Annotated in this window: 97 protein-coding genes, 3 rRNA genes and 1 riboswitch (2 of these 101 running past the window's edge); of the genes, 47 read left to right on the forward strand and 53 right to left on the reverse strand. The window is 73.5% G+C overall.

All coding sequences use genetic code 11. The annotated features are described in order from the left end of the window. The 4 genes from LIX60_RS00815 to LIX60_RS00830 all read left to right on the forward strand — a co-directional run. Window positions 1-475 carry the 3' portion of an ABC transporter ATP-binding protein gene (locus LIX60_RS00815; protein ID WP_227956726.1) on the forward strand. 338 nt of this gene lie to the left of the window's left edge, so the window shows 475 of its 813 coding nt (coding positions 339-813); its start codon lies beyond the left edge, outside the window; the stop codon is at window positions 473-475. An 82-nt stretch (window positions 476-557) separates the two neighbouring features. Beyond that, a complete protein-coding gene (locus LIX60_RS00820; RefSeq protein ID WP_227956727.1) occupies window positions 558-986 on the forward strand; it encodes a GNAT family N-acetyltransferase in 429 nt (142 codons plus the stop codon). A 236-nt stretch (window positions 987-1,222) separates the two neighbouring features. Next, window positions 1,223-2,566 (forward strand): hemolysin family protein, encoded by a 1,344-nt coding sequence (locus LIX60_RS00825; protein ID WP_227956728.1) that lies wholly within the window; start codon window positions 1,223-1,225, stop codon window positions 2,564-2,566. Further along, window positions 2,563-3,579, forward strand: coding sequence for a hemolysin family protein (locus LIX60_RS00830; protein ID WP_125623372.1), 1,017 nt, complete (start codon window positions 2,563-2,565; stop codon window positions 3,577-3,579). The genes LIX60_RS00825 and LIX60_RS00830 overlap by 4 nt, the downstream gene beginning before the upstream one ends. A 156-nt stretch (window positions 3,580-3,735) precedes the next feature. Here the strand turns inward: LIX60_RS00830 and LIX60_RS00835 are convergent, their stop codons facing one another. Together LIX60_RS00835 and LIX60_RS00840 are read right to left on the reverse strand one after the other, a co-directional pair. Continuing rightward, window positions 3,736-4,287 carry an anti-sigma regulatory factor gene (locus LIX60_RS00835; protein WP_227956729.1) on the reverse strand — a complete coding sequence of 184 codons (552 nt, stop codon included), beginning with the start codon at window positions 4,285-4,287 and terminating at the stop codon, window positions 3,736-3,738. Between the two features lie 254 nt (window positions 4,288-4,541). Continuing rightward, on the reverse strand, window positions 4,542-4,676 hold the full coding sequence (locus LIX60_RS00840) for an SCO1431 family membrane protein (protein WP_019708318.1): 135 nt from the start codon (window positions 4,674-4,676) through the stop codon (window positions 4,542-4,544). 247 nt (window positions 4,677-4,923) lie between these two features. Here LIX60_RS00840 and LIX60_RS00845 point away from each other — a divergent pair, with 247 nt between their 5' ends. The 3 genes from LIX60_RS00845 to mug all read left to right on the forward strand — a co-directional run bounded on the left by LIX60_RS00845 (window position 4,924) and on the right by mug (window position 7,912). Then, the gene (locus LIX60_RS00845; protein ID WP_227956730.1) at window positions 4,924-5,700 is read left to right on the forward strand and encodes an SGNH/GDSL hydrolase family protein; all 777 of its coding nucleotides are present in this window, start codon (window positions 4,924-4,926) and stop codon (window positions 5,698-5,700) included. A gap of 131 nt (window positions 5,701-5,831) precedes the next feature. Continuing rightward, on the forward strand, window positions 5,832-7,265 hold the full coding sequence (gene purB, locus LIX60_RS00850) for an adenylosuccinate lyase (protein WP_227956731.1): 1,434 nt from the start codon (window positions 5,832-5,834) through the stop codon (window positions 7,263-7,265). A gap of 104 nt (window positions 7,266-7,369) precedes the next feature. Beyond that, a complete protein-coding gene (mug, locus tag LIX60_RS00855) occupies window positions 7,370-7,912 on the forward strand; it encodes a G/U mismatch-specific DNA glycosylase (protein WP_227956732.1) in 543 nt (180 codons plus the stop codon). 157 nt (window positions 7,913-8,069) lie between these two features. Here the strand turns inward: mug and LIX60_RS00860 are convergent, their stop codons facing one another. Together LIX60_RS00860 and LIX60_RS00865 are read right to left on the reverse strand one after the other, a co-directional pair. Further along, on the reverse strand, window positions 8,070-8,780 hold the full coding sequence (locus LIX60_RS00860) for an LPXTG cell wall anchor domain-containing protein (RefSeq protein WP_227956733.1): 711 nt from the start codon (window positions 8,778-8,780) through the stop codon (window positions 8,070-8,072). Between the two features lie 231 nt (window positions 8,781-9,011). Then, window positions 9,012-9,503: a hypothetical protein gene (locus tag LIX60_RS00865; protein ID WP_227956734.1), complete on the reverse strand. Its 492-nt coding sequence runs from the start codon at window positions 9,501-9,503 to the stop codon at window positions 9,012-9,014. A gap of 143 nt (window positions 9,504-9,646) precedes the next feature. On the opposite strand from LIX60_RS00865, the gene LIX60_RS00870 reads away from it, so the two are divergent. Next, window positions 9,647-10,393 carry an SDR family oxidoreductase gene (locus LIX60_RS00870; protein WP_227956735.1) on the forward strand — a complete coding sequence of 249 codons (747 nt, stop codon included), beginning with the start codon at window positions 9,647-9,649 and terminating at the stop codon, window positions 10,391-10,393. A gap of 114 nt (window positions 10,394-10,507) precedes the next feature. Here the strand turns inward: LIX60_RS00870 and sigJ are convergent, their stop codons facing one another. Next, on the reverse strand, window positions 10,508-11,395 hold the full coding sequence (gene sigJ / locus LIX60_RS00875; protein WP_227956736.1) for an RNA polymerase sigma factor SigJ: 888 nt from the start codon (window positions 11,393-11,395) through the stop codon (window positions 10,508-10,510). A gap of 251 nt (window positions 11,396-11,646) precedes the next feature. Then, complete coding sequence (locus LIX60_RS00880) at window positions 11,647-12,702, reverse strand: DMT family transporter (RefSeq protein ID WP_227956737.1); 1,056 nt, start codon at window positions 12,700-12,702, stop codon at window positions 11,647-11,649. Between the two features lie 147 nt (window positions 12,703-12,849). On the opposite strand from LIX60_RS00880, the gene LIX60_RS00885 reads away from it, so the two are divergent. The 3 genes from LIX60_RS00885 (at window position 12,850) to LIX60_RS00895 (ending at window position 17,895) form a co-directional block, all read left to right on the forward strand. Then, window positions 12,850-14,391: a PLP-dependent aminotransferase family protein gene (locus LIX60_RS00885; RefSeq protein WP_227956738.1), complete on the forward strand. Its 1,542-nt coding sequence runs from the start codon at window positions 12,850-12,852 to the stop codon at window positions 14,389-14,391. Between the two features lie 184 nt (window positions 14,392-14,575). Next, a complete protein-coding gene (locus tag LIX60_RS00890) occupies window positions 14,576-16,156 on the forward strand; it encodes an alkaline phosphatase (RefSeq protein ID WP_227956739.1) in 1,581 nt (526 codons plus the stop codon). A 278-nt stretch (window positions 16,157-16,434) separates the two neighbouring features. Next, the gene (locus LIX60_RS00895) at window positions 16,435-17,895 is read left to right on the forward strand and encodes a GNAT family N-acetyltransferase (protein ID WP_227956740.1); all 1,461 of its coding nucleotides are present in this window, start codon (window positions 16,435-16,437) and stop codon (window positions 17,893-17,895) included. Between the two features lie 68 nt (window positions 17,896-17,963). Here LIX60_RS00895 and LIX60_RS00900 read toward each other — a convergent pair whose 3' ends face one another. Further along, entirely contained in the window at window positions 17,964-19,160 is a 1,197-nt protein-coding gene (locus LIX60_RS00900; protein WP_227956741.1) for a PLP-dependent aspartate aminotransferase family protein, read from the reverse strand. Between the two features lie 60 nt (window positions 19,161-19,220). Between LIX60_RS00900 and LIX60_RS00905 the strand changes: the two genes are divergently transcribed. The 4 genes from LIX60_RS00905 (at window position 19,221) to LIX60_RS00920 (ending at window position 22,435) form a co-directional block, all read left to right on the forward strand. After that, entirely contained in the window at window positions 19,221-19,694 is a 474-nt protein-coding gene (locus tag LIX60_RS00905) for an Lrp/AsnC family transcriptional regulator (protein WP_043462671.1), read from the forward strand. A 171-nt stretch (window positions 19,695-19,865) separates the two neighbouring features. Next, window positions 19,866-21,554, forward strand: a complete 1,689-nt coding sequence (locus LIX60_RS00910) for a DUF885 domain-containing protein (RefSeq protein WP_227956742.1) — start codon at window positions 19,866-19,868, stop codon at window positions 21,552-21,554. Between the two features lie 255 nt (window positions 21,555-21,809). Next, entirely contained in the window at window positions 21,810-22,061 is a 252-nt protein-coding gene (locus tag LIX60_RS00915; RefSeq protein ID WP_043462674.1) for a CopG family transcriptional regulator, read from the forward strand. Window positions 22,062-22,063: 2 nt separating this feature from the next. Then, window positions 22,064-22,435, forward strand: a complete 372-nt coding sequence (locus tag LIX60_RS00920) for a hypothetical protein (protein ID WP_019708304.1) — start codon at window positions 22,064-22,066, stop codon at window positions 22,433-22,435. Between the two features lie 58 nt (window positions 22,436-22,493). Here LIX60_RS00920 and LIX60_RS00925 read toward each other — a convergent pair whose 3' ends face one another. After that, window positions 22,494-25,505, reverse strand: coding sequence for an AAA family ATPase (locus LIX60_RS00925; protein ID WP_227956743.1), 3,012 nt, complete (start codon window positions 25,503-25,505; stop codon window positions 22,494-22,496). Then, entirely contained in the window at window positions 25,502-26,665 is a 1,164-nt protein-coding gene (locus tag LIX60_RS00930; protein ID WP_227956744.1) for an exonuclease SbcCD subunit D, read from the reverse strand. Before LIX60_RS00930 ends, LIX60_RS00925 begins: the two co-directional genes overlap by 4 nt. Window positions 26,666-26,949: 284 nt before the next feature. On the opposite strand from LIX60_RS00930, the gene LIX60_RS00935 reads away from it, so the two are divergent. Both LIX60_RS00935 and LIX60_RS00940 read left to right on the forward strand, forming a co-directional pair. Further along, window positions 26,950-27,948 (forward strand): dihydroxyacetone kinase subunit DhaK, encoded by a 999-nt coding sequence (locus LIX60_RS00935; protein WP_227962561.1) that lies wholly within the window; start codon window positions 26,950-26,952, stop codon window positions 27,946-27,948. Window positions 27,949-27,971: 23 nt separating this feature from the next. After that, window positions 27,972-28,658 (forward strand): DAK2 domain-containing protein, encoded by a 687-nt coding sequence (locus LIX60_RS00940; protein ID WP_227956745.1) that lies wholly within the window; start codon window positions 27,972-27,974, stop codon window positions 28,656-28,658. A gap of 141 nt (window positions 28,659-28,799) precedes the next feature. Here the strand turns inward: LIX60_RS00940 and LIX60_RS00945 are convergent, their stop codons facing one another. Together LIX60_RS00945 and LIX60_RS00950 are read right to left on the reverse strand one after the other, a co-directional pair. After that, window positions 28,800-29,612 (reverse strand): HAD-IA family hydrolase, encoded by an 813-nt coding sequence (locus LIX60_RS00945; protein ID WP_308100983.1) that lies wholly within the window; start codon window positions 29,610-29,612, stop codon window positions 28,800-28,802. Window positions 29,613-29,960: 348 nt separating this feature from the next. Continuing rightward, complete coding sequence (locus LIX60_RS00950) at window positions 29,961-30,590, reverse strand: YigZ family protein (RefSeq protein ID WP_227956746.1); 630 nt, start codon at window positions 30,588-30,590, stop codon at window positions 29,961-29,963. 55 nt (window positions 30,591-30,645) lie between these two features. Between LIX60_RS00950 and LIX60_RS00955 the strand changes: the two genes are divergently transcribed. Then, window positions 30,646-31,053, forward strand: a complete 408-nt coding sequence (locus tag LIX60_RS00955; protein WP_227956747.1) for a CoA-binding protein — start codon at window positions 30,646-30,648, stop codon at window positions 31,051-31,053. Between the two features lie 59 nt (window positions 31,054-31,112). Here the strand turns inward: LIX60_RS00955 and LIX60_RS00960 are convergent, their stop codons facing one another. Beyond that, window positions 31,113-31,685 carry a cupin domain-containing protein gene (locus LIX60_RS00960; protein ID WP_227956748.1) on the reverse strand — a complete coding sequence of 191 codons (573 nt, stop codon included), beginning with the start codon at window positions 31,683-31,685 and terminating at the stop codon, window positions 31,113-31,115. A gap of 100 nt (window positions 31,686-31,785) precedes the next feature. Between LIX60_RS00960 and LIX60_RS00965 the strand changes: the two genes are divergently transcribed. After that, on the forward strand, window positions 31,786-32,658 hold the full coding sequence (locus LIX60_RS00965) for a DMT family transporter (RefSeq protein WP_227956749.1): 873 nt from the start codon (window positions 31,786-31,788) through the stop codon (window positions 32,656-32,658). A 342-nt stretch (window positions 32,659-33,000) separates the two neighbouring features. Here LIX60_RS00965 and LIX60_RS00970 read toward each other — a convergent pair whose 3' ends face one another. Next, complete coding sequence (locus LIX60_RS00970) at window positions 33,001-33,825, reverse strand: DapH/DapD/GlmU-related protein (protein WP_227956750.1); 825 nt, start codon at window positions 33,823-33,825, stop codon at window positions 33,001-33,003. Between the two features lie 108 nt (window positions 33,826-33,933). Next, entirely contained in the window at window positions 33,934-34,548 is a 615-nt protein-coding gene (locus LIX60_RS00975; RefSeq protein ID WP_227956751.1) for a gamma carbonic anhydrase family protein, read from the reverse strand. Window positions 34,549-34,783: 235 nt separating this feature from the next. On the opposite strand from LIX60_RS00975, the gene LIX60_RS00980 reads away from it, so the two are divergent. Then, on the forward strand, window positions 34,784-35,809 hold the full coding sequence (locus LIX60_RS00980; protein WP_227956752.1) for a hypothetical protein: 1,026 nt from the start codon (window positions 34,784-34,786) through the stop codon (window positions 35,807-35,809). 88 nt (window positions 35,810-35,897) lie between these two features. Next, on the forward strand, window positions 35,898-37,265 hold the full coding sequence (locus tag LIX60_RS00985; protein ID WP_227956753.1) for an MFS transporter: 1,368 nt from the start codon (window positions 35,898-35,900) through the stop codon (window positions 37,263-37,265). Between the two features lie 53 nt (window positions 37,266-37,318). Here LIX60_RS00985 and LIX60_RS00990 read toward each other — a convergent pair whose 3' ends face one another. The 3 genes from LIX60_RS00990 to tuf form a co-directional block, all read right to left on the reverse strand. Then, window positions 37,319-38,182, reverse strand: a complete 864-nt coding sequence (locus LIX60_RS00990) for a spermidine synthase (RefSeq protein ID WP_227956754.1) — start codon at window positions 38,180-38,182, stop codon at window positions 37,319-37,321. Window positions 38,183-38,300: 118 nt separating this feature from the next. Beyond that, complete coding sequence (locus tag LIX60_RS00995) at window positions 38,301-39,146, reverse strand: patatin-like phospholipase family protein (RefSeq protein WP_227956755.1); 846 nt, start codon at window positions 39,144-39,146, stop codon at window positions 38,301-38,303. Window positions 39,147-39,366: 220 nt separating this feature from the next. Continuing rightward, window positions 39,367-40,539 carry an elongation factor Tu gene (gene tuf / locus LIX60_RS01000; RefSeq protein ID WP_227956756.1) on the reverse strand — a complete coding sequence of 391 codons (1,173 nt, stop codon included), beginning with the start codon at window positions 40,537-40,539 and terminating at the stop codon, window positions 39,367-39,369. A 402-nt stretch (window positions 40,540-40,941) separates the two neighbouring features. Between tuf and LIX60_RS01005 the strand changes: the two genes are divergently transcribed. From LIX60_RS01005 to LIX60_RS01015, 3 genes are all read left to right on the forward strand, one after another. Further along, entirely contained in the window at window positions 40,942-41,643 is a 702-nt protein-coding gene (locus tag LIX60_RS01005; protein WP_227956757.1) for a TVP38/TMEM64 family protein, read from the forward strand. A 237-nt stretch (window positions 41,644-41,880) separates the two neighbouring features. Then, complete coding sequence (locus LIX60_RS01010) at window positions 41,881-42,756, forward strand: undecaprenyl-diphosphate phosphatase (RefSeq protein ID WP_227962562.1); 876 nt, start codon at window positions 41,881-41,883, stop codon at window positions 42,754-42,756. Between the two features lie 251 nt (window positions 42,757-43,007). Continuing rightward, a complete protein-coding gene (locus tag LIX60_RS01015) occupies window positions 43,008-44,135 on the forward strand; it encodes an N-acetylmuramoyl-L-alanine amidase (RefSeq protein WP_308100988.1) in 1,128 nt (375 codons plus the stop codon). Between the two features lie 140 nt (window positions 44,136-44,275). On the opposite strand, the gene LIX60_RS01020 is transcribed toward LIX60_RS01015, so the two are convergent. Then, window positions 44,276-44,905, reverse strand: coding sequence for a flavin reductase family protein (locus LIX60_RS01020; protein ID WP_227956758.1), 630 nt, complete (start codon window positions 44,903-44,905; stop codon window positions 44,276-44,278). A 479-nt stretch (window positions 44,906-45,384) separates the two neighbouring features. On the opposite strand from LIX60_RS01020, the gene LIX60_RS01025 reads away from it, so the two are divergent. Genes LIX60_RS01025 through LIX60_RS01050 form a run of 6 tightly spaced genes read left to right on the forward strand, consistent with a single transcriptional unit; the run spans window position 45,385 to window position 50,676 of the window. Continuing rightward, entirely contained in the window at window positions 45,385-46,758 is a 1,374-nt protein-coding gene (locus LIX60_RS01025) for an ATP-binding protein (RefSeq protein WP_227956759.1), read from the forward strand. After that, on the forward strand, window positions 46,755-47,180 hold the full coding sequence (locus LIX60_RS01030) for a roadblock/LC7 domain-containing protein (protein WP_019708286.1): 426 nt from the start codon (window positions 46,755-46,757) through the stop codon (window positions 47,178-47,180). Before LIX60_RS01025 ends, LIX60_RS01030 begins: the two co-directional genes overlap by 4 nt. Window positions 47,181-47,221: 41 nt before the next feature. After that, the gene (locus tag LIX60_RS01035) at window positions 47,222-47,536 is read left to right on the forward strand and encodes a DUF742 domain-containing protein (protein ID WP_241843610.1); all 315 of its coding nucleotides are present in this window, start codon (window positions 47,222-47,224) and stop codon (window positions 47,534-47,536) included. Beyond that, on the forward strand, window positions 47,514-48,113 hold the full coding sequence (locus tag LIX60_RS01040; protein ID WP_043467865.1) for an ATP/GTP-binding protein: 600 nt from the start codon (window positions 47,514-47,516) through the stop codon (window positions 48,111-48,113). Before LIX60_RS01035 ends, LIX60_RS01040 begins: the two co-directional genes overlap by 23 nt. Continuing rightward, window positions 48,110-49,561 (forward strand): cytochrome P450, encoded by a 1,452-nt coding sequence (locus LIX60_RS01045; RefSeq protein ID WP_227956760.1) that lies wholly within the window; start codon window positions 48,110-48,112, stop codon window positions 49,559-49,561. Before LIX60_RS01040 ends, LIX60_RS01045 begins: the two co-directional genes overlap by 4 nt. Next, window positions 49,543-50,676 (forward strand): cytochrome P450, encoded by a 1,134-nt coding sequence (locus LIX60_RS01050; RefSeq protein WP_227962563.1) that lies wholly within the window; start codon window positions 49,543-49,545, stop codon window positions 50,674-50,676. The genes LIX60_RS01045 and LIX60_RS01050 overlap by 19 nt, the downstream gene beginning before the upstream one ends. Window positions 50,677-51,180: 504 nt before the next feature. Here LIX60_RS01050 and LIX60_RS01055 read toward each other — a convergent pair. After that, window positions 51,181-52,698: a BNR repeat-containing protein gene (locus tag LIX60_RS01055; RefSeq protein ID WP_227956761.1), complete on the reverse strand. Its 1,518-nt coding sequence runs from the start codon at window positions 52,696-52,698 to the stop codon at window positions 51,181-51,183. 346 nt (window positions 52,699-53,044) lie between these two features. Here LIX60_RS01055 and LIX60_RS01060 point away from each other — a divergent pair, with 346 nt between their 5' ends. The 3 genes from LIX60_RS01060 to lnt all read left to right on the forward strand — a co-directional run bounded on the left by LIX60_RS01060 (window position 53,045) and on the right by lnt (window position 59,027). Further along, a complete protein-coding gene (locus tag LIX60_RS01060) occupies window positions 53,045-55,660 on the forward strand; it encodes an ATP-dependent Clp protease ATP-binding subunit (protein ID WP_308100991.1) in 2,616 nt (871 codons plus the stop codon). 207 nt (window positions 55,661-55,867) lie between these two features. Continuing rightward, a complete protein-coding gene (locus LIX60_RS01065) occupies window positions 55,868-56,974 on the forward strand; it encodes a DMT family transporter (RefSeq protein ID WP_227956762.1) in 1,107 nt (368 codons plus the stop codon). A gap of 445 nt (window positions 56,975-57,419) precedes the next feature. Next, window positions 57,420-59,027 carry an apolipoprotein N-acyltransferase gene (gene lnt, locus LIX60_RS01070; RefSeq protein ID WP_227956763.1) on the forward strand — a complete coding sequence of 536 codons (1,608 nt, stop codon included), beginning with the start codon at window positions 57,420-57,422 and terminating at the stop codon, window positions 59,025-59,027. Here lnt and LIX60_RS01075 read toward each other — a convergent pair. Both LIX60_RS01075 and LIX60_RS01080 read right to left on the reverse strand, forming a co-directional pair. Next, window positions 58,933-59,874 carry a Gfo/Idh/MocA family protein gene (locus tag LIX60_RS01075; protein ID WP_227956764.1) on the reverse strand — a complete coding sequence of 314 codons (942 nt, stop codon included), beginning with the start codon at window positions 59,872-59,874 and terminating at the stop codon, window positions 58,933-58,935. The two genes, lnt and LIX60_RS01075, sit on opposite strands and share 95 nt — an antisense overlap. Before the next feature lie 4 nt (window positions 59,875-59,878). Beyond that, the gene (locus LIX60_RS01080) at window positions 59,879-61,312 is read right to left on the reverse strand and encodes an FAD-dependent monooxygenase (RefSeq protein WP_227956765.1); all 1,434 of its coding nucleotides are present in this window, start codon (window positions 61,310-61,312) and stop codon (window positions 59,879-59,881) included. An 84-nt stretch (window positions 61,313-61,396) separates the two neighbouring features. Between LIX60_RS01080 and LIX60_RS01085 the strand changes: the two genes are divergently transcribed. Continuing rightward, complete coding sequence (locus LIX60_RS01085; protein WP_227956766.1) at window positions 61,397-62,038, forward strand: TetR/AcrR family transcriptional regulator; 642 nt, start codon at window positions 61,397-61,399, stop codon at window positions 62,036-62,038. Window positions 62,039-62,159: 121 nt separating this feature from the next. Here the strand turns inward: LIX60_RS01085 and LIX60_RS01090 are convergent, their stop codons facing one another. The 7 genes from LIX60_RS01090 to LIX60_RS01120 form a co-directional block, all read right to left on the reverse strand. Next, entirely contained in the window at window positions 62,160-62,627 is a 468-nt protein-coding gene (locus LIX60_RS01090; protein ID WP_227962565.1) for a hypothetical protein, read from the reverse strand. A 196-nt stretch (window positions 62,628-62,823) separates the two neighbouring features. Further along, a complete protein-coding gene (ung, locus tag LIX60_RS01095; RefSeq protein ID WP_227962566.1) occupies window positions 62,824-63,492 on the reverse strand; it encodes a uracil-DNA glycosylase in 669 nt (222 codons plus the stop codon). A gap of 171 nt (window positions 63,493-63,663) precedes the next feature. Next, the gene (locus tag LIX60_RS01100) at window positions 63,664-64,650 is read right to left on the reverse strand and encodes an aldo/keto reductase (RefSeq protein WP_227956767.1); all 987 of its coding nucleotides are present in this window, start codon (window positions 64,648-64,650) and stop codon (window positions 63,664-63,666) included. A gap of 139 nt (window positions 64,651-64,789) precedes the next feature. After that, entirely contained in the window at window positions 64,790-65,551 is a 762-nt protein-coding gene (locus tag LIX60_RS01105; protein WP_227956768.1) for an SDR family oxidoreductase, read from the reverse strand. 21 nt (window positions 65,552-65,572) lie between these two features. Continuing rightward, window positions 65,573-66,334 carry a 3-oxoacyl-ACP reductase FabG gene (gene fabG / locus LIX60_RS01110; protein ID WP_227956769.1) on the reverse strand — a complete coding sequence of 254 codons (762 nt, stop codon included), beginning with the start codon at window positions 66,332-66,334 and terminating at the stop codon, window positions 65,573-65,575. A 328-nt stretch (window positions 66,335-66,662) separates the two neighbouring features. Further along, window positions 66,663-67,052, reverse strand: a complete 390-nt coding sequence (locus LIX60_RS01115; RefSeq protein ID WP_227956770.1) for a DUF3037 domain-containing protein — start codon at window positions 67,050-67,052, stop codon at window positions 66,663-66,665. Next, window positions 67,049-67,831, reverse strand: coding sequence for a HipA family kinase (locus LIX60_RS01120; protein ID WP_227956771.1), 783 nt, complete (start codon window positions 67,829-67,831; stop codon window positions 67,049-67,051). Before LIX60_RS01120 ends, LIX60_RS01115 begins: the two co-directional genes overlap by 4 nt. A 177-nt stretch (window positions 67,832-68,008) precedes the next feature. Between LIX60_RS01120 and LIX60_RS01125 the strand changes: the two genes are divergently transcribed. Both LIX60_RS01125 and LIX60_RS01130 read left to right on the forward strand, forming a co-directional pair. After that, window positions 68,009-68,521, forward strand: a complete 513-nt coding sequence (locus tag LIX60_RS01125; RefSeq protein ID WP_227956772.1) for a Rieske (2Fe-2S) protein — start codon at window positions 68,009-68,011, stop codon at window positions 68,519-68,521. A gap of 382 nt (window positions 68,522-68,903) precedes the next feature. Further along, window positions 68,904-69,371, forward strand: a complete 468-nt coding sequence (locus LIX60_RS01130) for a pyridoxamine 5'-phosphate oxidase family protein (RefSeq protein ID WP_227956773.1) — start codon at window positions 68,904-68,906, stop codon at window positions 69,369-69,371. 27 nt (window positions 69,372-69,398) lie between these two features. Here the strand turns inward: LIX60_RS01130 and LIX60_RS01135 are convergent, their stop codons facing one another. Further along, window positions 69,399-70,400 carry a LysR family transcriptional regulator gene (locus LIX60_RS01135; RefSeq protein WP_227956774.1) on the reverse strand — a complete coding sequence of 334 codons (1,002 nt, stop codon included), beginning with the start codon at window positions 70,398-70,400 and terminating at the stop codon, window positions 69,399-69,401. 38 nt (window positions 70,401-70,438) lie between these two features. Here LIX60_RS01135 and LIX60_RS01140 point away from each other — a divergent pair, with 38 nt between their 5' ends. Further along, window positions 70,439-71,437, forward strand: coding sequence for a DMT family transporter (locus tag LIX60_RS01140; RefSeq protein WP_374117771.1), 999 nt, complete (start codon window positions 70,439-70,441; stop codon window positions 71,435-71,437). Here the strand turns inward: LIX60_RS01140 and LIX60_RS01145 are convergent. After that, window positions 71,428-72,768: an aminotransferase class I/II-fold pyridoxal phosphate-dependent enzyme gene (locus tag LIX60_RS01145; RefSeq protein ID WP_227956776.1), complete on the reverse strand. Its 1,341-nt coding sequence runs from the start codon at window positions 72,766-72,768 to the stop codon at window positions 71,428-71,430. The two genes, LIX60_RS01140 and LIX60_RS01145, sit on opposite strands and share 10 nt — an antisense overlap. A gap of 26 nt (window positions 72,769-72,794) precedes the next feature. Between LIX60_RS01145 and LIX60_RS01150 the strand changes: the two genes are divergently transcribed. Next, entirely contained in the window at window positions 72,795-73,460 is a 666-nt protein-coding gene (locus LIX60_RS01150; RefSeq protein ID WP_227956777.1) for a pyridoxamine 5'-phosphate oxidase family protein, read from the forward strand. Between the two features lie 84 nt (window positions 73,461-73,544). Here the strand turns inward: LIX60_RS01150 and LIX60_RS01155 are convergent, their stop codons facing one another. Beyond that, complete coding sequence (locus LIX60_RS01155; protein ID WP_227956778.1) at window positions 73,545-74,564, reverse strand: DMT family transporter; 1,020 nt, start codon at window positions 74,562-74,564, stop codon at window positions 73,545-73,547. A 318-nt stretch (window positions 74,565-74,882) separates the two neighbouring features. Between LIX60_RS01155 and LIX60_RS01160 the strand changes: the two genes are divergently transcribed. After that, entirely contained in the window at window positions 74,883-75,242 is a 360-nt protein-coding gene (locus tag LIX60_RS01160) for a hypothetical protein (protein WP_227956779.1), read from the forward strand. A gap of 129 nt (window positions 75,243-75,371) precedes the next feature. Here the strand turns inward: LIX60_RS01160 and LIX60_RS01165 are convergent, their stop codons facing one another. After that, window positions 75,372-75,917 (reverse strand): Clp protease N-terminal domain-containing protein, encoded by a 546-nt coding sequence (locus LIX60_RS01165; protein ID WP_227956780.1) that lies wholly within the window; start codon window positions 75,915-75,917, stop codon window positions 75,372-75,374. Window positions 75,918-76,284: 367 nt separating this feature from the next. On the opposite strand from LIX60_RS01165, the gene LIX60_RS01170 reads away from it, so the two are divergent. Next, entirely contained in the window at window positions 76,285-77,109 is an 825-nt protein-coding gene (locus LIX60_RS01170) for a PhzF family phenazine biosynthesis protein (protein WP_227956781.1), read from the forward strand. A 63-nt stretch (window positions 77,110-77,172) separates the two neighbouring features. Here the strand turns inward: LIX60_RS01170 and LIX60_RS01175 are convergent, their stop codons facing one another. Then, window positions 77,173-77,982 (reverse strand): CPBP family intramembrane glutamic endopeptidase, encoded by an 810-nt coding sequence (locus tag LIX60_RS01175; RefSeq protein WP_227956782.1) that lies wholly within the window; start codon window positions 77,980-77,982, stop codon window positions 77,173-77,175. 181 nt (window positions 77,983-78,163) lie between these two features. Next, a complete protein-coding gene (locus tag LIX60_RS01180; protein WP_227956783.1) occupies window positions 78,164-79,666 on the reverse strand; it encodes a glutamate--cysteine ligase in 1,503 nt (500 codons plus the stop codon). A gap of 473 nt (window positions 79,667-80,139) precedes the next feature. Between LIX60_RS01180 and LIX60_RS01185 the strand changes: the two genes are divergently transcribed. Further along, window positions 80,140-80,727: a hypothetical protein gene (locus LIX60_RS01185; RefSeq protein WP_227956784.1), complete on the forward strand. Its 588-nt coding sequence runs from the start codon at window positions 80,140-80,142 to the stop codon at window positions 80,725-80,727. Window positions 80,728-81,053: 326 nt separating this feature from the next. Next, window positions 81,054-81,260 carry a DUF5999 family protein gene (locus tag LIX60_RS01190; protein ID WP_019708264.1) on the forward strand — a complete coding sequence of 69 codons (207 nt, stop codon included), beginning with the start codon at window positions 81,054-81,056 and terminating at the stop codon, window positions 81,258-81,260. A 143-nt stretch (window positions 81,261-81,403) separates the two neighbouring features. Here the strand turns inward: LIX60_RS01190 and gcvP are convergent, their stop codons facing one another. Continuing rightward, entirely contained in the window at window positions 81,404-84,298 is a 2,895-nt protein-coding gene (gene gcvP, locus LIX60_RS01195) for an aminomethyl-transferring glycine dehydrogenase (RefSeq protein ID WP_227956785.1), read from the reverse strand. Window positions 84,299-84,488: 190 nt separating this feature from the next. Continuing rightward, window positions 84,489-84,587, reverse strand: a riboswitch (glycine riboswitch). Between the two features lie 115 nt (window positions 84,588-84,702). On the opposite strand from gcvP, the gene LIX60_RS01200 reads away from it, so the two are divergent. Further along, entirely contained in the window at window positions 84,703-85,083 is a 381-nt protein-coding gene (locus tag LIX60_RS01200) for a PRC-barrel domain-containing protein (RefSeq protein WP_227956786.1), read from the forward strand. On the opposite strand, the gene LIX60_RS01205 is transcribed toward LIX60_RS01200, so the two are convergent. From LIX60_RS01205 to LIX60_RS01270, 13 genes are all read right to left on the reverse strand, one after another. Continuing rightward, window positions 84,996-86,573 (reverse strand): DNA polymerase IV, encoded by a 1,578-nt coding sequence (locus tag LIX60_RS01205; protein ID WP_227956787.1) that lies wholly within the window; start codon window positions 86,571-86,573, stop codon window positions 84,996-84,998. The genes LIX60_RS01200 and LIX60_RS01205 overlap by 88 nt on opposite strands. Window positions 86,574-86,651: 78 nt before the next feature. Further along, window positions 86,652-87,263, reverse strand: a complete 612-nt coding sequence (locus tag LIX60_RS01210; RefSeq protein WP_308101000.1) for a MerR family transcriptional regulator — start codon at window positions 87,261-87,263, stop codon at window positions 86,652-86,654. Between the two features lie 177 nt (window positions 87,264-87,440). Next, complete coding sequence (locus tag LIX60_RS01215) at window positions 87,441-87,914, reverse strand: bifunctional nuclease family protein (protein ID WP_039820899.1); 474 nt, start codon at window positions 87,912-87,914, stop codon at window positions 87,441-87,443. A gap of 62 nt (window positions 87,915-87,976) precedes the next feature. Continuing rightward, entirely contained in the window at window positions 87,977-88,717 is a 741-nt protein-coding gene (locus LIX60_RS01220) for a MerR family transcriptional regulator (protein ID WP_227956788.1), read from the reverse strand. Window positions 88,718-88,733: 16 nt separating this feature from the next. Then, window positions 88,734-89,591, reverse strand: coding sequence for an FHA domain-containing protein (locus LIX60_RS31870; protein WP_374117951.1), 858 nt, complete (start codon window positions 89,589-89,591; stop codon window positions 88,734-88,736). 172 nt (window positions 89,592-89,763) lie between these two features. Continuing rightward, a complete protein-coding gene (locus LIX60_RS01235; RefSeq protein ID WP_227962568.1) occupies window positions 89,764-90,765 on the reverse strand; it encodes a DUF881 domain-containing protein in 1,002 nt (333 codons plus the stop codon). Between the two features lie 5 nt (window positions 90,766-90,770). Beyond that, window positions 90,771-91,103 (reverse strand): small basic family protein, encoded by a 333-nt coding sequence (locus LIX60_RS01240; protein WP_030544681.1) that lies wholly within the window; start codon window positions 91,101-91,103, stop codon window positions 90,771-90,773. Further along, window positions 91,100-92,017 (reverse strand): DUF881 domain-containing protein, encoded by a 918-nt coding sequence (locus LIX60_RS01245; RefSeq protein WP_227956789.1) that lies wholly within the window; start codon window positions 92,015-92,017, stop codon window positions 91,100-91,102. Before LIX60_RS01245 ends, LIX60_RS01240 begins: the two co-directional genes overlap by 4 nt. 119 nt (window positions 92,018-92,136) lie before the next feature. Continuing rightward, the gene (locus LIX60_RS01250; protein ID WP_227956790.1) at window positions 92,137-94,632 is read right to left on the reverse strand and encodes a mannose-1-phosphate guanyltransferase; all 2,496 of its coding nucleotides are present in this window, start codon (window positions 94,630-94,632) and stop codon (window positions 92,137-92,139) included. Between the two features lie 128 nt (window positions 94,633-94,760). Then, window positions 94,761-95,369 (reverse strand): CDP-alcohol phosphatidyltransferase family protein, encoded by a 609-nt coding sequence (locus LIX60_RS01255; protein ID WP_019708252.1) that lies wholly within the window; start codon window positions 95,367-95,369, stop codon window positions 94,761-94,763. A gap of 155 nt (window positions 95,370-95,524) precedes the next feature. Further along, window positions 95,525-95,641 (reverse strand): 5S ribosomal RNA (rrf, locus tag LIX60_RS01260). Window positions 95,642-95,716: 75 nt separating this feature from the next. Further along, window positions 95,717-98,842 (reverse strand): 23S ribosomal RNA (locus LIX60_RS01265). Window positions 98,843-99,147: 305 nt separating this feature from the next. Next, window positions 99,148-100,673 (reverse strand): 16S ribosomal RNA (locus LIX60_RS01270). The 16S, 23S and 5S rRNA genes sit together here, the layout of an rRNA operon. 563 nt (window positions 100,674-101,236) lie before the next feature. On the opposite strand from LIX60_RS01270, the gene LIX60_RS01275 reads away from it, so the two are divergent. Beyond that, complete coding sequence (locus tag LIX60_RS01275) at window positions 101,237-101,686, forward strand: PTS glucose transporter subunit IIA (RefSeq protein ID WP_227956791.1); 450 nt, start codon at window positions 101,237-101,239, stop codon at window positions 101,684-101,686. Between the two features lie 83 nt (window positions 101,687-101,769). Beyond that, complete coding sequence (ptsP, locus tag LIX60_RS01280) at window positions 101,770-103,440, forward strand: phosphoenolpyruvate--protein phosphotransferase (RefSeq protein WP_227956792.1); 1,671 nt, start codon at window positions 101,770-101,772, stop codon at window positions 103,438-103,440. Window positions 103,441-103,524: 84 nt separating this feature from the next. Here the strand turns inward: ptsP and LIX60_RS01285 are convergent, their stop codons facing one another. Continuing rightward, entirely contained in the window at window positions 103,525-104,442 is a 918-nt protein-coding gene (locus LIX60_RS01285) for a hypothetical protein (RefSeq protein WP_227956793.1), read from the reverse strand. Between the two features lie 135 nt (window positions 104,443-104,577). Continuing rightward, the gene (locus tag LIX60_RS01290; protein WP_227956794.1) at window positions 104,578-106,617 is read right to left on the reverse strand and encodes an acetoacetate--CoA ligase; all 2,040 of its coding nucleotides are present in this window, start codon (window positions 106,615-106,617) and stop codon (window positions 104,578-104,580) included. 367 nt (window positions 106,618-106,984) lie between these two features. On the opposite strand from LIX60_RS01290, the gene LIX60_RS01295 reads away from it, so the two are divergent. Beyond that, window positions 106,985-109,450 (forward strand): glycoside hydrolase family 31 protein, encoded by a 2,466-nt coding sequence (locus tag LIX60_RS01295; protein WP_227956795.1) that lies wholly within the window; start codon window positions 106,985-106,987, stop codon window positions 109,448-109,450. A 126-nt stretch (window positions 109,451-109,576) separates the two neighbouring features. Here the strand turns inward: LIX60_RS01295 and LIX60_RS01300 are convergent, their stop codons facing one another. Continuing rightward, on the reverse strand, window positions 109,577-110,119 hold the full coding sequence (locus LIX60_RS01300; RefSeq protein WP_374117772.1) for an NUDIX domain-containing protein: 543 nt from the start codon (window positions 110,117-110,119) through the stop codon (window positions 109,577-109,579). Window positions 110,120-110,558: 439 nt separating this feature from the next. Between LIX60_RS01300 and LIX60_RS01305 the strand changes: the two genes are divergently transcribed. After that, complete coding sequence (locus tag LIX60_RS01305) at window positions 110,559-111,410, forward strand: M15 family metallopeptidase (protein ID WP_227956796.1); 852 nt, start codon at window positions 110,559-110,561, stop codon at window positions 111,408-111,410. A gap of 212 nt (window positions 111,411-111,622) precedes the next feature. Here the strand turns inward: LIX60_RS01305 and LIX60_RS01310 are convergent, their stop codons facing one another. Then, window positions 111,623-112,231, reverse strand: a complete 609-nt coding sequence (locus LIX60_RS01310; protein WP_019708246.1) for an ATP/GTP-binding protein — start codon at window positions 112,229-112,231, stop codon at window positions 111,623-111,625. Between the two features lie 301 nt (window positions 112,232-112,532). Next, on the reverse strand, window positions 112,533-113,284 hold the end of the coding sequence (locus LIX60_RS01315; protein ID WP_227956797.1) for a GAF domain-containing protein. Its footprint extends 970 nt past the window's final position; 752 of the gene's 1,722 nt are visible here — the last part of the coding sequence; the start codon falls outside the window, past its right edge; it ends in the stop codon at window positions 112,533-112,535.

The following is a 113,284-nucleotide window of genomic DNA, read 5'->3' on the forward strand; positions in this document are numbered from 1 at the left end:
GCCGACGCTGACGGCGGCCGAGAACATCACGCTCCCGATGGACATCGCGGGCCGCAAGCCGGACCGCGCCTGGCTCGACCGGGTGATCGACACTCTCCATCTGCGGGACCGGCTCTCACACCGCCCGTCCCAGCTCTCCGGCGGCCAGCAGCAGCGGGTGGCCTGCGCGCGGGCCCTGGCCTCCCGCCCCGAGCTGATCTTCGCGGACGAGCCGACCGGCAACCTGGACTCCCGGAGCGGGCGGGAGGTGCTGCGCTTCCTGCGCGAGGCCGTGGACGAGCTCGGGCAGACGGTGGTCATGGTCACCCACGACCCCAACGCCGCCGCCTATGCCGACCGGGTGCTCTTCCTGGCCGACGGCCGCATCGTGGACGAGATGGCGGAGCCGACCGCCGAGCGCGTGCTGCAGCGCATGCGCCTGTTCTCCCCCGGCCCCCCGCCGCCCGCCGAGGAGGGCGCGGACTCGGGCGACTGAGCCGTCGTACGGCACGGACAGCCGTGTCCGGTGCTCGGAATCACGTGGCCGGACCAGCGACCGGCATGCTTCGCTGCCGGGCATGACCGATCTGGAGATCCGCAACGCCCGTCCGTCCGACGCCGCCGACGTGCTGGACTTCTGGGAGGCGGCTGCCGAGGGGACGAGCGTCAGCGACGACGAGGCAGGCGTGACCGGGCTCATCGCACGCGATCCCGGCGCCCTGCTGCTCGCCGAGTCGGCAGGGGTTCTCGTGGGGTCCGTCATAGCCGGGTACGACGGGTGGCGGTGCAGCCTGTACCGCCTCGCCGTCCTCCCCGCGTATCGCCGGCAGGGCGTGGCGACCGCCCTTCTGCGGGCTGCCGAGCGGCGGTTCGAGGCGCTCGGCGGCCGGCGTGCCGACGCCATGGTGCTGGAGGCGAACGAAGGCGCCCACCAGGCGTGGGCCGCCGCCGGCTACCAGCGGCAGGATCACTGGCGGCGCTGGGTGAAGCCGCTGGCCCGCCCGTGACCGCCCTCCCGCGAAGCGGGGCTCCGCCGCCGCGCCGGGCCCTCCGGCGGGAAGCCCACGAGCCGCCGCTCCGCCCACCGTTTTGCTGAGCCTTTACTATGGTGGTTCCCCCGGGCCCCGCGGCCCACCGTCCCGTATGACGAAAGGTGTGAGCGTCCGCCCATGGGCGAGCCTCCCAGTAGCGACCATCGCGCGATCCTCCGTTCCCCGGCCCACCATGGGAGGAGGTGAACCCGATGATCGAATTCCTGCTTCTCGCCCTGGCCCTCCTCCTCTCACTGGCCTGCGGCGCCTTCGTGGCGGCGGAGTTCTCGCTGACCACCCTGGAGCGCGGCAGCCTCGAACAGGCGGTCGAGAACGGTGAGCGCGGCGCGGAGAGCGCCCTCAAGGCCGTCCGCAATCTGACCTTCCAGCTCTCCGGCGCCCAGCTGGGCATCACCGTCACCAATCTGGTCATCGGTATGCTCGCCGAGCCCTCCATCGCGGCGCTGCTGCGCGGACCGCTCACCGCCGCCGGGGTCCCCGACGGGGCCGTGGGCTCCGTCGCCCTCGTCACCGGTACGGCCCTGTCGACCGTGGTGCTGATGGTGGTCGGTGAGCTGGTCCCCAAGAACTGGGCGATCTCCAGCCCGCTGCCGGTGGCGAAGGCCGTCGCCACACCGCAGCGCGCCTTCAGCGCGGCCTTCCGCCCGCTCATCAGCCATCTCAACAACTCCGCCAACCGCCTGGTCCGCCGGATGGGCCTGGAGCCCGCCGAGGAGCTGGCGTCCGCGCGCGGTCCGCAGGAGCTGGTGGCCCTGGCCCGGCACTCCGCCAAGGAGGGGGCCCTGGAGCCGGACACGGCCGAGCTGTTCGTGCGGACGCTGAACCTCTCGGAGCTGAGCGCCGAGAACGTCATGACCCCGCGGGTGCAGGTCATGGCGCTCGATGTGCAGGCCAGCGCGGAGGACGTCGCCAACGCGACCCGCGCCACCGGCCTCTCCCGCTTCCCCGTCTACCGGGGCAGCCTGGACACGGTCGTCGGCATCGCCCACATCAAGGACGTCCTGGCGGTCCCCGCCGAGCGCCGCCCGCGTCATCCGGTGACCGAACTGCTGCGCGAGCCACTGCTCGTGCCGGAGTCGCTGACCGTGGACCGGCTGCTCGACCGGCTCTCCGGCAAGCGCAGCATGGCCGTCGTCATCGACGAGTACGGCGGCACCGCCGGGGTCGTCACCCTGGAGGACATCGTCGAGGAGGTCGTCGGCGAGGTCCGGGACGAGCACGACCCGCTGGAGGCTCCCGACCTGGCGCCGGCCGGCACGGACGCGGAGGGCCGGGAGCTCTACGCGGCGGACGGCGCGGCCCGTACCGACCAGCTGGAGACGATCGGCCTGCGCGCCCCCGAGGGGCCGTACGAGACCCTGGCCGGGCTGGTCGCCACGGAGCTCGGCCGGATACCGGCCGAGGGCGACCGGGTGGAGGTGGCCGGCTGGCGCGTCGACGTGGTGGACGCGTCGGGCCGCCGGGCGGCCCGCGTGCTGCTGCACGCGCCGCTGCCCGAACACGGTGAACAGCACCCCGAGGAGGCCTCCCGATGACCGCGGTCCAGCTTTTCGTGGGTCTGCTGACCCTGGTCGCGAACGCCTTCTTCGTCGGTGCCGAGTTCGCGATGATCTCGGTCCGGCGCAGCCAGGTGGAACCGCTCGCCGAGGAGGGCAACCGGCGCGCCAGGAGCGTGCTGTGGGGACTGCAGCACGTCTCGGCGCTGATGGCCGCCGCGCAGCTGGGCATCACGCTGTGCACCCTGGTGCTGGGTGTGGTCGCCGAGCCGGCGATCGCCCATCTCCTGGAGCCGCTGTTCGACGCGGTGGGCGTGCCGCACGGCCTGGTGCACCCCATCTCCTTCGTCATCGCGCTCGCGGCGGCGACGTATCTGCACATGCTCTTCGGCGAGATGCTCCCGAAGAACATCGCGCTCGCGGCGCCCGTGCGGACCGCGCTCGCCCTGGGCCCGCCGATGGTGGCCCTGTCCCGGGCGCTCCGCCCGGTGATCTTCTCCGTCAACGCCTTGGCCAACACGCTGCTGAAGCTGCTGCGCGTCGAGCCGAAGAACGAGGTCGCGGCCACGTTCTCGGACGACGAGCTGGCCCGGATGGTGGCCGACTCCCGTGAGGCGGGGCTGCTGGACAAGCGGTCGACGGAGCGTCTGCGGGACGCTCTGGAACTCGGCCGGCGGCCCGTACAGGAGGTCGTCAAGCCGGTGGCCAATGTGGTCGCCGCCCCGCTCGGCATCACACCGGAGGGCCTGGAGAAGCTGGCGTGGGAGTCGGGGTTCTCCCGCTTCCCGGTCGTGGACTCGGGCCGCCGGATCCTGGGCTATCTGCATGTGAAGGACGCACTGGACGCCCGGCCGCGGGATCTGCCGTTCCCGGTCGCGGCGATGCGGCCGATCGCCCGGGTCCGGGCGGAGACGCCGCTCGACGACGCGCTGGGAGCGATGCGCGGTTCCAGTACCCATCTGGCCGCGGTGATCGGAGCGGACGGCAGGCTGGCCGGTCTGGTCACCATGGAGGACGTGCTGCGGGAGCTGGTCGGGCGCACGCCCGCCTGATCGCGGAGCACCGCCTGATCGCGGAACACCGAGGGCCCGGGTGCCCGGCGGGAACGCCGGCGCCCGGGCCCTCGGGGTGCCGGGTGCCCGGGCGCGGTGCCCGGCCCGGGACGGGCGTCCGCGGCACGCGTATGCGCCGGGAGCCGGCGCGCGGGCTCAGTCCCGCTCGTCGGCGGGCGGCGCCGGGGCCGGGACGGCGGGGGCCGGAAGGGCCGGAGCGGGGAGGGCCGGAGCGGGAGCGGGGAGGGAGAACCAGACCTCCTTGCCCCAGGGGGTGCGGTCCGCGCCCCAGTCGCAGGCCATGAGGTCGACCATCGACATCCCGCGCCCGTCCTCGTCGTCCGTGGTGGCGCGGCGCACCCGGGGCAGCTCCCGGCTTCCGTCGCCGACCTGGCAGCAGACCGACCTGCCGCGGACGAGGGTCAGGTGGACGGGTCCGTGCGCATGGCGCAGCGCGTTGGCGACAAGCTCGCTGACCAGGAGTTCCGCGGTGTCCGCGAGATCACCGAGCCCCCACCGGGACAGGGTGTGGCGCACGGCCCTGCGGGCGAGCGCGCACGCCTCGCCCGACCGCGGCAGCGGCCAGGGGCCGGCCCGGCCGGTGTCGGGCTCCGGTGCCGCCGGCTCGGAGGCCGGGCGGCACACGGGCACGGGGGCCGGCTGGGCCAGTGTGGCCTCGGCGGGTCCACCGGGGTGCGGGTGGTACATGGGATCTCCACTACGGCCCGGCTGTCCGGACGACAAGGGCTCAGCGGATCGAGCGCGCCGTGTGCGGCACGGGAAGGTTCGCGACGCTGCGAGGCTGCCACGCGGCTGTTCCGCCCGGGACTCCGGGCAGGGAAAAGCTGCGGGTTACTTCCGCGTAAAACAATAAAATGCGTTTACCGGGAAGTAAAGCGTTCATGACCGATCTGTTCCTGACGCTCCGCCGGTCATCATCGGGCGGACCGCAGCCTCCCGGGTCAGAGCGGACCGAACCGCGCGATGAGCATCGCCAGCACGATCGTCAGCACCCAGCCGGCGATCTGCTCCAGCAGCGGGTGGTCGTCGTCGGACGGTCCGCCGGTACGGGCGGCCACGACAGCGGCAGCGGTCATCTGCGCACACTCCTTGCCGATCGGCCCCGCCGGGGCGGCCGCCACGGGGTGGCGCGGGCCGGCGGGACGGTTGCGGAAACGGGCCGGCGACGGGGACGGCCCAGGGCACCGGCAGCGCCGGGGAACAGCACCCATACCGGTACCGGTCGGGCGACAATAGACCCGAATCGCGCGGCCCGCTGTGACCGGTGACTCATCCCGCCCGGCATCCTCCGCGGCCCCCGGCGGGCGTAGGATTTCCGGCGTCATGCAGATGAATGCCTCCTACACCAGTTTTGTCGCCCTGGGCGACTCCTTCACCGAGGGCATGTCCGACCGCCTGCCGGACGGCAGCTACCGGGGCTGGGCCGATCTCCTCGCGGCGGACCTGGCCGCCCGGACGCCCGGTTTCCGCTACGCCAACCTGGCGGTGCGCGGAAAGCTCATCGGCCAGATCGTGGACGAGCAGGTGGACACCGCGGCGGCGATGAACGCGGACCTCGTGACCCTCGTCGGCGGGCTCAACGACGCCCTCCGCCCCAAGTGCGACATGGGCATGGTCCGCGCCCGGCTGGAGGAGGCCGTCACCAAGCTCGCCCCCAACTGCGGCCGGCTGGTGCTGATGCGCAGCCCCGGGCGGAACGGCCCGGTGATGGAGCGCTTCCGGCCGCGCATGGAGCAGCTCTTCGGCTTCATCGACGAACTGGCCGACGCGCACGGCGCCCTCGTCGTGGACCTCTACGGCCCGGGGGCGCTGGGCGACCCGCGGCTGTGGGCCGTCGACCGGCTCCACCTCACCACCGAGGGCCACCGGCGGGTCTCGGAGGCGGTCTGGCAGACGATCGGCCTGGAGCCGCGCCGGGACTGGACCGAACCGCTGCCGCCGGTGCGGCCCGTGAGCTGGTCCCGGCGGCGGAGCAGCGATCTGCGGTTCGCCCGCGAGCATCTGCTGCCGTGGATCGGCCGCCGGCTGACCGGACGCTCCTCCGGCGACGGGCTGATGCCCAAGCGCGGCGACCTCCTGCCGTACCCGTACGAACTCTGAGCGCGCTCCCGGCGGGGCGGTCCCCCGGGCGGCCGCCGCCCGGGGACGGGCACGGCCGGCGGAGGAGGCCGGCGGACGGGGTGCGGAGGCGGGCGGAGGCCCCGCCGGACCGGCCCGTAGAATGCCGTCACGTGACCTCCAAGCCCCGCATCCCGAACGTTCTGGCCGGCCGCTACGCCTCCGCGGAGCTCGCCGCCCTGTGGTCCCCCGAGTACAAGGTGACGCTGGAGCGCCGGCTGTGGCTGGCCGTCCTCCGCGCGCAGAAGGATCTCGGCATCGAGGTGCCGGAACAGGCCCTCGCCGACTACGAGCGGGTGCTCGACCGGGTGGACCTGGCGTCGATCGCGGAACGCGAGAAGGTCACCCGGCACGATGTGAAGGCCCGGATCGAGGAGTTCAACGCCCTCGCCGGCCATGAGCACGTCCACAAGGGCATGACCTCCCGTGACCTCACCGAGAACGTGGAGCAGCTGCAGATCCGTCTCTCCCTGGAGCTGGTGCGGGACCGCGCGGTCGCCGTGCTGGCCCGGCTGGGGCGCCTCGCCGCCGAGCACGCGGAACTGGTGATCGCCGGCCGCTCGCACAACGTCGCCGCGCAGGCGACCACCCTGGGCAAGCGGTTCGCGACGGCCGCCGACGAACTGCTGGTGGCGTACGGCCGGCTGGAGGACCTCCTCGGCCGCTATCCGCTGCGCGGCGTCAAGGGCCCGGTCGGCACCGCGCAGGACATGCTCGACCTCCTCGGCGGCGACCCCGCGAAACTCTCCGAGCTGGAGCGGCGGGTCGCCGGCCACCTCGGCTTCGGCCGGGCCTTCACCTCCGTCGGCCAGGTCTACCCCCGCTCGCTGGACTACGACGTCGTGACGGCGCTGGTGCAGCTGGCGGCCGCGCCGTCCTCACTGGCCAAGACGGTCCGGCTGATGGCCGGGCACGAGCTGGTCACGGAGGGCTTCAAGCCCGGCCAGGTCGGCTCCTCCGCCATGCCGCACAAGATGAACACCCGTTCCTGCGAGCGGGTCAACGGCCTCATGGTGATCCTGCGCGGCTACGCCTCGATGACCGGCGAGCTCGCCGGCGACCAGTGGAACGAGGGCGACGTGTCCTGCTCCGTGGTGCGCCGCGTGGCCCTCCCGGACGCGTTCTTCGCCCTCGACGGCCTGCTGGAGACGTTCCTGACGGTGCTCGACGAGTTCGGCGCCTTCCCCGCGGTCGTCTCCCGCGAGCTGGACCGCTATCTGCCGTTCCTCGCCACCACCAAGGTGCTGATGGGCGCCGTGCGGGCCGGGGTGGGCCGGGAGGCCGCGCACGAGGTCATCAAGGAGCACGCGGTCGCCTCGGCGCTGGCGATGCGCGAGAAGGGCGCCGAGCGCAACGAACTGCTCGACCGGCTCGCGGGCGACGAGCGCATCCCGCTGGACCGCCCGCAGCTCGACGCGCTGATGGCGGACCGCCTCTCCTTCACGGGGGCGGCGGCGGACCAGGTGGCCTCGGTCGTGGCCCGGATCGAGGAGATCACGGCCGCGCGCCCGGAGGCCGCCGCGTACACCCCGGGAGCGATCCTCTGACGGGCGGGGGGTCCCGGGCGGGGCGGCGGCATCCGGCACGCCGTCCGCCGTCCCGCCCGAGCCAGGAGGAACTGGAGGCGGCCCGCGACCGCACCGTCGACGATGTGATCGCGCACGGCCTGCGGGTGCTGTTCTGCGGTATCAACCCCGGTCTGATGTCGGCGGCGACCGGCCACCACTTCGCCCGGCCGGGCAACCGTTTCTGGCCGGTGCTGCACGCCTCCGGCTTCACCCCGCGGCTGCTCCGGCCCGACGAGGAGCGGGAGTTGCCCGCTTACGGGCTCGGCATCACCAATGTCGCCGCGCGCGCCTCGGCCCGGGCGGACGAGCTGAGCGACGAGGAGATGCGCGAGGGCGGGCGCCTGCTCGCGGAGAAGGTGCTGCGGTACCAACCGCGCCGGCTCGCGGTGCTGGGGATCATGGCCTACCGGGTGGCCTTCCGGGACAAGGCCGCGGTGATCGGCCCGCAGGCCCGGATGATCGGCCGGACGCGGATCTGGGCCCTGCCCAATCCGAGCGGCCTCAACGCGCACTGGACGACGGCGACGATGGCGGAGGAGTTCGCCCGCCTGCGCGAGGCCGCCGAGCGGGACGAGCGGAACGACCTGGACCAGCAGGACGAGCGGTCCGGCCCGCCGGGCCGGTGAGCGGGGCCCGAACCCCCTGACGGCGGCCGGGGCGCGGCCGTGACGGCGTGCCCGCCGCGCGGGTCCGGGGACCCGGGAGACGACGGCACCGGTGCCGGACCCCGACGAGGTGGGGTCCGGCACCGGTGCGCGTCCGGCACTGCCGGCGGGTGTTCCGTCAGCTCTCGCCGCGGGCCGCCCGGCGGCGCATCAGCAGGACGCCGCCCGCGCCCAGCAGCACCAGGGCCGCCGCGGAGGTGCCGATGACGGCGGAGGCGCCGGTCTCGGCGAGGTCCTCCTTGCCGCCGCCCGACGGGTTCTGGCCGGCCGTGTCGGCGGCCGTGGGCTCGTTCGACGGCTCCCCGGTCGTCTCACCGGTGGTCTCGCCGCCCGGCTCGGTGGACGGCTTGCCCGAGGGCTCCTCCGACGGCTCGCCGGAGGGCTGGCCGGACGACCCGCCGTTGCCGCCCTCGTTCTCGTCCTCGTCCTCGCAGTCCGTCCAGAAGACCTTGTGCTTGGCCTTGCCGTTCTCGCCCTCGAAGTTCCAGACGAGCTTGTAGTGGCCGTCGGGCAGCTCCAGGTCGTCGCTGCGGCCGTGCCCCTCGGCGTCGAGGGTCAGGGTGCCGGACTCGGCCTCCGTGCCCAGGGTGCCGGTGGGCGGCATCTCGAGGATCTTCCACTCGATCTGCTGGCCGCTGTCGAACTTGAACGCGTCCAGGTAGAAGACGCAGACGTGCGGCTCGTTCTTGACGAGCTCCTCGCCGGTCTCGGCGTCGTGGATCTTGACGGTCCCGTTGTCACCGGGCGGGGTGGCGTACGCGACGGGGGCCAGCAGCAGGGAAGCCGCTGCGGCCGCTGCCACCGCACACGCCGAAGTGAGGCTGCGCATGGATCACCAGGTTTTCGAGAAAAGCGCCGGAAGCGGGGGGCGACGCCTCAGCTTCCAGCCATCTGTTCGTATAGGTCAAGCCAACCGGCCACCGCATCAGCACCTTTGAGCCCGCGATGTCCCTTTGATCACCGGTAACGATTCGGCCTAGGGCACTCGTTCGACGTACATCCACTCGAAAGAGGACATCGAAGCCGGCGAGCGGCGGCGCTCCGGCGGCGGCCGCGTGCGTCATCCCCGGGTCTGCGGGCTTCCCCGGTCTTCACGGTCTTCGCGGTCCGGAGCCTCCGGGTCCTCCTGCGCCACGACCGCCAGCAGGCGGAGTGGTAACTCGCGGCCCTGCCGGCCGAGTCCGACGGCGAGCCAGCGGCCCCCGGCCCGCCAGGCGTACAGCACGCCGACACAGCCGCAGAGTGTCGCCAGCGGCTCGGGAACCGCCTCGCCCTCGGCCGAGCGTATGAGGTGTTCGGTGAGGTCCAGGACCCGCGGCTCGCCCCAGCGCCGGGAGAGCAGGACGACCAGCGCCTCGCACTCCGCCTCGAACTGCTCCTCCGCCTCCCGCATCCGGGAACCGTCGTCCTCCCAGAACTCCTCGCTCACCCGCAGATCGGCCAGGTGGAAGCCCGGTCCGCCCGCCGCGCCGCGGGACGGCCCGCCGCGCGCCGCCGGGAGGGGACGGGCGCGCAGCCGGTCGATCGCCGCGAGCTGTTCCACTGTGCTCATGGGTCCAGTGAACTACCCGTCACCGACAACCGGCCCCGGGCGCACGGGAATCGGGCGGCCCGGCCCTCGGCACGCCCGCGCTGACGGGGGCCCGGGCCCGGTGTGGCAGGCTTCCGGAGGACCGGTATACGGAGGTGTGGGGCATGGGGCAGGTCACCGTCGTCACGGGAGGCGGCCGCGGCATCGGAGCGGCGGTCGCCGTCCGTCTCGCGCGGGCCGGACACGCGATCGGCATCGGCTACGAGAAGGCGCGGGAGACGGCGGAGGAGACGGCGGCGGCGGTGCGCGCCGAGGGCGTCGCCTGTGTGACCGTGCGGGTGGACACCAGCGCGGAGGACCAGGTCGATGCGCTGTTCGACACGGTGGCCGCCGAGCTGGGCCCCGTCACCGGCCTCGTCAACAACGCCGCGATCACCGGGCCGCTGGGCCGGTTCGCCGAGACGGACCCGGCGGTGATGCGGCGGGTCCTCGACGTCAACGTCATGGGCGCCCTGCTGTGCGCGCGCAGGGCGGTGCGCGGCATGTCGACGCGCCACGGCGGCGCGGGCGGCGCGATCGTCAACATCTCCTCGTGCGCGGCCACCACCGGCAGCCCCGGCGAGTACGTCCACTACGCGGCGACCAAGGCGGCCGTGGACGCGATGACGAACGGACTGGCCAAGGAGGTGGCGGCCGAGGGCATCCGCGTCAACTCGGTACAGCCAGGGATGATCCTCACCGGTATGCACGCCGCGATGGGCGATCCCGAGCGCCCCTGGCGCGACCCGGACCGGGTGCCGATGCGGCGTCCCGGCGAACCCGAGGAGGTCGCGGGCGCCGTCGCCTGGCTGCTCTCGCCCGAGGCGTCGTACACGACGGGCGCGGTGCTGCGCGTCTCGGGCGGTCTCTGATCCGGCGGCGCAACCGCCGGCGTGGCGGCAGGGGCGGCGCGCGGCCGGACGGCGGGGCCGGAGCGGCCGGGACCGTGCGCCGGGGTGCGGGCGGGGCCCGCCGCGCCGCGACGGCTACACCGTGACGGCCGCGAGCTTCTCGGGGTTGCGGACCAGGTACACGCAGGCGATCCGGCCCTCGGCGGTGACGTCCACGGAGACGACCGTGTCCGGCCTGCCGCCCAGCAGGACCAGCACCGCGGGCGCCCCGTTGAACTCGCGGCGCACGAACTCCACGGCCGGGCCGTCGAGTTCCCCGGCCACGGCGGCGAGGAAGCGGGCGATCTTCCCGGCGCTCTCCATGACGCGGAGCGGTGCCTTGGCCCGTCCGCCGCTGTCGCCGACCAGCCGGGCGTCCGGGGCGAGCAGCTCCAGCAGCGCCCCGAGGTCCGCGCCGGCGGCCGCGGCGAGGAACCGCTCGGTGAGTTCACGCTGCTGGTCCGGGTCGGCCCGGTAGCGGGGCTTGCGCTCACCGACGTGGCGCCGGGCGCGGGTGGCGAGCTGCCGCACGGCCGCCGGTTCCCGGTCCAGCGCCCGGGCGATCTCCGCGTACGGGAAGCCGAAGGCCTCGCGCAGCACGAACACCGCCCGCTCCAGCGGCGACAGGGACTCCAGCACGACGAGGACGGCGAACGAGACGGACTCGGCCAGCACCACCCGGTCCCCCGCGTCCGGCACCGCCCCGGCGAACTCGGGGCCCACCGGCTCGGGCAGCCACGGTCCGACGTAGGTCTCGCGCTGGGCGCGCAGCTGGCGGAGCCGGTCCAGGGCGAGCCGGGTGGTGATCCGGACGAGATAGGCGCGCGGCTCGCGGACCTCCGCGCGGTCGGCGGCGGACCAGCGCAGCCAGGTCTCCTGCACGGCGTCCTCGGCGTCGGCGGCCCGGCCGAGCATCCGGTAGGCGACCCCGGTCAGCAGCGGGCGGTGCTTCTCGAAGACATCGGTCGCGGTGTCGGTGGCCACGGACCCATCCCAGCGGACGGCCACGGGAGTTGTCCAGGCGCCACGGGACCGTCGGACCCGGGCCACGGGCGTGAGCCGCGGCAGGGCCCGCGGTGCGTGCGATCGGCGCGCCACGGCAATCCTGTTCGCGCTCCGGTCCGGGGAGCCGGGCGACGCATGCGGCACCGGACGGTACGGCGGATTCCGAGTCCTCGCCGCACCGGCCGTGGCGCCACCGTGACCGCCCGGCGCGGCAGAGGACCTCCCGCTCCTCACCGGGCGCCGGAACCGGCCCCCGAGCCACCGCGGCGCACGGCCGGCCTGCTGTCCCGCCCGTCCGCACCGGGCCCGCTCCCCGCGCGCCCGGCGCCGCCGTGACCGTGGACCCCGTCCGCACAGACTGCCCGCGGAGGCGCCTCCGGCCCCGGCGGACCGCGGCGTACGGAGCCCAGCAGTCCGGCGCCCAGCAGTCCGGCGCCGAGCGCCACGCCGAACCCGACCAGCAGGCTCCCCGCGGCTTGCGCGGCCCCGTAGCCACCGGTGCCGGCGAGGGGTGCCGTGAGTGCCGCGGAGACGGGGATCAGACCGGAGAAGAGGGTGGCGCGCCCGGCACCGATGCGGCGCATCGCCGCGTACCAGCAGACGAAGCCGACGACGGTGACCACCACGGCCTGCCAGAGCAGCGCGGCCGTCTCGACGGGGTCCGGCATCCGCAGGGCCGCACGGCCGTCGAACACCAGGGCGAGCGCCCCGGCCTCCACGGCGGCCACCCCGCACACCACCGCCGACAGCAGCCGCGGCCCGAGCGGGCCCACCAGCGGCACCGCGAGCACCGCGAAGCCGACCTCGCCCGCCAGAGCGGCGGCCGACCAGCCGAGCCCGGCCCCGTCCGTGCGCCCCCAGCCCTGCACGGTGAAGGCTCCCACCGCCACCACCAGCGCTCCGGCCGCCACGGCCCGCTCCGGCCGCCCCCGGCTCAGCAGCGGCACCACTACGGCGACGACCACCGGCGCGCAGCCGACGAACACGCCGGGCACCGCGGGCTCCGCGGTCCGCTCGGCCGCCAGGACGGCCAGGTTGAAGCCGACCATGCCGGTGGCGGCGAGCAGGGCCAGCCGACCCCACTGGCGTGCGGTGAGACGGCGCAGCACCGCCGTCGTGCCCGAGCCGCACAACGGCAGCAGAAGTAGGAAGGCCACGCCGTAGCGGAGGGCCTGGCCTCCGGTGTACGGGTATGCGGTGAGCAGGCTGTTCGCGGTGAACGACGCGCCGACGAGGACGCATGCGAAGGCGGCGAGCAGGGCCCCGCGCACGGGGGAGGTGGTCAAGGGATCGGTCCTCACGGCGGAGTCGGGAAGGGACGCGGGTCCGGCACCCGTCGTCGCGCGGACCACCGGGTCGGTCCGCGGGCGCGGCGGCCGGGTCCGCACCAGCGACGCTACGAAGCGGGCCGGACTGGTTTAAGGTCCACTCCGATGCCTGATTCGGGGACCACTTCCGCCTCTCCCGGACACTCCGCGCCGCCGGGACGCCCCTCGGCCGGACGCGGGCGGAGCCGGGACGGGCTGTGGACCGCCGCCTGGGAACTGCTGCTGCCGACCGCGGCGGCCCCGCCCCGGCAGCGCGGCCGGACTCTCCAGGCGGCACTGCGCGAGGCGGTGCGGACCGGCCGGCTGGCCCCCGGCACCCGGCTCCCGTCCAGCCGCGCGCTGGCGGCGGACCTCGGGGTGTCGCGCGGTCTGGTCACCGACGCCTACGAGCAGTTGACGGCCGAGGGCTATCTGCGCGGCAGCCGGGGTTCGGGCACCTGGGTCGGGGCGTCGGCGGTGCCCGGCGCCCACGGCGCGGCGGACGCGGGCGGCCCGGCCGGCGGCCCCGGTGGAGCCGGGACGGCCACGGCGGGTCCGGAGCCCTCCGGTGCCGGGGACCCGGTGCCGGTGGCGGACTTCCGGCCCGGGACGCCCGATCTGTCGCTGTTTCCGCGCGCCGGCTGGTCGGCCGCGCAACGCCGGGTGCTGGCGCGGCTGCCGCACCGGGGGCTCGGCTATCCCGATCCCCGCGGACTGCCCGGACTCCGCCGTGAACTGGCCTCGTTGCTCGCCCGGCGCCGGGGGGTGTCCGCCGACCCGGCGTGCCTGGTCGTCACCTCCGGGGTGGCGCAGGCGCTGACACTCCTGGGCCTGGTGCTGCGCGACCGGGACCGGCCGCCCGCGGTGGCCCTGGAGGATCCGGGCAGTCCGGAGCACGACGGGCTGTTCACGGCGGCGGGCCTGGACACCGTCACGGTCCCGGTCGACGCGGACGGGCCCCGCCTGGAGGTACTGGCCGCCTCGGGGGCCCGGGTGGTCGTCACCACGCCCGCGCACCAGTTCCCTTCCGGGATCGCGTACACGGCGGAGCGGCGGGCCGGACTGCTGGACTGGGCGCGGGCGGTGGACGGACTGGTCGTCGAGGACGACTACGACGGCGACTTCCGCTACGATCGCGCGCCCGTCGGCGCCCTCCAGGGGCTGGGCCCGGACCGGGTGGCGTACACCGGTTCGGTGAGCAAGTCGCTGGCGCCCGGGCTGCGTCTGGGCTGGCTCGTGGTCCCTGAGCGGCTGGCCGGAGAGGTCGCCGCCCGCAAGCGCACCCTGGACCTCGGCAACCCCGCCCTCGACCAGGCCGCACTCGCCGACTTCATCGGGTGCGGGGCCTATGACCGGCACTTGCGGCGCTGTCAGCGCGCGTACCGGGAGCGTCGCGACACCCTGGTGGCAGCCCTCCTGGAGCGCTTCCCCGGGGCCGTCGTCACGGGTATCGCGGCGGGTCTGCACGTCATCGTCCGGCTGCCGCCGCGGTACGGACCGCAGCCGCGTTTCCTGGCCGGGGCCGCAGCGGCCGGCGTGGCGCTCCGTCCGCTGTCCGACTTCGGGGCGGCACCGTCCGGGGACGGCTCCGTCCGGCTGGTGCTCGGTTACGCGCATCTGCCGCCCGCGGAGATCGAACGGGCGGTGCGCCTGCTGCCCGCGGTCTGACGGAGCACCGCTGGGCCGCCGCGCCGTCCGGCGGCCTTCCGCCGGGCGCCACCCGGTTGTTCACTGTCCGTTCGGGCGTGCGGCATCCGGTGCCGATAGCAATCCCGTGGCACGGCACACCGCCGTCCGCCCGTCCGCCCGTCCGCCCGGACAGCGGGCGGACCGGAACGACAGGAGGCACCAGATGGCGCGGGAACCCGGGAGCATCATCGGACGGCGGTCGGTTCTGCGAGGGGGCGCGGCCGCGTCGGCCGCGCTCGCCCTGCCCGGGGCGGCCGGGCTCGCGGCGGCGCCCGCCCAGGCGCGGTCGGGGCGGCCGGCCGCGCGGTGGGGGGTGCAGACCGGTGATGTGACGGCCTCCTCCGGGCTGGTGTGGGTCCGCTCGGACCGGCCGGCCAGGATGATCGTCGAGACCTCGGCGACCGAGTCGTTCCGGAACGTCCGGCGCCGGAGGGGCCCGCTGCTGGGGCCCGGCACGGACTTCACGGGCACCACACCGCTGCAGGGGCTGCCAGCCGGCGAGGAGATCCACTACCGGGTGCTGCTCGCCGACCCGGACGATCCGCGGCGCACCGGCGAGCCGGTGTACGGCAGCTTCCGCACGGCCCCGGCCCGCCGCCGTCAGGGGGTGCGCTTCCTGTGGTCGGGGGATCTCGCCGGGCAGGGCTGGGGGATCAACCCCGACCGCGGCGGCCTGCCCATCTTCGACGAGATGCTCCGCCGGGACCCGGACTTCTTCCTGAACAGCGGCGACACGGTCTACGCGGACGGTCCGATCCAGCCGGCGGTCACCCTCCCGGACGGCCGGGTCTGGCGGAACGTCACCACCGAGGAGAAGTCGAAGGTCGCCGAGACCCTCGACGAGTACCGCGGCGCGTTCCGCTACAACCTGCTGGCGGAGAACCTGCGCCGCTTCAACGCCCGGGTCCCGGGCCTCGTCCAGTGGGACGACCACGAGGTGGTCAACAACTGGTACCCGGGCGAGATCCTCACCGACGACCGCTACACCGAGAAGCGCGTGGACGTCCTCGCGGCCCGCTCCCGGCGCGCGTTCGCCGAGTACTTCCCGGTCCGCACCCTGCGCCCGGACGGTGACGGACGGCTGCACCGGGTGGTGCGCCACGGCCCGCTGCTCGACGTCTTCGTCATCGACATGCGCACGTACCGGAACGCCAACTCCCCCGGCCGGCAGCCGCGGGAGGAGCAGGGCATCCTCGGCGCGGAGCAGCTCGCCTGGCTCAAGCGGGAACTGTCCCGCTCCCGGGCGGTGTGGAAGGTGATCGCCTCGGACATGCCGCTCGGACTGGCCGTGGCCGACGGCGCGGCCGACTACGAGGCCGTGGCGCAGGGCGACCCGGGCGCGCCGCTGGGCCGCGAACTGCAGATCGCGGAACTGCTGCGGCACATCCGGCACCACCGCATCACCGGCACGGTCTGGCTGACGGCCGACGTCCACTACACCGCCGCGCACCACTACGAGCCGTCACGGGCCGCCTTCCAGGACTTCGCCCCGTTCTGGGAGTTCGTGTCGGGCCCCCTCAACGCGGGCGGCTTCCCGGCGGTCGGCCTGGACGCCACCTTCGGTCCGGAGCGGGTCTTCGTGAAGGCGCCCGACCGCGCCAATGTGTCGCCGCTGGAGGGCGGCCAGCACTACGGCGAGGTGGAGATCGACGGCGGCAGCGGTGAACTGACGGTGCGGCTGATCGAGGAGGGCGGCACGGTGCTCTTCACCAAGGTGCTGCGGCCGGGCCTCGTGGGGCAGTAGCGCTCCCGGGCCGGGTGGAGCCCGGTGCGGCCCCGGCCGGCCGCTCCGGGCGCGCTGCCGGCCGGGGCCGCCGACTGCGCCGAGCGGTGTGCCGGGACGCCGCGGGGGCCGCGGGGGACGCCGCACGCGGCGAGCCGGCGCGTTGTCTTCGCCGAATGGCGCACATCATCCCGTTAACCGCTTTCCCCGCAATCCGCGTACAGACCCCGGAAGCCTGCTTAACCAGGCGGTCACAGTACGTTCGTGATCACGCAACAGCGATGGGTCACGGTGGGTCCATGACCGATGTGACACCCGCGAAGCCCGCCCGCCGCCTCCATCACTGGCGGCGGGACCTCGTCGAACTGGCCGCGCTCTTCACCGCCGTCGCGGTCGCCGACTCGATCGCGAAACTGATCGTCCACGGCCCGGACGGCCCGGTGCTGCTCGTCGCCTCGGCGGTGGCCCTCGCCGCCACGGCCGCCTTCCACAGTTGGTGGTCCCACCGCCACGGTCACTCGCCCCCGGGGGCCGCGGCCGCCGGTGCTCCGGCCGGCGCGGGGAGCGGGGCCGCCACCGGCCCCGGCGAGGGCTCGGAGGGCGGCGACGGCACGGCCGTGCAGGCCGCCACCCTGTGGCGGGTGCGGACGACGGTGCGGGACACCCCGGGGAGCCTCGCCGCCCTGTGCACGGCGCTGGCCCGCCGCGGGGTGGACATCCTCGCCCTGCAGACGCACCCGCTCTCCGAGGGCACCGTCGACGAGTTCCTGCTCCGCGCGCCCGCGGAGCTGGCCCCCGCGGACCTCGGCCGGGTGATCTCCGGGGCCGGCGGCCGTGACATCTGGACGGAGCGCGCCGACGCCCACGACCTCGTCGACACCCCCACCCGGGTGCTGAACCTCGCCACCCGCACCGCTCTGGATTCCGCCGAACTCCCTCTGGCGCTACGGGAGTTGCTCGGCCGCTGCACCATCCGCTCGCAGCCGCGGCAGGCGCTCGCCGGATCCCCGCAGTCCGGCGGGGCCGAAGGTGAGGTGCCGCCCGAGGGCGTCCTGGAGGGGACCGTCATGCGGCTGCGCGACCCCTCGGGCGGCACGATCGGCATCGAGCGCCCGTATCTGGCGTTCACCCCGACCGAGTTCGCCCGCGCCCGCGCGCTCGTCGGGCTCGACGCGCGGCTCGGCCCGCGGATGCCGCGCGGCCGGGACGTGTGGACGCTGCCGGGCGGCAGCGAGATCACCGTCCGCCGGGCGGACACCACCGACATCCCGGCCGCCCGCGACATGCACGAGCGCTGCTCCCCGGAGACCCTGCGGAAGCGGTACCACGGCCCCGTCAAGGACGCCGACCGCTATCTGGCCCACCTGCTCAGCCCGCGCTTCGGCCGCACCCTGGCCGTACAGACGGCCTCCGGCCGGCTGGTCGCGCTCGGCCACCTGATGTGGGACGGGGACGAGACCGAGGTGGCGCTGCTCGTCGAGGACGCCTGGCAGCGCCGGGGCATCGGCGGCGAACTGCTGCGGCGGCTGGTGGCCCTGGCGGGCGAGGCCGGCTGCGAGAGCGTCTACGCCGTCACCCAGTCCGGCAACACCGGCATGGTCGCCGCCATGCGCGGCCTCGGCCTCCCGCTCGACTACCAGATCGAGGAGGGCACGCTCGTCATCACCGCCCGCCTCGCCCGGACCGGGAGGACCCCGGCCCGCCCGCAGGCTCCGGACAGCCGCCCGCCGCACGGCCCGTACACGCCGGCGACGCACTGACCGCACCGCACCGGGCAGAGCAGGGGCGCCGCGGTTACCCGGCGGCGCCCCGCTTTCGTCCTTCGGCGTCAGCCGGCCGCGCCGGCGGCGCCGGAAACCCGGCTCCCGGCCCGCATCGCGCGGTCGAGGGCCTGGTCGAGGTCGGCCCAGAGGTCGTCGGCGTCCTCCAGGCCGACGGACATCCGCAGCAGCCGGTCGCTCACGCCCGATGCGTGCCGGTCGTCCGCGTCGACGATGCGGTGGCTGATCGACGCGGGGTGCTGGATGAGGGTGTCCACACTGCCGAGGCTGACCGCCGGGGTGATCAGCCGGACCCCGGCGATCACCTCGTGCGGGTCGCCCGCGGTCTCGAACGCCACCATCGCGCCGCCCAGTTTCGGGTAGCGGACCCGTGTCACGCGCGGGTCGTCCGCCAGCCGCCTGGCCAGCTCCGCGGCCGTGGCCGACGCCGCGCGGACCCGTACCGGCAGCGTGGACAGGCCGCGCAGCAGCAGGTATCCGGCCAGCGGATGGAGCACCCCGCCGGTGGCGAAGCGCACCTGCCGCAGCTTCCGGGCGAACTCCTCGTCGCAGGCCACGACACCCCCGAGCACGTCGCCGTGCCCGCCCAGGTACTTGGTGGCGCTGTGCAGGACGATCCGCGCGCCCTGCTCGGCGGGCCGCTGGAGCACGGGCGTGGCGAAGGTGTTGTCCGCGAGCAGCGGCACCGCTCCGCAGGAGTGGGCGACCGCCGCCAGGTCGAGTTCGGCGAGGGTGGGGTTGGCGGGGGTCTCGACCAGGACGAGACCGGTGTCCGGGCGGATCGCGTCGGCGATGCCGGCCGGGTCGACCCAGGTGACCTCGTTGCCGAGGAGCCCGGCGGTCAGCAGGTGGTCGCTGCATCCGTACAGCGGGCGGACGGCGACGACATGGCGCAGGCCCATGCTGTTCCGCACCATGAGGCAGGCGGTCAGCGCGGCCATGCCGCTGGCGAAGGCGACGGCGCTCTCGGTGCCCTCCAGCCGGGCGAGGGCCGTCTCGAAGCGGGCCGTGGTCGGGTTGTCCAGGCGGGCGTAGACCGGCGGGCCCTCGGGGCGGGCGCCGGTGGTGGCGAAGTCGTCGATCCGGGCGGCCTCGGCCCGGCTGTCGTACGAGGGGTAGGTGGTGGACAGGTCGAGCGGCGGCGCGTGCAGACCGAGTTCCGCGAGGTCTTCGCGGCCGGCGTGGACGGCCTCGGTGGACAGGGACCGGTGGACGGGCGGGGTGGGCCCGGAGGGTGTCTCCATGGCTCGCATACTGAACACCCACCGGGCTGGTGCGGCCAGGTGCCGTGCTACGTTCGGCCGATGTCCGATTCGGTGGTTCTGGATCCGGTGGATCTCCATATTCTGCGGCTGCTGCAGAACGATGCCCGGACCACGTACCGGGACCTCGCGGCCGAGGTGGGCGTGGCCCCCTCCACCTGCCTGGACCGGGTGGCGCGGCTGCGCCGCAGCGGTGTGATCCTCGGCAACGCGCTGCGGCTGGACCCGGCGAAGCTGGGCCGGGGTCTGGAGGCGCTGCTGCTCGTCCAGGTGCGTCCGCACCGCCGGGAGCTGATCGGGCCGTTCGTCGAACGGGTGCGGGCGCTGCCGGAGTCGCGGGCGCTGTTCCATCTGACCGGGCCGGACGACTACCTGGTCCATGTCGCGGTGGCGGACACGGCGGATCTTCAGCGGCTGGTGCTGGACGAGTTCACCTCCCGCCGGGAAGTGGCCCGTGTCGAGACCCGGCTGGTGTTCCAGCAGTGGGAGTGCGGGCCGCTGCTGCCTCCCGGCTGACGCGGGGCCGGACGGCCCGGGGGCGGGTGCGGGCAGTGCGCCGGAGGCCGGATACAAGCCCTCCGGACACCGCCTACCGAAGTTGTCGTATCGGATATCGGACGCCGTAGAACAGGATCACACGTCCGGATGGTGGTGACGGGACGGCCGCCGCCATACGAGGATGGCCGCATGTCCGATACCACCAGCAGCCCGCTGCCCCGCCGGATCGCCGACTCCTACGTCGACGCCCTCGTCGAACTGGACCCCCTCGCGGGCACCTATCTCGGTGTCACCGAGAGCCACTCCCGTCTGCCGGACTTCTCCCCCGCCGGCCAGGAGGCCGTCGCCGCCCTGGCGCGCACCACCCTGGAGCGGCTGGCCGAGGCGGAGGCCCGGCCGGGCGCGGACGACGAGGCCGAGCGCCGCTGCGCGCGGCTGCTCCGGGAGCGGCTCACCGCCGAACTGGCCGTCCACGACGCGGGCGAGGGCCTGCGCAACCTCAACAACCTCTTCTCGCCGCCGCAGGCCGTCCGTGCGATCTTCACCGTCACGCCGAACGAGACCACCGAGGACTGGTCGCGGATCGCCGAGCGCCTGCGGGCCGTCCCCGCCTGCCTGGACGGCTACCGTGCCGCGCTGGCCGAGGGCCTGAAGCGGCAGCTGCCGGCCGGGCCCCGCCAGGTGACCACCGTCATCGGACAACTCGACACCTGGGTGGGCACCGACCGCAGCTGGTTCGCCGCGTTCGCCGCGGACGGCCCCGCGGAGCTGCGCAGCGAGCTGGACTCGGCGGCGGCCCACGCCACCGCCGCCTTCGAGGATCTGCGCGACTGGCTGCGCGACCACTACGCGCCGGCCGTCGAGGGCGCCCCGGACATCGTCGGCCGCGAACGGTACGCCCGCTGGGTCCGCTCCTACAACGGCACCGACCTCGACCTGGACGAGGCGTACGCCTACGGCTGGTCGGAGTTCCACCGGCTGCTCGGCGAGATGCGCACCGAGGCGGAGAAGATCCTGCCCGGCACCGCGGACGACCCGTGGAAGGCCGTCGCCCACCTCGACGAGCACGGGCACCATCTGGACGGCGTGGACGCCGCCCGGAACTGGCTCCAGGAGCTGATGGACGAGGCCATCGAGGCGCTGGACGGCACCCACTTCGACCTCGCGGAGCGGGTGAAGCAGGTGGAGTCCCGGATCGCCCCGGCCGGCAGCGCCGCGGCCCCCTACTACACCCAGCCCTCGGCCGACTTCTCCCGGCCCGGGATGACCTGGCTCCCGGCCACGGCCGAGGACCGCTACCCGGTCTACGACCTGGTCTCCACCTGGTACCACGAGGGCGTGCCCGGCCACCATCTGCAGCTCGCTCAGTGGACCCACGTGGCCGACCGGCTCTCCCGCTACCAGGCGTCCGCCGGCATGGTGAGCGCCAACGCGGAGGGCTGGGCGCTCTACGCGGAGCGGCTCATGGACGAGCTGGGCTTCCTCACCGACGCGGAGCGCCGCATCGGCTATCTGGACGCGCAGATGATGCGCGCCGTGCGCGTGATCATCGACATCGGGATGCACCTGGAGCTCAGGATCCCCGCGGACTCCCCCTTCCACCCGGGCGAGCGCTGGACGCCGGAGCTGGCCGAGGAGTTCTTCGGGCGGCACTCCGGGCGCCCGGCGGACTTCGTGGAGAGCGAGCTGATCCGCTACCTGGGGATGCCCGGCCAGGCCATCGGCTACAAGCTCGGCGAGCGCGCCTGGCTGCGCGGCCGGGAGGCGGCCCGCACGGCGCAGGGGGACGCCTTCGACCTCAAGCGGTGGCACATGGCCGCCCTTTCGCTGGGCTCACTGGGCCTGGACGACCTGGAGGAGGAGCTGGCCCGGCTCTGAGCCGCGCGGCGGCCGGGGGCGCGCCCGGGGGCGGCCGGGCCCCCGCGACGTCCGCGCCCGGCCGCTCCGTCCCCCGCCGGTTTCCGTTGCCGGGACGCCGCCCGGGCGGCGTGACCACCCGGGGTCCGCCCCGCTCCGGCGCCGTGCGCCGCCGGGCGGCTGTTCCACGCCCTGGCCCGGGCCGCGGGTACCCGGTCCGCACCGTCCTGACCTGTGGCTCTGTGCAATGGGGTACCGGCGCAGTACCGTGGCGGCATGCCCGCACTCAACATTGACTTCAGCGACGAGGAGCTCGCCGAGCTCCGCGAGGCCGCCCGGGAGAGAGGCGTCACGCTCAAGGCCCTGGTGCGCGAGGCCGTGACCGACGATCTGGCGCGGCGGCGCGCCATGTCGGAGGCAAGCCAGATCTTCCGGTCCTTCGTCGTGGACAACGCCGACGCCTTCGACGAGGCCTTCCCGGAGGACGCTCCGGCGGGGGCCGGGGGCACCCGGCGGGGAGCCGCCTGAGCGTGGATCTCCTCATCGACGTCCGCTGGCTCCTGGCCCGCCAGACCGAAATCCTGCCCACCGATCCCGGCGTCGACGACTACTCCGCGCTCGCTGCGGCCGTCGCTCGCCACCGGGTCAACACGCCCCGCCTCGGCGAGCACGCCGACGCGGCCTGGCGCGCCGCCGCCCTGCTCCACACCATCGTCCAGCTGAAACCGCTGCCGTCGCGGAACGCGCTGTTCGCCTGCGGTATCGCGGTCGCGTACATGCACGCCTCGCACGAGGGCATCGACCCGCCGTACGGCGCGCTGATCGAACTGGTCAAGGACCTCCAGTCGGCCGACGCCACGGTCTACGGCGCGGCCGAGCTCATCCGCTCCTGGCGGATCTGAACCACCGCGGCGCTCCGCGCCGAGGCGCCGTGCCGGATCTCGCGGCGGGTGCGGCGGGTCAGCCGCCCGCGGCGAAGGTGTGGTGGCGGACCGCCGAGCCGGTGCGGGTCTTGACGACCTCCAGCTGGGCGGGCACGCGCCGGCGCAGGTCGGGGACGTGGCTGACGATGCCGACCGCGCGGTCCCGTTCCCGGAGGGAGTCGAGCACGTCGAGCACTTCGTCGAGGGTCTGCTCGTCGAGGCTGCCGAAGCCCTCGTCGATGAAGAGGGTGTCGAGACGGGCGCCCCCGGCCTCGTCGGTGACCACGTCGGCCAGCCCCAGGGCGAGGGCGAGGGAGGCGAAGAAGGTCTCGCCGCCGGAGAGGGTGGCGGTGTCGCGTTCCCGTCCCGTCCAGGCGTCGATGACGTGCAGCCCGAGTCCGGAGCGGCCGCGGCCGGAGGCGCGGGCGTCGGAGTGGACGAGGGTGTAGCGCCCGGCCGACATCCGCTGGAGCCGGAGGCTCGCCGCCGCCGCGACCTGCTCCAGCCGGGCGGCCAGGACGTAGGACTCCAGGCGCATCCTGCGGACGTTCTCGGCGGAGGTGCCCGCGGCCAGGCCGGCGAGCCGTGCAATCCGCTCGTAGTCCCGGCGGAGCGGCGCGATCCGCCGCGCGCCGTCGAGGGCCTGTGCGGAGAGCCGGTCCAGTTCGGTGCGGCGGCGTTCCGCCTCGGCCTCAGCGGCGGACGCGGCCCGCAGCCGCGCGGTGGCGGCCTCCAGGGCGGCGCGGGCGGCACCGGGGTCGGCGGGCGGCAGGCCGGCGGCCTCGGCGACCTCCGGGTCGGCGAGTTCGGCGGCGACGGCGACGGTCTCGGCCTGCCAGGCGTCCAGGCGGTGCTGGAGTTCCCGGCGGCGGTCGTCGCCGAGCGCGGCCGCGGCGGCCGCTGCCGGGGTGTCGAAGCCGGCCCCGTAGGCGGCGTCGGCGAGCCGCGCGTCGGCCTCCTTCAGCCGGTGCGCCGCGCTCTCGGCGGCACGGGCGGCCTCGGCGGCCCCGGCCAGTGCGGCGGTCTCCCGCTCCAGGGCGGCGGCGCGTTCGGCCACATTCCCGGCGTCTCCCCGCGCGCGCGTCAATTCGTCTTGCAGGCCGACCAGTTCGGCGGCGAGCGACTCCCGCCGGGAGGCGCGGGCGGCGGCGCGCCGCTCGGTGTCCCGCTGCTCGGCCAGCCGGCGTTCCCGTTCCCGCTCCGCCTGTTCGAAGGCTTCCCGGGCGGCGGGCAGGCCGGCGGCCTCGGCGCGGGCCCCGGCGTGTTCGCGGCGCAGCCGTTCGACGGTCTCCCGGAGCCCTTCGGTGGCGGCTCCCTCCGCCTCGGCGGTGGCGGCGGCGAGCGCGTCGGTGAGGGACCGCAGCTCCCGTTCGGCTTCCTCCCGGAGGCCGTCGGCCGTGCGGTACGCGGTGTGCGCCGTCTCCTCCTCGGCCCGGCCGACGTGGTCCTCCGTCCGCGGGGCGGGCCGGGGGTGCTCGGTGGAGCCGCAGACCGCGCACTCCTCCCCCGGTGCCAGCCCGGTCGCGAGTTCGGCGGCGATGCCGAGCAGCCGGCGTTCCCGGAGGTCGAGCCAGCGCTGCCGGGCGTCGCCGGCGCGGTCGCGGAGTTCCCGGAGGCGTTCTCGGGCGGCCCCGGCCCGGCCGGTGAGGTCGTCGCGGCGCCGGGCGGCGTCGAGCCGGCGTTCGGCCGGTCCGGTCTCGGCGCGCAGGGTCTCGGCGCGGGTGAGGGCCTCGCGCGCCACGTCGATCCGCTGCCGGTGGGCGTCCCGGGTGCTCTCCCAGGCGCGGAGCCAGCCGTCCGTCTCGGCCAGGGCCTCGTCGTCGGCCTCGGCCTCCCGGTCGAGCGCCCGCTGTTCCCGGGTGATCTCTCCGGCCCGGTGTTCGGCACGCCGTGCGGCGTCGAGCCGGCCGAGTTCCTCCCGGCGTTCCCGTTCGAGGGCGGCGAGCCGGTCCGCGCCGGCCTCCGCCGGGCCGGGGGGCAGCGCCCGCCGCAGCCGCTGCTCCGTCTCGCTCGCGGTGCGGTGCTCCCGCCCGGCCGCGTCGCGGAGCTCCAGTGCCGGGACGACCCGTGCGGCCGCCCGCGCCCGGTCGAGCCGGGCCCGCACCTCGGCGCGCTCGGCCGCCGCCTCCTCCAGCGCCGAGGCGCGCCGCCGGGCGTCCGCGTGCCGCCGTTGCAGCCGGGCGCGTTCGGCGGCGGCCTCGCCGGCCCGCTCCGCGGCCCGGTGGGCGGCCTCGGCCGCGCGGACCGCCGAGGCGGCGATCTCCCGCCGCTCCCGGACGTGGGTCCGGGCGATGGCGGCCCATTCCAGGACGGCCGCGGCCAGGCCGGGCTGTCCCGGGGCGGCCTCCGGCAGCGGGTGGTCCGCCGGGCCGGCGGCCTCCCCGGCGGCCTGGGCCATGCGGTGGGCGAGGGCGAGCAGTTGCTCGTCCGCGGCGGTGACCTGGCGCTCGGCGGCACGCCGCAGCTCGGCGAGGCGTTCCTCGACGGCGGCGAAGCGGCGGGTGTCGAAGAGGCGTCCGAGCAGCTTGCCGCGCGCTTCGGCGTCGGCGCGGAGGAAGCGGGCGAAGTCGCCCTGCGGGAGCAGCACGACCTGGCAGAACTGTTCCTTGCTCATCCCCAGCAGCTGGTGGATCTCCTCGCCGATCTCCTGGTGGGACCGGCTCAGCCCCTTCCAGCCGTCCGGTCCGTGCTCGCGCAGCAGGGTCCGGGCCTTCTCCTTGGTGTGGCCGGTGCCGCGCTTCTTGGGCCGGAGCTGCTCGGGGCTGCGGGTGATCTCCAGCCGGCGGCCCCCGGCGGTCAGTTCGAGCCGGACCTCCGTCGGGGTGTCCGGTGCGGCGTGGTCGCTGCGCAGCGCCGGGAGACTCGTCTGGCGGGCGCCGGGCACACCGCCGTACAGGGCGTAGCAGACCGCGTCGAGGACGGAGGTCTTGCCGGCTCCGGTCGGCCCGTGGAGCAGGAAGAGCCCGGCGGCGGACAGTTCGTCGAAGTCGACCTCGTGGGTGGCGCCGAAGGGGCCGAAGGCGCTGACGCGGAGCCGGTGGAGCCTCATCGGGCGGTCTCGCGGAGGGTGTCGCCGGCGCGGACGGTGTCGAGGGCGTCGCGGAGCACGGCGCGTTCGCGCTCGTCCGGGCCGCCGCCGCGGACGTGGCCGATGAAGTCCTCGGCGATCTGCTGGTCGGTGCGCCCGCCGAGCCGCTCGGCGTACGAGGCGCGGGGGTCGTCCGGGGCCCGGTCGGGCTCGAAGACGAGGGTGAGGAGGTGCGGGAAGCGCCGGCCGAGCCGGGCCATCGGCTCCGGGGGGCGGACGGGATCGGTGAGGGTGGCCTCGACCCAGGCGTCCTCCGCCGCCTCCAGCCCGGGGTCGTCCAGGAGTTCGCCGAGGCGGCCGCGGATCCGGGCGAGCGGGCGGGGTACGGGGCAGTCGATCCGCTCGGCGGTGAGGCGGCCGCCGGCTCCGAGGTCGACGAGCCACATGCTCTTGCGGTGACCGGTCTCGGAGAAGGAGTAGGCGAGCGGGGAACCGGAGTAGCGGACCCGCTCGGTGATGGTCTGGCAGCCGTGGAGGTGGCCGAGCGCGGCGTAGTCGACGCCGTCGAACACCCCGGCGGGGACGGCCGCGACACCGCCGACGGTGATGTCGCGCTCGCTGTCGCTGGCCGCTCCGCCGGAGACGAACGCGTGGGCGAGGACGACGGACCGGGTTCCGGCGGGGCGGGCGGCGAGGTCGGCGCGCACCCGGTCCATGGCGGCGCCGAGGACGGCGGCGTGACCGGCCTTCCCGGCGCCCAGCAGGTCGCGGACCAGGGCGGGTTCGAGGTACGGCAGTCCGTAGCAGGCGACCTCGCCGTGCTCGTCGGTCAGCAGGACGGGGGTGCCGATGCCTCGGGGGTCGGTACGGAGGTGGACCCCGGCCCGCTCCATCAGCCCGGCGCCGACGCCGAGCCGCCGGGCGGAGTCGTGGTTGCCGGAGATCATCACCACCGGGACGCCGAGCGCGGCCAGCCGGTGCAGTGCGTCGTCGTACAACTCGACGGCGGCGAGCGGCGGTACGGCCCGGTCGTGGATGTCGCCCGCGACGAGGACGGCGTCGATCCGCTGCTCCCGGACCGTGCCGACGAGGTGGTCGATGAAGGCGGCCTGGGCGTCCAGCAGGCCCACCCGGTGGAACGACCGGCCGAGATGCCAGTCGGAGGTGTGCAGGAATCTCACAACGGGGCCCCCACGCGCACCTTCTGTCCCCCGTGTCCTCGGCGATCGGACCGGCCGCCACGGCCGGCCCACTGGCACCGGACACTCTAGTGGCCCCGCCCGTACCGGGTCGGCCGGCGGGCGGATGCCCGTGCGGTGTGGTAGGGGGTGCGGCGCCGGGGCCGGTGGCGGCGGCCCCCGCGGCCACGAGTTGCCGAGGTCCCCCCGCCGCCGCACGATGGTCGGACAGCGGGAGTCGGAGGCACCGTCAGGACATCCTGGCCGTGATCACCACAGGAGTCGCCATGGCCCCGTACTTCGCGAGAGCACCCGAATCACTGGTGTCCGACGCGCTCGAGGGCTTCGCCCGGGCGCATCCGGATCTGGTCGAGCACGACGCCGAGGGCGGATTCGTCCGCGCCCTGCGCGGTTCCCCGGACCGGAGGGTCGGGCTGCTGTCGGGCGGCGGTTCCGGGCACGAACCGCTGCACATCGGTTTCGTCGGGGCCGGCATGCTGGACGCCGCCACCCCTGGAATGATCTTCACCTCACCCCACAACCGGCAGGTCTTCGCCGCCTCGCGGGCGGTCGCCCGCCGGGACGGCGTCCTGCACCTGGTGAAGAACTACACCGGAGACAAGATCAACTTCGGTATCGCCGCCGAGCGGCTGGCCGACGAGGGCATCCCCGTCGCCCGGGTGCTGATCGACGACGACATCGCCTCGGAGTCCGAGGACATCGCCGTGGGCCGCCGCGGCACCGGGGCCACCGTCCTGATCGAGAAGATCCTGGGCGCGGCCGCGGACGCCGGGGCCGGTCTGGCGGACCTGGCCGACCTCGGCACCTCCCTCACCGGCCGCTCCCGCAGCCTCGCCGTCGCCTCCGCCGCGCACACCGCGCCGGCGGACGGCAACCCCGCCTTCGACATCCCCGGCGGTCGGCTGGAGTTCGGCGTCGGCATCCACGGCGAACGGGCGGACCGCACGGTCGCCCACGAGCCGCTGGACGCCCTCCTGGAAACGATGACGGACACGCTCCTCGGCACCCTGGCACCCGGCCGCGGTGACGCGGTGATCGCCCTCGTCAACGGTCTGGGCTCGGTGACCGGCCTGGAGCTGTACGCCGTGACACGGGAACTCGGCCGCCTCCTGGACCGCCGGGGCGTCGAACTGCGGCGCAGCCTCGTGGGGCATTTCATCACCGCGCTCGACATGCGGGGCTTCTCCCTGACCCTGCTCCTCGCCGACGACGCGATCACCGACTGGTACGACGCGCCCGCGCACACTCCGGCCTGGCGCCGGTAGTCACGACCCCAGGGGCTGATGCCATGACGAGCTTCGATGCCGCCTTCACCGGCGGATGGATACGGCGCTTCGCCGCGTCGGTCCGCGCCACGGAACCCGAGCTCACCGCTCTGGACCAGCGCGCGGGGGACGGCGACTTCGGCGTCAACCTCACCACCGGGCTGACGACCGCGCTGCGGATGCTGGACGAGGCCGCCGCCGACGGTGAGCCGGAGGACGCCTCCGCTCCGCTCCTCACCACGGCGACGGCCTTCCTCGACAGCGTCGGCGGGACGAGCGGCCCGCTGTTCGGCCTGCTCTTCCAGCGGCTGGCCTGCGCCGTCCGCGAGACCGGGCCCGCCCTGACCACGCCCGGTCTCGCGGCCGGCACCCGCGAGGGGCTCGCCGTCATCCAGCGTGTCGGCGAGGCCCGGGCCGGGGACAAGACGCTGGTCGACGCCCTGGCCCCGGCCGCCCGCGCACTCGGCGCCTGCCCGCCGGACGCGCCGCCCGACACGGCGCTCGTCCGCGCCGCCGGGGGCGCCTGGGAGGGTGTGCGGAACACCGCGCGGCTCCGGGCACGGCGGGGGCGGGCCAGCTACCTCGGTGACCGGGTGTCCGGAGTGCCGGACCCGGGGGCCGTGGGCATCGGCCTGTTCTACGCCTCGGCGGACGGCGGCGTCCGTGCGCTGGCCCCGTTCCTGGAAGGCCGCGAGCAGCCGTCGCGGTGACGGCCCGGAAGCCGTCCCCGCCGCCGGGCCTCCGGGCCTCCGGGCCTCCGGGAAGAAGGGACGGCGGATGCGGGCCGGAGCCAGGGCCGGGGCCTGGGCCGCGAGCGCGCCACGACGGCCGGTTCACCGGCGCCCCGCCGGTCAGGGCGCCGTTCCGGGGGAGCCCCCTCCGGGAGCGGTCTCCCCGGGCCGGGCCGCCGGGGTGGCCGCGTCTCCGGGGGACGAGCCGCGGGGCGGTACGACCCGCGGCGACGTGCTGCCGGACCCGCCCTCGGGGATCGCGGGGCGGCTCTCCGCCCATGCGACGAGGCGGGGCTCCCCGAGTGAGGGCACCCAGAGATCCACGAGGGCGGCGGACTCCTCGTCGGGACGCGGACCGACCCCGACGACCCGCATGCCCGCCCGGACGGCGGACCGGATGCCGCAGAGCGAGTCCTCGACCGCCAGGCATTCCGCCGGGTCGACGCCGCAGGCTTCGGCGGCGGAGAGATAGAGGTCCGGGGCCGGCTTGGGCGGCATCCCCTCCCCCGGCACGACGACATGGTCGAAATAGAGCAGCAGCCCCGCCGTGTCCAGGCAGGTCTCGACGACATCGCGCGGGCAGTTGCTGGCGACCGCGAGCGGGGCGAACTCATGGGCCAGCGCCACCATTTCCACCGCCCCGGGCGCGGTGACGGGATCCTCGGCGACGAGCGACCGGAAACTTTCCAGCAACTCATCGGTCATCTTCCCGGTCAGTTCCGGGCGTCCCGCGGTCTCCGCCAGCAGACGGCCGCAGTCGGTGTAGTGAATTCCTTTCGCACGTTCGGAGAATTCCGCGCCGGGGGTGACTCCGTACTCCCGGAGTACCCGGCGGCGCGCCTCCTGCCAGTGTCGTTCGGTGTCCATCAGGGTGCCGTCGCAGTCGAAGACGACGGCCGTCGGTGTCCAGGTGAGAATCCGGTCTGCTGTCACTTTTCCGACCTTCTTCGAGGGGGTCTGGTCTTGTGGACTGCGGCCGGTCTCTTTGTCACCTTTCCTGGTCAACAGAAAGGATTTTCCACGCGGTCGGCCGCCACCGCGTTCGGGGGAACTGACACCCCGGGAATGGGGCAGCCATGCCTCTGTCATGTCATCCATGAAATAGAGAGGTCATTGCAAAAACTACGGTAAATTCCCGACCGCGACCGCGTCAATTGATTCCGGCTAAATAAGGTTAAGTGATATGGCTATGCGCGGCGGAATACTCGAATAACCGTCCGATAAGCATTCCACAGGAAAAGGAAATTGCAGGCCGCCCGGTGCCGGGACCGGGCGGCGGGCTCAGCCCTCCACGTACGTCACACCGCCGAGCTCCAGGGCGGCGGTCCCGGCCGTGGCGTCGGCGAGCCAGCCGCGGAAGCGGTCGAGGTCCCCCTCCGCCACGCCGATCTCGATGCGGACGCGGTCGCCGTAGCGCACCTCGCGCACCGCCCGGCCGGTCGCCCGCAGATCGTTCTCCAGCTTTCCGGCGCGCTGGTGGTCGACGGTCACGGTGGCCAGCCGCACCGGCCGCCGGGCGACGGTGCCGAGCACGTCCAGGGTCTGCCCGACCGCGCCGCCGTAGGCCCGGATCAGGCCGCCGGCACCGAGCTGCACACCGCCGAACCAGCGGGTGACGACGGCGACGATGTCGCGCACCTCGCGGCGGAGCAGCATCTGCAGCATGGGGACCCCGGCGGTGCCGCCGGGCTCGCCGTCGTCGCTCGACTTCTGCACGGCTCCGGAGGCGCCGATGACATAGGCCCAGCAGTGGTGGGTGGCGCCCGGGTGCCGCTCGCGGACGCGGCGGATCACCGCCCACGCGTCCGCCTCGGTGGCGGCGGGGGCGAGGGTGGTGAGGAAACGGGACCTCTTGACCTCGGTCTCGTGTTCGCCCTCGCGCGCCACCGTGCGGTACTGCTGCTCCTCCATCCGGTCAGCCTAAGCCCGCGGGAATGGTGCCGGACGGCGGTATGTTCGTGCTGGCATGGACGCAGACACGGAGACGATCCGGCGGATTCTGACCGGCACCGGCGACACCTGGGCCGTGGTGGGCCTGTCCTCCAACACGGCCCGCGCCGCCTACGGCGTGGCGGGGGTGCTGCAGCGCTTCGGCAAGCGGATCGTGCCGGTGCACCCGAAGGCGGAGACGGTGCACGGCGAGCGGGGCTACGCCTCGCTGGCCGAGATCCCGTTCCCGGTGGACGTCGTGGACGTCTTCGTCAACAGCGCCCTGGCGGGGCGGATCGCCGACGAGGCGGTGGCGATCGGCGCGAAGGCCGTCTGGTTCCAGCTCGGCGTGGTGGACGAAGCGGCGTACGAGCGGGTGCGCGCCGCCGGCCCGGACATGGTCATGGACCGCTGCCCGGCCATCGAGATCCCCCGGCTGGGCTGACCGAGGCAGGGCGGGCCGGGCCCCGGGAGGACCGGGCGCGGGCCTCCCGGGGCGGGCGCTCAGCGGACGGGCGGGACCGACACGACCATGTTCATCTCGACCGCCTCCGTCCCGTCGTTGCGGTAGCCGTGCGGCACGTTGGCCTCGAAGGCGGCGGACGACCCGGCCGGCACCCGGTACTCCTCGCCGTCCAGCACGAGCGTCAGCTCCCCCTCCCGGACGTGCAGGAGTTCATGGGTGCCGGCGGGGTGCGCGTCGGACGCGGTGCCCTCGCCGGGCATCAGCGTCCAGCCCCACAGCTCCAGCGGTCCGGGGGCCTGGGCCCCGGCGAGGAGCACGGTGGCGCTGCCGGCCTCGGTGGACCACATGCGCACCGCCTCCTCGGGCTTCACGACCCGCACCCGGGGCTCCTGGTCGTAGTCGAGGAGGGCGGTGAGGCTCACACCGAGGGCGTCGGCGAGCTTCACCGTGGTGCCGACGCTCGGATTGGTCCGGGCCTGCTCGATCTGGATGATCATGCCCCGGCTGACCCCGGAGCGGGTGGCGAGGGCGTCCAGGGTGAAGCCCCGTTCGCCGCGCCAGCGCTTGAGATTGCGCGCCAGGGCCTGGGTGAGGTGGTCGAGATCCGTCACAGCGAGTCCAGAGTCCAATCCATTGGATTCGTGAGTTTATTTTCGTGTACTACTGTGGGGTGTACCGGAACATCCATCGCACTGTACTTCGGGGGAACACATGACCGCGGTCCTCGCTCTGGCCTCCAGTCTCCTCTGGGGGCTCGCCGACTTCGGCGGGGGCCTGCTCACCCGCCGCATCCCCGCCCTCACCGTGGTCGTGGTCTCGCAGACCGTCGCCGCGCTGGTGCTGGCGGTGATCGTGCTGCTCACCGGCGCCTGGCGGGAGGCCGGCCCGCAGCTGTGGTTCGCGGTGGCCGCCGGTGTGGCCGGGCCCGCCGCCATGTTCGCCTTCTACAAGGCGCTCGCCCTGGGCCCGATGGGCGTCGTCTCGCCGCTGGGGGCGCTCGGGGTCGCCGTGCCGGTCGGGGTGGGGCTGGTGCTCGGCGAACGCCCGGGGCTCCTGCAGGCCGCGGGCATCCTGGTCGCCGTGGCCGGTGTGCTGCTCGCGGGCGGCCCCGAACTGCGCGGGGCCCCGGTCCAGCGGCGCGCGGTCCTCTACACCCTGGTGGCGGCGGTGGGCTTCGGCACGGTGATGGCGCTGATCGCGGAGGCCTCCTCGACGCTGAACGGCCTGTTCCTCGCCCTCTTCGTCCAGCGGCTGGCGAACATCGCGGTCGGCGGCACCTCGCTGCTGGTCTCCGTACGGCGGGGCGGCGCGGCTCTTCCCCCGGCTGCGGAGGGCGGGTCGGGCGTGGTCCTCGCCGCGCTGCCGTCCCTGGCGTTCGTGGGCCTCGCCGACGTCGCCGCCAACGGCACGTACGCGCTCGCCGCCCAGAACGGGCCGGTCACCGTCGCGGCGGTGCTCGCCTCGCTCTATCCGGTCGTGACCGCGCTGGCGGCCCGCGGGCTGCTGAAGGAACGGCTGCTGGCGGTGCAGGCGGTCGGCGCGGGGCTGGCCCTGCTCGGCACCACGCTGCTCACGGCGGGCTGACGACCGGCCGTACGAGCCCGCGGACGCCCCCTGAGCCCTCTGGGCCCCGGGCGCCCCCACCACCACGGGCCTCCCGGGCCCCCGGGCCGTCCCGGCCGTCCGCGGGCCGGAGTGCGCGGAAGCGTTCCGGGACCGCACCGGTCAGTAGCGCCGGAGCGCGTACAGCAGCAGCGCGATCCCCTGGACGGCGACCGCCGCGGCCAGCAGGATCCGCAGTCTGCGGTTGCTCATGCCGGGTCTCCCCTCCTCGCCCCGCCCCCGGGGCCCGTCCGTGGGTCCCCGTACCCCGGCGTCCACACCCCGGCGTCCACACCCCGGCGTCCGTGCCCCGGGCCCGGGCGGTCAGCGGCCGGCCGGTGCCCCGGCCGCGTCCGGTTCCGCCGCCGGGGAGTCCTCCGTGAGGGAGCCGAGCGCGGCCAGGGCGCGCAGTTGCTCCGGCGTGGCGCCTTCCAGGGCGCGCAGCTGCTCCGGTGTGGCCCCCTCGGGCGGCGGGACGGGCGCCGGGGTCCGCAGCGGCGGCTGCCAGCCCGTCGCGGGCTCCCAGCGTCGGACCACCCGGGCCGGCGCCCCGGCCACCACCGCGTGGTCGGGGACCGTGCCGCGCACCACCGAACCGGCGGCCACGACCACATTGCGGCCGAGCCGCGCCCCGGGCAGTATCACCGCGCCCGCGCCGAGCCAGCTGCCGGAGCCGATCTCGACCGGCGCGGTGCGCGGCCACTGGCGGCCCACGGGGGTGCCGGGGTCGTCGTAGGAGTGGTTGTCGCTGGTGACGTAGACGTACGGGCCGCAGAAGACGTCGTCGCCGAAGACCACCGGCCGGGAGGCCACCACATGGCTCCCCCGGCCCAGCACCACGCCGTTGCCCAGGGTCAGCACGGGGTCGGGGCCGAGGTCCAGCCCGGGCATCATCCCGGCGGTGAGGGTGACCTGTTCACCTATCACGCAGTGTTCACCGAGGCGTATCCACTCCTCCCCGAACACCGTGCCCTGGGGGTACGCGAGCCGGGTGCCCTCGCCGATCCGGCCGAAGCGGTACGGGCCCGGGCGCTCCGCAGTGACGGCTCCGGTCTCCCGCACCCAGCGCGCGCCGCGGTGCACGGCCCGCGAGAGCGTCCGGCGGCGCCAGGCCGCGAGGGCGGGGAACAGCTTCTGCTTCTTCGGCACCCGGCCACGGTACTCAGCGGTAGCCCCGCCGGGGCCGGGAACCGGCTGTGACCTTCGCCCCACACGGCGCACCGGCGGGGCGGTCAACGGCCGGTCCCCGGCGGCACGTCAGCGAGGACCGCCCCCGCCGCGCTGTCCCTCGCCGTCCTCGCCGTTCCCGCCGTTCTCATCGGTCTCCTCGTCCCCGCCGCGCCCCGCGTCCGCCGCCTCGCGGTGGGCCTCCGCCAGCTCCAGGTACATCGCCGCGTTGAGCTGCAGGGCCTCCCGCTCCTCCCCGGTCAGCTCCCGGCGCACCTTGGCGGGCACCCCCGCCACCAGCGAGCCCGGCGGTACCCGCATCCCCTGCGGCACCAGGGCCTGCGCGGCGACCAGCGAACCGGCGCCGATGTGCGCGCCGTTGAGGATCGTGGCCCCCATGCCGATCAGGCAGCCGTCCTCGACGGTGCAGCCGTGCAGGACGGCGTTGTGACCGACGGAGACCCGCTCGCCGACGGTCACCGGGAAGCCGGGGTCGACATGGACCGTGCAGTTGTCCTGGATGTTGCTGTCCGCGCCGATGACGACCGGGCCGCAGTCGGCGCGCAGCACGGTGTGGTACCAGACGCTCGACCCCGCGGCCAGGGTGACCTCGCCCAGCACGACCGAGGTGGGCGCGGTGAACGCCCCCTCGTGGACGACCGGTTCCCGGCCCGCCACCGCCGCGATCAACGCCCGTTCCGCCATGGTTTCTCCATTCTCGTCAGCACCGTCCGCGCCCCGGGCGCCGTCCGCGCCGTCCGCGGCGCATCGCCCCGCTCCGGCACACCACGGCGGGCCCCGTGCCCGCGTGGTCCCGCGTACCGTACGGCGGACGGGCGCCCCGGGCGGCACCGGCCCCGCGCGGAGGCGCGGGTCGCCGCTCGCGCGGCAGTACGGCCCGGCGTGGCAGGCCGGGGTCCGGCGGCTCTATGGTTACGCCATGTGGCCAGGACAGCAGCCGCCCGGGGGCGAGCAGAACCCGCAGGACCCGAACGCGAATCCGTACCAGCAGCCGGGGCAACCGCAGCCGAATCCCTACCAGCAGCCGGGGTTCCAGCAGCCGAACCCCTATCAGCAGCCGGGATTCCAGCAGCCGAATCCGTACCAGCAGCCGACCAACCAGTGGGCCGCGCCCGGGACGCCCGGCGCGCCCCAGGCGCCGGACGACGGCAGGAAGACGAAGCTCGTCGCCATCGGGGCGGCGCTCGCGGTCCTGGTCGCCGGTGGTGTCACCGGTTTCCTGCTCATCGGCGGTGACGACGACAAACCGGAGGCCGGCGGCAAGCCGGGGCCGGAGAAGTCGGTGTCCGCCCCGCCGTCTCCCACCGAGACCGAGGACGACGGCGGCGATCTCGACAACCCGCGCGGCGGCAATCCCGCGGTCGAGCCCGTGATCGACGGCTGGCAGACCGTCGTCAGCGCCAAGCGCCAGAACGCCTTCGACGTCCCCTCGGACTGGAAGGTGGAGTCCCCGACCCTCTCCATCGGCTTCGAGGACGCCAACAGCAAGGAAGACATCCCCAAGCCCATCATCATCATGAGCGCGCCGGCCTTCTACGGGGAGGACTGGTGCACCGTCGGGGACGACACCTCCGATCTGGCGGGTGTCGGCACCAAGGGCGCCCAGGGGGCCAAGAGCCTGCAGAACGCCGCCGAGACGGCCGCCGAGGTCTGGGTCTTCGCCGCCTTCGACCAGGACGAGACCGGCACCCGCAAGGTGACGAAGGCGAAGGCCTTCACGAGCGAGCACGGGATCGAGGGCTACGCCTCCTCCGCCACGGTCACCGGGGTGAAGAAGGAGAACAAGTGCTCCTCGGACGGCAAGGCGTACACCGTCGCCTACAAGACGGAGAACGGTGACTACGCGGTCTGGTGCCTCTACGCCGCCAAGGGCGTCAAGGACGAGCTCGCGGACGCCACCGTCAAGAAGATCATGAACACGCTGCGGCCGCTCACCTCCTCCTGAGCCGTCCCCCGCGGCACCCCGTACACCGCCCGTCCCGCCGGTGAGAACCCACCGGCGGGGCGGGCGCGATCACGACGAGGAACCGGCCATGCCGCCACCGCGCCCCGCACGCCGCCCCCTCCGCCCCGCCGGCCCCGCGTGGGCGGGCCGCAACTACACCCTGCTGACCGCCGCCGCCGTGGTCACCGGCCTCGGCAGCTCCGGGGCCCTGATCGCGGCGGCGTTCGCGGTACTGGAAACGGGCGGCAGCGGTACGGACGTGGGCCTCGTCGCCGCGGCCCGCACGGTCCCGCTCGTCCTCTTCCTGCTTGTGGGCGGCGCCGTCGCGGACCGGCTGCCCCGCCACCGGGTGATGGTGACGGCCAACACCCTCAACTGCCTCTCCCAGGGCGCCTTCGGGGTTCTGGTGCTCACCGGCGAACCCGGGCTGTGGCAGATGATGCTGCTCTCGGCCCTCGGCGGCACCGGTCACGCGTTCTTCGCCCCGGCCGCGGAGGGCATGCTGCTCTCCAGCGTCTCCGGTGACCAGGCCGGGCGCGCCTTCGCGTTCTTCCGGATGGGCGTGAACGGGGCGAACATCGGCGGCGCGGCCCTCGGCGGCGCGCTCGTCGCCTCCGTCGGCCCCGGCTGGGTCCTCGTGCTGGACGGGGCGGCCTTCGCCGTCGCCGCCGCGCTCCGCGCCTTCCTCGATCTGCGCGGGATGGCCGAACGCGCCCCCGGTCGCGGCCTGTTGTCCGATCTGCGCGAGGGCTGGCGGGAAGTGTCGGGGCGGCCCTGGCTGTGGAGCGTCGTCCTCCAGTTCGCGGTGGTCAACGCCGTCATCGCCGCGGCCGAGGCGGTCTACGGGCCGCTGGTCGCCGAGGAGCATCTGGGCGGCGCCCGGCCGTGGGGGCTCGCGCTGGCCGCGCTGGGCGCCGGCACGGTCCTCGGCGCCCTGCTGATGACCCGCTGGAAACCCCGGCGTCTGCTGCTCACCGGCGCGCTGTCGGTGTTCGTGCTGGCCGTGCCCTCGGCGGCCCTCGCGATACCCGTCTCCGCCCCGGTGCTGAGCTTGGTGATGTTCGTGACCGGCATCTCGATCGAGATCTTCGGCGTCACCTGGATGACGGCCCTGCACCAGGAGATCCCCGAGGAGAAGCTGTCGCGCGTCTCCTCCTACGACATGTTCGGCTCGCTCGCGATGGTGCCCGTCGCGGTGGCGCTCGCCGGCCCGGTCGCCGGCGTGTTCGGCCGGAGCGCGGCGCTGTGGGGGTGCTCGGCGCTGATCGTCCTGCTGACGGCGGCGGTGCTGACGGTGCCGGACGTACGGCGGCTGACCCGCCGGGAGCACGGCGGGCCGGGGCCGGTGGACGTCCTCGCGGGCCCGGCCGCCGGCCCCGTGCCGGCGGTGCCCGCGCCCGCGCCGCGCACCGCGACGGAGGACGCCGGGAAGAACGGCGGGCGGCGGCCGGGCTGACGGGCGCGGGCGGCGGGCGGCGGGCGGCGGGCGGCGGGCGGCGGAGGACGCGGTCAGCCGATGCTGAAGGCGCCCTCCGGCGGGAGGGGCGACGGCGCGGCCTCCCCGTCCCGCACCACGGCCGCGCCGGCCGTCAGCCGGGCCAGGGCGCCGCCGTGCTCCACCCGGGCCGGGAAGGGATCGGCGGCGCAGCGCCGGGCGAGCTCCGCCACCGGCAATTCCTCCCGCGAGGCGGCCAGGATCGTGTTGCCGAAGCGCCGCCCGCGGAGCACCGCGGGTTCGGCGATCAGGCAGAGATGCTCGAACACCGCCCCGAGGGTGGCGAGTTGGGAGCGGAGGAAGCCGAACGGGGCCGCGTCCGCCAGGTTGGCCGTATAGACCCCGCCGGGGCGCAGGACACGGGCGGCCGCCCGGGCGTACTCGACGGAGGTGAGGTGCGCGGGCACCCGGGAGCCGCCGAACACGTCGGCGACCAGCAGGTCGTAGGCCGCCGGGGGCGCGTTCTCCAGCCAGGCGCGGGCGTCGGCGGCGTGCAGTTCGATGCCGCTGTCCGGGGGCAGCGGGAGGTGTTCGGTGACGAGACGGAGCAGCGCCCGGTCGGCTTCGACGACGGTCTGCCGGGCGCCGGGGCGGGTCGCGGCGACATGGCGGGGCAGCGACAGCGCGCCGCCGCCGAGGTGCAGCACGGCCGGCCCCGCTCCGGCCCGGGCGCTCTCCGCGCTCGCGGCGGCGGTGCCGAGGACGTGCGCGATCCGCCGCGCGTACTCGAATTCCAGGTGCGCGGGCGCGTCGAGGTCGACGTACGACTGCGGCGCGCCGTCCACGGTGAGCAGCCAGGCGCGCGGCCGGTCGGTGTCGGGCATGAGTTTCGCCGTGCCGTGGTCCACGGCACGGGTCACCGGTATCGGCTCGTCCACCCGCCCATTGTGCCGCTTCCGGCGGTGGCGTTCCGGTCGCCGGCGGGGTGCGTGCGGCGGCCGGGGCGCGGTGGCCGGGGGCGGGTGCCCGCCGGGCGGCCGCCGTGCGGGGCCCCGCTCAGTCCTGCCAGAGTGCCTTGACCGCGGTCGCGTGGGCCGCCGCCTGGGCGCGGCCCGCCCGGGCGGCGGCCGCCCGGCGCGCCGGGTCCAGCGGGTTGCGGCCGAAGGCGGCCCGGGCGGCCCGGTCCGGGGTGATGAGCTCGACCCGGGCGCCGCCCGCCGCGAGCCGCTCCGCCTGGGCACGCACCGTCGGGACGGGTCCGCCGCCGCCGGCCATCGGGGCGAGGATCAGGACGCGGCGGCAGCCGTCGGCCACGTCGGCGTTGGCGCTCGACCGGACCCCGCCGTCGATCCAGTCCCGGCCGCCGATGGTGACGGGCGGCCAGACGCCCGGGACGGCGCAGCTCGCGGCGACCGCGTCCACGATCCCCACACCGCTCGCCGCGTCGAACACGCGGAACTCCCCGGTGGCGGCGTCGACCGCGGTGATCAGGAGCCGCCGTTCCGGCCAGGCGTGGGAGAGCAGCCGCCGTCCGATGACCGCTCGCCGGTCCGCCTCGCCCGCCGCCGTCCGGGTGGCGAGGGCCAGCCGGCCCATGCGCCGGCCGAAGGCGCGGGTGTCGCGGGAGCGGAGGGCCGCGAGGGCGTAGCGCGACATCACGGCCGGCCCCACCCGTCCGGCCACCTCGCCCCGCGGATCGGCGAGTTGGCGCTCGTAGAGCTCCTCGGGGGTGACGCTGCCGGAGGTGAGCTGCGCGCCGACGACGGACCCCGCGGAGGTGCCGATCACCACATCCGCCGCGCCCGGGTCGGCGCCGGCCTCGGCCAGCCCGGCCAGGACACCGGCCTCCCAGCCGATCCCGGTGAGCCCTCCGCCGCCGAGCACCAGTGCAGTCTCCGCCATGCCCCACCCTCCTACCGTCCGGTCGGTCTCCTGTGCGAGCAGTCTGGCACCGCGTGACGGCCGCGCGGAACCGGGCCCGCGTCCCGGGGACACGGCGGCGGCCCGCACCACCGGGGTACGGGCCGCCGGGCCTGTCCGGGAGGGCACCCGCCGCCGGGCACGGGCGGACGGGCCGCTCGTCGCCCGTCCGCCCCTCCACCCGCCGGCCGGTGACCGGGGCCTACTCCGCCACGGCCGTCACCGTTCCGGCGCCGACCGTGCGGCCGCCCTCGCGGATCGCGAAGCCGAGGCCCGGCTCCAGTGGCACCGCGCGCCCCAGCTCCACGGTGACGGTGACCGTCTCCCCCGGCAGGGCCACGGCCGCGTCACCGAGGCCGAGCTCGCCGGCCACGTCCGCTGTGCGGATGTGGAACTGCGGCCGGTAGCCGCCGGTCACCGGGGTGCCGCGGCCGCCCTCGGCCGAGGACAGCAGGCGTACGGCCGCGGTGAACCGCCGCCGCGGGGTGACGCTGCCGGGCGCGGCGACGACGTGACCGCGGCGGACCGCGTCGCGCTGGACCCCGCGCAGCAGCAGCGCGATGTTGTCGCCCGCCTCGGCCGACTCCATCGGCTTGCCGAACGTCTCGACCCCGGTCACGGTGGTCTCCAGCCCGGCCCCGAGCACCTCGACCCGGTCGCCGAGCCGCACCCGGCCGCGCTCGACGGCGCCGGTGACGACCGTTCCGCGGCCGGTGATGGTCAGGACGTTCTCCACCGGCAGCAGGAACGGCGCCCCGGTGAAGCGGACCGGGACCGGCACCCAGGTGTCGACCGCGTCGAGCAGTGCCTCGATCGCGGCGGTCCACCGCGGGTCGCCCTCCAGCGCCCGCAGCCCGGAGACCCGGACGACGGGGGTGGTCTCGCCGGGGAAGCCGTGCGCGGACAGCAGTTCGCGCACCTCCAGCTCCACCAGGTCGGTCAGCTCCGGCTCACCGGCGTCCGCCTTGTTGAGCGCGACGACGATGTGGCGGACTCCGACCTGCCGGGCGAGCAGCACGTGCTCGGCGGTCTGCGGCATGACCCCGTCGACCGCCGAGACGACGAGGATCGCCCCGTCGAGCTGGGCCGCCCCGGTGACCATGTTCTTGATGTAGTCGGCGTGGCCGGGCATGTCGACATGGGCGTAGTGCCGGGTGCCCGTCTCGTACTCGACGTGCGCGACGTTGATCGTGATGCCGCGCGCCGCTTCCTCGGGCGCCCGGTCGATGCGGTCGAGCGGCACGAAGGAACCGGAGCCGTGCTCGCTGAGCACCTTGGTGATCGCGGCGGTCAGTGTGGTCTTGCCGTGGTCGACATGGCCCATGGTGCCGATGTTGAGGTGCGGCTTGGTGCGGATGTAAGCCTGCTTGGGCATGGTTCATCCCCGGATGTGCGGAGTGGAAGCGGGACCCCTCGGCCTGGCCGACCCTCCCCCTGCGGGGTCCGCCGGACGATCCGGGAAGGGTCAGCTTCGGGCGCCGCCGGGAGCTGTGGCGGCGGGGGCCGCGACGGCGGCGGCCGCGGGAGTCGCGGCGGGGGCTGGAGTCACGGCAGGGGCGGGCGCGGCATCGGCACCGGCCTGCAGGTGTCCGGCGGCAGCCTCCGGGGGGTCCGCGAGTGCGGACCCGACGAGGAGGAGGGTGTGCCGGACCATGCGACAAGCATCGCCACCGGAGCGTGCGCCGTCCACCGGATTTGGCGGCGCGGGCGCCCGTCTCCGCGGCGGGGAGGCACACTTGCGCGGCGATCACCACCGGTGGTCGGTTACGCTCCCCGCATGCACCACCCCGCCGCTCAGCCCCTCGGCCTCCCCGCTCGTACGGCCAGGGTCCTGCTCTCCCCGTGGTCCCGGCTCGTCCTGCTCGTGGTCCTCGTCGGCTGCGCCGCGACGGCCGTCGCCGTGCTGGAGCCGCACCGGTTCCTCACCGCGGGCTGGCCGCCACGGATCTCCGGCGGCGGTGCCGTGGTGCTCTTCGCCGCCGCGTACGGGCTCTGCACGGCCGCGCTGCTGCCCCGCCCGGTGCTGAACCTGGCCGGAGGCGCCCTGTTCGGCTCGCAGTTCGGGCTGGTGGCCACCATCGCCGGCACGGTGATCGGGGCGGGCATCGCCTTCGTCCTCGGCCGTGCCCTCGGCCAGGACGCCCTGCGGCCGCTGCTGCGCGGCCGCTGGCTGTCCGCCGCCGACCGGCAGCTCAGCGATCACGGGTTCCGTTCCGTTCTCGCGGTGCGCCTCTTCCCCGGAGTGCCCTTCGCGGCGGCCAACTACTGCGCCGCGGTGTCCCGGATGCGGCTGCTGCCGTTTCTGCTCGCCACCGGGCTCGGCAGCATCCCCAACACGGCCGCGTACGTGATCGCCGGCAGCAGTGCCGCCACCCCGACCTCTCCGGCCTTTCTGATCGCGATGGGGTTCATCGCGGTCAGCGGGCTCACCGCCCTGGCCGTCGCCTGGCGCAAACGCGGACGGCTGCGCTCCGCCTGAGCCACGGGCGCCGCCCGCGGCCCGCCCGGACGCCGGCCCCCGCCCCCGGACCCCGGCCGCCCGACACGTGTTCACCCGGGGGCGCTACGCTGCCCCGGGTCGGCGTGCGATCACCGGTCGCCGCCGCCTTTTCACGCGCCTATCGAGCAACGCATCCTGTCCGGCATTCCGTCTTCCTGACCCGAGCCGCGGCTCCAGCGGTCAGCACATGATCCTTCCTTGGGTGGCACAAGCTCCATGTCCTGGTTCGAATCACTCATCCTCGGGCTCGTCCAGGGGTTGACCGAGTTCCTTCCGATCTCCTCCAGTGCCCATCTGCGGCTCACCGCGGCCTTCGCCGACTGGCAGGATCCCGGAGCGGCCTTCACGGCGATCACCCAGATCGGCACCGAGTCCGCGGTGCTGATCTACTTCCGGAAGGACATCGGGCGCATCCTCTCCGCCTGGACCCGGTCGCTGACCGACAAGGAGATGCGCTCGGACCAGGACGCCAAGATGGGCTGGCTGGTGATCGTCGGCTCCATCCCGATCGGTGTGCTCGGCCTGACCCTCAAGGACCAGATCGAGGGCCCGTTCCGCGATCTGCGGCTGATCGCCACCACCCTCATCGTGCTGGGCGTCGTCCTGGGGATCGCCGACCGGCTGGCGGCCCGTGACGAAACCGGCGGCAGACACCGGGTGGCCAAGGAGCGGAAGACCCTCAAGGATCTCGGCGTCCGCGACGGCCTGATCTTCGGCTTCTGCCAGGCCATGGCGCTGGTCCCCGGTGTCTCCCGGTCCGGCGCGACGATCAGCGGTGGCCTCTTCATGGGGTACACCCGCGAGGCGGCGGCCCGTTACTCGTTCCTGCTGGCCATCCCGGCGGTGCTGGCCTCCGGCGCCTACGAGCTGAAGGAGATCGGCGGTGACAGCCACGTCTCCTGGGGGCCGACGATCCTGGCCACGGTCGTCGCCTTCTTCGTCGGCTACGCCGTCATCGCCTGGTTCATGAAGTTCATCACCACCAAGAGCTTCATGCCCTTCGTGATCTACCGGATAGCCCTCGGCGCCGTCCTCTTCGTCCTGATCGGCACCGATACCCTCGACCCCCTCGCGGGCGAGTCCGCCGGCTGATCCCCACGGCCCGCACGGCGGCGGCCGTCCCGCGCCCCTCCGGCGCGGGACGGCCGTTTCCGTGTCCCGGTGCTGCGTCCGTGCGCGGGACACCGGGGCCGCGGCCGTGCGCGCCGCCCGCCAATACCGGGGCGAACCGTCATGTAATGACCTGCGTCAGTCACGGCGTGCGGACCAGCACGCGCCGACCGGCCCGGCGGGCTCCCCCTTTCCTCTTCCACCGGACCGGTGGAAGAGAGAGGAAACGCCCCATGCACCCCGGCACCCTCCCGCGGACCCGCGGACGCAAGGCCCTGCTCGGCATCGCCGCCGCCACAGCTCTCGCCCTCGCCGCCCCCTCCGCCGCGGCGGCCCCGGAGACCGGGCCCGGGCCCGTGAACAGAGCCTTCTCGCAGGCCGCCGAGGAGTTCGGCGTCCCGCGCGATCTGCTCGTGGCGGTCGCCTTCGGGGAGACCCGGCTCGACGGGCACGACGGCGAGCCCAGCCACGCCGGCGGATACGGCGTGATGCACCTGGTGAGCAGCCCCCGGCGGCACACCCTGGAGGAGGCGGCCGAGCTCACCGGCGCCTCCGAGCGGGAGCTGCGCCACGACAACACCGCCAACATCCGCGGCGGCGCCGCCGTGCTGGAGTCGTACGCGGACCGGGCCGGGGTGAGCGAGCGGGACCGGGACCGGCCCGCCGCCTGGTACCCGGCCGTCGCCCGGTACGGCAGCCCGGCCGATCTCCGGATGGGCCGGTTCTACGCCGACACCGTCTACACCATCCTCGAAGCCGGTGTGCGCGCCCGCACCGGCGAGGGCGAGCGCGTCACCACCCCCGGGCGGAAGGTGCGTCCCGAGCGCGGCCGGTACACGGACGTGCCGCCGCCCGCGCCCGGCCCCACGGAGGAGCCGGACCCCCGCGGCGCGGACTACCCGCCGGCCCGCTGGGTCCCCGCCCACCCCGGTAACTACCGTGCGGGCCGCTCCGACGCGATCGACACGGTCATCGTCCATGTCGCGCAGGGCACGTACACCGGCACCGTGAACTGGTTCCGCAACCCCGCCTCCAGGGTCAGCACCCACTACGTCGTCCGCTCCTCGGACGGCGAGGTGACGCAGATGGTGCGGGACGCGGACACCGCCTGGCACGCCCGGGACGCCAACCCCCGGTCGCTCGGCATCGAGCACGAGGGCTACGTCGCCGACGCCACCTGGTTCACCGACGCCCTGTACCGCGCCTCGGCCGCCCTGACCGCCCACCTCTGCGACACCCACGGCATCCCGAAGGACCGACGGCACATCGTCGGGCACACCGAGGTGCCCGGCAACAGTCACACCGACCCGGGCCCGCACTGGGACTGGGACCGCTACATGGAGCTGGTGAACGGCGGCTGAGACCCCGCGCCCGCTCCGTGCGTGAGGCCGTCCCGGGCCCGTGCCGGGACGGCCTCACCGCGTCCGCGCCGAGCCGCCCGGGGGCCGTCCCCGGGCCCCCGCCCCGGGGACGCGGACACCTGAGCGGTGAGCGGCTGCCGTCAGCCGGCGCCACCGGTGCGGCCGGGGCCGTTCCGCCACTCCGCGTACGGAACGCGGGTGATCTCCAGGAGCTCGCCCATGGTTCCCCACTCGTCCTTGCCGAGCCGGGTGAGCGGCCGCAGCTTCGTCACCTCGGGGTGCCCGTCGACGAGCACGCTGTCGGAGACCGCCGCGTGCACCACGCGGCCGAAGACGACCGTGCTGTCACCGAGCCGGACGGTGCTGTGCAGTTCGCACTCCAGCGCGGCCGGGGAGGCGGCCACGCGCGGGGGCTTGACCCGCGTGCTGGGCTCGCGGGCGATACCCACGGCGTCGAACTCGCTGATGCCGGGCGGGAAGTCGGTGGAGGTGGCGTTGATCTGCTCGAAGAGGTGCTCGGGGGCAAGATTGACCACGAAGGAACCGGTCGCCTCGACATTGTTGAGCGAGTCCTTGCGGCCGACGGAGGTGAACTGCACGATCGGCGGGTCGATGCAGGACACGGTGAAATAGGAGTGCGGGGCAAGATTGTCCACGCCGTCCGCCGACGTCGTGGAAATCCAGGCGATCGGCCGGGGCACGACCACCGCGTTCATGAATTTGTAGAAGGGGTTCCTGCCGAGGGCGGCGGGATCGAAGTCGATGCGCATGGGCGCAGTATCCCCGGTCCGCGCGGGCAGTCCCGCAGGGGGCCGCCACCGGCCGGGTTCCGTGTCCCCGGTCACACCGGGTGGCGCGGCCGCCACGGCGGATCGCCGTCCGTGACCGGTACGGAACAAAAGCTTCCGGATGTGGCCGGTATTCGTCCCGTAACCGTCCGGATCATCCCGGCGGAGCACGTCCGCCAGCGGCCTTCACCAGCCCCTCCTACCCCCGGTCACACCACCGGCCGTAACGGCCCCGTCTGCACGTCAACTTCACAAAACCCCTGGCCACTTGGCACGTCGATCCATGATTAAGATGATGAACACATCAGCGCTTCCGTGGCGGACGCCGACAGCGGGGCCCACATGTCCCATGTGCCGACCGCCGGTGCCACTTGTCCGGAATCGGACAGAACCCGTACCGGCGGCGTTCCCGTCGTCGCATCTCCCCCGGTATCCCCTCGCCCCCAAGCAACGAGGATCCGATGACTCAATACGCACCGGAGGCGGTCTTCTGGTGTCTTGTCGCCGGTCTGCTCGCCGCCCTGGTCCTGCTGGTCCGCCAGCGGGGCATCACCAAGGCTCTGCGCAGGCACGCGGCAGCACTGGAGAACGGTCTCCGCGCCCGTGACCAAGAGGCCCGGCACCTGGTGGAGGTCCGCCTCCCCGCGATGGAATCCTCGCAGGCCCAGCCGGGTCCCATGCCGGGTCTGCTCCACGACCGGCTGGAAGGCACCTCCTTCGCCGAGAGCCTGCAGACGGTGATCGACCTGTTCACCGGCGCCGCCGACCGGGCCCGGACCCGCGCCGACCAGTCGGCCAAGGCCGCGCTCAAGTCGTCGATGCGCGCCCTGCAGGGACTGGCGAACGAGCAGCAGCTCGCCATCACCGACATGCAGGACCACCACGACAACCCGCACGTCCTCCAGGACCTGCTGGAGATCGACCACGCGAACGCCCAGTTCGGCCGGCGTGCCCAGGGCATCGCGGTGCTGTGCGGCTCCTGGCCGGGCCGGCAGCGCGCCGCCTCCTCGCTGGTCGACGTCGTCCGGGGCGCCAAGGGCCGGATCCGGGACTACCGCCGGGTCGAGGTCCACGCGCAGGTCGACCTGGCCGTGGTGAGCCGGGCCGTGGAACCGGTGGTGCTCGCAGTCGCCGAGCTCCTCGACAACGCCGCGCGCCACTCCCAGCCCAACACCCAGGTCGAGGTGACCCTCAGGGCCGCGCACAACGGCACCGCCATCGTGATCGACGACGCCGGTGTCGGCATGGACGACCGGGAGATCCAGAAGGCGACCCTGCTGCTCTCCGGCCGCCAGGACATCGACATCAACCGGCTCGGCGACCCGCCGCAGTTCGGCTTCGCCGTGATCGGCGTCCTCGCGGCCCGGTACGGGTTCAGCGTGTCCGTCGACACGCGGTCACCCTACGGGGGCGTCCGGGCCGTGCTGTTCCTCCCGAAGGAGCTGCTCACCAGCGTGATCACCGAGACCCCCGACTCGGCGGACGAGCGGACCGGGCCCGCGGCCGCCGCCCCTGCCCCCGCCGCCGTGACCGCCGAGCCCGCTCCCGCCGCCCCGGCACCGGCGCCCGCCGCACCGGCGCCGCCCGCGCCCGCGGAGCCGGAGGCACCCGAGCCGGCCCCCGCCTCCACGGCGCTCGGCCTGCCCAAGCGGCGCCGCCGGGAACCCGTACCGGAGCACGTGGCCGCCACCCGCGCCCCCGTGGCGCAGCCCGGCGCCGAGCCGCCCCCGGCCCGCCCGGCCCACGAAACCGCCTCCCGCATGGGTGCCTTCGCGCGTGGCACCCGTTCCGGCCGTCTCTCCTCCCCGGACGATGAAGGGACCCCCCAGCGATGAACCCCCGTACGGCCAATGAACTGGGCTGGATGCTCGACGAGGTGCTGAAGGTGCCGGAGGCCCGGCACGCCATCCTGCTCTCCGCGGACGGCATGCTCCGGGCCCACTCCGAGGGCATCACCCGCGACGAGGCCGACCGGCAGGCGGCGGCGCTCTCCGGCCTCCAGTCGATCAGCCGCAGCACGGCCGAGTTCTGCGCCCGGGAGGAATCCCCGTGGCAGCAGACCCTGGTCGAGTTCGCCAGTGGCTACGTCTTCCTGATCGCCGCCGGCACGGGCGCCTATCTCGCGGTCTCCGCCTCCCAGAACGTGGACATGGAGGCCGTCACGTACCGGATGCACAAGCTGGTCGACCGCCTGGGCAAGGAGCTGACCAGTCCGCCCCGGCACGACGCGGTCTCCCACGCCGGCGGCCCGGCGTGAGCCCGCCCCGCAGGAGGGAGCGGGGACTCGTACGCCCGTATGTGGTGACCGACGGCCGTGCGCACCCGACGCGCAACACGCTGGATTTAGTCACCCTCGTCATGGCGATGAACGACCGGCCGCTGAGCGGACTGAGCCCGGAGAAGAAGCGCCTGATGGAGCTCTGCCGGGGCGGTGCGCTCTCGGTCGCCGAGGTGGCGGGCCACCTGGAGCTGTCGGTCAGCGTCGTCAAGGTGCTGCTCAGCGATCTGATCGACAGCGGCCACATCACCACCCGGGCCCCCGTCCCCAGGGCTCAACTCCCCCAGGCCCAGCTCTTGCAGGAGGTGCTCGATGGGCTCCGCGCTCGCCTCTGACCACGTCTATCTCCCGGATACGGTCAGCACCGCGGCCAAGATCCTCGTCGTCGGGCACTTCGCCGTCGGCAAGACCACCTTCGTGGGCACCCTCTCGGAGATCCGGCCGCTGCGCACGGAGGAGACGCTGTCGGAGGCCGGTGCCCACATCGACGACCTCGCCGGGGTCCCGGAGAAGTCCACCACCACCGTGGCCATGGACTTCGGCCGGCTGACGCTCAGCGAGGAACTGGTGCTCTATCTGTTCGGGGCGCCCGGGCAGAAGCGTTTCACCCGGCTCTGGCGGGACATGACCCACGGCGCCCTCGGGGCGCTGGTGCTCGCCGACACCCGCAGACTCGACCAGTCCTTCGACGTCATGGGGCTCCTGGAGGAGCACGCCGTGCCGTACGCCGTGGCGGTCAACCGCTTCGACGACGCCCCCTCCTACCCCGACGAGGAGATCCGGGAAGCCCTCGACCTGCTTCCCGAGACCCCGCTGGTCACCTGTGACGCCCGGGACCGGATCTCCTCCACGCACGCCCTGATCGCTCTCGTCCAGTACCTCCAGACCCGTCTCGCGCAGGAGAACATGTGACCACTCATCCATCCGGGCCCGACACCCAGCCGCCGCCACCCGGCTGCCCGGCACACGCCGGGGAGACCGGCGCGAAGCCGGCCGCCGGCGGTGCCGGAAGCGGGATCGAGCGCCTCTACGGCCCCGAGTTCGCCGCCGACCCGGCGGCCGCCTACGCGCGGCTGCGGACCTACGGTCCCGTCGCCCCGGTGGAGCTCGCCGAGGGCGTCGAGGCGTGGCTGGTCACCTCGTACGAGGGTGCTCTGGACGTGCTGCGCAGCCCGGAGCGGTTCTCCAAGGACCCGCGGCGGTGGCGTGCCCTCGCCGACGGGACCGTCCCGCCGGACAGCCCGGTCGTCCCGATGATGATGTACCGGCCGAACGCCCTGTGGACCGACGGGGCCGACCACGCGCGGCTGCGCGGGGCGATCACCGACAGCCTCGACCGGGTGGACCCCAATGCCCTGCGCGGCTACGTCGAGCACAGCGCCGACACCCTGATCGACCGCTTCGGCCCCCGGGGCGAGGCCGATCTGCTGGCCGAGTACGGCGCCCGCCTCCCGCTGCTGGTCTTCGAGCGGCTCTTCGGCTGCCCGTCCGACATCGGCTCCAAGCTCGTCGAGGGCATGTCCGGGATCTTCGATTCGGAGGCCGACGCGGAGAAGGCCAACCAGACACTCCTGGAGGGCGTCGCCGGGCTGGTCGCCCTCAAGCGGGCGGAGCCGGGACCGGATGTGACGTCCTGGATGATGGCCCATCCCGCGGGGCTCACCGACGAGGAGATGATGCAGCAGCTCGTTCTGCTGATGGGCGCGGGCACCGAGCCGCAGCAGAACCTCATCTGCAACGGCCTGCTGTTGCTCCTCTCCGACGACCGCTTCGCCGGCGACCTGGCGGGCGGCAGCATGCCGGTCGAGGACGCCCTCGACGAGGTGCTGTGGCACGACCCGCCCATGGCGAACTACTGCGTGCACTACCCGCTGCACGAGCAGGACTTCGGCGGCCACACGCTGCGCCCGGGGGAGCCCGTGCTCGTCAGCCTGGCCGCCGCGAACACCGATCCCACGCTGGTCTCCGAGCGCCGCGGCGGCAACCGCGCGCATCTCGCGTGGAGCGCCGGGCCGCACGGCTGCCCGGCCAAGGACCCCGCCCGGCTGATCGCGGCCGTCGCGGTGGAGAAACTTCTGGACCGTCTTCCGGATGTCGAACTCTCCGTCGGGGTAGAGCAGTTGAGTTGGCGTCCGGGGCCCTTCCACCGGGCACTGGCCGCTCTTCCGGTTCGCTTTCCTCCGGTCGCCTCACCCGCGGTCGCAGACAAGAAAAATGGAGACAGTGGATGGACACCACAACCCGCCCCCTCGTCATCGATCCTTCCGGCAGCGACATCCACGGTGAGGCAGCCCGTATCAGGGAGCGGGGGCCGGTCGCGCTGGTGGAACTCCCTGGCGAGGTGGTGGCGTGGGCAGTAAGTGACGCCACCCTGCTCAAGGAACTGCTGACCGACCCGCGCGTCTCCAAGGATCCCCGGCAGCACTGGCCGGCCTGGATCAACGGGGAGATAACCCCGGAGTGGCCGCTGTTCACCTGGGTCGCGGTGACGAACATGTTCACCGCCTACGGTGCCGACCACCGGCGGCTGCGCAAGCTCGTCGCCACGGCCTTCACCGCCCGCCGGACGGCGGCGCTCCGCCCCCGGATCGAGGAGCTGACCGCGGGCCTGATCGAGAAGCTCGCGGCCGTGCCGGCGGGTGAGGTGGTGGACCTCCGGGAGGAGTACTGCTACCCCATCCCCATCCAGGTCATCTGCGAGCTGTTCGGCGTCGAGGACGAGAAGATGCGGGAGAAGTTCCGCACCCTCGTGGACAGCATCTTCAACACCACCGCGGACGCCGAGGAGGTGGCCGCCACCTTCGAGGGCATCCATGTGCTGCTCACCGAACTGGTGGCCCTGAAGCGGCGCGAGCCGGCCGACGACATGACGAGCCTGCTCATCGCCGCGCGAGAGGAGGACGGCTCCCGGCTGACCGAGCCGGAGCTGATCGACACCCTGCTGCTGGTGATCAGCGCCGGGCACGAGACCACGGTCAACCTCCTCGACAACGCGATCCATCTGCTGCTGACCCACCCGGAGCAGCGGGCCCTGGTCCGCGAGGGCAAGGTCTCCTGGAGCGATGTGATCGAGGAGGCGCTGCGCGTCGAGTCCCCGGTGGCGAGCCTGCCGCTGCGCTACGCGGTGGAGGACATCCGGGCCGGTGACGTGACCATCAAGAAGGGGGACGCGATCCTCGCCGCCTATGCCGCGGCCGGGCGCAATCCCCGGCTGCACGGCGCGGACGCCGACCGGTTCGACCTCACCCGGGTCAACAAGGAGCACCTCGCCTTCGGCCACGGCGTGCACCACTGCCTGGGCGCTCCGCTGGCCCGGCTGGAGGCGGAGATCGCACTGCCCGCCCTCTTCGACCGCTTCCCGGACCTGGAGCTCGGCTGCGCGGAGGACGAGCTGCGGCCCGTGGCGTCCTTCATCTCCAACGGCCACCGCACGCTGCCGGCCCGGATCCACGAGGCCGGGAACGGCACCGGCTGAGGAAACGCATGCGTCTCAGCGGCCCCGTCCGCCCGGCTGCCGGCCGGGCGGGCGGGGCCGCTCCCGTCCGCCGGGCCAGGGCTTTCCCTCCGTACTGACGGCGCGCCGTCAGTACGGATGACCCGCCGTCGTGGAGCCGACGGTGAGCCAGCGGAGGCTGGTGAAGGCGTCGAGATTGGCGTCGCCGCCGAAACGCGAACCGGTGCCGGAGGCGGCCACCCCGCCGAAGGGCGCCGGTGCTGCCGAGCATCTCGCCGGTGGCCGGCTCCTCCTTGACGGGGATCTCACCGCCGGACAGCCGTTGCCGGCCTCCGGTCCAGCCGAGGCCGCTCCAGGCCTGGGGATCGAGCAGGGTCATGACGCGACGCTCCTTCGCGTGACCGGCTGTGCCGTGCCCGGGCGGGCGCGCCTCCGGATGCCCGGTGGTGCCTCCGTACGGGGCGGGTGCCGGACGTGGCCGCCCGGGAGCGGCGGCCCCGGAGTGGCGGCCCGGGCCGGGCCCGCTCAGCCGGGCAGGGCGAAGTCGATGACGTGGACGGGGGAGGGCGTGGTCCCGGTGGACCTCTCCTGGTACAGGAAGGACAGCACGCCGTCCTGGGCGAGCCGGGTTTCGTCGAGGACGACCTCGCCGAAGGCGTTCAGCCCGCTCGCGTCGTACAGGAGCGTCCAGTCGGTCCAGCCGGAGGCCGCCGAGGCGGCGGCGATCCGGCCGAAGGGCAGGATCGCGTAGGCGTTGTCGTGGCGGTCGAAGGCGAGTTTGGTGCGCTGGCTGGACCGCAGGGGCTCCGGGATCTCCGTCTTGTGCCAGGCTCCGGCTGCGTCGCGGCGGACGTGGAAGGCCCGGCCGTTGTCCACCCGGTCGCGGACGTAGTCGGTGGTGCACTGGCCGAAGCGGCCCGGGACGTAGCTGATGACCGCGTGCGGGAGGTTCCGCGAGTCGGTGGCCTGGCTCTCCTGGTTCATCAGCGCGTGGTCGGGGCTGAGCGGGTCGGCGACGGTCCCGGGGTCGCCGACCGCGACCCGGTCACCGCCGCCGGTGGTGCCCACGACCGTGCCGGCCGCGTTGCGCCAGGTGCGTCCGCGGTCGGTGGAGCGGACGTAGCCGGTGTCGTGGTTGGTGAGCCCGCCGCCGGCGCACATGACGGCGCTGTTCCCCTCGCGCCAGGTGTAGAAGGCGTGCAGGGTGCCGTCGGCGCTGTAGTCGATGCCGTGCAGATACATGTTCCGCGTGGCGCTGGAGCCGTGCTCGCTGGTGTAGGTGCCGGTTGAGCTGGTCCACTCGCCGAGCGCCCGCCAGCCGCCGCCGTCGTACTCGGCCAGGCCGTTGCGGCCGTTGCCGGAGACACCGGCGCGGTAGCTGAGCTGGAGCGCTCCGCCGGGCGCGGCGACGAACTGCGGATAGGTGAACTGCTCGGTGAGGCGCAGCCCGTCGAGGCTGGTCCGCACGGGGCCGAGGGCGTCCCGCCGCCAGGCCCGCGCGGCGGGGTCGTTCATCAGGCCGGCTTCGGACTTGACGTAGTGGAGCCCGTCGCTGTGCGAGTCCAGCAGGATGTGCAGCCGTCCGTCGGCCGCGGACACCCCCATGGAGATGACGTTGTGGGAGTCGTCGGTGGTCAGCCGGTGGTCGAGCGTCAGGGTGCGCCAGTCGGTGCTGCCGAGGGCGCGGCGGGCGATGACGGCGCTGCGGTCGGCGGTGTACCAGGCGGCGTACTGGTGGCCGCGGTGGGTGAGAAGCCCGTTCTTCTGGAAGGAGTTGTTGTTGACCAGACCGTTGTACGAGACGAAGTAGAGGGCCCGGTCGTCGAGCCGGACGTCCGAGATCAGCGTGACGGACGGGCCGGGGGCGGCGGCCGGTGCGGGACCCGCGAAGCCGGGTGAGGCGGTGGCCGCCGCCAGCAGTGCCCCGGCGAGCAGGGCGGTGGCCAGGGTCAGGGTCCGCGGCGCCCCCGGCCCGCGCCCGGCCCTCCGGGTGCGGCCGGTGGCGGGTGTCCGGGCGGCTCGGTGGGTCCTGGTGGTCCTCATCACGGTCTCCTGGAGTGCGGTGTGTGGGGGGTGTGGGGGGTGCGGCAAACGAGGGGGCCGCCGCCCGCGCCCGGGAGCGGCCCGGCGGGGGGCTGCCACCGGGCGGCCCGCCGGCGTGCCGGGCAGCGCCCCGGAAGGACTCTTCCACGCCCGGCCCCGGAACGGCAGAGGGCGGCCGTCCGGCCCGCGCTTCCCCCGCGCGGCGCCCCGCGGCGGGTGCGGCGCGGCCCGGGATCGGCGGCCCGGCGGAGGTGTCGGCGCGGCTGAGCGGGAAACCCGCGCAGGAGCCGCACTGATCGACGACAGACCGGCCCCGCGCCTGGCGGGCCGGTGGGACGGATGGCCTATGACCAGCGGATACACGGGTCCGGAGGACTACGGCCGGGACCCGATCGGAGACTTCCTCGCGCGCTTCCTCGGCGCCGCCGCGGCCGGGCGGCCGCCCGGTCCCCGGTATCTGGACTTCGGCCGCCTCATGAGCGAGCCGGCCAGGCGGCTCGTGTCCAGCGCGGCCACGTACGCGGCCCAGCACGGCAGCCCCGATCTGGACACGGAGCATCTGCTGCGGGCCGCCCTCACCACCGAACCGACCCGGGCCATGGTGTCGCGGGCCGGCGCCGACCCGGACGAGATCGTCGAGGAGATCGACCGGATCACCGACGAGGGCCCGCCGCGGAACACCGTGTCGGTCAGCCCCGCCGTCAAGCGGGCCCTGCTCGACGCCCACGATGTCGCCCGGTCCACCGGGGCCTCGTACATCGGTCCGGAGCATGTGCTGATGGCTCTCGCCATCAACCGCGACTCCGCGGCGGGGCAGATCCTGGACGCGGCGCACTTCGACCCCAACCACGGGGCGCAGCACGGCGCGACGGCCGCGCCCGGAGGCCCCGAGCACGCCCCGGGTCCTCCGGGGCCCCAGGAGCGGAACACCCCGAACCTCGACAAGTACGGCCGCGACCTCACCGAGATGGCCCGCGAGGGGCGGATCGACCCGGTGATCGGCCGGGAGGAGCAGATCGAGCAGACCATCGAGGTGCTCGCCCGCCGCGGCAAGAACAACCCGGTGCTGGTCGGCGAGGCCGGAGTCGGCAAGACCGCGGTGGTCGAGGGGCTGGCGCAGCGCATCGCCGACGCGGACGTCCCCGACGTCCTGCTCGGCCGGTGCGTGATCCAGCTCGACCTGGCCGGTGTGGTGGCCGGCACCCGCTACCGGGGCGACTTCGAGGAGCGGCTGACCGGGATCATCGAGGAGATCCGGGCCCACTCCGACGAGTTGATCGTCTTCATCGACGAGCTGCACACCGTCGTCGGCGCGGGCGGCGGCTCGGAGAGCGGCCCCATGGACGCGAGCAACATGCTCAAACCGCCGCTGTCGCGCGGCGAGCTCCATGTCATCGGGGCGACCACGCTGGAGGAGTACCGGCGGCACATCGAGAAGGACGCGGCGCTCGCCCGCCGCTTCCAGCCGATCATGGTGCCCGAGCCGGACACCGCGGACGCGGTGGAGATCCTGCGGGGCCTGAGCGACCGCTATGAAGCGCATCACCAGGTGCGCTACTCGGACGAGGCCCTGGTCGCCGCCGTCGATCTCTCCGACCGCTATCTCACCGACCGCTTCCTGCCCGACAAGGCGATCGACCTGATGGACCAGGCGGGCGCCCGGGTCCGGCTGCGCTCCTCCACCCGGGGCACCGACGTCCGCGCCCTGGAGCGGGAGGCCGAGCAGCTCGCCCTGGACAAGGCGCAGGCGGTCGCGGCCGAGGAGTACGAGCGCGCCACCCAGCTGCGGGACCGGATGGCGGAGGTGGAACGGCGGATCGCCGACGGCCGGAGCCGGGAGAAGAAGAAGCAGCCCTCCGGCAGCCGGATCGCGGAGGTCACCGTCGAGGACATCGCCGACGTCGTCTCCCGGCAGACCGGCATTCCCGTCAGCAGCCTCACCCAGGAGGAGAAGGACCGGCTGCTGGGCCTGGAGGAGCATCTGCACCACCGGGTCGTCGGCCAGGACGAGGCCGTCACCGCCGTCGCCGACGCGGTGCTGCGCTCCCGTACCGGGCTGGCCAGCCCGGACCGTCCCATCGGCAGCTTCCTCTTCCTCGGACCCACCGGTGTCGGCAAGACCGAGCTGGCCCGCGCGCTGGCGGAGGCGCTGTTCGGCAGCGAGGACCGGATGGTCCGGCTCGACATGAGCGAGTACCAGGAGAAGCACACCGTCAGCCGGCTGGTCGGCGCGCCCCCCGGCTATGTGGGCCACGAGGAGGCCGGGCAGTTCACCGAGGCGGTGCGCCGGCACCCGTACTCGCTGCTGCTCCTCGACGAGGTGGAGAAGGCGCACCCCGACGTCTTCAACGTGCTGCTGCAGGTGCTGGACGACGGACGGCTCACCGACGCCCAGGGCCGCACGGTGGACTTCACCAACACCGTCGTCGTGATGACCAGCAACCTCGGTTCGGAAGCGATCACCAAGGGCACCTCCCTGGGCTTCGGCGCCGCCGGCGCGGAGACCGACGAGGAGGCGCGCCGGGAACGCGTCCTGCGCCCGCTGCGCGAGCACTTCCGGCCGGAGTTCCTCAACCGCATCGACGAGGTGGTCATCTTCCGCCGGCTCGCCGACGACCAGCTGCGGCAGATCACCGACATGCTGCTCAACGAGACCCGGCGGCGCCTGCACGCGCAGGACATCGGCGTCGAGTTCACCCCGGCCGCCGTCGACTGGCTGGCACACCGCGGCTACCAGCCCGAGTACGGGGCGCGCCCGCTGCGCCGGACGATCCAGCGGGAGGTGGACAACAGCCTCTCCCGGATGCTGCTCCGCGGCGAACTGAGCCCGCACAGCGGGGTGCGGGTCGATGTCGGCGACGGCGACGCCCTGGTCTTCGAACGCTCCGGCGGGGCCGGACAGGGCGGCACGGAAGCCGGGACCGGAACGGGGACGGGGACGGCGACGGGGACCGGTCCCTGAGGGTCCCCGCGGGCTGTCCCCCGCTCCCCTCCGGAGGCGCGTCTCCCCCTCGGGACTGAGCGGCGCCCCGGCCGTACTCCCCCGGTGGTATGCGCGGTCACCACGGCAGGACGACGACAACGCGCCCGGGACGCGGAAGTCTTGGCCCATGGACGACAACGGCAGACGGGAACAGGCGCACGGCGGACCGCTTCTGAGGCGGCCGGCATGAGCGATCTGGTGCTGTCCGTCGTCCTGGCCGGTGTGTCGGCCGTCTGCTACGCGGCCGCGGCCATCCTCCAGGAGCGGGTCGCGGCGTCGGCCGCCGGGCGGCCGGAGCCGGAGCCGCTGTGGCGGAGCACCCGCTGGTGGGGCTCGGTGGCGCTCAACGGTTCCGGCTCGGTGCTGCACGTCCTGGCCCTGGGGTTCGGGCCGCTCTCCGTCGTCCAGCCGCTGGGCGTGCTGACGCTCGTCTTCGTGCTGCCGCTGGCCGCGCTCTGGGTGGGGCGGCGGGCCGGCCGGACCGGGTGGCGCGGGGCGCTGCTGGTGTCGGCCGGACTGGCCGGACTGCTGGCGCTGACCGCTGCGCGTCCGGCGCGGACGCTGAGCGGCCCGGATCAGCTGACCCTGGCCGTGGTGGCCCTGGCGGTCTTCCTGGCACTGGTGGTGGCGGCGCGGGGTGCCGAACGGCCCGCCGTGCGGAGCGCGTTGCTGGCGGCGGCGGCCGGGGTGGCGTTCGGGATCGCCTCGGTGTTCACCAAGACGGTGGCCGCGGACTGGAGTCCGGCGGCCCTGGTGGCGCAGGCGCCGGGCATCGCCGTGACGGCCGCGCTCGCGGTCGTCGGGCTGCTGGCCTCTCAGGCGTCGTACCGGGACGGCGGGCTGGCGGCCCCGCTGGCCACGGTGACCGTCGTCAATCCGGTGGTGGCCTCGGCGGCCGGCATCGCCCTGCTGGGCGAGGGCTTCCGCTACGGGGCGGCCGGGGCGCTGCCCGCGCTCGCCGCCGCCGCGCTCACGGTGTACGGCCTGGTCGTGCTCACGGCGCACCACGGGGAGGCGGGCCGCCGGGCTCCGGCCGGGCGGGGCCCGCACGGGACGCGGGAGGACGCCGCACCGGCCCCGGTACCCGCCCCCCGGCCCGGGAAGGTGCGGCCGGGGCACCGAGGCCTTCCGGAGCCCCCGCGGGCGGCGCGGTCCGGGCCGCCGGAGTCCCCGCGGCGGGCGGAGTCCCCGGAGCCGGCCGGCTTCCCGGAGCGGGCGGAAGTCCGGGAGCCGGCGGAGGAGACGGACCGGCCACCGCTCCCCTGCGCCCTGGTGTCGACGACCCGGCCGTGAACGGACGGGGCTCGTTGGCTCAGTCGGTCACACCGGTTCGTGCTCTCCTGCACGGCCGGCTTCCGCGCCCGGAGTCGCCGTCCACCGCAGGGTTGCGGTGCGGGACCGTTGACCGGGCCCCACGCCGGGACGGGCCCGGCGGCATCCGCCCGGTCGGCGCCGTCTGAGCCGTATCCCCGGCCAGCCGGTTCGTGCCTCGCAGGCTCGCGAACGGATGCGAAGAGACTTCCGTACCGCTGCGCGGCCCGGGGCCGGAAATCTGCGACTCCTCCCGGGTGTGAACGCCCGGGTACACCGTCGCGCCCGGTGCGGAGCGCCCGGACCGGGCGAACGCGCATCCGACCGCTGTGCGGGGAACCCGGACGGAGACGGTGGGCTGTCCCCCGCCGCCGCCGTGCCGGACACTGTCCGCACACCGGCAGCGGGCCGGTACGAGGGAGGACGCATGCGGGTGACGGGCGGCAGCGGGGGAAGTCCGCTGGACTCCCCGTGGTGGCGCGGGGCCGCCGCACTGGCGGCGGGGGCGCTGCCGGCCCTGGCCTTTCCGGCGCCGGGGCTGTGGTGGCTGGCGTACACCGCGCTCGTGCCCTGGCTGCTGCTGATCCGCTCCGCTCCCACGGGCCGCCGCGCGGCGCTCGACGGCTGGCTGGGCGGTACGGGCTTCCTACTGGCGGTGCACCACTGGCTGATGCCGAGCCTGCATGTCTTCATCCTGCTGCTGGCCGGGCTGCTGGGGCTGCTCTGGGCACCCTGGGGGCTGCTGGTGCGGCGGCTGCTGTCCGGGCGGCCGCGTGCCGGTTCGGTGGCGGCGGCGCTGGTGCTGGTGCCGTCCGGGTGGCTGCTGGTGGAACTGGTGCGCTCCTGGGAGTACCTGGGCGGTCCGTGGGGGCTGCTCGGCGCCGGTCAGTGGCAGGTGCCGCCGGCTCTGCGGCTCGCCTCGCTCGGCGGGGTGTGGCTGGTGAGCCTGGGGCTGGTGGCGGTGAACACCGCGCTCACCGTGCTCGTCGCGGTGCCGGGCGCCCGCCGGGCCGGGCTGGCGGGCGTGCTGGCGTGCGCGGCGGTGGCCGGTACCGCCTGGCTTGCGGCACCGCTTCCGGAGCGCTCCGGGCAGGCCCGTATCGGTCTGGTGCAGCCGGGGATCGTGAACGGTGTGGGCAGCGTGGACCGGCGCTTCGACCGGGAGGCCGAGCTGACCCGCCGGCTGGCCGGGCGCCGGGTGGACCTGGTGGTGTGGGGCGAGAGCAGCGTCGGCCGGGACCTGCGGGACCGCCCGGACCTGGAACGGCGGCTGGCGGCCCTGTCCCGGGAGGTGGGCGCCGGAATCCTGGTCAATGTGGACGCCCGCCGCTCCGACCGGCCGGGGATCTACAAGAGTTCGGTGCTCGTCGGTCCGGACGGGGTGACCGGGGAGCGTTACGACAAGATGCGGCTGGTGCCCTTCGGCGAGTACGTCCCGGCCCGCTCCCTGCTGGGCTGGGCCACCTCCGTGGGGAAGGCCGCGACCGAGGACCGCCGCCGGGGCACCGCCCCGGTGGTGACGGAGACCCCCGCCCCGGCCCGGGCGTCCGGTGAGCGGCTGCGGATCGGGCCGCTGGTGTGCTTCGAATCGGCGTTCCCGGACATGAGCCGCCATCTCGTCCACGAGGGCGCCGAGATGGTCATCGCCCAGTCGGCGACGTCCTCGTTCCAGGACAGCTGGGCCCCGCAGCAGCACGCCTCGCTGGCGGCGCTGCGCGCGGCGGAGACCTGGCGGCCGTTCGTGCACGCGACGCTGACCGGGGTCAGCGCGGTGCACGGGCCGCGCGGTGAGCGGATCGGGGTCCGGCTCGGCACGGACAGCAGCACGGCCGCCGTCTACGAGGTGCCGCTCGCCCGGGGCACCAGCCCGTATGTGCGCTTCGGTGACTGGGCGGTCTACGGAGCCGTCCTGGCGCTCGCCCTGTTCTGCCTCCGGGAGGTCATCCGGCGGCCGTCCCGCCGCCGGACGTCCCCGACGCCGCCATCACCACCCGCTCGCACAGCTCATGCGTCGCCAGGGCGTCCTCAGCGGTGAGCAGCCGGCCCGCGCGCACGGCGTCCAGGAAGAACAACGCCGCCTGCTCGATGCCGCGCTGCCGGGCGACCGGCACCCAGTCGCCGCGGCGGCGCACACTCGGCTGGCCCTTGTGGTCGGTGATCTCGGCGAGGTTGGCCACCTGGCGCTTGGTGTCCTGCCCGGAGACCTCCAGAATCTCCTCGGCGGAGCCGCTCATCCGGTTCATCACGCCGATGGCCGTGAAGCCGTCGCCGGAGAGCTGGAGCACCACGTGGTGGAGCAGCCCGTCCCGCACCCGGGTGCGCACGTCGACGTGCTCGGCGGTGCCCGGCAGCAGGAAGCGCAGGGTGTCCACGACGTGGATGAAGTCGTCCAGGACGAACGTCCGCGGGTCCTCGGGCAGCCCGATCCGGTTCTTCTGCATCAGGATCAGGTCGCGCGGGTGGTCCCGGCACTGCGCGTAGGCGGGTGCGAAGCGGCGGTTGAAGCCCACGAAGAGGCTGACCCGCCGCTCGGCGGCCAGCCGGACGATCCGCTCGGAGTCGGCGTAGTGGTACGCGATCGGTTTGTCGACATAGACGGGCACCCCGGCCTCGATGAGCCGGGTGACGATGCCGGCGTGGGTGCTGGTCGGCGCGTGGACGAAGGCCGCGTCCAGGCCGGCGCCGAGGAGCGAGCCGAGGGTCGCGTGGCGCTGCCGTTCGGGGACGCGGTGGCTGTCGGCGACCTGCGCCAGAGTCGCCGGGGTGCGGGTGTGCAGGTGGAGTTCGAGGCCCGGCCGGGCGGCGAGCACCGGCAGATACGCCTTCCGCGCGATGTCCCCGAGCCCGATACAGCCGACTCTGAGCGGGGCGGGGTTCACCAAGGCTCTACTCCCGGTCCTGCACGTCCCGCCGGCCCCGGACGGCCGGAGGATTCCGTGGGCGGTCAGCATACGGGGGGCTCGGCGGGCTCCAGTCGGCGATGCCGTCGAGACTGCGCAGGGCCACCTGGGAGCCGAGCTTGCCGACGGCCGTGAAGAGGGCGGTCCGCAGGGCGCAGACGGGCGCGGAGGACCAGGTGGTGAGCCGGCCGATGCGGCCGGAGCGCCGGACGACCTCCATGGTGCGGTCCAGCCGGGCCTCCGTGTAGGCGGCCAGGGCGTGGACCGTTCCGTCCGGGGCCGCGCCGCCGGGGGCGGCGGTCCCGGCAGGGCTGCCGCCGGGGCCACCGGCAGGGCCGTCCGGCGTCGCGCGGGCGGTGAGGAGCGCGAGGACCACGGCGTCCTCGACGGCCTGGCAGCCGCCCTGGCCGAGGTTGGGGGTCATGGGGTGGGCGGCGTCGCCGACGAGGGCCACCCGGCCCCGGTGGTACGCGGGCAGCGCTGCCGCGGCGGCGTACACGTCGTTGCGCAGGACAGCCTCCGGCCGGACGGCGTCGAGGAGGGCCGGGACGGGGTGGTGCCAGCCGCCGAAGCGCCGGAGCAGCTCGGCCCGCTCGTCGTCGGCCGCCCTGCCGCCGGCCGGGACGGCGGCGGTGGCGAAGACGTAGACCCGGCCGTCGTGCAGCGGGACCGTCCCCCAGACGAGCCCGCGGCCCCAGGTCTCGTGCGGCTCGAACGGCTGCTCCGGCCCGGGGACGACGAAGCGCCACGCGGTGAACCCGGCGTACCGGGGCGCGGGCGTCGCGGGGAACAGGGTGCTCCGGGCCGCCGAGTGGATGCCGTCGGCGGCGACGACGAGTTCGGCGTCCAGCGTGGCGGGGTACGCGCCGCCGCCGGCTGGGGGCACCACCGCGTCCGGGGCGGCGGAGGCCGCGTCCGGGCCCGTGCTCCGGCCGGTGCCGGACCGGACGCCGGCGCCGGCACGCCCGCCCGGACCGGTTTCCGCGGCGGTCACGGTGACGCGGGCGGGGCGGTCCGGAGCGCCGGGGTCGGTGATCTCCCCGGCGGCCCCCGTCCGGACGGATCCCGTGGGCAGCCGGGAGAGGAGCAGGTCGACGAGGGCGGCGCGGTGGGCGATCACCACCGGGCCGCCGAAGCGCTCGGCCGCGGCGTCGCTCGTGGTGCGGGAGAGCCAGCGGCCGCCGGGCAGCCGCAGTCCGCCGCCCGCCTGCCACGCGGACATCGCGCGGACGGCGTCACCCGCGTCGATGACGTCCAGCGCGCGCTGGGCGTTGGGCGCGAGCGCGATCCCGGCGCCGACGGGCTCCAGGGCGGCGCTGCGTTCGAGGACGGTCACGGACCATCCGTGGCGGTGCAGCGCGGCGGCGGCGGTGAGTCCGCCGATGCCGCCGCCGATGACGACGGCTCGGGGCTGGGTCATGGTCCCTCCACAGATGCCACTACAGCTGTAGTTCCCTTGGCGTGAGCGTACTACAGCTGTAGTGACAGCGGTAGATTGAACGGCATGGTCACCGGAACGCCCCGCGCATCCCGCCCCACCCTGGTCGCCGACACGGCGATCGGCCTGCTCGCGGAGCGCGGCCTGCGCGGGCTGACGCACCGGGCGGTGGACGAGGCGGCCGGCCTGCCGCAGGGCTCCACGTCCAATCTCGCCCGGACCCGGGCCGCGCTGCTGGAGCTCGCCGTCCGGCGGCTGGCGGAGCGGGAGCGCGCCGTCCTCGCCCCCGGCGAGGGCGGGCTTCCGCTCTCCGGCGGGCTCGACGGGCTGGCCGACACCCTGGCGTCGGCCCTCCACCGCTATCTCTCCGGGCACCGCAGGCTGCTGGTCGCCCGCTGTGAACTGGCCCTGGAGGCCACCCGCCGGCCGGAGCTGCGGGCCGTCTACGACGCGCAGGGCCGGGTGTTCCGGGAGATGGTGGAGGAGATGCTGACCGCTCTCGGCTCCCGCGCCCCGCGGCGGCACACCCTTTCCCTGATCGCCTGGTGCGACGGAATCCTCTTCTCCTGTACGGCCGGCTCCTTCCACACGGCCACTCCGGGCCGGGACGAACTCCGCGAGGACATCCGGGAGCTGCTGGCCGGCATGCTCGTCCGGGGGTCACGCCTCGTCTCCGGGCCGCGCCACCGCGCCGCTCCGCAGGAGTGACGGACCGTCGCCCCCGCGTGCCTTCCCGCCTCGCGCGCCGGTGGGGACGGCCGCGGCCCGGGGGGGTGCTCCGGCCGCCGTCTGGCGGCGGCCGGAGCACCCCCCCGGGCCACCGGGACCCCTACGGCGACTGGCCGGCACCGTCCGCCAGCCGCAGCTCCATCCGGTCGATCGCGGCGAGGACCCCGGCGGCGTACGGACCGGTGGTGGCGTCACCGGTGTCCAGCACGGCCGAGGCGGCGCGGGCCCGGGCCAGCTCCGCCCGCGCCCGCCCGGTCCGGCCCAGCTTGGCGTAGTCGGCCGCGAGGTTGAGGTGCAGCGAGGGGTAGAAGCCGCGGAGCCCCACGGCCGCGTCGTGCCGCCGCACCCGTTCCTCCGAGAGGGAGTCCGCGGCGGCCAGGGCCCGCAGGTCCCACTCCAGCTCGCACTCCGGGTCGTCCTGGGTGTCGGCCATGTAGTGGGCGATGGTGCAGCGGTGCAGGCCGTCGCCGCCCTCCCCGGCCTCCTCCCACAAGCGGGCGAACCGGTTCCGGGCCTCCTCCCGGTCACCGGCGTGCAGCAGCATGACCACCTGCCCGATCCTCGTCATCAGCGGGTCGTCACCGCCGTTCTCCCGGGAGGCGGACTCCCGCCGCTCTTCCTCCACCGGCACCTCCGGTCCCTTCCGCGTATCTGTGCACCGCCGTCCTCCGACGCGCGGTCCGTCCCGTCCTCCGACGCTAACCACACCGTCCGCACCCCGCGCGGCCACCGGCCCACCCGGCGCAGCGGACGGCCGGACGAGCTCAGCCCAGGGCCGGGATGCGCCAGTCGACCGGGGTGTGGCCGTGGTCGGCGACGGCCTTGTCGATCTGGCTGAAGGGCCGGCTCCCGAAAAACTTCTTCGCCGACAGCGGCGACGGGTGCGCCCCCTGCACCACCGTGTGCCGCTCGGTGTCTATCAGCGGGAGCTTCTTCTTGGCGTAGTTCCCCCACAGCACGAAGACCGCCGGGTCGGGACGGGCGGCGACGGCGCTGATCACGGCATCCGTGAAGCGCTCCCAGCCCTTGCCCTTGTGCGAGTTGGCCTCGCCGGCCCGGACGGTCAGCACGGCGTTGAGCAGCAGGACCCCCTGCTCGGCCCAGGGCATCAGGAAGCCGTTGTCCGGGACCGGGTGGCCGAGGTCCTCCTTCAGCTCCTTGTAGATGTTCCGCAGCGACGGCGGGACCCGGACCCCGGGGCGGACGGAGAAGCACAGCCCGTGGCCCTGGCCCTCGCCGTGGTACGGGTCCTGCCCGAGGACGAGCACCTTCACCCGGTCGTAGGGTGTCGCGTGCAGCGCCGCGAAGACCTCCTCGCGCGGCGGGTACACCGGCCCAGCCGCCCGCTCCTCCTCGATGAAGGCCATGAGCTCCGCGAAGTACGGCTTCTCCAGCTCTTCGCCGAGGACGCCTCGCCAGGACTCGGGCAGCATGTCGGTCACGTCAACAACCTCCGGGGTCGATCGGAACGGTCCCCAGAACGTACCGGCGCGCACTGACAACGCCCCACCGGGGTACGGGAGAACGGCGGCCGACGAGAGGAAACGGGACGGCCCCTGTCCGCCCCGTAGCCCTCAGCCCTGTCCCCCTCCGCCCCGTAGCCGTCAGGCCGCGTCCAGCCGGCCCCGCGCCTCCGCGTCCAGGTCGAGCTCGGCGGCGGCCAGCAGCTCGTCGAGCTGGGCGACCGTGCTGACCCCCAGGACCGGCAGCACGGGCACGCGGCCGCCGAGCATCCAGGCCTGCACCACCTGGTTCGGCGTGGCCCCGCTCTCCGCGGCCACCTCGCGCAGCACCCGCAGCCGCCGCGCGCTGCCCTCGTGCTCGTACGGCGGCGGCCGTTCCTTGTCCTCGCGGGTGTAGGCGCCGTGCATCAGCGTGGAGTAGCCGAGGAGCGTCAGGTCCGGCTGCGCGGCGGCGTAGTCGAACAGGCCGGCGTCGGTGTGCCGCTGGACGCCGAAGTCCGCGTCCGGCCGGGGCCGCAGATAGGTGTGGCGCTGCTGCACGCACCGGTAGCCCGGCAGGCCGAGCCGGGCCGCGGTCCGCCGGGCCTCCGCGATGCGGCCGGCCGGATGGTTGCTCACGCCGAGCAGCCCGGCCTTGCCGTCGGCGACGAGGCCGGCGAACGCGCCGACGGTCTCCTCCAGCGGTACGGAGCGGTCCTCGATGTGGGCGTAGTGGAGATCGACCCGGTCGGTGCCGAGGCGGCGGAGGCTGCCCTCGAGGCCCGCGCGGATCGCGCCGGCCGAGAGCCCCTCCATGTTGCCGAAGCCGTCCGGGGCCTTGTCGCACCAGAGCGGACCGCGGGAGAGGTCGGGCCGGGCGCCGACCTTGGTGGCGACGACCATGCGGTCGCGTGCGCCGCGGCTCTTCAGCCAGCGGCCGAGCAGGAGTTCGGCCTCGTCACCGGTGGCGCCGTCGACCCAGCAGGGATAGTTGTTCGAGGTGTCGAGGAAGGTGCCGCCCGCTTCCGCGAACCGGTCGAGGATCGCGAAGGACGTCTCCTCGCCGACCGTGGTGCCGAAGGTCATGACGCCCAGGCACAGGACGCTGACCTCGGGTCCGGCGCCGCCGGCGAGCTTCTGGTACCGCATGTGCGTGTCCCTCCGGGAACCGTGCTCACCCGAGGGGGCCGAAAGCCCCTCGGTGCGGACCCGGACGGGCCCGCACCGAGGACAGTGCCGGTTGGAGCGCACACGAGGTCAAGCGGCCGGGCGGCCGCGGGCCCCGGGGTCAGCCGACGCCGGCGTTGAGGAAGATGCCGCCCTCGACGAGGAGCGTCTGGCCGGTGATCCAGCCGGCCCGGTCGGAGAGCAGGAACTCGGCCGCGCCGCCGATGTCCTCCGGGGTGCCGAGCCGCTTGAGCGGGTAGGCCGCCGCGGCCTCCTCCTCCCGGCCCTCGTAGAGCGCCTCCGCGAACTTCGTCTTGACGACGGCGGGGGCTATCGCGTTGACCCGCACGGCCGGCGCGTACTCGTGCGCGAGCTGGAGGGTCAGGTTCACCATGGCGGCCTTGCTGATGCCGTAGGCGCCGATGAAGGGCGAGGCGGAGACGCCGGCGACGGAGGCGATGTTGACGATCGCGCCGCCGTTCTCCCGCTGCCAGGCCTTCCAGGTGAGCTGGGCGAACGCGAGCGCCGAGACGACGTTGGTCTCGAACACCTTGCGCGCCACGTTCAGGTCGAGGTCGGCGATCGGCCCGAAGACGGGGTTGGTGCCCGCGTTGTTGACGAGGTAGTCGACCCGGCCGAAGGCCTCCATGGTGCGCTCGACGGCCTCCGCCTGGTGAGCAGGGTCGTGCGCCTTGCCGGCCACGGCGATGACCCGGTCGGAGCCGAGCTTCTCCACGGCCTCCTTGAGGGTCTCCTCGGTGCGCCCGGTGATGCACACCCGGTCGCCGCGGGCGACGAGCGCATCGGCTATGCCGTAGCCGATGCCGCGGCTCGCTCCGGTGATGATCGCGGTCTTTCCGCTGTCCTGCACGTCGGCAGTCATGTGTTTCCGTTCCCCTGCTGGCTAGTTGAGCGGGCCGCCGGCCACGTACATGACCTGGCCGGAGACGAATCCGGCGGCGTCGCCGGTGAAGAAGGCGATCGCGTTGGCGATGTCCTCGGGGCGGCCGACGCGCTGGACCGGGATCTGCGAGGCGGCCGCGGCCTGGAAGTCCTCGAAGTCCATGCCCACGCGGGCGGCGGTGGCGGCGGTCATCTCGGTGACGATGAAGCCGGGGGCGACCGCGTTGGCCGTGACACCGAACTTGCCGAGCTCCTTGGCCAGGGTCTTGGTGAAGCCCTGCAGACCGGCCTTGGCGGTGGCGTAGTTGGCCTGGCCGCGGTTGCCGAGCGCCGAGCTGCTGGAGAGGTTGACGACCCGCCCGAACTTGGCGTCGACCATGTGCTTCTGGCAGGCACGGGTCATCAGGAACGCGCCCTTGAGGTGCACGTTCATCACGGTGTCCCAGTCGCCCTCGGACATCTTGAAGAGCAGGTTGTCGCGGAGCACCCCGGCGTTGTTGACGAGGACGACCGGCGCGCCGAGCTCCTCCGCGACCCGGGCCACGGCCGCCTCGACCTGGCCGGCGTCGGAGACGTCGCAGCCGACGGCGAGGGCCGTGCCGCCCGCGGCCGTGATCTTCTCCACGGTGTCCTTGCAGGCCGCCTCGTCGAGGTCGAGCACGGCCACGGCGCGGCCCTCCTCGGCCAGGCGGACGGCGGTGGCCGCGCCGATGCCGCGGGCACCGCCCGTCACAATGGCGACGCGCTGCTCGGTGGTGGACATGCGGGTTCTCCTCGCGCTCGGATGCGGGTCCGGCTCACCCGCCGGCCGCCCGCGCCGGCGGGCGCGGGGAGTGGGGCCGGATGGGTGAGCAACCGCTTAGTAGGTCATTTGGCGAAACGCTAGAAGCCCCGGCACCCCGTGTCAACGGCCTGTCGCGCCAAGGTGCGCATGTCACAGCCCGGAAGGGCGCCGCCCCCGGACAGCCGGGCCCGCCGGGCACCCGGACGGCGCCGCGCCCCACCCGGGGCTCCAACGAGCGGCGATTGGCGATCGGCGATCGGCAACGGCCGAGAGGGAGGCAAACACCCGTGCGAAGCCGGGAAGGGCCTCACCGCACCAGCAGCGCCAGCAACCGCTCCGCCTCGGCGGCCGGGTCGGCCGTCAGCCCGGTGTGCACCGGCCCGGGCTGCAGCACCGTGCTGCGCGGCGCCACCAGCCAGCGGAACCGCCGGCCCGGGTCCTCCTCCGCGGCCCGCCCGGCGCCGCCCTGGCAGAACTCCTCGGCCGCGCGGAGCGCCGCCCGTACGCCCGCGACATCGGCCTGCGGGTCCAGGGCGCGCAGCCGCGCCTCGTCGAGATGGGTCCGGGCCACGACGAGCGAACGCGCCCGGCAGTAGACGGCGACGCCCGCGTTGAAGCACTCTCCGCGCTCGATCCGCGGCACCACCCGCAGCAGCGCGTACTCGAAGACGTCGCGCCCGTCCGCTCCCGCGCTCACCGGGCCGCCCTCGCGCCGTTCCCGCCCGCCGGGGCGGACAGGAGGCTCTCGTGGACGGTCCGGGACCGGTGCAGCAGGATCTCGGCGTACGCGCGGCGCAGCGGCTCCGGGCCGTCGAAGCCGGGCTCGCCGTCCAGCCACGCGTCGGGCACCTGGGCGGTGACCTCGGCCAGCAGTTCCGCGGTCACCCGGGGCGCGAGTTCGGCCGCGGCGCGGCGGACGTCGGGGCGGAACGGGGCGAGGACGTGGTCCGTGGCGTCGTACGGCCGTGCCGCGGCCTTCCGCGCCGAGGGCCAGTGGTGGTGCCAGATCATGGTGGCTCCGTGGTCGATCAGCCAGGGTTCGCCCCGCCGCACCAGCAGGTTGGGGTTGCGCCAGGACCGGTCGACGTTGCCCACGAGCGCGTCGAACCAGACGACGCGGCCGGCGTCGGCCGGGGTCATCTCCCAGCCCAGCGGGTCGAAGCCGAGCGCGCCGGAGAGGAAGCGGACTCCCAGGTTCGGCCCGCCGCCCTTGAGCAGGTGCTGCACCTCCGGGTCGGGCTCCGCCAGTCCGAGCACCGGGTCGAGCCGGACCACGGCCGGCTCCGGCACCCGCAGCCCCAGTCTGCGGCCCAGCTCGGCGCAGATCACCTCGGCGACGAGGGTCTTGCGGCCCTGCGCGGCACCGGCGAACTTCACCACCCAGAGGCCGAGGTCGTCCGCCTCGACGAGGCCGGGCAGCGAACCGCCCTCCCGCAGCGGTGCGATGTAGCGGGTGGCGGTGACGTCGCGCAGCATCCCCCCAGGTTACGGGGGACCGCCGTGCGCCCGTGCCGGACCCGGCGGCCGGGGCGCGGCGGCGGCCCGGGCGGCGCTGAACACCCCGGGGTCCCGCTGCGTACAGGTCGGGGGAAGCAAGCGGCTGTCACCGGGGCAGGTCGCGCACAGCGCCTCAGCGAAAGGGACGTACTCACCATGACGGGATCTCAGGGCTCCGCGCGGAGCACCAGCCGCCGCGCCGTGGTCACAGCCGCCGGAGCCGTCGGTCTCACGACGGCCCTCGCCGCCTGTGGCGACTCGGGTGACTCCGGCAACCAGGCACAGCAGCCGGACGGCGGCGCCGGGGCGCCCGAGGCGGGCGCGGACACCGGTGCCGGCACCGGCGAGGCCGGCGGGGGCACCGGCGGGGAGGCGGCCGGCGGCACGGAGCTGGCGAAGACGGCGGACATACCCGAGGGCGGCGGCAAGGTCTTCCCGGACCAGAAGGTGGTCGTGACACAGCCGACCGCCGGTGACTTCAAGGCCTTCTCCGCGACCTGCACCCACCAGGGCTGCGCGGTGAAGGACGTGACCGACGGCCTCATCAACTGCCCCTGCCACGGCGCCAAATACAGCGCGCTCGACGGCAGCGTCAAAGCCGGCCCGGCACCGAAGCCGCTGCCGCCCGCGAAGATCACCGTCCAGGGTGACGCGGTGATGCTGGGCTGACCGTCCCCGGCCGCCCTTCCGACCGGGGGCGGCCGGGGGCTGCCGCGGCCGGGTGCGCCGGGGCAGGACGGAGAAGGGGAGACGGCGGGAGGAGGGGAGGCGGACAGACCGCGGTGCGGGCCCGCGGCGCTCCAGCAGGGAGGAGCGCCGCGGGCGCTGTCGTTCCGGCCGGGCGCACGGCCCGTCGCGCGGCGCTCCCCGTACGGCGTCTCCCTCCGGAGCCGGCACCGCGGCGGGCTCCGCACCGCGAACACCGCCCGACGCACCCGCCGGGGCCCCTTCGCCCTGCCCTTCCCCGTGACGGAACCGTCGTTGCGCGCCCCGCCCCGAGCCCGCATGCTGTCCGGACGCCCGATCACCACCAGCACGGAGGACGGACTCGATGACCGCCACCCAGCGGCGCGGCCGCCGGATCATGATGAGCCCGGAGGAACTGGACGCCTTCCTCTCCGGGCAGCGCACCTGCCGGGTGGCCACGGTCGGCGCGGACGGCCGTCCGCATGTCAGCGCGCTCTGGTTCTGCTGGGACGGCACGTCCCTCTGGCTCTACTCGCTGACCCGCAGCCGCCGCTGGGCACAGCTGCGCCGCGACCCGCGGCTCGCGGTGATCGTGGACGACGGCGAGGAGTACGGGGAGCTGCGCGGCGCCGAGCTGTCCGGGACGGCGGAGTTCGTCGGGGAGGTGCCCCGCGCCGGAGAGCCGCACCCCGAACTCGACGCGCCCGAGCGGCTCTTCGCCGGCAAGTACTTCGGGCTGGAGGAGCTGCCGCACGACGGGCGGCACGGCTGGCTGCGGCTCACCCCGGAGGCCGTCGCGTCCTGGGACTTCCGCAAGCTGGCGGAGGCCTGAGCCCGGGAGCCCGCCGGGCTCCGGCGCTCAGCGCTCTCCTCCCACCGACCCCCCGTCCGCCCGTCCACCGCACCCCCCGTCCGCGGTATCCGCCGTGCCCCCGTCCGCCGCGTCCGCTCCGCCCCTGTCCCGCGTGCCCGCCGCGCTCTGCCGCAGCGCCGCCACGGCGGCCCGTATCGCGGGCCGGCGGTCGGCGTCGGCCCGCCAGACGGCGTAGATGTGCCGGCGCATCCCGCTGCGGACCCGCACCATCCGCACCCCCTCGGGCACGGGCCCGCGGCCCAGCCTCGGCGCGACGGCGACTCCGAGGCCGGCGGCGACGAGGGCCAGCTGGGTGTGGTGCTCCCCGGCCATGTGGGAGACCCGCGGCTCGATGCCCTTGCCGCGCAGGGTGAGCATCAGCCAGTCGTGACAGAACTCGCCCTGCGGCCAGGAGACCCACTCGTCTCCGGCGAAATCCTCCAGGTCCGCCTCCGCGCGGCCGGCGAGCCGGTGGCCGGCGGGGATCGCGACATCGGCGGGATCGTCGAGCAGCGGTGCCTTGGTGAGTCCGCCGGGGAGCGAGAGCGGCTTGTTGTACCAGTCGAGGACGACGGCCAGGTCGAGGTCGCCGCGGACGATCCCGGGCACGGCGTCGTCCGGTTCCAGCTCGCGCAGCCGCACCCGGAGCCGGGGGTGGTCCCCGCGGAGCGTGCGCAGGGCCGCGGGGAGCAGGCCGCGTGCCGCGGTGGGGAAGGCACCGACGCGCAGCTCGCCGACGGGCTGCCCGGCGCGCGCCTCCAGGTCCGCCCGGGCGAGTTCGACCTGGGAGAGGATGCGCGACGCGTGCTCGGCGAGCAGCCGGCCGGCGTCCGTCAGCCGGATGCCGCGGCCGTTGCGGGCCAGCAGCCGCTGCCCGGTGTCCCGTTCGAGCTTGCCGAGCTGCTGCGATACGGCGGAGGTGGTGACGTGCAGTCCGGTGGCGGCCGCGCTGATGGAGCCGTGCCGGGCCACGGCGTCCAGGGCACGCAGCCGGTCCAGGTTCAACATGTAAGCGATGCTAAACGGTGGGGTCCAGATTTTTTCGCTTGTCCTACGAGATCTCGCGGAGCATCGTGGGGCCCATGACCGCCCCCGCCACGACGGACGACTCCCGCTCCGCACCCGCCGGACCGGCCCCCGGCCACGGCCCGGCCCGCCGCCCCGCCGTCGACTGGCGGATCCGCTTCGCCGTCCTCTCGCTGATCTGGGGCTTCAGTTTTCTGCTGATCAAGGTGGGAACGGAGGGCTACGCCCCGCTGCAGGTCACCCTCGGACGGATGGTGTTCGGCACGGCGGTGCTGCTGGCCGCGCTGGGCCTGCGGCGGCAGCGCCTCCCCCGCGGCGCCCGCGCCTGGATCCATCTGGCCGTCTCCGCCCTCTTCCTCAACGCACTGCCGTACTCCCTCTTCGCCTACGCCGAGCTGACCATCTCCTCCACGCTGGCGGGGATCTGCAATGCCACCACGCCGCTCTGGGGCATGGCGCTGTCGATGGTCGCGCTGTCCGAGGACCGGCCGACCCGGCGCCGGGTGGCGGGCCTCGGCCTGGGCTTCATCGGCGTGCTGACGGTCCTGGGCGCCTGGCAGGGTTTCTCCGGGCAGGACCCGGCGGGCACGGCGATGGCCCTGGCCGCCTCCGCGAGCTACGCCGTCGGCTGGGTCCACGTCCGCCGCACCCTGGCCGGCCGCGCCGATTCCCATCTGGCGATGTCGAGCGCCCAGTTGCTGCTGGGTACCGCACAACTGGCCGTCGTCACCCCGCTGTTCACCTCCGTCCCGGTCTCCTTCCCGCTGGTGCCGCTGCTGGCCGTGACGGCGCTCGGCGCGCTCGGCACCGGTGCGGCCTTCCTCATCCAGTACGGGCTGGTCGCCGAGGTGGGGCCGACGACCGCGCAGATGGTCACGTACTTCATCCCCGTCATCGCGACGGCCGCCGGCGTGGCGCTGCTCGGTGAGCGCCTCGACTGGAACGTCCCGGCCGGAGCGCTGATCGTGCTGGCCGGGGCGGCGCTCACCCAGAGCCGGCGCCGCCGCCCTCAGGCGTAGCGCTCCGCGGGGGGCGGGCCGGCGGCCGCGGCCAGCGCCTCGGCCACCGTCTCGATCTCGTCCCGGGCCAGCGGCGACACGGTCACCCGCACCCCCGGCCGCGAGGCCGTGCGGAAGCGGGCGCCGGGGGCCACGGCCCAGCCGGCCCGCAGGAGCCGGGCGACCGCGCCGGTTTCATCGGGGACCGGCACCCAGACGTTCATCCCGCTCCGCCCGTGCGCCGCGATCCCCCGCCGCCGCAGCGCCGCCACGAGGGCCTCGCGCCGGGCGCCGTAGGAGCGTGCGACGGCCGCCGGGTCCACCGCGCCGGACCGCCACAGCTCCGTCACGGTGTGCTGCAGGAGATGGCTGACCCAGCCGGGGCCGAGGCGCTGCCGGCCCCGCACCCGGTCGGTGGTGAGCGGGTCCCCGGTGAAGACGGCGAGCCGCAGGTCGGGGCCGTACGCCTTGGCGGTGGAGCGGACGAAGGCCCAGTGCGGCACGCTTCCCGCCAGCGGGTGGAGGGGCAGGGAGACGATGCCGTGCCCGTGGTCGTCCTCGATGAGCAGCGTGCGCGGATGGCGGGCCAGGACGGCCCGCAGCTCCGCCGCCCGCGCCGCGCTCACCGCGGCCCCGGTCGGGTTCTGGGCGCGGTCGGTGACGACGAGCGCCCGCGCCCCCTCCCGGAGCGCCCGGTCGGCCTCGCCGGGCAGCGGCCCGTCGTCGTCGACCGCGACGGGCACCGCCCGCATCCCGAGCGCCGGCACGAGGTCGAGCATGCTGCCCCAGCCCGGGTCCTCGACGGCCACCGCGTCGCCGGGCCGGAGATGCGCGGCGAGCACGCGTTCGATCGCGTCCAGGGAGCCGGAGGTGACGCCGACGGACCCGTCCGGCACCCCGTCGGCGTCCAGCTCCGCCCGGGCGGCCCGCGCCAGCTCCGGGTCCACGGACGGGGCCCCGTACAGGAGCGGCCGCCCCGCGCGGCGGCGGGCGGCCTCGGCGAGTGCGGGCCCCAGCGGCGGCAGCAGGGCCGGATCAGGATTGCCGGTGGACAGATCGCGCCCGCCCGGGGGCGCCTCGACCCGGATGGACTCCCGTGCGGTGCTGGCCGGCCGGGCGCGGACGCGACTGCCCCGCCGGCCGTCGGTCTCGATCACCCCGCGGTCCCGCAGCAGGCGGTAGGCGGCGGCGACGGTGTTCGGGTTGACGCCCAGCTCTCCGGCGAGTTCCCGCAGGGGCGGCAGCCGCCTCCCGGGGGCGAGGGCGCCCGCGCCCACGCCCTCCTCCACGCTCGCCGCGATCTCGGCTGCGCGCCGCCCCTCGATCCGGTAATCTCCTAGCACAAAGCTCATTATGCACTAGAACAAAGGAGAACACCATGCCGGGGCCCGCCCCCTACGCACCGAGCGAGCGCACCACCCCGACCCGGGCCCGCCACCGCGCCTCGTACGACCGCGAGGTGGTGCACGCGATCCTCGACGAGGGCTGGGTCTGCCACCTCGGATACATCCGCGACGGCGCGCCGGTCGTGCTCCCGACGCTCTACGCCCGCGTCGGCGAGCGTCTGTACCTGCACGGCTCGACCGGCTCCCGCCCGCTGCGCGAGACGGAGGAGAGCGGCGGGACCGGCCTGCCGGTCTGCGTGACCGTCACCCATGTCGACGGGGTGGTGCTGGCCCGGTCCGCCTTCCACCACTCCGTCAACTACCGCTCGGTGGTGGTCCACGGGACCGCCCGGAGCGTCCTCGGCGAGGAGGAGCGGGCAGCGGCCCTGGACGCCCTGGTCGACCAGGCAGTGCCCGGCCGCTCCCGGGACGCGCGCCCGGCGAACGCCAAGGAGCTCGCCGCCACGTCCGTCATATCCGTGGACCTGCGGGAGGTCTCCGCGAAGATCCGCACCGGCGGGCCGAACGACGAGCCCGGGGACCTGGACCTCCCCCACTGGAGCGGGGTCCTCCCGGTCGCCACCACCCGCGGCACCCCGCAGCCGGCCGCCGACCTGGCCCCGTCCGTCACCGTCCCGGCCTATCTCACCTCCGGCTGAGCCACCGCCGGCCGCCCCCGCACGGCGGTGCGGAACCCGGTCCGCCGCACGGCCCCGGACCGCCGCGTCCCGGTGCGTCCGGGATCACCCGGGCGCACCGGGACGGCCGCCGGCCGGCCGTCCGGACACCGCCGCCGGGGAGGGCGGGGCGGACGCCGCAGAGGGCGGCTCCGCCGTCCGGGCCACCACTCCCGCCCCGTCCCTGGGCACCGAGCTCTGGGCGATCAGGGCGCCCGCCAGCACCGCGGCTCCGCCCAGCAGTTGGGGCGCGGACAGGTGCTCCCCCAGCAGCACCCAGGCGAGGACGGTGGCGACGACCGCCTCCAGGCACGCCACCACCCCGGCCACCTGCGGCGACAACCGCCGTACGGCCACCACGCCGGTCAGATAGGCCAGGACGGTGGCGACCAGGACCACCCAGCCGAGCAGCAGCGCCGCGGGCACCGCCGCGTCCGCCAGCTCCGCCCGCCCGGCGAGGAGGTGCCAGTCGATGCCCCACGGCCGGGCGAGCAGGGTCAGCGCGGCCGCGCCGATCAGGAACCCGTACGCGATGACGCCGGCCGGGTCGGCCGTGTCGTCACCGCCGCCGTGGTCGGACAGCACGAAGTAGCCGACCTGGCAGCAGGCCGCGCCGAGCGCCAGGAGCAGCCCGAGCGCGTCGAAGCCGAGCCCCGCCCAGACCTCCACCACACAGGCCAGGCCGCCGACGGCGAGGACGGCCCCGAGCGCCGCCGCCCGCGTCACCGGCCGCCGCTGCACGAACCGGACCCAGCCGAGGACCAGGGCCGGGGCCAGGTACTCCACGAGCAGGGCGACCCCCACCGGGATGCGCGAGATCGCGGCGAAATAGCAGACCTGCACCCCGGCGACGGCCAGCAGGCCGAAGCCGGTGAGCAGTGCGGGACGCCGGCGCAGCAGTCCGCGGTGGCGCCAGGCGAGGGGCAGCAGCACCAGTGCGGCGCCCGCGGCCCGCAACCACACCACATGCAGCGGGTCCGCGCCCGCCTCGATCAGCGGCTTGGCCGCGACACCCGAGCCGCCGAAGGCGAGCGCCGAGACGAGGGCGAGTCCGAGACCGGCGGATCTTCCACGGGACCTCTGCATCCGCTCATCATGTCAGCACCGTCGGACGATGTCATGAGTGTCGCCCCTATTGACACCTGTCGGCCATCCCGGCCGGCCCGCGCGAACTCACCGGGCGGCGCCCGGGACGTCCCAGGAGACCGTCCCACGGGCGGGCGTCCCCGCAGTTCAGCGAGGCGCATGTCCCATGATTACGCCATTTCCCTGTTCATTCGGGACAGTTCGGCCTCCGTACCCCCAGTCTGGTCATCGGAAGCAGGGCCGGGCCGGGCGGGCTCCCGCACGGGCCGGGCCTCCAGACCGTCCGTCCAACGGACCATCGGAAAGGACTCCGGACCCATGATGAACACACGCACCGGAACCGCCCGCAGGCGTCTCGCACTCACCGCCGCCACCGCGGCCCTCGCCGGCGGCCTCGCCCTCCCCGCCGCCCCCGCGGTCGCGGCACCCGCCGGAACCGCGGAGCGGATGGCCCCGGCCGCGGCGGTGGACACCCGGGGCACCGCCCCGGCCTGCGTCCGGCGGGACGTGGTCAAGCACCGGAAGAAGGTCACCGTCACCAACACCTGCGGCCGGACCATGCACGTCAAGGTGGTCATCAAGCGCGGGAGGGACCTCCCGTGCCTGACCTACCAGCACGGTGAGACCTGGACGGGCCACTGGCGCATCGGTTCCTACGGCAAGGTCGTCACCTGCTGACCCGCCTTCGGTCCGGCGTCCCCGGCGGGAGCCCGTCCCGCCGGGGACGCCCCTGTGCGGATCCGCCCGCGGCCGCCGCCACGCCGCGCCCCGTGCCGTCGGGCACCCGGCACGGACCCGGCCGGCCGCTCAGCCGCCGTCCCGGACGGCGCCGCACTCCAGCCGGGCCACCAGCCGCTCCGGGTCGACGCCGACCCGGCGCAGCACCTCCACGGCCCGGCACTCCCGGTCGGCGGCCAGGGCGGCCAGCAGGTCCGCCCCCGTCGCCCGGTCCGCTCCCCGGGCGCGGGCTCGCGTCAACGCGCCCTCCACGGCCGCGGCGGCCGCCGGCGAGAGCGGCGTCGCACCGCCCGCACGGGGCCGGAACGGCGCGTCCGACCCCTCGGCCGCGCCCCGCCAGCGCAGCCCGTAGCCGATGCTGCGCTGGGCCAGATAGCCGCGCAGCCGCAGGACCTGGGCCGGGCCGCCGTCGAACGCGGCCCGTACGTCCGGGTCGTACTCCAGGAGGCTGTGCAGCAGATGCGCCGTGTCCGTCTGCCGGTCCCCGTCGCGGACGGCGCGCCGGCGGGCACCGGAGGCCACGGACGCCGGTTCGACACGGAACCCGGAGGGCCCGGCCGGGCGGGCGGAGCGGAGCGGGCAGGAGGACGCGGTCTGCGACGTACGGTTGTGCACCCTTCCACCCCATCAGTTCCCGGCCGCTCCGGCATCCGCGCGGGGACTCATCTCCGCCTACGTCCTGGGACGGGCGGCTCCGTTCGGCATCTCCTCCTCACGGAGGAGAGCGCCGCGCGGACCGGGGGCGCGCCCGGCGGGCGTACACGCCGGGGCGGACGGGCGGTCCGCGCGGTCCCTCCCGCCGGGGATACCGGCCGGGAGAGCACCGGGGGCGCGGAAAGAACGGCGAAGGGACGGCCGAGGGCCACGAGAGGGGAAGGACCGCCGTCATGCCGCCACCGCGCCGCCCCCGGGACCGGTGAAGGGCCACCGGCCGCCCAGTGGCCTTGGTGCGCCGCCTCCGCCCCGTCCTAGGGTGCCGCCCATGAGGATTCGTATCGTCGACGCCTTCACCGACCGCCCGTTCGCCGGCAACCCCGCCGGGGTCGTCCTTCTCGACGGCGACGGCTTCCCCGGCGCCGGGTGGCTCCAGCAGGTGGCTTCCGAGGTCAATCTCGCCGAGACGGCCTTCGCCCACCGCCTCGGCCCCGGAGCGGACGCCGGCTGGGCGCTGCGCTGGTTCACCCCCGTCACGGAGGTGGATCTCTGCGGCCACGCGACGCTGGCCACCGCGCACGTCCTGCACACCACCGGCACCGCCACCGGAACGGTCCGCTTCACCACCCGCGGCGGCGTCCTCACCGCTGCCACCGGGGACGACGGCGTCATCACGCTGGACTTCCCGACCGCGCCGCTCACCGCCGTCGACGTGCCCCCGGAACTGCCGGACGCCCTCGGCGCACGGCCGCTGTCCGCCCACGACACCGGACCGGCCGTCGGCGACCTGCTGGTGGAGCTGGCCGGCGAGCGGGCCGTGCGGGATCTCGCCCCCGACTTCCGCGCCCTCGCCCGGCTCGGCCACCGCGGCGTCATCGCGACGGCGGCCGCGGGGGACCCGTCGGCGGGCTACGACTTCGTCTCCCGCTTCTTCGGACCGGCGGTCGGGATCGACGAGGACCCGGTGACCGGCAGCGCCCACACCGCGCTCGCGCCCTTCTGGTCCGCCAGGCTGGGCCGCGATGAACTGACGGGGCTCCAGGCGTCCGCCCGCACGGGGCTGGTGCGCACGGCGCTGCGCGGCGAGCGGACCCTGCTGTCCGGCGGCGCGGTCACCGTCATCGACGGAGAGCTGCTGACCGCCCCGGGCTGAGACGCGACGTCCGGTGCTCCGGGTCATGCCCGTCCGGTCGTACGCCCGGCCGGAGCGGGTCCGTCAGGGCGGGGTCGGCAGCCAGTCGACCTCGCCCGCCAGCAGCGCGTAGCCGCCGAACGCCACGATGTCGATCAGCGCGTGCGCGGCGACCAGCGGCCCGATCCGCCCCCAGCGCCGGTAGAGGAGCACGAAGACGACGCCCATCACCAGGTTGCCGACGAATCCGCCGATGCCCTGGTAGAGGTGGTACGTCCCGCGGAGCACCGAACTCGCGAGGAGCGCCGCCACCGGGGTCCAGCCCAACTGCCCGAGGCGGCGCAGCAGATAGCCGACGACCACGACCTCCTCCAGCAGGGAGTTCTGCACCGCCGAGGCGATGAGCACCGGGAACTTCCACCAGACGTCGGGGAGCGACTCCGGCACCACCGTGAGGTTGGCCCCCGTCGCCCACACCGCCAGATAGAACAGCAGCCCGGTGCCGCCGATGGCCGCCGCCACGAGCGCGCCGCGGCCGAGGTCGGAGCCGGGCCGGCGCCGGTCCAGCCCGAGCGCCCGCAGTCCGCCGGCGCCCTCGCGGAGCAGCAGATGCGCGACGAGGGCGACGGGCACCAGCGCGGTGGCGATGCCGAACAGCTGCCAGGCCAGGTCGAGCCAGGGACGGCCCGGCGCCTGGGAGCCGTTGAGGGTGGCCGCCCGGTCCTGCAGATCGCCGGGCGCGGTGACCGAGCCGGTGAAGCTGATCACCGCCGAGAGCGCGCTGGCGCCGACGGAGAGCGCCAGCACGAGCAGGGTCTCCTGCCGCAGCACCCGCTTCGCCGGCGTCTTCTCCTCGCCCGGCACCCCGGCCGCACCGCCCGACTCTGCCCGCACAACCCGCCTCCGGTCCGCCGCGTTCCCCTTTTCTACACGGCCGGGAAGCGGCACCACCAGCGCGGGCCCGCCGGACTCCCCGGCCGCCCCGGACCGTACGCCCGCCTGAACGATGACGGAGCGGCCCGCCCGGTCCGGCCCGGGCCCCGTTCCGGGCCGGGCCCCGGGGCCGTGCCCGGGCTCAGTCCGGCAGGTCGGCGGGCCAGGTGTGCACCGGCTCCCCCGTGCGCGCGAGTTCCGCGTAGCGCCGGGTGGTCGCGGCCAGCGCGCTCTGCCGGTCGAGACCCCGCTCGCGCGCCTGGCGGAAGGCCTCGGCCTGCCAGGAGGCACCGTTCACCCGCCGCCGGCAGCGCTCCTCGATGATGCCGAGGTAGTGGTCGCGGTCCGCGGGCTCCACCCCCCAGGCGTCGAGGCCGGCGGCCGCCAGCGGCAGGAGTTCCTCCCGGACCAGGCGCGGGGCGGGCATGTCCGTCACCGCTCCGCCCCGGCCCGGGCGCGGCCAGCGGAGGGTGGCGTCGATGCCGTACCGGCAGGCGGCGTCGAAGTTCCGGGACGCGTCGCCGAAGGGCAGCCGCGTCCACACCGGCCGGGCTTCCTCCGCGAGGGCGCGGACGAGCCCGTAGTAGAAGGCCGCGTTGGCGATGACGTCGTCGACGGTCGGCCCGGCCGGCAGCACCCGGTTCTCCACCCGCAGATGGGGGCGGCCGTCGCTGATGTCGTAGACCGGCCGGTTCCAGCGGTAGATGGTGCCGTTGTGCAGCACCAGTTCATGGAGGCCGGGGACGCCCTGCTCGTCGAGGACCTTGAGCGGGTCCTCCTCGTCGCAGACCGGCAGCAGGGCGGGGAAGTAGCGCACGTTCTCCTCGAAGAGGTCGTACGCGGACTCGATCCAGCGCTCCCCGAACCACGTTCGCGGCCGCACGCCCTGGGCCTTGAGTTCGGGGGCGCGGGTGTCCGTGGACTGCAGGAAGAGCGGCGGCCGGGACTCCCGCCACAGCTCGCGGCCGAAGAGGAAAGGGGAGTTGGCGCCCACGGCGATCTGCGCGGCGGCCACCGCCTGGGCGGCGTTCCACACCGCGGCGAAGCGGCCGGGGGTCACCTGGAGGTGCAACTGCACCGAGGTGCAGGCGGCTTCGGGGGCGATCGAGGCGCTGGTGTAATGGAGCCGTTCGACGCCCTCGATGTCGAGCACCAGGTTCTCCCCGCGTGCGGCCAGGATCTGCTCGTTGAGCAGGGTGTAGCGGTCCGCCGCGGACAGGTTCGCGGAGACGAGGTCCGGGCCGGCCAGGGTCGGGAGAATTCCGATCATCACGATCCCGGCGTCCACTTCCCGGGCTTTGCGGTCGGCATATGCGAGTGCGGTACGGATCTCCTCGGCAAGCTGATCGAGAACGCGGCCGGACAACCGGTGCGGCACGATATTGACTTCGAGGTTGAACTGCCCCAACTCCGTCTGGAAATCCCCGCTCCGGATGCGCTCGAGCACTTCCGCATTCATCATGCGGGGCATGCCGTCCTCGCCGGCGAGATTCAGCTCGATCTCCACGCCCATCAGATTCCTCGGGCGGTCGAACCTCTTCTCCTCCAGCAGCCGCCCCAGACCCTCCAGACACTGGTGCAGTTTGGTGCGGTAGCGCTGCGGATCCGCCAGGTCGAACCCGTCCGCCTCGACCTTCTCGCCCATCGAAGGGTCCCTCCTCCAGTGCACCGGTGCCCGGGATGATGCCCGGCCGGCCGGACCACAACGCCCCGGCGGACAGCATCTGCCCGCTAGGATGCCCAGTACACCCCGGGGGCACATTCCATCGGCATAAAGAGGCCCCGGACGGGCACGGCACAAAGGTGTGGTGAAAAACACCAGCAGGATTCGGCCGACCGGCTGCCACGGCATAACACAAGGCCACAGGTTTTGCGAACGGACAGAATGGTGGAACTCCCCCACCATCGCGGTCCGGTTTCAGTCTTGCCCGTAATACGCGCGTCGGCTAGCCGAAACGCGCCGTGAACACGCGCCGTATAAACTCCGGGTACGCGGGCAGAGAGTACGTGTCGCCGGCATTCTCCGCTCCGGCCCCTCTTCCGCCCCGCGCCACGCTGACATTGCCGTCCGCACTTGCCCAGCATCACCCGTGTCTCCGAAGTGAGAGGCGACCCATCATGCCGCTGCTTTCCCTCCAGGCGCCCAGGCCCGCCCAGCACAGCACCCTCGCGGCCCTCGGTTCCCCGGCCGCCGCGCCGGTGCTCCGCTCGCACCCCGGGCCGCTGACCCCGGAATCGCCCTTGCCGGTCCACGTCCTGGAGGGGATCACCCGGCAGGAAGGCCCACCGCCGGCCCGCCTCGCCGCGTGGCGCTTCCTGGTACGGAGCGGGGGCCGCGCGGTGGCCGCCGCCGAGACCAAGCCGACGCCGGACGGCTGGGCCTTCTCCCACTTCTTCGGGGGCCCGTACCTCTCCTCGACCGAGCAGGCCCTGCGCCAGGCGGAAGCGCTGTCGGGCATGTACCAGCCGCGTCTGCTGTCGGTGCCCGAGCTCTACATGCTCACCCTGTGGCTGCACGGCGACACCGCCGCGGACCCCGCGGAGGGCCAGCCCGCCCCCACGGATCTGCTGGTCCCCCTCGCGCCCGCGCCTCCCGGCATCGCCGCGCACCACCCGCACCGGGTCTCGGACCTGCTGCCGGTGCTCACCCTGCGGCTGGGCCGAGTGGCACCCCTGCTGGACGCGACGGCCTCACCGGCCGCCTGAACGCCGGTTCTTCCCCTCGAACACGCGCGCCCCGCGGCTCCCCCGTCCGCGGGGCGCGCCGGTGCGCCGTCACCGCACCACCGCTCCGGCCCGGCCGGACTAGTCCGCTCCGGCCATGGTGAACCACCCGAAGGGGCCGTCCTCTTGACGGCAACCGTCCGCAAGAGTGGTGCGTCATCACCCCGGAAGGGCGGGTACAGCGAAATTCCTGCGAAACACCATTCCGCGGGTAACACTGGAACCGACCAAGGAAAGGATTACGGGGGGCGGTTGTGAACACTACGTCAAGCCGCAGGACACTCACACCACAGCGAAAGATCCCTGCCATGTGCCAGCACTCCTCACCGTGCCCGACAGCCGACTCCGCCGACCGGGAAGCCGCCCATCTGGTGGCGCACCACCCCGAACAGGGCTGGAGTCTGCTGTGCAACGGCGTCCTGCTCTTCGAGGACACCGGTGAACTGCTGCCCGACGGGCAGATCATCGCTCCGCACCGGCCACTGGGCATCGAGCATGTGATGACCGCTGCCTGACCCGGCGGCCGGTAACGACGGGCACCCCACAGAGATCACTCCGCACAGGTCCGCACGATAACCGCACAGAGATCACAGGGCCGGCCCGGCAGCTCGCCGGACCGGCCCCGTTCACGCCACGCGCCGGCACCGCGCCGGAGGGGTCAGGAGTCGTACTCCTCCAGCGGCGGGCAGGAACAGACCAGATTGCGGTCGCCGTAGGCGCTGTTGACGCGCCGGACCGGCGGCCAGTACTTCTCCGCCGCCCCGACCCCCGGCGGGAACACGGCCGTCTCCCGGCTGTAGGGGTGCTCCCACTCCCCCGCCAGCACCGCCGCCGTGTGCGGCGCGTTGCGCAGCGGGTTGTCCTCGGCCGTCCACTCCCCCGAGGCGACCTGCTCGATCTCCGCACGGATACGGATCATCGCGTCGCAGAACCGGTCGAGTTCGGCCAGGTCCTCGCTCTCCGTGGGCTCGATCATCAGTGTGCCGGCCACCGGGAACGACATCGTGGGGGCGTGGAAGCCGTAGTCGATCAGCCGCTTGGCGACGTCGTCGACGCTCACCCCGGTCGCCTTGGTCAGCGGCCGCAGATCGATGATGCACTCGTGCGCCACCAGCCCGCCGGGACCGGTGTAGAGCACCGGGAAGTGCGGCTCCAGCCGCTTGGCGACGTAGTTGGCGCTCAGCACGGCCACCTGGGTGGCCTGCCGCAGCCCCTCGGCACCCATCAGCCGGACGTACGCCCAGGAGATGGGCAGGATGCCCGCGGATCCCCAGGGCGCCGCCGACACCGGGCCGACGCCCGTCTCCGGCCCGGCCGCCGGCTGGAGCGGGTGGTTGGGCAGATACGGCGCGAGGTGGGAGCGCACGGCGACCGGGCCGACCCCGGGCCCGCCGCCGCCGTGCGGGATGCAGAAGGTCTTGTGCAGATTGAGGTGCGAGACGTCGCCGCCGAACCGGCCGGGCTCGGCGAGGCCGACCAGGGCGTTGAGGTTGGCGCCGTCCACGTAGACCTGGCCGCCCGCGTCGTGCACGGCCGCGCAGATCTCTCCGATGTGCTCCTCGAACACCCCGTGGGTGGAGGGGTAGGTGACCATCAGCACGGCCAGCTCGTCACCGTGCTTCTCGATCTTGGTGCGCAGGTCCTCGGTGTCGACCTCGCCGTTCTCCGCCGTCTTCACCACGACGACCCGCATGCCGGCCATCACGGCACTGGCGGCGTTGGTGCCGTGCGCCGAGGACGGGATGAGGCAGACGGTGCGCTCCTCCTGGCCCCGCGCACGGTGGTAGGCGCGGACGGCGAGCAGTCCGGCCAGTTCGCCCTGGGAGCCCGCGTTGGGCTGCAGCGAGACCTTGTCGTAGCCCGTGACGGCCGCCAGCTGCTCCTCCAGCTCCCGGATGAGGGCGAGGTAGCCCTCCGCCTGCTCGGCCGGCGCGAAGGGGTGCAGGGCGCCGAAGCCGGGCCAGGTGACCGGCTCCATCTCGGTCGTCGCGTTCAGCTTCATGGTGCAGGAGCCGAGCGGGATCATGCCCCGGTCCAGCGCGTAGTCCTTGTCCGCGAGCCGGCGCAGATAGCGCAGCATCGCCGTCTCCGAGCGGTGCTCGTGGAAGACGGGGTGGCCGAGGTACTCGTCGGTGCGCAGCAGCCCTTCGGGGAGCGCGTCGGGCACCGCGGCGTCCAGCGCGTCGACGGAGGCGGCGCCGGCCGGGACGCCGAACGCGGCCCAGACCGCGGCCAGCTCCTCCCTGCCGGTGGTCTCGTCGCAGGCGATGCCCACGTGGTCGGCGTCGGTGAGCCGCAGGTTGATCCCGGCCTCGCGGGCGGCGGCGACGACCTCGGCGGCCCGCCCGGGCACCCGCGCCGTCACCGTGTCGAAGAACGCGCCGTGGACGACCTCCACGCCGCCGGCCCGCAAGCCCTCGGCGAGCAGGGCCGCGTAGCGGTGCGTGCGGCGCGCGATGTCCGCGAGCCCGTCCGGCCCGTGGTAGACGGCGTACATCCCGGCCATCACCGCGAGCAGCACCTGCGCGGTGCAGATGTTGCTGGTCGCCTTCTCCCGGCGGATGTGCTGCTCACGGGTCTGCAGGGCCAGCCGGTAGGCGGGGGCGCCGTCCGCGTCGACGGAGACGCCGACCAGGCGGCCCGGCAGGTTGCGGGCGTAGGACTCCCGCACCGCCATGTAGCCGGCGTGCGGCCCGCCGAAGCCCATCGGGACGCCGAAGCGCTGGGTGGAGCCGACGGCGATGTCGGCGCCGAGATCACCGGGCGAGGTCAGCAGGGTGAGGGCGAGCAGATCGGCGGCGACGGTGACGACGGCGCCCAGCTCGTGCGCCCGTTCGACGACGGCCCGCGGGTCCGTGATCCGCCCGGAGGCACCCGGGTACTGCAGCAGCACGCCGAAGACGCCGCGCTCGGCGATCTCGTCCGGGATGCCGCCGGACAGGTCGGCGACGACGATCTCGGTCCCGGCCGGCTCGGCGCGGGTCTCGATGACGGCGATGGTCTGCGGAAGGCAGTCGGCGTCGATCAGGAAGACCCCGTCCTTCACCTTGCCCACACGACGGGAGAGCGCCATCGCCTCCGCGGCAGCGGTGGCCTCGTCCAGCAGCGAGGCGCCGGCGGTGGGCAGGCCGGTGAGGTCGGCGACGACCGTCTGGAAGTTGAGCAGCGCCTCCAGCCGGCCCTGCGAGATCTCCGGCTGGTAGGGGGTGTAGGCGGTGTACCAGGCCGGGTTCTCCATGACGTTGCGCAGGATCACCGGCGGGGTGAAGGTGCCGTGGTAGCCGAGGCCGATCATGGAGGTGAGGACCTGGTTGCGGCCGGCCAGGGCCCGCAGTTCGTCCAGGACCTCGGCCTCTCCGCGCGCCTCGGGCAGCGCCACCGCCCCGGTGCTCTTGATGACGTCCGGGACGGCGGCCGCGGTGAGTTCGTCGAGCGATCCGTAGCCCACCTGGGCGAGCATCTTGGCCAGGGCCTCGCGGCCGGGGCCGATATGGCGCCGGGCGAACGGGGTGCCACGCTCCAGCCGGGAGAGGGGAATGCGGGGTGCGGTCATCTGCGGAGGCCTCCTGGTCGACGCGGACCTGCGAAGGGGCACCCTGGCGGGTACCCCGAACGGGGGCCTCCCCCTCTGTCGTCGACCTGAGAGCTTCACCGGACCCCGCACACGCGGTCCGGCTTTCACCGTCGGTGAGGAAAGGTTCCGGCACAGCCGGCCCGGCACCTGCCCTGCTTTCCAGAGTGACCTCGCCCGTGCGGTACGGGTGCCTGAGAGATTCCGGGGAGGATTTGCTCCTTCGGCGCCCCCGGCCCCGGGGGGCGGAGGACTCTCCCGCACGGGATCTGCGGCCACGGCCAGCCTACCAGCGGGGCCCCGGACCGGACCCCCGAGTGGCCGACGGGCCGGATCTGGCCTTACGTGGATTGCACGGGGAAGTCCGCCGACCAGTTGGAGGGACCGTGCACACGGGGATCGACCCGCGGAGCCTCATCGGCCGCAAGGCCTTCGACAGCGACGGTACGAAGATCGGCACCGTGGACGAGGTCTACCTCGACGACGCCACCGGGCTGCCCGAGTGGGCGGCCGTGCGCACCGGCCTGTTCGGCCGGGACGCCTTCGTCCCGCTGGAGCCGAGCGAGTTCGTCGACGGCACCCTGTACGTGCCCTACCGCCGCTCCCTGGTCCGGAACGCGCCGGACTTCGGGGTGGGCCGCCACCTCTCGCCGGAGCAGGAGATCCAGCTCTACCACCACTACGGGCTGGAGGCGGAGCTGCCGGACGGCGACGAGGAGGCCCCGGGCCGGGACGGCTCAGGACGGACCGCCGGATCCGGCGCCTGACCACCCGGCGGGCCGGGTCCCCGGCCCCCGCTCCGGCCGGGCTCCGGGCCGCCGGCCGGCCGTACCAGCGGCGGCGGCGCGGCCGGCTCCAGCGCCGGATCGTCCGCGCGGAAGGTCCGTACCCGCCCCGGCTCCGACCAGGGCTGCTCGAACCGGACGGTCACCCGGCCCAGACCGCTGCCCTGCACCCAGCCGCTCCCGTACTCCGCGTGCCGCACGTCATGCCCGGGGTGCCACCGGCGGGAGCCCTCCCGGGCGCCCCCCGCATCCCCCGCCCGTGCCGCTTCCGCCGCGGCGACGCCCTCCCCCGCGCCCTCCCCCGGCTGGTCGGGCCGCGTGCCCGCCTCCGCGTCCTCGTCCCCGCCCGGCCCGGTCCGCGCGCGGACGGCCGGAGCCGCCGGGCCGGTGCCCTCCAGCGCTGCCTGCGCGAAGAGATCCTCCTGGGTGAAGTCCGCCAGCCCGGTGACGCCGACGCCGAGCAGCCGCACCCCGCCGGTGGTGTCCACCCCGTCGAGCAGCCGCACCGCCGCCTCGCGCACCACCCCCGGGTCGTCGGTGGGGCCGCGCAGGGTCTCCGAGCGGGTCAGCGTGGAGAAGTCGTAGCGCCGGACCTTGAGGACGACCGTGCGCCCGGACCGGCCGGCGGCCCGCAGCCGGGTGACACACCGGCCGGCCAGCCGCACCACCTCCCCGTACACCCGGGTCCGGTCGTGCAGGTCCACGTCGAAGGTGTCCTCCACGGAGACGGACTTGCTGTCCCGCTCGGCCACCACCGGGCGGTCGTCCCGGCCGGTGGCGAGGGCGTACAGCGAGCTGCCGTGCGCCTTGCCCAGCAGCCGCACCAGCTCGGCCTCCCCCGCCCCGACCATCTCCTCGACGGTGCCGATGCCCGCCCGGCGGAGCTGCTCGGCGGTGGCGGGCCCGACACCGGGCAGCACCCGGACCGGCATCGGCGCCAGCAGTTCGCGTTCCGTGCCCGGCTCGATGACCACGAGACCGTCCGGCTTCGCCTGCTCGGACGCCATCTTGGCGAGCATCTTGGACCCGGCCAGGCCGACCGAGCCGGTGAGCGAGGTCCGCGCGCGGATCGCGGTCCGCAGCCGCTCACCGGCCTCCCGGGCCGCGGCGGCGGTCGCCGGGGGAGCCGGGCCCGCCTCCAGGTCCACGAAGGCCTCGTCCAGGCTGAGCGGCTCGACCAGCGGGGACAGCTCCCGCAACAGCTCCATGACCGCCTCGCTCACCTGCCGGTACAGCGAGAACCGGGGCGTCAGATACGCGGCGTTGGGGCAGAGCCTGCGGGCCTGGGCCGTCGACATGGCCGAATGGACACCGAAGACCCGCGCCTCGTAGGAGGCGGTGGCGACGACGCCGCGCGGCCCGAGACCGCCGACGACGACCGGCTTCCCGCGCAGACTGGGCTTGGACGCCTGCTCCGCCGAGGCGAAGAAGGCGTCCATGTCCAGATGCAGGATCGTCGGAACCGGTCTCACGGCACCGATGCTGCCCTACGGCACCGACAACGGCTCCGGCGGCCGCGCCGCCACCGGACCGGCGCGCCGGGGCCGGTCTCAGCCGGCGCGGTTCCGGCGGCGGGCCAGTTCGTCACCGGGATGGTGCCCGATCAGGGTCTCCCCCGTGTCCACCCGCTCCCCGTGCAACTGCTGCAGCGCGTTTTCCACATCGCGCCAGACCACGCCGACGGCGATGCCGAACATGCCCTGTCCGCCCTGCAGGAGACCGACGACCTCGTCCGGGGAGGAGCACTCGTGGACCGTCGCCCCGTCGCTCATCAGCGTCATCCGGGCCAGGTCGGCCCGCTCCCGGGTGCGCAGATGGCGCACCGCCGCGCGGATGTTCTGCAGGGAGACACCGGTGTCCAGGAACCGCTTGACGATCTTGAGGACGACGACGTCCTCGATGCTGTAGAGCCGCTGGCCGCCCGAGCCCTGGGCGGAGCGCACACTCGGCTCCACCAGCCCCGTGCGGGCCCAGTAGTCGAGCTGCCGGTAGGTGATGCCCGCGGCCGCGCAGGCCGTGGGGCCCCGGTATCCGACGTTCTCGGAAGGCTGACCGGGGGATGTCACGGGACCCGTCGCGGCGGTCTTCTGGATGGGGGCGGAGCCACCCGCGTGGAGCGGAATGGGACTGCCCGCCGCTGTACCGTCGCCGGTGCTGCTCACGCCGACCTCCGTCCTTGACCTGCCTTGTCGACGGTAGGCAGTCGCCGGGGGTGCGTCAACGATCGCCGCGCTCGGCACGCCGGGTGATAATCACCCCTGGGGTGGTTTTCCGTAACCGCGGGCGGGGAACGGCTCAGCGAATGCGCGGCGGGCGGTTGCGGGGAGCTCCCGCCCGCGTCACTGGCTGCTGGTACCGAAGTCCTCCGGCGAGATCTGGTCGAGGAACTCGCGGAACTTCTCCACCTCGTCCTCCTGCTCGTCCGGGATGGCGATACCGGCGTCGTCCAGCACCCCGTCACTGCCGTAGATCGGGGTACCGGTGCGCAGGGCCAGCGCTATGGCGTCGGACGGGCGGGCGCTCACCTCGACACCGCTCGCGAAGACCAGCTCCGCGTAGAAGACACCCTCCCGCAGATCCGTGATGCGGACCTGGGTCAGCTCCTGGCCCACCGCTTCGAGCACGTCCTTGAACAGGTCGTGCGTCAGCGGTCTGGCCGGGGCCATGCCCTGCTGGGCGAAGGCGATCGCGGTCGCCTCCCCCGGTCCGATCCAGATGGGAAGGTACCGGTCGCCTCCCACCTCACGCAGGAGCACGATCGGTTGGTTGGAGGGCATTTCCACCCGGACACCCACAACGTCGAGCTCGTTCACACAGCAACCCTAGGACCTGCCCGGCCGTTTTGGGTAGTCGGGCACCCCTCGGAAGCGCGGAGTCAGCGCAGGCGCACGCCGAGCGACGACTGCACCAGGGCCGCGTGGAGCCGCAGCGAGAGGGTCGCCAGCTCGCGCGCGGTGGATTCGGCGTGGGCGCGCGTCTGGGGGTTGCGGTGCCGCCTCAGCGGCGAGACGACCTGTTCCACCAGGCCGGCCTCACGGTCCGCGGCCGCCTTCATGACCCGCAGATGCCGGGGCTCCAGACCGAAGCGGCCGATCTCCCCGAGGATCCCGGCGATCGTGACGGCGTCTGGGCCGTAGCTCCCGTCCTCCAGCGGCGAGATCAGGCCGTACGACTCCCACTCGGCCAGCTCCCGCTCCTCCACCCCGGCCCCGGCCAGCAGCCCGGCGCGATCGGTCCGGGCCGGGGCCGGGACCGCGTCCGCCGGGTCCAGCACACCGTCCAGCAGATCCCGGGCCCGGCCGGGCGCGGGGACGTCCGGCCGCTCGCCCCGCTCCAGCGCGTCCAGCTGCTCGCGGATCACCTTGAGCGGCAGATAGTGGTCGCGCTGCATCCGCAGAACCCGCGCGAGCCGTTCGACGTCGTCCGGACTGAACTTGCGGTAGCCCGACGGCGTGCGCCGCGGCTCGACCAGGCCCTCCGCCTCCAGGAACCGGATCTTGGAGATGGTGATCTCCGGGAACTCGTCCCGGAGGAGGCCCAGCACCCGGCCGATGCTGAGCAAACGGCGGTCGGGGGCGGCGCCGGAGCCGGCGCCGCCCGACGGTGTCTGGCGCATGGGCCTTTCCCTGCGGTCAGATGCTCCGCTGGCTCGCGTAGAAGACCAGCCGGTACTTGCCGATCTGCACCTCGTCACCGTTGGTCAGCGGAACGGAGTCGATGCGCTCACGGTTGACGTAGGTGCCGTTGAGGCTGCCGACATCGGCCACGGTGAAGCCGCCGTCCGCACCGCGGCGGAACTCCACATGGCGCCGGGAGACGGTCACGTCGTCCAGGAAGATGTCGCTCTGCGGGTGGCGGCCGGCCGTGGTCAGCTCGCCGTCCAGCAGGAAGCGGCTGCCGGAGTTCGGGCCGCGCCGGACGACCAGCAGCGCCGAACCCGGCGGCAGGGCGTCGACGGCGGCCTGGGCCTCCGGCGAGAGCGGCGGCGCGGTCTGGCCGGTGGCCTCCGCCTCGTAGGCCTCCAGGCCCGAGATCGAGATCGTCGAGGTGGTCTCGGAGGGGCGCTCCGACGGCGCGCCGCGCAGCGGGGCACCGCAGTTGGAGCAGAAGCGGCTGGCCTCGGCGTTCCGGTGCCCGCACCTCGTACAAACCGGCAAGGCCGACATGGACTGTGCCTCCTGCTGCGACGGCCCACCGGGGGCCTGGGACGCGTACGGACCGGAGCCGAACTCTCCACCCGCACTTGAGGTTGATGAACCTATGCGTCCGGACGCGGCAGGGTCAACAGAGGACGCGCCACTGCCCCCCTCGGCCCCCGCCACCTCGTCACGGAACAGCGGCCGCTCCGCCTGCTGCGCGCCGCCCTCCTCCGGGCCACCGGCCCGGTGACGGGCACCGCCCGACTCTTCCCGAGCGCTCTTACCGAACAACTTCCCGAACAACTTCACGGGCGATTCCCCTTGACCGAAACAGACCCGCCCGTGGGGCAGGACGAAACCTCATTGCACACCCTGTGTGCCGACCCGGACATGAAGACAACGTCCGCGCCCACCAGACAGTTTCCACCACGCACCGCCCTCGCGGTGCTCCGACCCCCCGCAGCCGCACGCGCCCGGCGAGCCCCTCGCGCGTACCGCCCGCGCCCCGGCGACCGACCGCGTCTCACTGCGGTGACGACCGAGCGTAGTCAGGCCGATCCGCCGCCCGCAAGGCGTCCACGATGATCTTCTCCTCGCGGGTGACGGCCACCGTGGCCTGCTCCTTTTCCAGACTCTGCACCACACCGCCGGGAATGTTGAGAGCGGGTTCCAGATCCTGCGGATCACCGATCGCCCTGATCCGGAACGGCTGCTCCACGCGCTGCCCGTCGATGCGGACCCGGTCGCCGTCCTGCGTGAAGAACGTACCCGCCACCACCCGTACGTCGTTGATCTGGATCGCCTCGGCACCGGCGGCCCGCAGCTCCTGTATGGCGTCCAGCAGCTTGTACGCGTCGACGGCCCCCTGCGGAGCACTGACGGTGATGGTGAGACCGGGGCCCTCGGCGGCCACCGTCCCGGCCAGCACGCCGAGTTGCTGCTCCTTCTGCTCCGTCTGCCGGCGGGCCTCCTCGGCCTGGTCCGAGCTGTTCTCCAGCTCGGTGCGCTGCTCCTCCAGACGCTGCTGCTCGTCCTGGAGCCGCTGGGTCTGGTCGCCGATCTCGTCGAGGATCCGGACGAGGTCCTCCTGGCGCGCGCCGCGGAGCACGCTGGCGTCGCTGGTGGAACGGACCTGGATCGCCAGGCCCAGCCCGAGCACGCACAGCAGCAGCGCCACGATGAGCTGGGCGCGGCTGACCCGCGGCGGCCAGAGAGCGGCCCGCAGCCGCTGGCGTCCCGTCATCCTCTCCTCACCGCGCGGGCCCTCCGGCGCCGGGGCGGCGGCTCCCGCGCCGGGAGCGGGGGCGGGGGGTGTGGGTGCGCCGGACGAGACGTCGGCCGCCGCCGGGCCGTCGGCGGGGCGCTCCCCGCCGGAATCCGGGGTCTTCGCCTCGGGCAGCGGCTGCCGTCCCGGCCCCGGGCGCCGCGCGGCACCCGTGCCGTTCCGGGCCTCCGCGCGCTCCTCCGGGGTCCGGCCGCGGTCCGCGCCGGTGTCCTCCGGCTCCGGTGTCCTGTCGTCGTTCATCGGCCTCACGCCCGGAAGATGTGCCGGCGGATGGCGGCGGCGTTGGAGAAGATCCGGATGCCGAGCACCACCACGACACCGGTGGACAACTGCGCCCCGACACCCAGCTTGTCACCGAGGAAGACGATCAGAGCGGCCACCACCACGTTCGACAGGAACGACACCACGAAGACCTTGTCGTCGAAGATGCCGTCCAGCATCGCCCGCAGACCGCCGAACACCGCGTCCAGCGCGGCCACCACGGCGATGGGCAGATACGGCTCCACCACCGCCGGAACCTCCGGCCGGACCAGCAGTCCGACCACGACGCCCACGACGAGGCCCAGTACGGCGATCACGATATGCCCTTCCCTGTGTCGGCGGCGCTCTTGCCGCCGGCGCCCAGCGGTTTCGCGGTTCGGATGATCAGACTCGGCGCGGCCGGCAGGTCGACCCGTTCGTGCGCCGAGATGCTCGCACGGACGCCGTAGTTGTCCTGCAGCACCTTCAGGTACTGACCACCGGCACTGTTCTGGAAAGCCTTGCGCAGCCGCTGCCCGTTCCCCACCGCGAGCACCGTGTACGGCGGCGCCAGCGGCCTGTTGTCGACGAGTATCGCCTCGCCGGCCCTCCTGATCGCCGAGACGGCGGTGAGCCGCTGGCCGTTGATCGCGACCGCCTCGGCCCCCGCGCCCCACAGCCCGTTGACGACATGCTGCATGTCACGGTCACGGACCCGTCCGCTGTCGGCGAAGCTGCTGCTCTCCCGCGGTCCGTCGCCGCCCGCCGCCGCGCTCTCGGCGTCGTCCACCACCAGTCGCAGGCCCGGGCCGTGCACCGGGGTCGCCCCCGCCAGCAGCGCGGTCAGCTCCTCCCGGCTTCCTCCGTGCTTCTCCAGCGCCTCGCGCTGAGCGGCTCCGACCTCCCGGCGCAGCCGCTCGACGTTCCGTTCCAGCGTGTCGGACCGCTCGGTCCCGTCCTCGATCCGGCTGATCAGTTCCTCGCGTTCCTTGGCGCGGACCGGGGCCTCCACCCTGGCCTGCGCGGCGCCGACGGTCACGACGATCGCCGCGAGCACCAGGCCCGCCGCGAGCCCCAGCTTCGACCGCAGGGTCTTCGGCAGGCCGGCCGAGCCCTCGGCCGCACGGCGGGCGGCGGCCTCCGCGTAACCCTCGTCCAGGCTGTGCTCCGTCACGTTCGTCAGCAGCGACATGGACGCGTCGGGACGCGACCGGCGCGCGGGAGTGCTCCGATCGGGGGACTGCTGCGACATGACGCACATCGTCGCATGTGAGGGCCGCCACCGCCGAATGGGCCCACCGGTTCGGCCGATCGTGAGTGGCCCGCCGGCATGCGGCGGGCCACTCACGGCATCCCTGCAGGGGCGACGGCTCAGCGGCCGGCGCTGTCCACCACCGCGGCCCACTCGTCGAGCAGCTGCTGCGCGGAGGCGTCGTCCGGGCCCTCCGCCCACAGATGGGTGACCGCCTCCGCCGGGTCCGGCAGGACCATGATCCAGCGGCCGTCGGCCTCCACGACCCGCACACCGTCCGTGGTGTCGACGTGCCGGTCACCGGCGGCTTCCACCACGCTGCGCATGACGAGACCCTTGACCGCCCACGGCGTGGCGATGTCCCGGCGCCGCACATGGGCCCGCGGGATCCGCGCGTCGATCTGACTGAGTGTCAGCTGCGTCCGGGCGACCAGGGCGATCAGGCGGACGAAGGCGGCCGTGCCGTCGAAGACGCTGCTGAACTCGGGGACGATGAAACCGCCCCTGCCGTCGCCGCCGAAGACCGTGGACTCCGCACGGCTGACCCGGGTCAGGTCGTCCGGTGAGGTCGTCGTCCACTCCACCTGCGTGCCGTGGTAGGCGGCGACCTGCTCCGCGATCCTGGTGGTGGTCACGGGGAGCGCGACCCGCCCGCTGCGCCGCTCGGCCGCCACCAGATCCAGCATGACCAGCAGAGCGCGGTCGTCCTCCACGATCCGTCCGCGCTCGTCGACCAGGGACAGCCGCTCGCCGACGGGGTCGAAGCGCACCCCGAACGCGGCGCGGGCGGAGGCAACGATCTCGCCGAGCCGCACCAGGCCGGAGCGGCGGGCGTCCGCCGTCTCGGTGGGACGCGACTCGTCGAGGCCCGGGTTGATCGTCAGAGCGTCGACCCCGAGCCGCCCGAGGAGGCTGGGGAGGACCAGTCCGGCGCTGCCGTTGGAGGCGTCAACCACGATCTTGAGTCCTGCCTCGGCGACGCCCGTGGTGTCGACGGCACGCAGCAGCGAACCGGTGTACGCGTCGAACACACTGGCCGGGAAGCGGAGATCCCCGATCTCCCCGGGGAAGGCCCGGCGGTACTCCTGGCGGGCGAAGACCCGGTCGAGTTTGCGCTGCCCCGCCTGGGAGAGATCCGCCCCGCGTTCGTCGAAGAACATGATGTCGACGGAGTCGGGCACCCCGGGGGTCGTGCGGATCATGATGCCGCCGGCACTGCCGCGCGCGGTCTGCTGGCGGGCCACCGGCAGCGGCACGTTCTCCAGGTCCCGCACGTCGATGGCGCTGGTCTGGAGAGCGGAGATCACTGCCCTCTTGAGCGCCCGGGCGCCCCGGGAATGGTCGCGCGCCGTGGTGACCGTCGACCCCTTCTTGAGGGTGGTCGCATAGGCCCCGGCGAGCCGCACCACCAGCTCGGGGGTGATCTCGACGTTGAGGATGCCGCTCACCCCACGGGCCCCGAAGAGCTGCGCCTGGCCGCGCGACTCCCAGATCACCGAGGTGTTGACGAAGGCGCCCGCCTCGATGGTCTTGAACGGGTAGACGCGGACGTTGCCCTGCACAATCGATTCTTCGCCGACGAGGCACTCGTCGCCGATCACGGCTCCGTCCTCGATCCGGGCGGCGCGCATGATGTCGGTGTTCTTGCCGATGACACAGCCGCGCAGATTGCTCTGCTGGCCGATGTACACGTTGTCGTGGACCACGGCCTTGTGCAGGAAGGCGCCGCTCTTCACCACGACATTCGATCCGACGACGGTGTGTTCCCGGATCTCGACCCCGGATTCCACCTTGGCGTAGTCACCGATGTAGAGCGGGCCGCGCAGCACCGCGTCCGGACTCACCTCGGCGCCCTCGGCCACCCAGACACCGGGAGAGATCTCGAAACCGTCGATGTCCACATCGACCTTGCCCTCGAGCACGTCGGCCTGCGCCTTGACGTAGCTCTCGTGGGTGCCGACGTCCTCCCAGTAGCCCTCGGCGATGTAGCCGTAGATCGGCTTGCCTTCCTTCATCAGCTGCGGAAAGACGTCGCCGGACCAGTCGACCGAGACATCGGCCTCGACATAGTCGAAGACCTCGGGCTCCATGACGTAAATGCCGGTGTTGACGGTGTCCGAGAACACCTGCCCCCACGTCGGCTTCTCCAGGAACCGCTCGACCTTCCCCTCCTCGTCGACAATGGTGATGCCGAATTCCAGGGGATTGGGCACTCTGGTCAGGCAGACGGTGACCAGTGCCCCCTTCTCCTTGTGGAAGTTGACGAGCTCGGTGAGGTCGAAATCGGTGAGTGCGTCACCGGAGATGACGAGGAAGGAGTCGTCCTTGAGGGCTTCCTCGGCGTTCTTGACGCTGCCGGCAGTGCCGAGGGGCTTTTCCTCGTTGGCATAGGTGAGCTCCATTCCGAGCTCTTCCCCGTCACCGAAGTAGTTTTTGACGAGGGAGGCGAGAAACTGCACCGTCACCACGGTCTCGCTCAGCCCGTGCCGCTTGAGCAGCCTCAGAACATGCTCCATGATTGGCCGGTTCGCCACCGGCAGCAGTGGCTTGGGCATGCTTGAGGTCATGGGGCGAAGGCGTGTGCCTTCACCGCCGGCCATCACGACGGCCTTCATGTCGGAAGCGTCCTCCTTGAAGAGACGACGGTCACACCGACCGAGCTCGGCCGGTCCGTCGGGGTGGACCCACCGCACTGGCACGCGGAAACCCTGCGTTCGGCCAGGGCCACGGCGTCGGGGCAGGCTCAGTCGGTCGAGGTATCCGCCTTCACGAGTCGGCGGACCTGAACCACATAGAGAGTTCCTGCCCACCAGTAGAGAGTTGTACCCCATCCCGCGAACGCCCATCCGAAAATAGCAGCGAGCTGCGGAAGCCATCCGCTTCCGTCACTCAGCAGCAGCAACGGGAAGGCGTACATGAGGTTGAACGTCGCCGCCTTGCCGAGAAAGTTGACCTGGGGCGGCGGATAGCCGTGCCGGCGGAGGATGCCCACCATCACGAGCAGGATGAGATCCCGGGCGAGGAGCGCCGCGGTCAGCCAGAGCGGGATGATGTCGCGCCACGTCAGGCCGACGATGGTCGTGAGGATGTACAGACGGTCGGCCGCCGGGTCGAGGATCCGTCCCAGGCTGCTGATCTGGTTCCAGCGGCGGGCGAGCTTGCCGTCCAGGTAGTCGCTGACGCCGCTCAGGGCGAGGACGAGCAGGGCCCATCCGTCGGCCTTGGGCCCCCCGAACTCCGGCAGCAGAATCAGCCAGAGGAAGAGGGGCACGCCCAGCAGCCGGGCCATGCTGAGAATGTTCGGGATGGTGAGGACACGGTCTGTCTGGACCCTTGTCTCCTGGACCTCCACCCGTGGCCTCCCGGAAGGACGTTTTCGACGATGCTCCCCGACCTTACCGGTGTACGGGGGCCGGCGAGCGCGGAGGGTCGGCGGGCGGTCCGGACACACAAAAAGACCGGGTTTCCCGAGCCGGTCAAGGCCCGGGAAACCCGGCTTCACAAGGAGTTCGGCGGCGTCCTACTCTCCCACAGGGTCCCCCCTGCAGTACCATCGGCGCTGAAAGGCTTAGCTTCCGGGTTCGGAATGTAACCGGGCGTTTCCCTCACGCTATAACCACCGAAACACTATGAAACTATACGAACCGGACGGCAACACAGTTCGTTGTTTCAGAACCAACACAGTGGACGCGAGCACCTGAGGACAAGCCCTCGGCCTATTAGTACCAGTCAACTCCACACCTTGCGGTGCTTCCATATCTGGCCTATCAACCCAGTCGTCTACTGGGAGCCTTAACCCCTCATGGGGGTGGGAGTCCTCATCTCGAAGCAGGCTTCCCGCTTAGATGCTTTCAGCGGTTATCCCTCCCGAACGTAGCCAACCAGCCATGCCCTTGGCAGGACAACTGGCACACCAGAGGTTCGTCCGTCCCGGTCCTCTCGTACTAGGGACAGCCCTTCTCAAGACTCCTACGCGCACAGCGGATAGGGACCGAACTGTCTCACGACGTTCTAAACCCAGCTCGCGTACCGCTTTAATGGGCGAACAGCCCAACCCTTGGGACCGACTCCAGCCCCAGGATGCGACGAGCCGACATCGAGGTGCCAAACCATCCCGTCGATATGGACTCTTGGGGAAGATCAGCCTGTTATCCCCGGGGTACCTTTTATCCGTTGAGCGACGGCGCTTCCACAAGCCACCGCCGGATCACTAGTCCCGACTTTCGTCCCTGCTCGACCCGTCGGTCTCACAGTCAAGCTCCCTTGTGCACTTACACTCAACACCTGATTACCAACCAGGCTGAGGGAACCTTTGGGCGCCTCCGTTACCCTTTAGGAGGCAACCGCCCCAGTTAAACTACCCACCAGACACTGTCCCTGATCCGGATCACGGACCCAGGTTAGACATCCAGCACGACCAGAGTGGTATTTCAACGACGACTCCACCCGAACTAGCGTCCGGGCTTCACAGTCTCCCACCTATCCTACACAAGCCGAACCGAACACCAATATCAAGCTGTAGTAAAGGTCCCGGGGTCTTTCCGTCCTGCTGCGCGAAACGAGCATCTTTACTCGTAGTGCAATTTCACCGGGCCTATGGTTGAGACAGTCGAGAAGTCGTTACGCCATTCGTGCAGGTCGGAACTTACCCGACAAGGAATTTCGCTACCTTAGGATGGTTATAGTTACCACCGCCGTTTACTGGCGCTTAAGTTCTCAGCTTCGCCATGACGGATCATGACTAACCGGTCCCCTTAACGTTCCAGCACCGGGCAGGCGTCAGTCCGTATACATCGCCTTACGGCTTCGCACGGACCTGTGTTTTTAGTAAACAGTCGCTTCTCGCTGGTCTCTGCGGCCACCACCAGCTCACACCGCAAGGGTGATCACCAGCAATGGCCCCCCTTCTCCCGAAGTTACGGGGGCATTTTGCCGAGTTCCTTAACCATAGTTCACCCGAACGCCTCGGTATTCTCTACCTGACCACCTGAGTCGGTTTAGGGTACGGGCCGCCATGAAACTCGCTAGAGGCTTTTCTCGACAGCATAGGATCATCCACTTCACCACAATCGGCTCGGCATCAGGTCTCACCCTTACACGGAGGACGGATTTACCTACCCTCCGGGCTACACCCTTACCCCGGGACAACCACCGCCCGGGCTGGACTACCTTCCTGCGTCACCCCATCACTCACCTACTACCCCCTCGGGCCGTCGGCTCCACCACTCCGACCTCGTCCGAAGACTCAGCCGGCGGCTTCACGGACTTAGCATCAGAAGGTTCAGCGCTGGCGCTTCAAAGCGGGTACCGGAATATCAACCGGTTGTCCATCGACTACGCCTGTCGGCCTCGCCTTAGGTCCCGACTTACCCTGGGCAGATCAGCTTGACCCAGGAACCCTTAGTCAATCGGCGCACACGTTTCCCACGTGTGTATCGCTACTCATGCCTGCATTCTCACTCGTGAACCGTCCACCACTGCCTTCCGGCGCGGCTTCACCCGGCACACGACGCTCCCCTACCCATCAGCACCCCCGTTAGGGGTATATGTGCCAATGACACGACTTCGGCGGTACGCTTGAGCCCCGCTACATTGTCGGCGCGGAATCACTTGACCAGTGAGCTATTACGCACTCTTTCAAGGATGGCTGCTTCTAAGCCAACCTCCTGGTTGTCTCTGCGACTCCACATCCTTTCCCACTTAGCGTACGCTTAGGGGCCTTAGTCGATGCTCTGGGCTGTTTCCCTCTCGACCATGGAGCTTATCCCCCACAGTCTCACTGCCGCGCTCTCACTTACCGGCATTCGGAGTTTGGCTAAGGTCAGTAACCCGGTAGGGCCCATCGCCTATCCAGTGCTCTACCTCCGGCAAGAAACACACGACGCTGCACCTAAATGCATTTCGGGGAGAACCAGCTATCACGGAGTTTGATTGGCCTTTCACCCCTAACCACAGGTCATCCCCCAGGTTTTCAACCCTGGTGGGTTCGGTCCTCCACACGGTCTTACCCGCGCTTCAACCTGCCCATGGCTAGATCACTCCGCTTCGGGTCTTGAGCGCGCTACTATACCGCCCTATTCGGACTCGCTTTCGCTACGGCTTCCCCACACGGGTTAACCTCGCAACACACCGCAAACTCGCAGGCTCATTCTTCAAAAGGCACGCAGTCACGACGCACCGGACAAGTCCGATGCGCGACGCTCCCACGGCTTGTAGGCACACGGTTTCAGGTACTATTTCACTCCGCTCCCGCGGTACTTTTCACCATTCCCTCACGGTACTATCCGCTATCGGTCACCAGGGAATATTTAGGCTTAGCGGGTGGTCCCGCCAGATTCACACGGGATTTCTCGGGCCCCGTGCTACTTGGGTGTCGCACAAGCAAGTTGCTGACATTTCGGCTACGGGGGTCTTACCCTCTACGCCGGGCCTTTCGCATGCCCTTCGCCTACACCAACAATTTCTGACTCGCCCGATGGCCGGCAGACCACCGAAGTGCGATCCCACAACCCCGTAAGCGCAACCCCTGCCGGGTATCACACGCCTACGGTTTGGCCTCATCCGGTTTCGCTCGCCACTACTCCCGGAATCACGGTTGTTTTCTCTTCCTGCGGGTACTGAGATGTTTCACTTCCCCGCGTTCCCTCCACATACCCTATGTGTTCAGGTATGGGTGACAGCCCATGACGACTGCCGGGTTTCCCCATTCGGACACCCCCGGATCAAAGCTCGGTTGACAGCTCCCCGGGGCCTATCGCGGCCTCCCACGTCCTTCATCGGTTCCTGGTACCAAGGCATCCACCGTGCGCCCTTAAAAACTTGGCCACAGATGCTCGCGTCCACTGTGCAGTTCTCAAACAACGACCAGCCACCCGCCACCCACACCAACCGTGCGGTTCACCGGGACCGGCAACCGAAGACACAAGCAAACAGCCCGTACCCTCAGACACCCAACAGCGCGCCCGGCACACCCCGGCCCCCACCGCGTTCCACGCCCCGAAGAGCAGTACTAGCAGCAGCAACCGTGATGCGCCGAATAGTCAACGTTCCACCCATGAGCAACCAGCACCGGACACTCGCCGGTGTTCTGGCCTCTGACCCGGCAGAACCGGGTGAGAAGTGCTCCTTAGAAAGGAGGTGATCCAGCCGCACCTTCCGGTACGGCTACCTTGTTACGACTTCGTCCCAATCGCCAGTCCCACCTTCGACGATTCCCTCCCTTACGGGTTGGGCCACCGGCTTCGGGTGTTACCGACTTTCGTGACGTGACGGGCGGTGTGTACAAGGCCCGGGAACGTATTCACCGCAGCAATGCTGATCTGCGATTACTAGCGACTCCGACTTCATGGGGTCGAGTTGCAGACCCCAATCCGAACTGAGACCGGCTTTTTGAGATTCGCTCCACCTCGCGGTATCGCAGCTCATTGTACCGGCCATTGTAGCACGTGTGCAGCCCAAGACATAAGGGGCATGATGACTTGACGTCGTCCCCACCTTCCTCCGAGTTGACCCCGGCAGTCTCCTGTGAGTCCCCATCACCCCGAAAGGCATGCTGGCAACACAGAACAAGGGTTGCGCTCGTTGCGGGACTTAACCCAACATCTCACGACACGAGCTGACGACAGCCATGCACCACCTGTACACCGACCACAAGGGGGGCCGTATCTCTACGGCTTTCCGGTGTATGTCAAGCCTTGGTAAGGTTCTTCGCGTTGCGTCGAATTAAGCCACATGCTCCGCCGCTTGTGCGGGCCCCCGTCAATTCCTTTGAGTTTTAGCCTTGCGGCCGTACTCCCCAGGCGGGGAACTTAATGCGTTAGCTGCGGCACGGACGACGTGGAATGTCGCCCACACCTAGTTCCCAACGTTTACGGCGTGGACTACCAGGGTATCTAATCCTGTTCGCTCCCCACGCTTTCGCTCCTCAGCGTCAGTATCGGCCCAGAGATCCGCCTTCGCCACCGGTGTTCCTCCTGATATCTGCGCATTTCACCGCTACACCAGGAATTCCGATCTCCCCTACCGAACTCTAGCCTGCCCGTATCGAATGCAGACCCGGGGTTAAGCCCCGGGCTTTCACATCCGACGCGACAAGCCGCCTACGAGCTCTTTACGCCCAATAATTCCGGACAACGCTCGCACCCTACGTATTACCGCGGCTGCTGGCACGTAGTTAGCCGGTGCTTCTTCTGCAGGTACCGTCACTTGCGCTTCTTCCCTGCTGAAAGAGGTTTACAACCCGAAGGCCGTCATCCCTCACGCGGCGTCGCTGCATCAGGCTTCCGCCCATTGTGCAATATTCCCCACTGCTGCCTCCCGTAGGAGTCTGGGCCGTGTCTCAGTCCCAGTGTGGCCGGTCGCCCTCTCAGGCCGGCTACCCGTCGTCGCCTTGGTAGGCCATCACCCCACCAACAAGCTGATAGGCCGCGGGCTCATCCTGCACCGCCGGAGCTTTCCACCACCATCGGATGCCCGAGATGGTCGTATCCGGTATTAGACCCCGTTTCCAGGGCTTGTCCCAGAGTGCAGGGCAGATTGCCCACGTGTTACTCACCCGTTCGCCACTAATCCCCTCCGAAGAGGTTCATCGTTCGACTTGCATGTGTTAAGCACGCCGCCAGCGTTCGTCCTGAGCCAGGATCAAACTCTCCGTGAATGCTTCACGCAAGAGCGGCGCAGCCCGGAGGAATAATCCGGACCGCGCACAGCGTCCTCGCTGTAAAATTGCCTCCCGACCACCACCGCCGAAACGGTGGCACGGAAGGACTTGTTTCAAAGGAACCTCATCCCGGCAGCAAACCTGAATCTGCCGCCCGGACGGGGTATCAACATATCTGGCGTTGACTTTTGGCACGCTGTTGAGTTCTCAAGGAACGGACGCTTCCTTCGGCCCCGTCTCCGGGCCCTCCGGGCGCTTCCCTTCGGTGTTTCCAACACTATCAGTGGTTCCGACTCTCTCCGACCACTGTCCGAGGACATGCGGAGAACGGAAGTCGCTTGCCATGTCAAAGAGTTGGAAGGTACTGCCCACTTCGCACGGCCAGTCCGCCGGTGCTCCCTCGTGGGCAGGGGTTCGACAGTACAGCGCACGGCCGCGGCGAAGCAAATCGATTCGGCAGCGGTCCGTTTGGGGTCCATGACTTAGGCTTCTGCCAGCACGACGCCCCTGGCACGGCCAGGCGGGCGCCGTTTGATCAATCTCCGCTCGAGAGGCTTCCCATGACCACCGTGACGTCCCCGGTCGCCGGCCGTTCCATCGGACTTGCGGCGGTGCCCGATCCGGTGTTCTCCGGTGCGATGGTGGGCCCGGGCACCGCCGTTGACCCCGTGCGTGAGCCGTCCGTCGCCGTCGCACCCGTGGACGGCATCATCGTCTCCCTGCACCCGCACGCCTTTGTCGTCGTCGACGATGAGGGGCACGGTGTGCTGACACATCTGGGCATCGACACGGTGCAGTTCAACGGCGAGGGTTTTGAACTCCTGGTCAGCAAGGGTGACACGGTGCGCCGGGGCGACCCGGTCGTGCGGTGGGACCCCGCACAGGTCGAGGCGGCCGGCAAGTCCCCGGTGTGCCCGGTCGTGGCACTGGAGGCCACCGCGGAGTCGCTCTCCGACATCTCCGATTCCGGGGACGTCGCCGCGGGCGCCCTTCTCTTCTCCTGGACTTGAGCAGGCGCCGTCGCGGGACGGCGGATACGACTTCCCTCGCGGCGGGCGGCAGGGCCCGGCCGCATCGATCGGAGACGGGTGCGATGAAGACAACACTGCGAGGCGTCGGCGTGAGCCACGGAGTGGCGATCGGCGAGGTACGGCACATGGGGACGGCGGTGCTGGAGCCGCCCGCCAAGCAGATCCCCGAGCAGGAGGCGCCGCGTGAGCAGGCCCGGGCGCGGCGGGCCGTGGAGGCCGTCTCCGCGGACCTGACGGCCCGTGGGCAGTTGGCCGGGGGCGAGGCGCAGGCGGTGCTCGAGGCCCAGGCGATGATGGCCCAGGACCCGGAGCTGATGGCCGATGTCGACCGCCGGATCGCGGTGGGCAGCACCGCTGAGCGTGCGGTGTACGACGCCCTCGCGGCGTACCGGTCGCTGCTCGCGGGGGCCGGGGAGTATCTGGCCGGGCGGGTGGCCGATCTGGACGATGTGCGGAACCGGATCGTGGCGCGGCTGCTCGGGGTGCCGATGCCGGGGGTGCCGGACAGCGATGAGCCGTATGTCCTGATCGCGCGGGATCTGGCGCCGGCCGACACCGCGCTGCTCGACCCGACGCTGGTGCTGGGCTTCGTCACCGAGGAGGGCGGGCCGACTAGCCACAGTGCGATTCTGGCGCGGGCTCTCGGGGTCCCGGCCGTGGTGGCGCTGCCGGGGGCGGGCGACCTGGCGGAGGGGACGGTCATCGCCGTCGACGGCAGCACCGGCGAGGTGTTCGTGTCGCCGAGCGGGGAGAAGCGGGCGGAGATCGAGGCGGCGGCGGCCGCGCGGCGGGCCGCGCTGACCGCGGTCACCGGGCCGGGGGCGACCTCGGACGGGCACAAGGTGCCGCTGCTCGCCAACGTCGGCGGGCCGGCCGATGTGCCGGCGGCGGTCGAGGCCGGCGCCGAGGGCGTGGGCCTGTTCCGCACCGAGTTCCTGTTCCTGGACGACGGTGAGAACGCGCCGTCGGAGGAGAAGCAGGTCGAGGCCTACCGGACGGTGCTGGAGGCGTTCCCGGAGGGGCGGGTGGTCGTCCGGGTGCTGGACGCGGGGGCCGACAAGCCGCTCGCCTTCCTGACTCCGGCCGACGAGCCGAATCCCGCGCTCGGTGTGCGGGGCCTGCGGACCCTGCTCGACCATCCCGAGGTGCTGCGGACCCAGCTCGCGGCTCTGGCCCGGGCCGCCGAGGGGCTGCCGGTCTATCTGGAGGTCATGGCCCCGATGGTGGCGGACCGCACCGACGCCAGGGCGTTCGCCGATGCCTGCCGGGAGGCCGGGCTGCGGGCGAAGTTCGGGGCCATGGTGGAGATTCCGTCGGCCGCGCTGCGGGCCCGGTCGATCCTGCAGGAGGTGGAGTTCCTCTCGCTGGGGACCAATGACCTCGCGCAGTACACCTTCGCGGCGGACCGGCAGGTCGGTGCCGTGTCCCGGCTGCAGGACCCCTGGCAGCCGGCCCTGCTCGACCTGGTGGCGCTCTCGGCGGAAGCGGCCAAGGCGGAGGGCAAGAGCTGCGGGGTGTGCGGGGAGGCCGCCTCGGATCCGCTGCTCGCCTGCGTGCTGACGGGTCTGGGTGTCACGAGTCTGTCCATGGGCGCCGCCTCGCTGCCGTATGTGCGGGCGACGCTGGCCCAGCACACCCTGGCCCAGTGCGAGCGGGCGGCGGCGGCCGCCCGCGCGGCCGACACCGCCGAGGAGGCCCGGCGGGCCGCGCAGGCGGTCCTGTCCGGGGAGTGACCGGCGGGGCCGGTGCCCGTACGGAGTGTTGTTGCCGGCCGGTGGCCGTTCCGCTGCGGCGGAGCGGCCACCGGCCGTTTCCGGTCAGCCGCCGTCCGCCGGTGGCCCGCAGCAGCCGTCCGGTTCCGGGAGGTCGAAACCGGGGAGGTGGTCGACGCCCGGTTCGGGGGCCACCGGTTCACCGGTCCCGGGGTCGGTGCAGTAGGCGGAGAAGACCTCCGCGGCCGTCAGGGGGCGGAGCCAGGCGTCTCGCAGGGCCCAGCCGCGGACCCGGTCACGGCCGTCGGGGACGCTGGTGCGCAGCACGACCCCGCCCGGGGCGCCGGTGGCGATGCCCGCGGCGAGCACCGAGCAGAAGAGCATCGTCTCCGCCTCCGGGCTGCGGAGCCCGCCTCGCTCCCCGCCCTCGGCGTGCAGGGCCGCGGTGAGGGGCGCGGGGCCGGCGGGCACGCTGCAGACGAGGTGGTGGACGCCCGGGCCGGCCGCGTCGACCAGCCGCAGGAGGGCGTGGGAGGCGCGGCTGCAGGCCGTGCGGCCGATGTCCTCGCCGCAGCCGGGGCAGTCGCCCGCCGCGGCCAGGATCATGGTGGCGACCTCCAGGCCGGCGCGGCGCTCGGCGGCGTCGACGAGTTGGGGTACCAGCAGGCCGACCGGCTGTCCTTCGTAGGGGAGGGTGGCGCCGGCCGCGGCGAGTCCGGCGGTGTAGCGGGCACGGCTGGCGGGCTTGGCCGGGTCGATGCCGTGGTCGGCGCAGTAGGCGTGGAAGCGGTCCGGGTCGAGGAGGGCGACGGTGGTGTGGCCGTCCCGGGCGGCGAGGGCGCGGAGCGCCTCCTCGGTCTGGCGGAGGTAGGCGCGGTGGCCGTCGAGCGCGGTGAAGGGCGGGTACTCCCGCATGGCGGCGAAGTCCTCCTCGTCCGCCAGCAGGGCGAGGGTGGCGGCGGCTTCGCGGAGCAGCGGGTGCCGGGCGGTGGCGGTGGTGGTCTTGCGGTCGGATCGGGACATGGCCGGGTCTCCCCCTCGGTTACGTTCGGTTCTCTTCGGAACCGGATTCCTCACTGAACGTAACCGGGGGGTCTGACAAGCGGGTGCGGGCGGCTGCCGGCCGGTGGGGCGGGGGCGGGCCGGCCCGCCCGCGGGTCAGGGGCGGTCGGCCGCGCGTTGCTCGGCGACGCGCCCGTAGAAGCGGAGCAGTTCGATGTTGTCGACGGAGCCGGGGTTGACCGCCTTGTCGAGGGCGACGCCCTGGAGGAGCCGCTTGACCGGGACTTCGATGCGCTTGCCGGTGAGGGTGTGCGGGACGCCCGGGGCCTCGATGATCTCGTCGGGGACGTGGCGGGGGGAGAGCTGCTCGCGGATGACGCGCCGGATCCGGTCACGGAGGGCGTCGTCGAGGACGGCTCCCTCCGCGAGGTGGACGAAGAGCGGCATCCAGTAGCCGCCGTCGGGCTGTTCGACGCCGATGACGAGGGACTCCCGGATTTCGGGGAGCCGTTCGACGGCCTCGTAGATGTCCGCGGAACCCATGCGGACGCCCTGGCGGTTGAGGGTGGAGTCGGAGCGGCCGTGGATGACGACGGAGCCGCGCGAGGTGACGGTGATCCAGTCCCCGTGGCGCCAGTTGCCGGGGAACATCTCGAAGTAGCTCTCGCGGTAGCGGGAGCCGTCGGGGTCGTTCCAGAAGCGGATGGGCATGGACGGCATGGGGTTGGTGACGACGAGTTCGCCGACCTCGCCGGTGACCGGCCGTCCCTGCGGGTCCCACGCCTGGAGGCCGGTGCCGAGGCCCGGTGCCTGGAGTTCGCCGATGTGGACGGGGAGGGTGGGGACGGCGCCCGCGAAGCAGCTGCAGACGTCGGTGCCGCCGCTGACGGAGGCGATCCACAGGTCTTCGGAGACCTCGTCGTGGATCCAGCGGAAGCCGTCGGGCGGGAGGGGGGAGCCGGTGGTGGCGACGCACTGGACGCGGGAGAGGTCGAAGTCGCGGCCGGGGTGGACGCCAGCCTTGCGGCAGGCCATGACGTAGGCGGCCGAGGTGCCGTAGAGGGTGGCGCCGGTGCGTTCGGCGACGCGCCACTGGGCGTCGGTGGCGGGGTAACCGGGGCTGCCGTCGTAGAGGACGACGGTGGTGCCGGTGAGCAGGCCGGAGACGAGGAAGTTCCACATCATCCAGCCGGTGGAGGTGTACCAGAAGAAGCGGTCCTCCGGGCCGAGGTCGCAGTGGAGTCCGAGCTGCTTGAGGTGTTCGACGAGGATGCCGCCCTGGGACTGGACGATGGCCTTGGGCAGCCCGGTGGTGCCGGAGGAGTAGAGGACCCACAGCGGGTGGTCGAAGGGGACGTGCTCGAAGACCGGTTCGGTGTCGGCGGCGGTGAGGGCGTCCCACTCCAGGGCGCCCTCGGGCGCGGGGGTGCCGAGCAGCGGGATGTGCACGGTGGCGCGCAGGCCCGGGAGCTCGCGGCGGAGTTCGGCGACGGTCTCCGTCCGGTCGTGCTCCTTGCCGCCGTAGCGGTAGCCGTCGACGGTGAACAGGACCACGGGCTCGACCTGCTGGAAGCGGTCGAGGACGCTCCGCGCGCCGAAGTCGGGCGCGCAGGAGGTCCAGACGGCGCCGACGGCGGCGGTGGCCAGAAGGGCGACGGCGGCCTCGGGGATGTTGGGCAGGTAGCCGCTGACCCGGTCACCGGGGCGGACGCCGAGGCGGCGCAGCCCGGCGGCGAGCGAGCCCACCCGGCGGCGGAGTTCGGCCCAGGTGACGGGGAGCGGTTCGTGGGTCTCGTCGACGTACAGCAGGGCCGGGTCGCCGGCGCGGGCCGGGTCCTCGGCGGCGCGGAGGGCGTGCTCGGCGTAGTTGAGGGTGGCGCCGGGGAACCAGGTGGCGCCGGGCATGGAGCGGTCGGCGAGGACCGTCTCGTACGGGGTGGCGAAGCGGACGTCGAACCACTCGGTCACCGCCTGCCAGAACGTGGCGAGTTCGTCGACGGACCACTGGTGCAGGGCGGCGTAGCTCGCGGCGGGGTCGCCGGGGACGGCCGCGGGGGCGCCGAAGCGTTCGGCGGCCCAGGCCTGGAAGCGGGTCAGCCGGGCGCCCTCGATCCGGTCGGGTCCGGGGCTCCACAGGGGCTCCGGCTGCTGCGGCCCGTCTGCGGTCGTCGGTGCTGCGCTGTGCGCGGCGGTCATGGCGGCTCCCGTGCTGTGTTCACGCGTCGTGTGCGTCGTCGCCGCGCACGGTCCGGCCCCCGGGGTGGTGGCCGGGGGGCGTGCGGGTGCGCGGCGGCTGTGCAGGACGATGCCATGGGATCGCCCTCCGCACCAGGGCGGACCCGCCACAGCGGGTCGGCGGGAGGTGTGGGCGCGCCCCACGCCGGGGCCGGGCGCGGACCGTGTTCCGGGCCGGGTTCCGGGCCGGGTTCCGGGCCGTGCGGAGCGGGGGCGCGCCGTCATGGCGACGCCGGTCCGGGGGCTCGGTCAAGGTGGGGTGAACGACAGTTGAACAAAGGACATCCGGGCCCTCCGCACCGGTCGGCCGAGTGGCAGTCTGAGCAGCATGGATGCGCGTGGCCTGGTGCGGTCGGTGGGGGTGCTGGGGACGGCCCGGGGTGTGCGGTCGGTCCGGTCGGCGTGGCGCCGGAGCCGGGCCGACGCGGCGGCGCTGCCGCGCCCGGGGGCGGAGCGGGCCCGGGTACCGGGGGCGGCCGTGGGCGCGGAGCCGCGGCCCGGTGGGGGGGTGGTGCGGTTCGCGCGGTCCTCGCTGCTGGTGCGGGTGACGGTGGGCGGCGCGGTGTTCTGCGGCTGGGACGGTGCGGGGCCGGAGCCGTCCTACGGGCTGGCGCACGGCTGCCCGGCGGCCGACGCGCGGGCGGAGCTGGAGCCCGACACGGAGGGCGGCTGGCGGGTGGTCTCGGAGCGGATGACCGTGGCGGTCTCGCGTCTCGGCGCGGTGGAGTTCCGTACGCCGGGCGGGGTGGTGCTGCGGCGGGATCTGCCGCCGCGCTGGTGGGACGCGGCGGACGCCGGGGGCGCGGGGGACGCGGGGGACGCGGAAGCCGCGGGGGGCGCCTCTCCGGGGGCGGGCGGGTCCCGCTGGACGCAGTGTTCCCGGGTGGCGGCGGACGCGCGGTTCTTCGGCCTGGGCGCCCGCGCGGCGGGGCCGCGGCTGGCCGGCGGCCCGTACCGGCTCTGGAACACGGCCCCCGGCGGGGCCTTCGGGCCGGAGAACGACCCGCTGCCGGTGACGATGCCGGTGCAGCTGGTCGTCGCGGACGCGGGGACCCATCTGGTCTTTCACGACAACTCCTGGAACGGCTGGGTGCGGCTGCGGGAGGGCGCCGAGGGCGCGGGTTCCGGGCACGACCGGCCGGGCAGCTGCGAACTGCGGTTCGACGGCGGTCCGGTGCGCTCCTGGACGGTGGTGGGCGGCCCGGCCCGGGTGCTGCGCGGCTGGACGGCGCTCACCGGCGCGCCCGCGCTCCCGCCGGGCTGGGCCTTCGGGCACCAGCACGCGTACGACGCGTCCGGCGGCGGGGGCGAGGAGGCCGCGCCGGCGGTGGCGGCGGCGTACCGGGAGCTCGGGCTGCCGCTGTCGGCCCTGCATGTCGACTCCCCCGGCCTTCCGGCGCAGCGGAAGGCCGGGCACGGGTCCGTTGACGGCGCTGCCGGGAGGGACGGCCCCGGAACGGGGCTCGGTCCCGGGTCCGGGTCCGCGCCCGGCTCCGGCGCGGAGACGGTCCGGCTCGTGGCGACCGTCCGGCCCGGGGTGCGTGCGGAGCGCGGCGATCCCGCGTACGACGGCGGGGTGGCCGCCGATGTCTTCGTGCGGGACGCCAGGGGCCGGAAGGTGCGGGGTCTGGTGGGGGCCGGGGACGCGGTGTTCCCCGACTTCACCGATGCCCGGGTGCGCAAGTGGTGGGGCGGCCTGCTGGAGGAGCGGCTGCCGCGCGGTACCGCCGGTCTCTGGCTGGACGGGAACGAACCGCTGTCCCTGACGGCGTTCGGTGACGCCACGCTGCCGCTGTCGGCGCGGCACGCGCTGGACGGGCGGGAGGGCGACCACCGGGAGGCGCACAACGTCTACGGCCTGCTGATGGCGCGGGCCGCTTACGAGCACTTGTTCGAACTCCGCCCGCAGGAGCGGCCGTTCCTCGTCTCCCGTGCGGGCTGGGCGGGCAGCCAGCGCTACGGGGGCGTGGTGGCGGGCCCGGCGGTGGCGGACTGGAGCGGGCTGCGGGCATCACTGTCGCTGGTGCTCGGTCTGGGGCTGTGCGGGGTGCCGTACTGCGGGCCGGACGTGGGCGGCGGTGAGCCGCTGCCACCGGAGCTGTACCTGCGCTGGTTCCAGCTGGCGGCGTATCTGCCGCTGTTCCGCACCCGGTCCCCCGGCGGCCCCGGTGCGGTGGCACCGGGCCGGCCGCGGGGGCCGTGGGAGGCGGCGCCCTGGGTGCTGGAGCACACCCGGGCCGCGGTGGCCGGGCGCGAGCGGCTGCTGCCGTACTTCCTGACGCTGGCGCGGATCGCGCGGCGCACCGGGGCGCCGTATGTGCGTCCCCCGTGGTGGGGAGCGCCGGGTGACCGGCGGTTGCGGGACTGCGGGGACGCGTTCCTGCTGGGTGACGCGCTGCTGGTCGCACCGGTGCTGGAGCCGGGGGCGGCCCGCCGGGCGGTGCGGCTGCCGCGCGGGCGCTGGTACGACACGGTGACCGAAGACGTGTACGAGGGGCCGGGGACGGTGGTGCTGGATGCGCCGCTGTCGCGGATCCCGGTGCTGGCGCGGGCGGGCGCGGTGCTGCCGGTGGCGTCGCCGGCGGGCGGGGTGGAGCTGGAGGTGTGGGCCCCGGCGCCGGGACGGACGGGACGCGGGGTGTTCGCGGCGGGCACGGGTGACGGCGCGGAGCGCTCCCGGTTCGAGCGGTTCACCACCCGGCGTGACGGCGGGCGGGTGGTGGTCGAGCGGGAGGGCGGCGGTGAAATCGGGCTGCCGCTGCGGATCCGCGGGCTCCCGGTGGCGGAGAGCTGAGCGGGCGGGGTCCGGTCCGGGACCCGCGGGGCGGGGGCGGGGGCCGGGGCCGGGTGCCGTTCGGGAACGCCGTGGGGCGCCGCCCCGCCGCCCGGGCGCCGGGGTGCCCGGGGTGCCCTCGCCCCGTCAGAGCGGCGCGTAGCGGTAGCGGCCCACGAACCAGCCGCGGACGGCCTCCGTGTGCAGGGGGAAGGCCAGTTCGGCGGGGGTGCTCAGGATCTGCCAGCCGTCGGTCTCGTCGGTGGGGGCGGACGGTGGCAGGTCCGCGGCATCGCGTTCGGGCAGCAGCCCGAAGACCAGCAGGTGCCCGCCGGGGGAGCTGAGGACGTCCGCGAGGCGCACCTCCCGTTCGGCGGCCTCGATGCCGGTCTCCTCGCGGAGTTCGCGGACGACGGCGGCACGCCAGTCCTCACCGTGGTCGATGAATCCGCCCGGCAGGGCGAGCAGGCCCCGGCCGGGCTCGATGGCCCGGCGGACCACGGCCAGCCCCGCCCCGCCGGACCGGCCTCCGCCCGCCGTACGGACGGGAAGCAGGGCCACCGCGACCGGCAGCGGGTTGCGGTAGGAGACGTTCGCGCAGTCCGGGCAGGTACGGGGCCATCCGGTGCCGGGCGGGAAGGCGGCACCGCAGAAGGAGCAGTGGGAATCCGGTCGCGGCTCGGTGATCACGGCCGGACTGTAGCGGACGGGGCGGGTCCCCCGGGCGGCTCCCCCGGGTTCCGGTCCGTCCCGGCCGCAGGCGTTTGGGCGGTGGGTGGCGGGTACCCCGCACGGTGAGCGATGCCCGTCACCGGCCCCCGGCGGGCACCGGGCGCGGCAGGGTGCGCGCGGGGCGTGCTACCCGGCGGGCGGCGCGCTCGGGGGTGCTCCCGGACGTTCCGAGCGCCGTCCCGCACGCCGGGCCCCGGCCATCGGGACACGCGAACCGCGACCGGCGGGGACGCGACGGCGGACACCGAACGCCGTCGCGGGCCGCGGTGTGCCGGCACGGTGCTCCGGGGGAAGGCGCGTCGTGGTTCTCCGGAGGTGTGCGCCGGTGCGGTTTCCCGGAGGGCGCCGGTGCGGTAAAGGACAGCACATGTCTCAACTCCTGTGTCCCAGAGGTCTCATGTCCCGTTCCGGAGTACGTGCCCGGCCGGTGGCCGCGGCCGCCGCCCTGCTCGTCCTGGCTGCCGGCGCGCCCGCCGCCTCGGCCGCCCCGTCCGCCGCCGCCACCGGTCCCGACCGGGGCCGGGAGCCGCGTGCGCCCCGGGAGTTCGTCGATCTGCGGTCCGTCGACCGGACGGTTCTGCACGACATCCGCTACGCCACCCGGCACAACTTCGTCGGCGACCGGATCGACGGCTACCGCAAGCCGCTGTGCCTCCTCACCGAGCCGGCCGCCCGGGCGCTGAAGAAGGCCCAGCGCGCCTTCCGGGCGCGCGGTTACTCCCTGAAGGTCTACGACTGCTACCGCCCGCAGCGGGCGGTCGACCATTTCGTGCGCTGGGCCGGGGATCCCGGCGACCAGCGCATGAAGCGGGAGTTCTACCCGGAGGTCGACAAGTCCCGGCTGTTCGAGGACGGCTACATCGCCGAGCGTTCCGGGCACAGCCGGGGCAGCACCGTCGATCTCACCCTGGTGCGGCTGCCCGCCGGGAAGACCGGCCCCTACCGGCCCGGCGAGCCGCTGGTGCCGTGCACCGCGCCGCGCGAGGAGCGGTTCCCGGACAACTCCGTGGACATGGGCACCGGCTATGACTGCTTCGACACCCTCTCCCACACCCTCGACGAGCGTGTCCGGGGCGAGCAGCGGCGGAACCGGCTGCTGCTGAAGAAGGGGCTGGAGCGGGCGGGCTTCGTCAACTATCCCCAGGAATGGTGGCATTACACGTACCAGCCCGAGCCCTTCCCCGACAGCTATTTCGATTTCCCCGTGGACCGGCGCTCGCTGTCCGGCCGCGGCCGTTCGGAGGAATAGCCCGGCGGGAGGGCACGTCCTCCTTGGCGCTCAGCGGCCCTCATCGGGGGAGGCTCGGAGACATGTCCGTCCATGACGGCGGTGTGGTCCCCGTGGTGAGGAACGCGCGCGGCCGTGTCCGGCGCGGGGAGGGACGTCCCGGGGAAACCGGGGGCCGGCCGGTCCGCGCCGCCCGGTGCGCGCGGAGGCCGGTACGGGCGGGCGGCGGCCCGTCAGGTGGTGACGGGCTCCGGCTGGTCGGAGGCGAAGGCCATGGCGTGCTCGACGACGGAGATCAGCACCTCCTTGGCGGAGGCGCGCTCCCGCACGTCGCAGAGGATCACCGGGGTGCCGGGGGTGAGGTCGAGGGCCTCGCTGACCACCTCGGGCGGATAGCGGTCGGCGCCGTCGAAGCAGTTGACGGCGACGGTGAACGGGATGCCGCGGCGCTCGAAGTAGTCGACGGCGGCGAAGCTGTCGCTGAGCCGGCGGGTGTCGGCGAGGACGACGGCGCCCAGCGCGCCCTGGGCCAGTTCGTCCCAGAGGAACCAGAACCGGTCCTGTCCCGGGGTGCCGAAGAGGTACAGCACCAGATCGTCACGGAGCGAGATCCGGCCGAAGTCCATGGCGACGGTGGTGGTGCGCTTGCCCTCGACGCCTTCGAGGGAGTCCACCGGCCGACCGACCTCGGTGAGCATCTCCTCGGTGCGCAGCGGCTTGATCTCGCTCACCGTGCTCACCAGGGTCGTCTTGCCGACGCCGAAGCCGCCCGCCACCAGGATTTTCAGCGTGACGGGCTCGACGGCGGCCGCGCTGCGGCGTTCAGAACGCCCGAAGACCATCGATCTGTTCCTCCGTGTCATAGGGGACGCAGGCCGGAGTGGTTCCGCGGGGCCGCCGGACCGGCCGTCCGGCGCCCGCGGGGCCGGGTCTCCGGCCGCGGTGACGGATCGGCGCCGCGCTACGCGGAACCGGGCAACTCCCCCGGGGCATGCGATCGTTCCCGATGGACTGTAGTCCGGGCAAGTGTCCGGCGTGTCACCGCCTCCGGTGATACAGGCCCGGTGCGGGGCCGGACGGGGGGCGTGCCGGACATCGGAGGATTCGCCGGGCACGGCGCCGGGCGGCCGGGCACGGCCGCGCTCAGTCCGTCTCCAGCGGCACGCGCCAGGTGACGGTCGTGCCGCCGCCCGGCGTACCGGTCAACTCGAAGGAACCGCCGAGCTGTTCGGCCCGCTCGGTGAGGTTGCGGAGTCCGCTGCGGCGGCTCTCCTCCGCGGGGATGCCCACTCCGTTGTCGGAGACCGACAGGACGAGTTCCGTGGAGGTCACCTTGACGGCGACGTCGGTGCGGGTGGCCTGGGCGTGCCGGGCGGCGTTGGACAGGGCCTCCCCGAGGACGGCGACCGCGTGGTCGGCCACCTGGCGGGGCACCTGGGTGTCGAGCAGGCCCTCCATGCGCAGGCTCGGCGGGAAGCCCATGGGTCCGGCGATCTCGCCGACCGCCTGCGCGATCCGGGCCCGCAGGTTGTGGCCCTCCCCCGGCTGGCGGGAGCGCAGGCCGAAGATCGTCGAACGGATGATCTTGATGGTCTCGTCCAGGTCGCCCACCGCCCGCACCACGCGCTCCGAGGCGCCTTCGTGCTCGATGAAACGGGCGGCGCTCTGCAGGGTCATGCCGGTGGCGAAGAGCCGCTGGATGGCGAGGTCGTGCAGGTCTCTCGCGATCCGGTCGCGGTCCTCCAGCAGCGCGATCTGCTCGGCGTCCTGCTGCCGCTCGGCGAGCTCCATCGCCACCGCGGCCTGTCCGGCGAAGCCCAGCAGCGGCTCCGTCTCCTGGTCGCTGAAGGAGAGCCGGTCCTTCTCCCGGACGAGGAGGAGCACGCCGCGGACGC

Source organism: Streptomyces sp. S07_1.15, assembly GCF_020739505.1.
Lineage (GTDB): Bacteria > Actinomycetota > Actinomycetes > Streptomycetales > Streptomycetaceae > Streptomyces > Streptomyces xinghaiensis.

Excerpts from the sequence above, each read along its gene's own strand:
- LIX60_RS01150 (WP_227956777.1), top strand. The coding sequence starts at position 72,795 with ATGCCGGGGCCCGCCCCCTACGCACCGAGCGAGCGCACCACCCCGACC.
- LIX60_RS00835 (WP_227956729.1), bottom strand. The coding sequence starts at position 4,287 with ATGTACCACCCGCACCCCGGTGGACCCGCCGAGGCCACACTGGCCCAG.
- LIX60_RS00890 (WP_227956739.1), top strand. The coding sequence starts at position 14,576 with ATGGCGCGGGAACCCGGGAGCATCATCGGACGGCGGTCGGTTCTGCGA.
- LIX60_RS01295 (WP_227956795.1), top strand. The coding sequence starts at position 106,985 with ATGGATGCGCGTGGCCTGGTGCGGTCGGTGGGGGTGCTGGGGACGGCC.
- LIX60_RS00995 (WP_227956755.1), bottom strand. The coding sequence starts at position 39,146 with ATGGCGGAGACTGCACTGGTGCTCGGCGGCGGAGGGCTCACCGGGATC.
- LIX60_RS01030 (WP_019708286.1), top strand. The coding sequence starts at position 46,755 with ATGAACCCCCGTACGGCCAATGAACTGGGCTGGATGCTCGACGAGGTG.
- LIX60_RS01170 (WP_227956781.1), top strand. The coding sequence starts at position 76,285 with ATGAGGATTCGTATCGTCGACGCCTTCACCGACCGCCCGTTCGCCGGC.
- LIX60_RS01250 (WP_227956790.1), bottom strand. The coding sequence starts at position 94,632 with ATGAAGGCCGTCGTGATGGCCGGCGGTGAAGGCACACGCCTTCGCCCC.
- LIX60_RS01130 (WP_227956773.1), top strand. The coding sequence starts at position 68,904 with ATGACCGCCACCCAGCGGCGCGGCCGCCGGATCATGATGAGCCCGGAG.
- LIX60_RS01285 (WP_227956793.1), bottom strand. The coding sequence starts at position 104,442 with ATGTCCCGATCCGACCGCAAGACCACCACCGCCACCGCCCGGCACCCG.
- LIX60_RS01155 (WP_227956778.1), bottom strand. The coding sequence starts at position 74,564 with ATGCAGAGGTCCCGTGGAAGATCCGCCGGTCTCGGACTCGCCCTCGTC.
- LIX60_RS01185 (WP_227956784.1), top strand. The coding sequence starts at position 80,140 with ATGCCGCTGCTTTCCCTCCAGGCGCCCAGGCCCGCCCAGCACAGCACC.
- LIX60_RS01190 (WP_019708264.1), top strand. The coding sequence starts at position 81,054 with ATGTGCCAGCACTCCTCACCGTGCCCGACAGCCGACTCCGCCGACCGG.
- LIX60_RS01245 (WP_227956789.1), bottom strand. The coding sequence starts at position 92,017 with ATGTCGCAGCAGTCCCCCGATCGGAGCACTCCCGCGCGCCGGTCGCGT.
- LIX60_RS00845 (WP_227956730.1), top strand. The coding sequence starts at position 4,924 with ATGCAGATGAATGCCTCCTACACCAGTTTTGTCGCCCTGGGCGACTCC.
- LIX60_RS01060 (WP_308100991.1), top strand. The coding sequence starts at position 53,045 with ATGACCAGCGGATACACGGGTCCGGAGGACTACGGCCGGGACCCGATC.
- tuf (WP_227956756.1), bottom strand. The coding sequence starts at position 40,539 with ATGCCCAAGCAGGCTTACATCCGCACCAAGCCGCACCTCAACATCGGC.
- LIX60_RS01015 (WP_308100988.1), top strand. The coding sequence starts at position 43,008 with ATGCACCCCGGCACCCTCCCGCGGACCCGCGGACGCAAGGCCCTGCTC.
- LIX60_RS01120 (WP_227956771.1), bottom strand. The coding sequence starts at position 67,831 with ATGCTGCGCGACGTCACCGCCACCCGCTACATCGCACCGCTGCGGGAG.
- LIX60_RS00965 (WP_227956749.1), top strand. The coding sequence starts at position 31,786 with ATGACCGCGGTCCTCGCTCTGGCCTCCAGTCTCCTCTGGGGGCTCGCC.
- LIX60_RS00940 (WP_227956745.1), top strand. The coding sequence starts at position 27,972 with ATGACGAGCTTCGATGCCGCCTTCACCGGCGGATGGATACGGCGCTTC.
- LIX60_RS01005 (WP_227956757.1), top strand. The coding sequence starts at position 40,942 with ATGCACCACCCCGCCGCTCAGCCCCTCGGCCTCCCCGCTCGTACGGCC.
- ptsP (WP_227956792.1), top strand. The coding sequence starts at position 101,770 with ATGAAGACAACACTGCGAGGCGTCGGCGTGAGCCACGGAGTGGCGATC.
- LIX60_RS01020 (WP_227956758.1), bottom strand. The coding sequence starts at position 44,905 with ATGCGCATCGACTTCGATCCCGCCGCCCTCGGCAGGAACCCCTTCTAC.
- fabG (WP_227956769.1), bottom strand. The coding sequence starts at position 66,334 with ATGTCCACCACCGAGCAGCGCGTCGCCATTGTGACGGGCGGTGCCCGC.
- LIX60_RS00935 (WP_227962561.1), top strand. The coding sequence starts at position 26,950 with ATGGCCCCGTACTTCGCGAGAGCACCCGAATCACTGGTGTCCGACGCG.
- LIX60_RS01305 (WP_227956796.1), top strand. The coding sequence starts at position 110,559 with ATGTCCCGTTCCGGAGTACGTGCCCGGCCGGTGGCCGCGGCCGCCGCC.
- LIX60_RS01290 (WP_227956794.1), bottom strand. The coding sequence starts at position 106,617 with ATGACCGCCGCGCACAGCGCAGCACCGACGACCGCAGACGGGCCGCAG.
- LIX60_RS01145 (WP_227956776.1), bottom strand. The coding sequence starts at position 72,768 with ATGAGCTTTGTGCTAGGAGATTACCGGATCGAGGGGCGGCGCGCAGCC.
- LIX60_RS01105 (WP_227956768.1), bottom strand. The coding sequence starts at position 65,551 with ATGACTGCCGACGTGCAGGACAGCGGAAAGACCGCGATCATCACCGGA.
- LIX60_RS00870 (WP_227956735.1), top strand. The coding sequence starts at position 9,647 with ATGGGGCAGGTCACCGTCGTCACGGGAGGCGGCCGCGGCATCGGAGCG.
- LIX60_RS00830 (WP_125623372.1), top strand. The coding sequence starts at position 2,563 with ATGACCGCGGTCCAGCTTTTCGTGGGTCTGCTGACCCTGGTCGCGAAC.
- gcvP (WP_227956785.1), bottom strand. The coding sequence starts at position 84,298 with ATGACCGCACCCCGCATTCCCCTCTCCCGGCTGGAGCGTGGCACCCCG.
- LIX60_RS00905 (WP_043462671.1), top strand. The coding sequence starts at position 19,221 with ATGTCCGATTCGGTGGTTCTGGATCCGGTGGATCTCCATATTCTGCGG.
- LIX60_RS00950 (WP_227956746.1), bottom strand. The coding sequence starts at position 30,590 with ATGGAGGAGCAGCAGTACCGCACGGTGGCGCGCGAGGGCGAACACGAG.
- LIX60_RS01025 (WP_227956759.1), top strand. The coding sequence starts at position 45,385 with ATGACTCAATACGCACCGGAGGCGGTCTTCTGGTGTCTTGTCGCCGGT.
- LIX60_RS00980 (WP_227956752.1), top strand. The coding sequence starts at position 34,784 with ATGTGGCCAGGACAGCAGCCGCCCGGGGGCGAGCAGAACCCGCAGGAC.
- LIX60_RS01125 (WP_227956772.1), top strand. The coding sequence starts at position 68,009 with ATGACGGGATCTCAGGGCTCCGCGCGGAGCACCAGCCGCCGCGCCGTG.
- LIX60_RS00985 (WP_227956753.1), top strand. The coding sequence starts at position 35,898 with ATGCCGCCACCGCGCCCCGCACGCCGCCCCCTCCGCCCCGCCGGCCCC.
- LIX60_RS00900 (WP_227956741.1), bottom strand. The coding sequence starts at position 19,160 with ATGGAGACACCCTCCGGGCCCACCCCGCCCGTCCACCGGTCCCTGTCC.
- LIX60_RS00885 (WP_227956738.1), top strand. The coding sequence starts at position 12,850 with ATGCCTGATTCGGGGACCACTTCCGCCTCTCCCGGACACTCCGCGCCG.
- LIX60_RS01065 (WP_227956762.1), top strand. The coding sequence starts at position 55,868 with ATGAGCGATCTGGTGCTGTCCGTCGTCCTGGCCGGTGTGTCGGCCGTC.
- LIX60_RS00910 (WP_227956742.1), top strand. The coding sequence starts at position 19,866 with ATGTCCGATACCACCAGCAGCCCGCTGCCCCGCCGGATCGCCGACTCC.
- LIX60_RS01080 (WP_227956765.1), bottom strand. The coding sequence starts at position 61,312 with ATGACCCAGCCCCGAGCCGTCGTCATCGGCGGCGGCATCGGCGGACTC.
- lnt (WP_227956763.1), top strand. The coding sequence starts at position 57,420 with ATGCGGGTGACGGGCGGCAGCGGGGGAAGTCCGCTGGACTCCCCGTGG.
- LIX60_RS00860 (WP_227956733.1), bottom strand. The coding sequence starts at position 8,780 with ATGCGCAGCCTCACTTCGGCGTGTGCGGTGGCAGCGGCCGCAGCGGCT.
- LIX60_RS00820 (WP_227956727.1), top strand. The coding sequence starts at position 558 with ATGACCGATCTGGAGATCCGCAACGCCCGTCCGTCCGACGCCGCCGAC.
- LIX60_RS01100 (WP_227956767.1), bottom strand. The coding sequence starts at position 64,650 with ATGCGGTACCAGAAGCTCGCCGGCGGCGCCGGACCCGAGGTCAGCGTC.
- LIX60_RS00915 (WP_043462674.1), top strand. The coding sequence starts at position 21,810 with ATGCCCGCACTCAACATTGACTTCAGCGACGAGGAGCTCGCCGAGCTC.
- LIX60_RS00925 (WP_227956743.1), bottom strand. The coding sequence starts at position 25,505 with ATGAGGCTCCACCGGCTCCGCGTCAGCGCCTTCGGCCCCTTCGGCGCC.
- LIX60_RS00865 (WP_227956734.1), bottom strand. The coding sequence starts at position 9,503 with ATGAGCACAGTGGAACAGCTCGCGGCGATCGACCGGCTGCGCGCCCGT.
- LIX60_RS00955 (WP_227956747.1), top strand. The coding sequence starts at position 30,646 with ATGGACGCAGACACGGAGACGATCCGGCGGATTCTGACCGGCACCGGC.
- LIX60_RS01220 (WP_227956788.1), bottom strand. The coding sequence starts at position 88,717 with ATGCGCCAGACACCGTCGGGCGGCGCCGGCTCCGGCGCCGCCCCCGAC.
- ung (WP_227962566.1), bottom strand. The coding sequence starts at position 63,492 with ATGCTGCCCGAGTCCTGGCGAGGCGTCCTCGGCGAAGAGCTGGAGAAG.
- LIX60_RS01160 (WP_227956779.1), top strand. The coding sequence starts at position 74,883 with ATGATGAACACACGCACCGGAACCGCCCGCAGGCGTCTCGCACTCACC.
- LIX60_RS01010 (WP_227962562.1), top strand. The coding sequence starts at position 41,881 with ATGTCCTGGTTCGAATCACTCATCCTCGGGCTCGTCCAGGGGTTGACC.
- LIX60_RS01135 (WP_227956774.1), bottom strand. The coding sequence starts at position 70,400 with ATGTTGAACCTGGACCGGCTGCGTGCCCTGGACGCCGTGGCCCGGCAC.
- LIX60_RS01180 (WP_227956783.1), bottom strand. The coding sequence starts at position 79,666 with ATGGGCGAGAAGGTCGAGGCGGACGGGTTCGACCTGGCGGATCCGCAG.
- LIX60_RS01040 (WP_043467865.1), top strand. The coding sequence starts at position 47,514 with ATGGGCTCCGCGCTCGCCTCTGACCACGTCTATCTCCCGGATACGGTC.
- LIX60_RS01275 (WP_227956791.1), top strand. The coding sequence starts at position 101,237 with ATGACCACCGTGACGTCCCCGGTCGCCGGCCGTTCCATCGGACTTGCG.
- LIX60_RS01085 (WP_227956766.1), top strand. The coding sequence starts at position 61,397 with ATGGTCACCGGAACGCCCCGCGCATCCCGCCCCACCCTGGTCGCCGAC.
- LIX60_RS00895 (WP_227956740.1), top strand. The coding sequence starts at position 16,435 with ATGACCGATGTGACACCCGCGAAGCCCGCCCGCCGCCTCCATCACTGG.
- LIX60_RS01310 (WP_019708246.1), bottom strand. The coding sequence starts at position 112,231 with ATGGTCTTCGGGCGTTCTGAACGCCGCAGCGCGGCCGCCGTCGAGCCC.
- LIX60_RS00825 (WP_227956728.1), top strand. The coding sequence starts at position 1,223 with ATGATCGAATTCCTGCTTCTCGCCCTGGCCCTCCTCCTCTCACTGGCC.
- LIX60_RS00975 (WP_227956751.1), bottom strand. The coding sequence starts at position 34,548 with ATGGCGGAACGGGCGTTGATCGCGGCGGTGGCGGGCCGGGAACCGGTC.
- LIX60_RS01090 (WP_227962565.1), bottom strand. The coding sequence starts at position 62,627 with ATGACGAGGATCGGGCAGGTGGTCATGCTGCTGCACGCCGGTGACCGG.
- LIX60_RS01235 (WP_227962568.1), bottom strand. The coding sequence starts at position 90,765 with ATGAACGACGACAGGACACCGGAGCCGGAGGACACCGGCGCGGACCGC.
- LIX60_RS01055 (WP_227956761.1), bottom strand. The coding sequence starts at position 52,698 with ATGAGGACCACCAGGACCCACCGAGCCGCCCGGACACCCGCCACCGGC.
- LIX60_RS00840 (WP_019708318.1), bottom strand. The coding sequence starts at position 4,676 with ATGACCGCTGCCGCTGTCGTGGCCGCCCGTACCGGCGGACCGTCCGAC.